Origin of the sequence: Gemmatimonas aurantiaca T-27, from assembly GCF_000010305.1 — a bacterium.
GTDB classification, from domain to species: Bacteria; Gemmatimonadota; Gemmatimonadetes; order Gemmatimonadales; family Gemmatimonadaceae; genus Gemmatimonas; species Gemmatimonas aurantiaca.
On the sequence record NC_012489.1, the window covers coordinates 4,264,616 to 4,379,958 of the forward strand.

Here is a 115,343-nt window from a genome sequence, read left to right on the forward strand (position 1 = left end):
TGGCCTCGACACTCACCACCGCCTCGGCGACGCCGTGTTTCCCCTGTGCGCCCTGTTCGATGGAGAACACGAGCACCCACGCCGCATTGTTCTCCCACTGCCGAGTCACGGTGAAATGCGCATCATCCTTGCGCGTGAGCGTTAGGGGAAGCGACACCCGCGCCCCGTTGCGAACGCCTTCTGCGCGGCCGGTCACCGCGACGTCGGTGTGATGGTGCTCGACCTCGAGCTCGAAAGCCGTACTCGATGACGCCGGCATGGTGTGCACCTTCAGGTGCGGCGGACCCGCCAGCACCGTGAACCCCAAGGCCAGCACCGACCACCGACGAAGTCCCGTGTACGCCATCTCCTCCTCCTGTGTGAATGAAAGGGCTGTGCCCACAGGAGAGATGCCACCTGCACCGGAGACGTTTAGCGGGATGGCCCGTGAATCGCACCGACCCCAGCTATGGCAACCGTTGCACCATGATGGTCCCTTTGAAAGAACGCGCCACCAGGCGACCAAACATGGCCTGCCCCGTGATGCGCTCCCCTGACGGCGCGCCGGCGCGACTGCTCAGGTCCATCAACGGCGCCTTGCGGGGATCGACGCGCACCGTGATACCGCCACTGTGGGTCTGAATCTCGAGTTCCGCCTTTGCCAGTAGCGGCCGCTCGATGATCACGTCTCCCCCAATGGTCTCCACACGCCCGTCGGGACGGCCCCCGGTCACCGTCACGGGTCCACTGACCGTGGCCACTGAGATCGTGGCGTCGACATCACGAATCACCACGGCCCCCTTGCTGCCCCGTACCCGCAGATCGCCACGCGCCGACTCCACGGTGACTGGAGCATCGATGGATTCCAGCATGGTGCTGCCCGCGACATCGCGCACCACCATGCGACCACCGATCGTGTAGGCCTCGAGCTCGCCCTGCAGGCCTATGGCCTCGAGATCCCCGTCGATCTGCTTGATCCAGACCCGGGCCCGTTGAGGCACCTGCACCACCCAGTCGGCTTCTGGCAGCCGAGTGTCGTTCGGGATCTGCGATTCCACACCCAGCTTCACATGTGTGCGAGAACCGCCTCCGAAGTAACTCGCGGACGCACCCACCGTTCCGCGCACATGCACCGAGTCATGCGCCCATGTGCTCACCCGCAATCGCCCCTTGGGGAGATAGATGCGCATGACCACATCGGGCGTGGCCGCAAAACCACGATCGATAGGCTTCCCTTTGGCGACCACGTTGGTGGTGCCTTGCGCATCAGCAGGCATCACACCCATCACCGTCAGCGCGGCAAGAGCACCGGTCCACCAAACGCGCCGTGTCACGAGGCCGCATCCCGCACACGACGCTCGAGTTCATCGCGTCGCGTGCGAATGGTGGAACGATATCGACGCAGCTCCGCGTCGTCGGGTGTGGCCTCCAGTGCGGCATCGAGTTCCTGCATCGCCGCATCCAGCGCCGAAAACTCCGGGGCGGCCTGTACTTTGGCCATCGATTCCGCTTCGCGCATCACACCGGATTTCAAAGGGGCAGACGGACTGCTGGTGACCCGCCCCGAGTCGGCCACCATCAGCGGATCGTTCGTCAAACCACCGTTGCGCGTCACGACGGTGACAACAAGCACGGCCGCCGCAGCCAGCGTCACCACGATGCCACCGCGACGCCAGCGCAGATTTCGCTGATGCCGTGCGTGCTGCAACTGTCGCTGTGCGTCGACAGCAGCGAGTGTCGGCACCTTGAGTGACGCAGGCAGTGCCGGCGCATAGGTCATCGGTCGTGTGGTTGCCGTCTCGAGCAACACCTCGCACTTCGCACAGGAAGCCGCATGCCATTCCAGGCGCGACGCGGCCTCCGGTGACAACGTCCCGTCGAGATAGGCCGCCACCTGCGAGGACACGAGATCACAGGACATCTCCCCGTCGTGGGGTCGGGACTGCTGAGCAGTGTCGTTCATCGGTCGAGCATCCCGCGCAACAGTCGTCGCGCCCGGAACAGGTGAGCCTTGGAGGTGCCTTCGGCGATACCAAGCTGGTCGGCGATTTCGGCGTGTGCATAGCCGCCGACGTCATGCAGCACGAAGACCGCACGCGCGCCGGCTGGCAATCGGGACACCGCCGTTTCGAGATCCATGGACAGTGCGATGTCGGGGCTGCGCATGGGGCCGTCCAAACGAGGAGCGGCGCCGTCGTCACCATCGGCGAGGTCCGACTCGATCGCCACCCGCAGCGCCCGGCGTTTGCGGCTGCGTTCGTTCACCAGCAACACATTCACGGCCACGCGATGCAGCCAGGTGCCGAATGCACAATCACCGCGGAACGTGCCCAGCCGCTCCCAAACACGCACGAAGGTGTCCTGCACCAGTTCTTCGGCCATCTGCCGATCGCTCGTCAGACCCAGAGCCAACGCGAACAATCGTGGCGCGTGCAGGTCATACAGCCGGGCAAAAGCCGCGGCGTCCCCCTCCTGCGCGGCGCGCACGACGGGGTCGATCACGGCAGACGCCGACGGGAGCTCAGAAACGCCCGTCAGGCCACCACTCAGGGGAATCGGCAGGGCACACGGGATATGATACCGCCCGGCGCACCGAGGTTTAGAGCCTCTGCTTACCCAGAACGCCCCGGGTACAGCGCCCGACCGACTCCAGGCGCCATCGCCTCCTAGGGTGCGCCAACCCCGCGGGTCACGTACACCACCTCGTCATCGATCGCGTTGGGCAGCGGATCGAGCGACAACCGTGTCGGGTATCCCGCGACGGGGTCGTAGGTGACGTCCTTGAGCGTCCCCGACTTCCCGAGCGTGTTGCGCACCTCGCTGAAGAGCTGATCGACCGTACGGAACGCGGTGAGTGGCGGCGTATCGAACCCGTTCTGAGGCGGTGCCGCTGGAGTAGCCGCCGAGACCGCTCCATTCGTGACGGTCACGATGAACTCCGAACCCGCGAAGCCACAGAAGCACTGAACCTGCTGGCGCATCACGTAACTGTTGGAAGCGGGCTGTACGAGCCGCCACCGTGCTTCCGCGGCGGTCAGCTCCGAATCGCCCGGGCCGGTGGAATCGCTGCAGGCTGTGAGTATCACAGCGGCCAGTGCGAGCGCCACCGGACGCGCGGCGCGGATGCCAGTGTACGATACGCGACGCAGCGCGTTCATCGACCGGCTGAGGTGGGACGGGATGGGTCGCATACCTGCGATACCCGGCCCTCTGCTGGTTGTGTCACCTGCGCCGGGGTGCCGGAGGCAGTTTTTCCCGCAGAAAGCGCCCCGTGTGTGAGGCCTTTGTGCTGGCGATCACTTCCGGAGTGCCTTGAGCGACAATGGTGCCACCCGCATGGCCACCATCCGGGCCCAAATCGATCACATGATCGGCCGTTTTGATCACATCGAGATGATGTTCGATCAGAATGACCGTATGCCCCGAATCCGCGAGACGGTTGAGCGACTGCAGCAGCCGCACCACATCGGCCAGATGCAGACCGGTCGTGGGTTCGTCGAGGATGTACACCGTGTGCTTGGTGCGCTGCAGCTTGCTGAGCTCGGCGGCGATCTTCACACGCTGCGCCTCACCACCCGATAGAGTCGTGGCCGACTGACCGATCGTGAGATAACCCAGCCCCAGTGTATTCAGCACATCCACGCGGCGGGCAATCACGGGTTCGTCCCGGAAGAACTGCACCGCTTCTTCGATGGACATGTTGAGCACATCATCGATGGTCTTGCCACGCACCGTCACATCGAGTGTCTCGGCATTGAATCGTGCGCCTTTGCAGGCACCGCAGATCACTTCCACATCGGGCATGAAGTACATCTGCGTGGTGATCACCCCTTCGCCCTGGCACTCTTCGCAGCGTCCTCCTTTCACATTGAAAGAGAAACGCCCAGCCTTGTATTCGCGTTCCACCGACAGCGGCTCGGCTGTGAACAAGTCGCGAATGGTGTCGTAGAACCCCACGTACGTGGCAGGATTGGAGCGCGAATTTCGACCGATCGGACTCTGGTCGATACTCACCACTTTGTGCACATGCTCCATGCCGTCCACACCATCGTGTTCGCCCGGCAGAGTACGTGTATCCTCGAGTCTTTTCCACAGCGCTCTGTACAGAATGTCATTCACCAGTGTGCTCTTGCCCGACCCGGATGCGCCGGTGATGGCGACCAACGTGCCAAGCGGAATTTCCACGGTCACATTGCGCAGGTTGTTCTCGCGCGCGCCACGTATGACCAATGAATGTCCTGTGCCTTGGCGTCGTTTCTCGGGCAGGGCGATGGAACGGGCTCCTGAGAGAAACTGACCGGTGGGCGACGCCTTGCAGCGCAGGATATCCTGTACCGTACCCTGCACCACAACGGTACCACCGTGCACGCCCGGTCCCGGTCCCATTTCCACGATGTGATCAGCCGCGCGTACCGTGTCTTCATCGTGCTCCACCACCAGCACGGTATTGCCGATATCGCGCAACCGTTCGAGTGTGGCGATCATCTTGGCATTGTCTTTCGGATGCAATCCGATGCTCGGCTCGTCGAGCACATACAGCATGCCCATGAGTCCGGACCCGATCTGGGTGGACAGACGAATGCGCTGAGATTCGCCGCCCGAGAGCGTACCGGAGCGACGATTGAAACTCAGGTAGTCCAACCCAATACCCAACAGCAGCGACAGACGCCCGCGGATCTCGTCGAGAATCTGTTGGCCCGCACCAGCGCCCCGCCCCACGGGCTTCACCCGGCCCAGAAACGCATGCAGCTCGTCGAAGTGCATCGCCCCCAGATCATGCACCGATTGGCCCTGCACCGTGAACAACAACCGCGTGGCGCGCAGACGCGTACCGCGGCAATCGGGGCAGGTGTGTTCCACCATCACCTTGTCGAGCCACGCTTCCATGCGCGAATCCCCTTCCCCGCGCTGCCGATACCGTCGATAGTTGCGCTCGATACGCCGTGCAATGCCACTGAACCCGACTTCATGACGATCCCAGTCGGCACGTCGTACGGTGCTGTCTGGTGGGGCTTCAGTGCGGAAACGACGCTCCATGCCATACAGCACGGCATGGCGCGCCGACGCATCGAGATCTTGCCAGGGTGTATCCAGGGAAAATCCCTGCAGTGTCGAGAGCGTCCACATGATGCGACCGTCCCAGGTGTCGGGATTGTAGCGATACGCCTCGCGCACAAAACACCCGCCCCGAATGGACCGCTTGGGATCCGGAATCAGCAGATCAGGATGTGTGAGCTTGTCCACGCCGAGGCCACCACAGGTGCGACAGGCGGCCTCGGGGTTGTTGAACTGGAAGTACTCGGGGGAAATGTCCCCGTAGATGAAGTGCTGTGTGGCACTGCTGTGGGTCGCGTGAAACTTCGCGATCTCCGCCTTGGTGCGTCCCTTGATGATGTGGATCTGCACCAGACCATCACCTACCAACAATGCTGCCCCGATCGCGGCCTTGAGTGCCTTCTCATTGCGGCGCCGCACCACCAGTCGGTCGACAATCGCATCCATCTGCTGCACCAGCGCCGTATCCAGTTCCGTCTCTTCTGCGAGATCTATCGTGGCGCCATCCACAACCACCTGACGGCAGCCTTTCTTTCGCACTTCAGTGAACACCACATCCAGCTCTTCACCGTACACCTTGAACAGCGGCGCACGTAGCTCCACTTCGGTCCCGTCTGGCAACGAGAGGATCGCCTCCAGGATCTGCGACGCCGACCGACTGGGCACCAGCTCGCCTGTGCGAGGGCAATGTGGTTCTCCGATCGTGGCGAACAGCAAGTTCAGATAACTCGCCACATCCGTCATGGTGCCCACGGTGGAACGTGGGTTGCTGGCGATGGTCTTCTGCTCGATGGAGATGACCGGCGACAGCCCGAAAATGAAATCCACATCGGGTTTGCTCACCTGCGCCACGAACCGCTTGGCAAACGACGATAGACTTTCCATGTATCGTCGCTGTCCTTCAGCATAGATCGTGTCGAAAGCCAACGACGACTTGCCGGATCCAGACAGACCAGTCACCACGACCAGTCGATCGCGGGGAATCTCCACCGACACATTGCGCAGGTTGTGCACTCGGGCGCCCTGCACCGCCACGGTGGTTCGCGGCGCGGCGCGCTTCGCAGCCGTCTTCTTAGTAGACATCGGGAGGTGGGGTGAGTGCGTAGAAGGCAAGCTCCTGCACATCCGCCGTACTCTTCTTCGTCAAACGCGACGTCACCGACGCTCGGCCAATCAGACCCTGATCGGCGAGATATTCACACGTGCCACTCACGTGCTCGATGCCCATCGTGCGAGCAAAATGCGCATCGATCTCGGTGCATGAGCGAGCCTCGGTCACTTCGGCCAGCCACCGCACCACCGGTTCCGCAAATGCGGGCGCCAGCGAGAGCAGGTGGGATTCGGCCATCGTGAGCGCACGCTCCACGGCATCGCGGTCTTTGGGCTCATTCAGCATGCCGGTATAGATGACGGAAAACAGTTCCGGGTTGAGCGGCAGCGCACGCGGCAGGACTTCACGATCGGAGAGCTGCCCATGACGCATGACTTCCATGCGCGCCATCGGTGTGGCTGCGGCCAGGATCCACAGCGCGGCATAGTTGTAGTCGCCGCGCGTGAGGAACCACTTGCGGGCCTTGTACAGACACGACAGGGCTTCGGTGGCGGCGGCCAGCAGTTGGATCTGCGTATCGCGCCCACCAATGACTCGCATGCGCTCGAGCACCGGCGCAATGGACTCGTCGTGTGCATACAGCAGGCGGCCCTTGCTCAGCATCGAATGCATGAACGAGTTGCTCAACGCACCGTCGGCCAGACGTTTGAACGCTGCGCGGGGCAGCATGAGCGCATGCACGTTCACCCCATCGGCATCGAGTGCCATCGACGATGCCGGCACCAGCTTGTCGTCGATGGTCACCAATACGAGATCGATATCCGATCGCTTCCACACGGTGTCGTGCGCGAGGCTTCCACACAACACGACGGCCAATACCGACCGATCTTCCCGGATCTTCGCAATCAGTGCATCGAGCGCCCGCGCAAAATGCGCCGGCGCGCCGGAATCCTGTGTGCCGGAATCCGATCCTTTCGACAGGGGTGTTGCATGGGGTGGCGCTGATCGCGAGGCCTTCGGCTTTGCCATGCCGAAGAGTTACCGCCGGAACTACTCCGCCACCACCGGGGCTGTGGCCACCGCCGGTCGGCGAACATCGGGCAGCCACGCCGCCAGCAAACCGATGGCCGGCAGGAAGGCGCACACCTGGTACACCGTTTCGATGCTGTACACGTCGGCCAGCTTGCCCAGCACGGCCGCGCCCACGCCGCCCATGCCGAACGAGAAGCCGAAGAAGAGCCCCGAGATCATGCCCACCTTGCCCGGCACCAACTCCTGCGCAAACACGACGATGGCGGGAAACGCCGAGGCGAGCAGCAGCCCGATGATGACGCTGAGCACGGCCGTCCAGAACAGATCCACGTGTGGCAATAGAAGGCTGAACGGCAACACACCGAGAATCGACATCCAGATCACGTACTTCCGCCCGATACGATCGCCGATCGGCCCACCGGCCACTGTGCCCACCGCCACGGCCGCGAGGAACAGGAAGAGATGAAACTGCGCCACTTCCACCGTCACACCGAACCGATGCATCAGGTAGAAGATGAAGTAGCTCGTGAGGCTGGCCAGGTATACGTACTTGGAAAAAATCAGTAGCAGCAGGATCACGATGCCACGGCGTGCCGTGCCCTTGGGCAACGTGAACTCGGAAGCCGCCTTGTGTCCCGCGGCCAGTCGGGCAAGGCCGGTGTGTCGGTACCAGAGGCTCACCTTCCACAGGATCGCACACGACAGCAGGGCCAACAGTGCAAAAAACGCCAGACTGCTCTGCCCCCATCGCACCACGACCAGTGCTGCGGCCAATGGCCCCAATGCACTGCCGGCGTTTCCACCCACCTGGAAGAGCGACTGCGCCAGGCCGTTGCGACCACCGGCCGCCATGCGGGCGACACGGGAAGCCTCGGGGTGAAACACCGATGACCCCATGCCCAGCAGGCATGCGCCCAGCAACACCAGCTCGTATCGGTGTGCCACCGACAGCACCGTCAGGCCGGCCAGCGTGAAGATCGTCCCACCCGGCAGCGCCTGCGGTGTAGGCCGCTTGTCCGCCATGAAGCCCACCAGGGGCTGCAGGAACGAGGCGGTGATCTGATAGGCCAGCGTGATGAGCCCGACCTGCGAAAAACTGAGGCCCAGTTCGGCCTTGAGATTCGGATAGATCGCCGGCATCAGGGCCTGCATCATGTCATTGAGCAGGTGACAAAAACTGATGGCCAGCAGGATCCCGTACGCGGGATTGTTCATGAGGCTTGCAAGGGTGATCCGATCAGCGGATCCGGGCGCCTCGCTCGAAGTCATACAGCGTCAGCCGACGCACGCGATAGTAGGCGTCCCAGTAACCGCGCAGCGCACGCACATACGCTTCCAGCGCCTGGTCCTTTTCCACCTGCGCAATATAAAGGTTGCTGATGTCGATGCGTCCGATCGTGTACCGGTTTCGGGTCACCTCGAAGCGTTTGGCGCCCACCGTATCGGCCTTGGCGGCCGTGATCAACTGACGACCCGCCTGTTCCAGTTCCAGGGCGGCGAACCGGGCGTCGAGCGCTCGCCGCTCACGCAGCACCCGCACATCGGTTTCCACCCGTTCCCGATCGGCCACCGCGGCCTGGATCTGCGCCTTGCGAGCCCCCCACTGTACCAATGGCATCTCCACCCCCACGGCAAACTGCTGACTCTGCAGCGGAGACTTGTAGGCTTCGTTGAAATTTTCGGCCGTCTGATTGAACCCCACACTGGCCGATACCGTGGCACCAAACCCGGTATTGCGTCGCGCTTCGGCCACCCGCCGATTCTGCTGGATCATCTGCAAGTCGGCATCCCGTAACTGCGCCGCATTCTGCAGGGCCTCGCGCATGGCCAGGGCCGTGTCCACCGAGATTTCGGGCACGGTGTTGCTCACCTGCAGTACCAGTGGTGCGCTCGAGGGATAACCGAGCTGAAGGCGAAGGGCCGCCGCGGCCCGCTGCTCATCCAGTCGCGCCGACTGCACGGCGTTCTGGGAACGCAGCACCGCCAACTCACTCTGCAGCAGATCATTCTCGCCGATACGTCCCACTTCGTAGCGGCCCTTGTTCAGGGTGAACAACGTGTCGTTCACATTGGCGTTGCCCAAGGCATTGGCCAACGCAGTCTGCGCGGCGAACAGGTCGAAATACAATGCCGCCGTTTGCTGCGAGATCGATTCTCGCGCCTCGAGGAACTGCTGCTCGGCGGCATCGGCGCGCACATCCTGCTCTTTGTTGTCCCACGCCTGGGTATTGAGGCGAAAGATCTGCTGACGAACACCGAGTTGCAGAGGAGTGCTGCGCCAGAGCCTGAGCTCCTGTTGGCCCAGCACATTCACATTGGTGAGTCCGGACGAAATGAACAGGTCACCACCCGTGAGTGGCAACCGTTGTGCCATCTGCAAGCCAACCGACGATTGCCGCTGCTGCTGCGCGACGAATCGGGTGGAGCCATCAGGCTGCACCACCGGTACGATGGCGCGACTGTAGGTTGGCGCTTCGCCGGTCACAGAGAGCTGCGGCAGCAACCGTGCGTTGAACGACGCATCGCGAAATCGTGCGGCATCCCGGGTCCGTGTGGCGGACCGTGTGGCGGGGCCACGCTCGAGGGCCATCGCAATGGCTTCCTCCAGCAACAAACCACGACCGGAAGGCGCTGCACTCTGGGCGCCCGCTGTCGCCGACGGCAGCAACATGAGCCCGCCCAATGCGAGACACAGAAGACGACAGGAAACGTTCATCATCTCGATCATTCGTAACGAAGACACACCACAGGGTCCTGTCGCGCTGCGCGCCAGGCCGGGAGAATGCCGAACACCAACCCCACCGAAATCGACACGCCGAAGGCGACGAACACCGACATCCCCGACACGACCGTCTTGATGTCCGCCAACTGCTCGATACCCATACTGATCGCCGCCCCCAGCACGATGCCCGCCACGCCACCGGCAAGACTGATCAACACGGCCTCGGCCAGGAACTGCGCCAGGATCTCGCGCTGAGTAGCGCCCAGTGCTCGGCGCACGCCGATCTCGCGGATGCGCTCGAGGATGGACGCCAGCATGATGTTCATGATGCCGATACCACCCACCACCAGCGAGATGGACGCAATCGCGCCCAATACCATGTTGAAGATCGACCGGGTGCGCTGCTCCTGACGCAACAACTCTTCGGGCACGGCAATCTCGAAATCGATCACGCTATTGTGACGACGCTCCAGCATGCGGCGCATGACTTCGGCCGTAGGCGCCACCGTGTTCGCCTCTTTCACCCGTACGATGAGCCGATCGAGTTGGTGGTAGTTGCGGCGCTCCGCCACCCGATCCGCATCCTCCGCTTCGTTGCCGGGCACCACCACATTCGCCTCACGGGACGCTTGTTCGATGTCCCGCGCACTCACCCGTGTGCGATCACGGTAGCGCAACAGCATGGTGGTCATCGGCACGTACACATCGAGATTGGCGTCGCGAATGCCAAGACGCTGCGCCGTCTGCTCCGACATGGGACGGTCGGCGAGTACCCCCACCACCGTGAGCCAATTCTCGCCCACCTTGATCGACTTGCCGAGTGGATCTTCGGTGGTGAAGAAGCGGGCCTTCACGCCGGCACCAATGATGGCGACCGGTTTGCCCTCTTCGATCTGCGCGCGATTGAAGAGATGTCCGTTTGCCACGTCGAGATTGAGCAGCGCAAAGTACGCGGTGTCGACACCCACGATCTTGCCCGTGCGTCGGCGCCCTTGGCGAGTGATGAGGGTATTCAGGACCACCTCACCCGAGGCACTCTCCACCTCGGGAATCACCGCCGCGATGCTGTGCCCATCCCGCGCCGTGAGCCCAGGTGAAAAACGCCGCGGCTGTTTTTCTCCCGCTTGCTTCGCGGCCTCTTCGCGTTGTTCGACAATCGGCTTGACGATGATGTTGTTGGAACCGAGCAGGCGCATCTGCGCGATGATCTCCTGTTCGGCGCCACGCCCGATGGCCAGCATGGCGATCACCGACGCCACACCGAACAGAATGCCCAGTGACGTGAGTGCGGCGCGGAGGGAGTTGTGCGAAAGCGCTTCGATGCCGGAGCGGAAGGCGAATGCGGCCGTTGCAAGGAAGGCGCGCCAGCGATCGGACTGACCCGCCATCACGGCTTCCCGGACGGGGCCACCTTGGTGGCGGGAGTCGCCGCGGGTGGTGGCGATGCCGATGGTGCCGGCGCCACCTGCACCCCCTTGCCACCAACAGCGGTGTCCCCTCGCGGCACCGGGCGCTGCGAAGGTGGCAGTTCCACCAATGACATCTTGAGGCCTTCGAGCGGTGGTGACAGCAACACCCGATCCTGCTCCGTCAACCCGGCCATGATCACCACTTCATCGTCGTTCATCGCGCCAGTGGAGACTTCATGACGCGTGACGGATGCGCCCGATTTGCGATACACGAAGGTGCGCCCACTGTCGCTGTGCACCGCCTCGAGCGGCACGTACAACGCGTCTTTCACGGTCTGCGTGAGCACCGCATTGGACGTGGTCATGCCAGGACGCAGCGTGGTGTCCGGCTTTTCCACATGCACACGCACCTCGAACACCTTGGCATCGGCGTTGGGACGCTGTTCGCCAACATTGGCCACCTGCACGATCTTGCCACGCAACCGCTTGCTCGGATCGGCATCGAGCGCGATCTGCACTTCCTGATTCACGGCGACCTTCCGCACATCGATCTCATTGAGGAACGTGATCGACTCCATCTGCGTGAGGTCGGGCAGGGTGGCCACCGTGGGCTCCCAGGGCGTGACCTGCGATCCGGTGGTCTTCTTGCGTCCGTTCCATTCCTTCACATAGATGACCATGCCGTCGGCTGGTGCACGGATCGTGAAGCCAGCCATGACATCATTGATGATCTTGAGACGATTGCGCTGCCGTTCGAGATCGGCGCCCACTTCGCGCATCTTGGCGGAGGCCTGTTCCTGTTTTGTCTTGTAGTCGGTCGTCGACTTGGCGAGTCCCCGCGTGGCCTTCTCGAGATCGATTTCCGCCTGCCGTCGCACGCTGGGGGCTTCGAACTGCGCCTGGTCCTTGGCGATGCGCTTCTCTTCGAGCTGCAGTTGCATGTTCCGCAGGTCTTCACGTGCCTGCGACAAATTGAGCGTCGTGTCGAGTTGGGCCTGGGTGTACTGCGCATCGGCCTTCTGCAGCGCCAGCGACACTTCTTGCATCTTGGATGCCAGAGGAGACCGGTCGAGTTCGGCCACCACATCGCCCGATTTCACCACCGTGCCTTCCGCCACGATGGTCGCAATCTTGAGCTGATAGGCTTCAGCCTGCTGTGTATTTGGCGGCAACTGGATCTGCACGAACTTGGGCGCACGCAGTTCACCGGACGTGGTGACCACCACCTCGAAATCGCCGCGTTTCACGGGCACCACACCACTGGCTTCGTTGACGCCGCCGGTATCGCGGGCGTAGAGCCAGGCGGACGCACCGACCAGCAACACGACGAGTGCACCTACATAGCGAAGCCGGGCACGCAGGTATCGCAGCATACAGACACCATTCGGGGTGGGGGACCATTTGCGGGTGCGCCATCATGGCACCTGACGAACCACTCCACAGCGGGTGATCACGAGTTTTAATCGACTCGTAATATTTCCATCGTCGACGTGGCTCCGATCTACCCCTCCGACAGGGACAGACTGTCATAGGGTTGCCCACGAGACCCACCAAGCCGAGCGCAACAATCGTCACGCCCGGTATCTGGCTTGTCCAGCAAGGAATGAGTCGCGCCGACTATCCCTCTTCAGGGACTTCGGTGATCGGACCGGGTGGCTGTGGGGCCTGATTCGGACGCCACCAGTCGTCGGGCGCGACGGGCGCTGGTTGGTCAGCACCCACATTCACTGCTGCCACTGTCGCATAAATGAAATTCTCCGATGGCACCGGCGAACCGGCCATCCGGCGCAACATGGCCAATTGCCCGGCATGGGTCATCGTGTCGGACAGTGGGCCATGCAGGAACTGCAGATCGCTGATGACCGCCGTCAGCGAACGATCAGCAAAGTCATCACGCAGTCCTTCGAGCGTGACGTGAAAGCGCTCGATCTCCTGCTGCAAGCCCTCGAGTCGGGGCGGAGCAAACTCGCCGCCCCGCAGAAACGTGCGCGCGTAGCCGATGACACCGGTCATGTGCCACAGCAGTTCGTAGGGCGTGCGCACATGATGCGCGGCGCGGAAATCACCAAAATCGGCAGGTGCACCGCGCAGTGCCTTCTGCGTGCGGTACGCGATGGACGCCAGAAAGTGCTGCAGCATCGCTCGTGATGCCGCGTCGAACGTGAAGGAAACTGTGGTCATGTGGTTTCGGTGCGGGAGTCGGCGCGCATCACGGAAAGATACTCGCGCCACGGGCCGACCTCGTCACGATACTGTCGCGCCATGGTGCGACTCACCTGCAGGAGATGCGCGAGATCATGAGCCACCCAGGTGGCCAGCAACTGGCGCAGTGTCACCGCCCCGAACGCAGGATGCACGCCTTCGAGGGATAGCTGAGCGTCGGTGAGCGCCCATCCGCGCACGATGGCCAGGTTGGCGGCACGACTCGCAGCAAATTCGTCGAGCAACCGATCGAGTGTCTTGCCTTCACTTTCGCGAAACTGGGCGAGACGATCGTATGGGGCAAACGTGCGCTCCTCGCCCTGCGCGAGAATGATACGGGCACGGACAACCCAGTCATCGTGCTCGCCGTGCACCAGGTGCCCAATCACATCGAATGCGCTCCAGGTCTCGCCGCCCTCGGTGGCCTGGGTCCAGGCAGATGGCAGGCCGCCGAGCAGCGCACGCAGGGTGGCGGGCGTGCGCTCGAGGATCGCCAGCCCTTCGTCGAGGGAAAAGATCATCGTCATGACTCCGGAAGAGATGTCGGAAGATACGAAGGGCGCCGCAGGACCCGGAGATCATCGCGCACCCATCCACCCCCAGTCGCGCAGCGCGTCCTGAATGGCGCGTCGCATCTGTCGTTGACCGGCGGGATGATAAAATCCGAAAAAGTGGCCCGCGTTTTCCACTTCGCTCAACGCGACCCGATTGCCATAGCTCACGGATTGCTCCACGAAACTGCGCACGGACTTCATGTCGCAGTACTCGTCGTTGGTGGCATGCACGAACAAGGTGGGTGGCTGACCAGCCATGATCGACATCAGCGGGGTGAACTCCGATACCACGGCTTGTGCTCCAACCACCTTCCGGAAAAACCCGTCTTCTGCCGGCCCCCCCGGCAACACACAGGCTCCCACCGCGATGACCGCGGCAGGATACCGCCGTACCGTGGCGGGTGTCGGCGTGGGTGGGTTGTCGCCTACCGGCAATGGTGGCAGCGGCAGCAACCCGCGAGTCCCCAGGATGGTGGCGAGCGTGGCGCCAGAGGAAAACCCGGCCACACCAACACGCGTGCTGTCGATACGGAGCCGCGATGCATGCCGCACGATCCACTCATGCGCCAGCATCGCGTCTTCCACCTGTTCCAGCGGTCCACTGTCAAAACGATTGCTGGTGCGCAATTCCACACCCACCACCGTCACACCATTCTCCCGCAACGCACCCATCACGCCGGGTGAGTGCCACCAGGTGCCACTGGCCCACGATCCACCGTGAAACCAGAGCATGGCCGGCGTGACGACCGTACTATCGACCCCTTCGGGACGTAGGATGTGAACGCGCTGCGCGACGCCATCAATCGTCCGGTAGCTCTCCGTGTGATGCCCCTGCTCCATCCCACGATCCACAGCGACGAGCGAATCGATACGACGACGACTGGCCGAATCCACACCCAGCGCCAGCCAGCGACCATACACAGAGTCGATGCCACGGCTGCCGTTTTCTTCGATCGCGTTGGCCAGCAGGCGTGTCGTGGTGCGGCGCAGCAGCGTGGAGTCGGCGAGCAGCGTCAGGGCGGCCGCAAACTCGGCGCGCATCCATCGGGCGTCACCACGCTGCAACATCGTGTCGCTGGCCAGTTCAACGCGGGCATTCTCGTGAATCAATGCTCCCAGCAACTCGGTGTGCTCCGGCAGCGACGACCATCGCAGATCGTCGAGTGGCACCCCCGACAACAGCGCCGTCAGATCCGGCGCCGAGACAATCTTGCGCTCGTCGGATTCACGCCAGTGAAAATATGGATAGGTCACCCGCCCGAACGTGTGCTTGAATCGCAGTCGCATGGACTCGCGTTCACGAAACGCGTCATCCATGCCGGGCGTGCGCCGGAGCTGCCGAAGATCTTCGTCGTAGGCGTCCGTCCATTCACGGGAAAACACACTGGGACGTTCGCGCCACAACGCCGAAAGCAGTTCCATGTTCATGGCTTTCTGCGCGATGAGATACCGATTGAGCCCCGCGCCACGCCCCTGAAATATCGGATAGGTGCTGGTACTCAACGTGACACGAAGCTCGGCAGCAGGTTGCACGTAGATCTCCAACGGAGAGCCACACAGCAGACGATAGCCGCCCGGAGCGACGCCGGTGAAACGAAACAGACTGTCCGCACCGCGCTGTGCGGGTTGCTCATCGAGCATGGCCACACGACACGCCGATCCCGGCGCGCGCAGGATGACCTGACCCCGGGCCGCCTGCAGCGACACCGCCCCCTGCGCCAGCATCGGCGCCGGTGCCAACAGGCGTATCGATACCAGCGCTCCGCAGAGCCATGACAACTGTCCGATGAAACGCATTGTCTTCCTCATACAGAAACGCGATGGCACCCGGCTGACCGACGGCGGCGGTGAATCCCCGTCTGAGCCGGTTCGTAGTGTCTGTGTGAAAGTGTAATCCGTCGAACCCTCTTCAGCCTGTACGCCCATGTCACCCCTGCACGACGCTGCTGCCGTCCCACCCTCCCGTCGTCAGGCGCTGGTCACCATGGGCGCATTGGGCATGGGTCTCGCAGCCCCCCGTCTCGTCTCGGCCTCGGCCGTGGGAGATTCGGTCAATACCGATGCGGATCCCGATTTCACCCGGCTGCTTTCGCTGGCCCGCGTACCATCGCTGAGCCTGGCCGTCATCGAGCGTGGTCGTACACGCACCCAATCCGTTGGCGTCCGACGGTCCGGAGAACCGGAACCCACGACCGCCGACACCGTCTACGCCGCTGCCTCCCTCACGAAGATCGTGGCGTCGTACGTGATCCTCGGATTGGTGCACGAAAAGCGTCTCGATCTCGATGTGCCGGTGCATCGGTACCTGCCACTGCCCGATGAAGACGAGACCAGCAAGGCCATCACGGCGCGGCACCTGCTCAGCCACAGTGGTGGGTGGCGCAACTGGCGATTCGACGCCACGCAGAAGATCACCGCCGATTTTGCACCGGGATCGCGGTGGTCCTATTCCGGCGAAGGGTTCTTCTTTCTGCAGCGCATGGCCGAACAGATCACCGGTACGGCCTTTGCCACGCTGGTGAGAACGCGGGTGTTCGAACCACTGGGCATGGCACAATCCAGCCTGGCCCCATTGCCCACGTTGCGCGCACAACAAGCCACCGGTCACGATGGGCGCGGTCAACCGCTGCCAGCGGCCGACAATGATCCGGCGCCGGTACTGCAACAGTTGATGGCGGCACGCGGAAAGACGATGGAGGACGCACGCATCGAGGATCTCGAAGCCGCGCAACGTACGGTCGCTCCGACCCGTGCAGCGCTGCCGGTGTTTCTCTCGATCAATGCGGCGGCCAGCCTGCTCACCACTGTGCACGACTTCACGCGGTTCCTGCAGCATCTCGTCGCACCCTCGCGTCCGTCGCCGTCCAGCGCCGCCATCGTCTCCAGCATGATGCAACCGCAGATTCGTGGCAACGACGCCATCCAGTGGGGACTGGGTGTGGGACTCGAAGACGTCGGGCGGTCGCGCTATGGCTGGCAGTGGGGCGACAACCCGGGGTTCAAGAACTTCTGCTGGTTCGATCCGTCAGGAGGTCGTGCCATGGTCGTGTTCACCAACGGTGATCGTGGTGCGCGTGTTTATGAACGGGCCGTGCGTGCACTCACCACGGACGATCATCCCGGTTTTCTCTGGGCATGATCAGGCAGGGCGTGCATCTTTCTTCACTATGCACGCCTCCGTCCTCATGCTGCACTCCACCGCCACCACGGCGGACATGTGGGCTCCCTACGAGTCCACCGTGGCCCCCCTGGGGGTTCCGTTGCGGCCGGCACACATCGGGTATCCACCAGATCGGCCATTGATGCGCGGCCAGGTCGTCACAGCCGCGGACGACGCCACTGCCATTGCACGACACCTCGCCGTCAGTGGCCACGATGCCGGCACCGTGGATATCGTCGCACATTCCTACGGTGGACTCGTGGGCCTCACACTGGCCCCGTTGCTGGGCACCCGCCTGCGCTCGCTGTTCCTCTTCGAGCCGACCTTGTTTGCGTCACTGCGCCCAGTGATCGATACGCTCGATGACGAGGCCCGCGCCACCCTCGATGCGTTTTCCAATGATCCTCAGTTTCTGCGCGACGACCAATTCGGCGGCAGCGAGGCATGGATCGAGCGCTTCATCGACTTTTGGAATCGTCCGGGCTCGTGGCAGCGCATGCCGCCAGCGCAGCAAGCCGTCATCCGCACCCTGGGCTGGAAGATGTATCAGGAGGTGCGCAGCGTGAACGGACCGGATGCACTGGAGGGCCTGGGGTTGCCTCACACGGTGCCCATCACCCTGGTATATGGATCCCGCACACCAGCCATCGCGCGGGCGGTGATTGCCCTGTTGGCCACCCGCTATCCGCATGCCCGGGTGATCACTCTGGAAGGCACCGGGCACATGGCCCCGGTTACGCATATGGAACCCACGCGCGACGTGCTGGCTGAACACACTGCCTATGTTTCCCGCATTCACGCCCTATCCCTGAGGAGTTCATGAGCGATCACGCCGACAACACGGCCACCATCGGGCACTACGAACACGAACACCGTGGCGGCTTTCACTACGAGGTGGACGGCAAGCGGTTGGCGTCCATGACCTACAGTCGGGCCGGCGCCTCACTGATCATCATCGATCACACGGAAGTGGACAAACAACTCTCCGGTCAGGGCGTGGGCCGCAAGTTGCTCGATGCGCTCGTGGCGTGGGCACGCGAAACGGGCACCAAGGTGATGGCGACCTGCCCCTTTGCGCTGGCGCAATTTGGCAAGGATCCTTCCATTCGCGACGTGTTGTCCTGACCCGCATGGCAGCCGACGTGCGGCCAACGTAGGCAGCCGCCTTGCAATCGGCGTTGTTACTTGACGCCGTTGCAGCGACCGCGCGAGAGATCCACTTCCGCGCCGATGTAACCAAAACCAGGCCACTCTTCGCGCGAAACGAGCTCCCGCAGGATACGGCACCCCTTGGCGCTATCGCCACGCACAATGGAGAGATTGGCCAGCGCATAGCCAATCGTGAGCACACCGCCGCCATTGACCTGCACGGAGCTCCACAGGGTGTCCGCCTTGCGGCCACGCGCAATGTCCACCGCGTCGATGTACCAGCGGCCTTCCGGCACCGTGGCGCTCGACGTGGGCAGTTTCTCCAGCACGGTTTTGGCCTCCCCCATACGCCCCGCACGCATCAGCGCCGCAGAACGCCACGAGGCGAGCGCAAACCGCAGACCGTCGTGCAGGTCATCGCAATGCGCCACCGACGACGACAGCAGAGAAGGCGCCGCGGTGCGGGGGGCAACATCGGCGCACTGACCAAAGGTCGATGCCGCCTCCGCATACCGCCCGACGTAGTAGTACGCGAGGCCGAGATGATACAGGCTGTGAAAGCTCTGCGGAGACAGCTTGCGTGCAATCTCGAGATCCGCGATGGCGCGATCGAACTGACGGGTGGAGAGATAACGCTGTCCACGGAAGCTCAGCGAACGCGCATCCTTCGGCGCGATCGTGAGGGCCTTGCTGTACAACCCGATCGATTCACCGAACTGCCATACGCCGTCATACGCCTGGCCAGTGGCCACCAGCGTACCCACATCATTGGGCTGCTTGGTCAGCAGATACTTGGCGCTGTCTACGGAAGCATTGCTCGGGCGCGGCATCAGGACCCGTCCCAGCAATGATGTGATGGGCCCCGTCTGCACCGGCGCGCCCTGCGCACGCAGTCCGCGTGATTGCAGTGCGATGCCTGCACCGCCACAGAGGGCCGCAAGAGCAAGCAGGATGGCCGGACGCTTCATCTTCACGAGCACAGCGACCACGATCTTTCCCCTCGACAGGACCGAGCTGCACAAGCCACTGAAAAGGGAACGCCGAGCGTTCGCCATTCGTTGGGCATCGATTGTTCAATCATGATGGTTCGACACGCCGGGCTTCCAATACCCACTCGCACGCATCCAGTCGCGTGGATGATTTCGCACGCTGGTGACGTGTTCTTTGAGACGTCGCATCATACCGGCTTCACCAGCGATGTACACAAAACCCTCACCGGTCGGCCAATCGAGGGCGTGCACCGCGTCGTCCAGCAGCGTCGTAGCCCCTGGTGCGGCACCGCGTCGATACACATACCGGACATCCAGCGAGGCGCGGCTGGTGAACGGGAGTGCATCCTGTTCGTCGTCCACTTCGATCAGCACGATCGCGCGCACATCGTCTGACAACTCCTCGAGTCGTCGTCCGATGGCCGGCATCGCCGTCTCGTCGCCGAGCAGTAGATACCAGTCGAACACATCGGCAACCACCTGCGAACCGCGAGGCCCGCCGATGCCCAGTTGATCGCCAATCTTCACCTGCTGCGCCCAAGCCGTCGCCGGCCCGGCATCGTGCAGAATGAAATCGAGCGTGAGTTCGCGACGTGCCGCATCGAAGTGACGCGGTGTGTAGTCCCGCATGGGTGGTGCGGTGATGCCAGGCGCGAACGTCAGTCCATTGGGCCCCGGCGTGGGAAGATGCAGTCCGTCGGCGGTAGGGAAGACCACTTTCACATGATCATCCGCGCCATCGCTGCGAAAGCCCTCCAGGGCATCGCCGCCGAGCACCACGCGCTGGATGCGCGGGGCGATCCGTTCAACCCGCTGCACGGTCACCTGCCGAAACTGTACCGGGAAAGGCCCGTGACGCACCACCCGTGGCACACGCGCTTCTGCATCCACTGCGATATCGCGGCTATTGTCGCTCATACGTCCTTCATGACTGGGCTGCCAGGCGACCGACGATGCTGTTGCCGCAGTCGCTCATATATCGCTACGGCCACACTCGTCGAGAGGTTGAGGGATCGCACATGTGGTGAGGTGATTGGCATCGCCACCATACGATGCGCCCAACGCGTCCGCACCGGTTCGGGCAATCCGGCAGTCTCGCGGCCAAAGATCAGCACGATATGGTCGGGCTCGCCCAAAGGCGCGTCCCAGAACAGTTGCGTGGCCTTGGTCGAGAAAAAGTATGGCTCACCCAACGTGGGCAACTGTGCTTCGAACGTGTCCCAATCCGGCCACACGCGCACATCCACATGCTCCCAGTAGTCGAGCCCTGCGCGTCGCACTTCCCGCTCGCCAAGCGAAAACCCGAGTGGCTCGATCAGATGCAACGTGGCACCGGTGGCAAGGCAGGTGCGTCCCGCATTGCCGGTGTTCCAGTGAATTTCCGGGTGCACGAGCACCACATGTGTAGCCATATCGTTGATCAGGAAGTGCGTTCACACAGAGATATCAAGAATACCACGTTGCATTCATCGCTGAAGACGACGTCATCGCAGGTACGAAAGACCGACACGAAGCTGATTGTGTGAGACGCTCCCGCGGAACGTATGATCAGCGTGTGCATCCACATTGTCGAACAATGACGTGGTCCGACCGATCACCGCACGCGACGTGACCAGCCAGCGGGCATGAGGCTGATAGCGAACCTCCACGCCGGTGACGGCTCCGAAGTGGAGACCACCGCGTGAATCGGTCTGCTCGGTGTCGAGACCTTTTGTCTGACTCTGCATATAAGCGAGGAGTGCGTGGCCAAGCACCGCAAACTCGGCCCGCCCGGGACGCCAGAACGCCACATCAACACCACCGTGCATGGCGGTCCAATGGCCGCGCTCGCGCACGTCCTCAATCGGGCAGTCGATGCCGGCGTAGGGGTAGGGGCGACACACCTTTCTCCGTTCCCGAGCACTGGAGAACGCCACGTCAAAGCCAAGACTGGAGTTGACCCGGCGGCCGGGCTGTCGGAATCGCCAGATTGGTGACAATCCCAGCAAAGGGGCGCTCATCGCCTCGTGCCGCACGTCGACCACGATGGCTTCGTAGCCAAAGGCCGGACGTCGGCCGGGCGCTGTCGCCGTGGACTGTGCCGGCAGTACCGCCAGCGGCGCCCCTGCCGCCAGCACACCGGCCAGCGCTGCCGCGACCCACCACTCGTGCACCCGCCGGTGCGCCCGCCAGATCCCCGGATTCATCAACGCCCCCTTGTCCGCCGTCGTAAGTTCATCAGCCGTTCCCGCCTACTTTTCCCGCCTTCCCCCAGGATCCCCATGCGCCCTGTTCTAGCGTTCGCCGCTGGCGCCGCTGCCGTGCTTGCACTTCCTGCCATGGCCACGGCCCAGAAGGCCGATCGCCTCAACCCGGTGATCGCCGTACAGGAGAAGGGATTGCCGATCTTCGGCATCGCCCATCCCGCCATCGTGCGTCGCGGACCGGGAGGTCCTGGTGGACCGCCGCGTGGGCCAAACGGAGCACCACCCGCTGCCGCACCGGCTACACCCCCAGCGCCGATGCCGGAGATCGTGCTCAGTGATGTGGCCAAGGAAACCGTGGGATACACGCGGGCAGATTTCCTGTTCACCTCCGCCGCCAACGAGACCTTCTACCGCTATCTCGACGAAATCAAGAAGGCCGGCGGTTCAGCCCGCACCCATCCGTTCTCGTCCAAGATCGGCATTTTCCACAAGGATCCGGCAGTCGGTCAGCAGGTCATCATCCGCCAGCTCAACGCGGGGCTCGTGAACATCTCGGCCGAAGAAGTCTCTTCGGCCCAGGAAGTGCGCGACGTGCTCAAGGCCATGCGGTTTGCCTCGGCCGGCGGCACACGCCCCGACACCGGCTTGGCCGCCGCCGCATCGTACTGGGGTCTTTCGGTCGACCAGTACAAGCAGCGTGCTGATGTCTGGCCGCTCAACAAGAAGGGTGAGCTGTTCCTCACCTTGATCATCGAAAGCAAGGAAGGCGTCGCCAAGGCACGGGAAATCGCCGCCGTGCCGGGTGTCGGGCAGATCTTCGTCGGTTACGGCACGCTGGGCGGTGTATTCCGTGACGATCCCGCCGGCCGCGAGAAGGCCACCTCCGAAATCCTCGCCGCGTGCAAGGAGTTCAAGGTTCCCTGCGGCTTCCCGGCGAACAACCCGGCCGAGATGGAACAGCGCATGAAAGAAGGCTGGACCGTCTTCATCATTCAGCGTCGCGACGAAAACGGCATGGGCGCTATCGAAACCGGACGCAAGCTGTCGGGACGCTGATCTCCACCGACTGACTGACCAATGGCTGTACAACACGAGAGCCACTCCCGATCGGAGTGGCTCTCAGTGTTTCCGGGCCGACAGATGCTGCACGAACACCGTGAGCGGACCGGCTTCATCGTCGCACATGTTCACCGGCATCCACCCCTGCCGCTGCAACAGCGGTCCCGCCGTCGACGTGGCGCAGTAGACGTGCGCGTATCCCAAGCGTTCGGCATGACTCCTCAGCGCGGCGAGCAACTGCGTGCCGATGCCGGCCCCTCGTCGATGTGGCACCACATAGCCCGCCACGGCCCACGGCGTGAGATGCCGGTGACTCGCCACGGAGTCTGCCTTGAGTGCAGCAACACCCACCGGCTCACCATGCTCGAAGGCGATCACTCCAAGGGGCAATGCATCGGGGGATGTGCTGAAAGCCGCCACATCGGCCGCCGCATCACCAGGACCACCGTCGCCGTACCAGTCTGGCCACTCAGCAACGAACCATGCAGCCACCAGCGGCAAGTGTCCGCGATGATTGGCCAGCAGGTCAATGGCCAGGGTAGCGACGCCGCACCTCGTTCACCGAATGCTGCACCAGGCTTTCGAGCACGGGCACCTGTACGTCGCGCAGCCGCTTCACGTACAGGCAGGCCTTGCCCGTGCGATGCTTGCCGAGCTGGGCGAGCAATTCCTGCACCTGTGGCTCATCGTAGCCCGGCATCAGATAGATGCTGATATCGCCCTTGCGCGACGAGAAGCCCACCTCACAGGCGTCCCCTTCGTGCCCGCTGTCGTACTTGTAGTGGTAGCTGCCAAAGCCGACGATGCTGGTGCCCCACATCCTGGCTGGAGCGCCGGCGATCTTCGACATCATCGCCGTCAGCGCTTCGCAGTCGGCACGACGCTCGTCGCTCTCGATGGCGGCCAGATAGCTCTCGACACTCACGGCCGTGGGCTTCGTCTTCGGTTCGTACATATGACCTCCTGGCGGGAGGTCAGAAATTGAACTGCGCCTGCAAACGCAGCAAGTGACCGGCTTGACGATTGAACGGCAACGACGAGTCCTCGAACCGTCGGTCACCACGGTACCACTCGGCCACCATTTCAAAGTTGCCGTGGGGTTGCCACTCCATACCGAACTCCACGTCATTGACGTTGTAACTGCGCGCATCCCGCTCGTGTTTCTTGCCGCCGTCGTAGACCTGCCAACGCGCAAACGGAAAGAACGTGTGCCCGCCCTTCTTCACGCGGTAGGTGGCCGTCACAAAACCACCACGCAGTGATTGCGTCTCGATACTGTCGCGCGCGGGATTGTATTCTGGTCCGCGCCCCACGTTGTATTCGGCCAACAGACCGAACGGCTGCGGTGCGATGGACAGCGATGTCACGACACGTTCGTCGCGATAGGTCCAGTTTTCGTGTCCCTTCACGCCTACGGTGCGCTGGTCGACGGGCAGGGTGTATTCGCCGGAATACGCGGCCACTGACGGCTCGATGATCTGCCCGCGCCATTCCAGCGGATAGGTCGCACGCGCAATGACGTGCTGATTGTCGTTGGCTTCGGCCTTGTTGGCGGTCTGTCCATTGTACACGCCCACGGTGAACACCCCGTAGTCACCGCTGCCCTTGAGATTGTCGTTGACGAGGTGCGCAAAACGCTCGCGAATGTGCTTGGGCGCCCACATGACAAACGCGCCAAGATCCCGCTCATTGGCATTCGCGCTGTTGGTGGCATCGGCGCGATCGAGCGGCAGGCGATTCTGGCTGCTCTGCATGTTCTCGAAGCTGTACGGGACCTTGCTCTGACCGACGCGCAAGCGGAAGGTGTTTTCCTTGTTGAGCCCCAGATCCACGTACCAGTCGCGCAACTGCGCCACGTTGCCCGAGCTGCCCACTGAGCTGGCAAAATCGGGCTGCAGGTAGATGAACACCTGCGGATGCACATAGCCCTGGACAATCACGCGCGCACGGCGGATGAACACCCCACCGTCTTCGCCCCAGCTCTTGTCACACTGCTCGCACTGAAGCTGGTCGTTGTTCTCCATCAGGCGGTTGAACCGCACCTGACCATAGCCCCGAATGCGCAGTTTGTCGTACCACGCCGGAGACTTGGCCGCGGCTTGAGTGGGAGCACCGCGAACGGGCGGTGCTTCCTGGGCCGCAATGGATGTTCCAGAGAGCGCCTGCAACGAACTCAACAGTATCAGGCCACCGAATACGCGCGTCGAACGGCGAAGGGGTGCCACGGGCGCGAAGTGACGCGCCGGTACGGGACGAAGCATGGAATCTGTCGGAGTGCCTGGGCCGTTCCCTCCAGTCGGGAACGTCACCGCAAGAGCGGGCTGAACTGCGACAGAACCGTAACTCGTTGTTACACAAGAACCTCTTGCGTTACACAGCCGTGACACAAATGTGCATTGGCTGTTGCAATTCTCGGGGAATTGCGACGGATACGGGCATTTCTTTCCATCCCCAATCCGTGCTCCAGGCGGTAATGTGGGATATGCCACACTTCGGATATTCCCAATCGTTCTCGCTGGAACACCTCCGTGCGATCGTCCGGCTCTCGCCAGGACGTCCCGTGTTTCTGGCGACTGCCACCGATGGCAGTGAAGTCGTTCTCAAGCAGGAAGTCCTTCAGCACGCGGGGGAGAAGGAAAACCTCAAGTTCGCCCTGAAGGTCATGAAGACCGGGAGCGACAGCGCCAAGGGTAAAATCCTCACCGATACTGAAGTCCGCGCGCTGCAAGATTACATCGACACCTACGAGTACATCGCCGACGTATTGGGCAAGGAGCTCGACCCCGATAAAAAGGCCTTGAAGACATGTCTCGACGAACAGAACGGCGCCTGGTTCAAGATGGACAAGGGCGACGGCGTCGTGGATATGAAGGGCGCGCGAGAGCGGGCGGCCGCTGGTGACAAGAGCGGCATTCGTGATATCGCGGCCGCGCTCAACGCTACGGATGGATTGGAGTCGTTGGGGCGCATCGTGGCTTGCGACCTGTGGAACGGCAACGCCGATCGCTTCTCACCACATGGCACAGGACGCAGTGACCTTATCGTCACGACCAACGTCAGCAACGTGCTGCTGTCCGTTCAGAATGGAAATCTCAAACCGATCGGCCTCGACGCGTACGAGGCGATGGGTGCGTATCGCGACATGCGCCAGACACTCGACAACCTCGAGTTCGGGGACTATTGGAGCGGACGGCTGCTGGGCACCGCGCAGAGCGGTCCGTTGACGCAGTTTTGCAAGCAGATCGTGGAAGACCTCGAGACCATGCTCGGGCCGCGCAATCGCAAGAATCTCCTCGGCCGCAAGAAGCGACTGGTGTCCAACGCCGTCAATCGTCTCAAACACGGCATCGTCTCCGGCGCACTGCCCATCAAGGCCAAGATGCGTCAGGTTGCGGGGAAACCGAACCCACCAGCGGGTCTGATCGACCGCTTGACGGCTCTGAACTGGTGGCCTTGAGCTTCAACCATTTTCGTTGACGATCGGCCAAGAGTTAGCGCCCGGCACCCATCGCCTTTGACATGGTGTGCCGGGCGCTTCGTATGAGAGATCGTGAATGCGGCTCGGCCTCGCATAGGGGACGCACGTGACAGCGGGTTTCCACTGCGACTTGGTGCGCATGCGCTCTCCTTGTGAACAGACATGCCCCCCGCCCGCATGCCTCGATATTTCTGGTTGGTACTGTTCTTTGCCCTGCCCCTCTCCGCTCAGGAATCTCCTGACCGGCTGCGCGGCCGAATTCGGAATGACTCCGGCCTCGTGGTCGCTGGCGCATCGATCTACGTCACCCGCGGCAGCGATCGCGCCGTACAACAAACCACCAGCGACACCGACGGTACCTGGACGATCCGATTCGACGACGGAACTGGTGACTACCTCGTCTTCGTCGCGGCGCCGGGGTACCAGAGCGCACGCATCCGTGTGCAACGGTCTGGCAATGAGCGCGAGTTTGTCGTGGACCTGGTGCTCAAAGCGAGCAGCGCCGCGCAACTCGCCACGGTGCGCGTAGCGGCGACGGGAGGCCGACGGCCCGACAATGGTGTGCGCTTGGGCACCGAAGAAGTGGGGGCCTCGGAGCGATGGATCGACGGTGTCGCCGCCGTATTGCCTCCCACGGTGCGCGGCGATGCGTCCGCCACACTGGGTACCGTACCCGGCGTGATCGTCGGCTCCGACGGGGCGTCGCTGTTGGGAGCGGCGCCCGGCTCGAACCTGGTCACCCTGAATGGCGTGGCACTACCAGCGGGACAACTTCCGCGCGGTGCGCCGGTTGATGCGCGCTTTTCCGCCGGCACCATGGACGCGACGCGGGGTGGCTTTGCCGGAGGCCAACTCGACTTCCGCCTGCCTGCCGGCAATCGGGACATGCAGCGTCGACGTGGTTGGGGCACCCTCACCCCTTCGCTCCTGCAAGGCACTGATGCCATCGGCCGAGCGACAGGCGCCGACGCGGGCAATCTTCGGCTGTCCGGCAGTGCCGACGGTGAGGCCATTCGACGGGCGATGTCGTACAACGTCAGCGCCGACTACATGCGCACCACGTCCACACCGGCGACGCTCATCACGGCCGACCCGGGTGCATTGGGCATATTTGGATTGTCAGCCGACAGTGTGACGAGACTGCAATCCGCCGCTGCGGGGCTCGGACTTCCTGTGGGCACGACACGCGCGCGATCCACCGACAGTTGGAGTCTGCTGGCCCGCATCGACGACACGAGAGACACGGCCCGCGTGCTGGCCCTGACCGCCTTCGTGAGTGGCGCCGCACATCGCGGCATGGGTGCTTCACCTCAGCTCTCTCCACTCACCACGAATACGCGTACCGATCGTGCGACCAACGTGCAATTGCTGCATCAGCGCACGGGTGCACGGCGGTCGTGGTTCAATGAGAATCGCCTCTCCGTGTCTCGCACCGATATCGACGGACGCGCGCGCACGACGGCGCCCACCGCCGTGGTCATCACGGATCAAACGGACGGCGCACTGGCGGTACTGGGCGCTTCGCCCACGGGCCACGTCGATCGTGGACAATGGACCGTCGAAGGGGCCAGTGAATGGGCGTGGCTGGGACGCACACCGGCACATCGCTTCCGCGCCATTGCCTGGTCCCGTTTCGATGCTCTGCGGGATGCCAGTCTTCAGGATGCACTGGGCACGTGGTCCTTTGCATCGCTTGGTGACTTCAGCAATTCCCGACCATCGCGCTTCACGCGTACGTTGGTCCAGCCTCCTACCACTGGATCGGCCTGGAACGGTGCACTGGCGTTGGCACACCAATGGCGTGCGACCCCATCACTCCAGGTACTATCCGGCGCGCGGATCGAAGGCAACGCCTTTGGTGGTTTGCCCGACACACCCATTGAACTCGGCAGCGGCAATACGCGGCCCGCAGAACGGCTACGCACCGATGCCGTGCCGATGCGCGTACACGTGAGCCCGCGCATCGGCCTCACCTGGCAACTTGGTGGTGGTGATGCGCGTAGCGCCCAGATGTTTTCGTCGTACGGCACGGTCGTGCGCCCATCCATGGGCGTGCTGCGCGCCGGCATCGGCGAGTTTCGCGACATGTATCAGGCGTCTGCGGTGGTCGGCACCCGGACCGGCGCTCAGCTCCTGAGTTGCGTCGGCGCTGCGGCCCCTGCCCCCAATTGGCACGCGTACACCGATGCCGGCACCAGTCCCGCGTCGTGTGTCGGCAGCGATCCAGTCCTGACACAACGCGCGGCATCGCTACGGTATCTGAGGTCGTCGTACGACACCCCACGCGCATGGCGCAGCTATGTGAACTACTCACGCAATGTCGGACCCGTGCTCGCTCGTGTGGAAGCGATGGGTGCGGTCAACCTGGCGCTGCCGGGAGTGATCGATCGCAATCTCGATGCCTCCCGCGCGACCCTGTTGCCCGACGAACAGCGTTTGATCTTCGTGTCCGCCGAGGCGATCGACCCGCGCTCCGGCGCTGTGTCACCAGCAACCAGTCGCATGGACACACGTTCGGGTCTCGTGCACGAAGTGCGCAGCGACCTGCGATCGGAAGCTGGGCAAATTTCGTTGGGCATTTCGTCGGACATTTTCAAGCGGCCGTCGCCATTCTATTCCGCCACGTGGACCGTGCAGCAGGTGCGGCAGCAGTATCGTGGCGCAGATGGGGGCGGCTTCGGAGACCCCACTCGCATCGAATGGGCCCGCGGCGCCAACGATGCGCGACATGTCATGCAACTGCAGGCAGGCTACACGCTGCCTCGGCAGGGTTCACTCACGCTCTTCGCGCGATTGCAGTCGGGAATCCCGTTCACACCAATCGTACGCGGGGATGTCGACGGTGACGGAATACCGGGGGATCGCGCCTTCGTGTTCGATCCATCACGCGACACCGATGCGCAGCGGGCCAACGCCATGCGTGCGCTGCTCGACCACTCCAATGCGCGAGTACGCGACTGTCTGTCTTCTCAGACCGGACGGGTGGTGTCGAGGCAGAGTTGCAGTGGCCCATGGACCGTGTCCGCAAATGCCCGCATCGATATCACAGTGCCCATATCGGTTGCCGGTCGTCGATTGAGCGCCGCCCTCAATCTCGAAAATCTGGCCGGCGGACTCGATCTGCTGCTGCATGGAGCGAACACGCGTGGATGGGGCAATACTGCTCTGCCCGACCCCGTGCTGCTGGTCCCACGGGGGTTCGACGCCAATGCCAGTCGCTTCCTGTACGCCGTCAATCCGCGCTTTGGCAGCAGCAATCCCGCGCATACGCTGTTGCGCAACCCTTTCCGCGTGACGCTCGACTTCTCGCTCGATCTCACGAAGCCGCTGGCCGAACAACGGCTGGCGCGCACACTGGAGCCCGTGAAGCGCAACGGGAACTGGGAACGCCCGACCCTCGCCGATATGGAGCGTGTGCAAATGCGCCAGGTATCGAGTTTGCACCGCTTGCTGCTGTCGTTCACCGACACACTGTTTCTCACACGCGATCAGATCGACCGACTGCGTGGTGCGGACTCCGTCTTTCAGGGTGAAGCACGTGCACTCTTCCTGCCTCTCGCCGAGCGGCTGGCCGCACTGCCAAGTGGCTTCGCGGCGACGCCGGTGCTGGAAGACATCCGTGCCACCGAGCTGGCCTATCAACGTCGCTTCTGGGCGCAACGCGACATCGTACGCGGCATTCTCACGCCGCTGCAAACCAGCGTGATGCCGGAGATTGCCAAGATGATCATGGCCTACCAACTCGCGCCGGACTCCCGGCGTTGGCCTCGTTGGTTCTTCAGCGACGATGGATCGACAGCGGGCGTTGGCCCACCACCGTGATGCGCATCATCCTCCCGCCATGGCCCCCACGATCAGCAGCGGCTCCCGACCATCCTGCACCGCCTCGGGCAGTGGCGTGTCGGGCAACTCCAACGAGAGATCACGCTCGCAGGCGTAGAACCGGATGAACGCGCGGCGTTTGTGTGTGCCATGATCGCGGATGGTCCCGCGGAGCGCGGGAAAGCGCTCTTCGAGTACGTCGAGCACCCCACGCACAGTGGCTGCACCCATCACCGTCACATCGAGTTCGGCGTCAGTGCGCGCCAACGCCCGCAACGGTGCGGGCAAGACCACCCGCACCGTACGCGGCGTCTCCACCGCCGTCTCGTTTGACCCCGTCACGTGTGACGCTGTCACGCCAACGTCTGCACTTCCACCGACAGCACCGGTGGCAGATTGTGCACGATGGCCGACCAGTTGTCACCACCATCCGGTGACACATACACCTGCCCACCAGTGGTGCCGAAGTAGATACCACAATCATCGAGGCGATCCACCGCCATCGCATCCCGCAGCACGTTCACGTAGCAGTTGTCCTGCGGCAGCCCCCGCCCCAGCTCTTCCCATTCATGACCGCCCGTACGACTGCGATACACGCGCAGCTTGCCATCGGGTGGGAAGTGGTGCGCATCGCTGGTGATCGGCACCACGTACACGGTCTCCGGTTCATGCGCGTGCACATCGATCGGAAAACCGAAGTCGGTGGGGAGATTGCCGCTCACTTCATACCAATGATCGCCACCATCGTCGCTGCGCATGACGTCCCAGTGTTTCTGCATGTACAACCGCTGGGGATTGGACGCATGCAAGGCAATGCGGTGCACGCAGTGGCCCACTTCGGCATCACCGTCGGGAATTTCACCGGAGCGCAGTCCCTTGTTGATCGGCGTCCAGGTGGCGCCACCGTTCACCGTACGAAACGCGCCGGCCGCGGAAATGGCTACGAACATGCGCTGCGGATCGGTGGGGTCGGCCACGATGGTGTGCAGACACATACCACCCGCGCCGGGCTGCCACTGACTGCCAGACCCATGCCCGCGCAGCCCTGACAACTCATGCCAGCTCGCGCCGCCATCGGTGGACTTGAACAGCGCCGCATCCTCCACACCGGCAAACACCACATCACGCTCGGTGAGCGACGGCTCCAGGTGCCAGACGCGCTTGAATTCCCATGGATGGGGCGTGCCATCGTACCACATATGGGTGCCCGGCACACCATCGTAGGCAAAAGAGTTGTCCACGGGATTCCAGTTGCGTCCACCGTCATCGGAACGCTGCACCACCTGGCCGAACCAGCCGCTCGACTGCGAGGCATACAGTCGGTCCGGGTCAACCGGTGATCCCTTCACGTGATACAGCTCCCACCCGGGGAAATGCGGACCGTCCACGGTCCATGACTTCCGCGCACCATCGGCATGCAGAATGAATGCGCCCTTGCGGGTGCCGACCAGAACTCGAACCCGACTCATCGTCGCTCCAGGATGCAGAGTGCAGGAAGCAGGTGATTCGCTAAACTACTTCTTGGACTCCGTCGCCGTCCCGAATTCATCGGTCCGCGGCGGACGCCCTGCGCTTCCTCTTCTGGTGCTGTCCCGTGGATGCGAACCTCACTCAACACGCCCCTCCGGTCGCGTCGCCGGACTCAGCAGCCGGCCTGACGTCGGACGAGCGCGATCGGTATCGGCGGCAGCTCACCCTGCCGTCATTTGGCCTCGAGGGGCAGGAGCGTCTCAAAACCTCCCGCGTGCTCATTGTGGGCGCCGGTGGGCTCGGATCACCGGCGGCGTTGTACCTGGCTGCAGCGGGCGTGGGCACCATCGGACTGGTTGACCACGACGTGGTCGACATCACCAACCTGCACCGCCAGTTGCTGCACGGCACCAGCGATGTGGGACGCGACAAGCTGGCCTCGGCCCGTGATCGCCTGCGCGACATCAATCCGCTGGTGCAGGTGGTCGCACACGATAGCTGGCTCACGTCGGCCAATGCGATGGACATCATCGCGAACTACGACCTGGTCATCGACGGCGCCGACAACTTTGCCACCCGCTATCTCGTCAACGACGCCTGCGTGCTGCTGGGGAGGCCCAATGTGCACGGCTCGGTGTTTCGTTTCGACGGACAGGCGTCGGTGTTTGGCATGCCCGATGGCCCCTGTTATCGCTGCCTGTACCCGGAGCCACCGCCGCCGGAGATGGTGCCCAATTGTGCGGAAGGGGGCGTACTCGGTGTGCTGCCTGGTCTCGTGGGGACCATTCAGGCCACCGAAGCCATCAAGGTGCTGCTCGGCATCGGCACGTCACTCGCCGGTCGCCTGCTCATGATCGACGCGATGCGCATGCAGTTCCGCACGGTCATGCTGTCGCGAGACCCTGAGTGCCCGGCCTGCGGCACGCGCACCATCACCGCACTCATCGACTACGACCAGTTCTGCGGCACCCCAGGCTTGCATGCGCTGGCCGACGCGCGCGCGGAAGAGATCTCCGTGGCCACCTTGCGGGGATGGATCGACCGGAACGAGCGCATCACCGTGATCGATGTGCGTGAGCCAACGGAAACCGCTGCCGGTGTGATTGGCGGTGCACGCCTGGTGCCCATGGCGGAACTCCAAGCCGCGATGGACACCCTGCCGCGCGATCACACCCTGGTGATGGTGTGCAAGAGTGGTGTGCGCAGTGCCCGCGCCACACGTCAGCTCAAGGCAGCGGGATTCACCAAGGTGTGCTCGCTGGCCGGCGGTATGGTGCGCTGGGAGGAGCACCATACCGCCGGATAGACAGATGTGTGTGTGTGCGCTTTGAGCTATGCGCTTTGCACGGGCAGACTGCGAATGCGCGTGCGCCGCGCGGCAAATACGGCGTTGGCAAATGCTGGTGCAACCGGTGGCACACCGGGCTCACCGACACCACCAATCGGACCTTCGACATCCACCAGATGGACCCGAATGTCCTTTGGCGCACCCGCCATGCGCAGCACACGATAGTCGTTCAGGTTGGACTGCACCACACGCCCCCGCGCAAACGTGAGCTCGGAGAGCATCGCGTTCGACAGTGACATGATCACCGCGCCTTCGCACTGAGAGCGTACACGATCGGGGTGTGCGGCGTAGCCACAGTCCATGGCGATGTCCACGCGGGGCACCGAGATACTGCCGTCGGGCGCGATTTTCACCCGTACCACCGCCGCGACATACGTGAGGAACGAGCGATGCACCGCCACGCCGCGTCCTTCACCGGCCGGCAGCGCCGATCCCCACCCCGACTCCTGCGCGACCAGCTCCAGCACGCGACGATGACGCGCCGTATCATTGGGATGGTCTTCCCACTTGGCACCGTAGTTCTCCACCGGCTTCTTCGCACCGGTGGCCGTCATGTCGATGATGTGGTCTCCGCCCAGCGACTCGATGAGGAACTGCACCGGATCCTTGCCCGCTGCCTGCGCCAGTTCATCCATGAAGCAGCCCAACGCAAAGGCGTGCGGGATGTTGCTCACCGAGCGGTACCACCCGATGCGGGAATGTGGCGGTGCCTTGCACACCTCCACACGCACGTTGGGAATGGCATAAGGCATATCGAGCACACCGAGCCCCAGCTCACCTTCCGAGTGATACTCCTGGTCGGGTCCGAAGGTGGAGCCGATGGGCGGTGATGCAATGCGGTGCACCATGCCCACGATCTTGCCCTTGGCATCGAGTCCGGCTTCGAGACGCTGCATCGAAATGGTGTGCGGGAACCCATTCTGGATATCGTCTTCACGGGTCCACACCACCTTGATCGGCGCCTTCATCTCTTTCGACAGGAACGCCGCTTCAGCAATGAAATCCGGCTTCGACTTACGACCGAAGGCACCTCCCAGGAAGGTGACGTTCACGGTGACTTTCGATTTGTCGAGACCGACCATGCCCGCCACCACCCCCTGTGCCGTCTGTGGATCCTGCGTGCAGGCCCACACCTCACATTGACCATTGGCAAAGTTGGCCATGGCCGCTGGGGGTTCCATCGGCACATGCGCGAGATGTGGTGCGTAGTACTCGGCCGTCACCTTGCGCGTCGCACCTGCGATCGCCGAGGCCGCATCACCCAGGTCGCGCACCACGTTGCCCGCCGCGCGCACCGAGGCTTCGAGTTCCGTGCGATAGGCGACGGAATCGTGCGTGTCGTTGGGGCTTTCGGTCCACTCGATGATCAACTTCTTGCGCGCTTCGATGGCTGCCCACGTGCTGGTGGCAACAATTGCCACACCACCCAGCGGCATCATGCCTGATGGTACCGGCGCACTTGGTACTTCGATCACGCGCTCCACACCCTTCACCTGCATGGCGGCCGCACTGTCGACGGTTTTCACCTTCGACCCGTACACCGGCGGTCGCGCAATCACGGCAATGCGCATACCCGGCATGGAGAGATCCTGCGCGTACTTCGCCGTGCCAGTGATCATCGACTGCAGATCGAGCGACGCCATCGTCTTGCCGATGAAGCGATACTGTGCCGGCGTCTTGAGCGGCACGTCCTTCGGCACGGGCAACTTGCTGGCGCGCTTGACGAGTGAGCCATAGCTGGCCCGACGATTGGAGGCCGCATGCACCACTTCACCATTGGTGCCCTGCACATCGCCCACCGGCACTTTCCACTCGTCGGCGGCCGCTTGCTGCAACATGGCGCGCGCCGCAGCGCCTGCCTGGCGGAAGGTCATCCAGCCACCGTTGCGAATACTCGTGGACCCGTCGGTGTTCTGATCGCCGTACTTGGCATCACCGATGGCCTGCTCGATTCGCACCATCGACCAATCGGCCTCGAGTTCATCGGCCATCGCCATCGCCAGACCGGTGCGCACCCCCTGCCCCATCTCGGAGCGGTGCACGATCACGGTGACGATACCGTCTTCCCCAATGCGCAGAAACACCGAGGGCTCGAAAGTCCCTGACGCCGCCATATCGGCCACACAGCCGATGCCGGACGCCGAGATGGCCAACACCAAGCCACTGGCCGCCATGCGCGTGAGAAACTCACGACGATCGAGGCCACTTGCCGGCGTTGCTCGGGATTCTGGATCGGCCGTTCGCGGATCACGACGCAGCCAGGGCGCCTTGCTCGGGGTCATGATCAGCGCTCCGCGGCGGTAGTGGGAAGACCCGCCGCACGGCGAATCGCTTCGCGGATGCGGGGATAGGTGCCACAGCGGCAGATGATACCCGTCATCGCGTTGTCGATGTCCTGCTCGGTGGGCTGTGGTTTGGCCTTGAGCAACGCGGCCGCAGCCATGATCTGTCCCGACTGACAGTATCCGCACTGTGGCACGTTCTGTTCGGTCCAGGCACGCTGCACGGCGTGCTGCCCGTTGCCATCGAGTCCTTCGATGGTGAGCACGGTGCGTCCGTCCAGCGTGCCCATCGTGGTCACACACGATGTCACCGGTGCGCCATCCACATGCACCGTACACGCACCACAGGCCGAGACGCCGCATCCAAACTTGGTGCCGGTCAATCCGAGTTCGTCACGCAGGAACCAGAGCAGAGGCTGGTTGGGATCGCCGGTGTACTCACGGCTGGAACCGTTCACGGTCAGGCGCATGTGCAAGTATGGTGGGTCACTGTATGAGACGATAGAGGACTACCTGCTGCGCATCGTCTATGTCACGCCCTCACTCAACCGGCTGTGTCATCCCGAGTAACGTGCTCGTGAATCATGCATATCACGCGCCGTGCTCAGGAGAGCGTCCGCACATAGAAGATGTAGTCCGTCACGGCTGGTGTGCCGCCACCCTGACGGGCCAGCAACGCCAATTGTCCACGATGATAGCTGCCGTGCAGTACCACCTGCGTGAGGATATCCGACACGGTGTTGCGAAAGGCCTGCCCAGCACTGTTGCGATACTCCACGACCCGATCCAGATCGCCGTGGGCCGCCGCCGCGCGCAACCCAGCGACGCTGGCCTGTGCGAGCGCAGTGGCCTCATCGAGCGAGAGGGAAGGCCACACCGGATGTTCGGTGGGACGCCCCGCGATGCGCGTGCACCATGTGTGTGCGGCACCAGCCAGGTGTGCATACAATCGCACCGCTTCCGCATGGTGGGTGCCCTGCGGATCGAGAGATGCCATCGCCATCAGGGCCTGCTGGTCCGCCCATGCGAGATGGTCGAACAGTCTGGAGAAGTTCATCGGTGGAAGGGGTAGACGTGGATGAGGCCGCGTGATGAATATCGACCCATACCCCCATCGTGGCGACGATGGGGCCCAGGTGGTATCCTGCCGTATGCCTCAATCAGGAATTCACCGGACGCCCTGCGAGCGTCGCTCGCGCCACATCGCTGGCCGCGCCGCTGGCCGCGCAACACCCATGCGGCGAGGCGCCTTCGCGGTCCTGGCCGCAGCGCTTTTTGCCGCGCCCGTCTTGCCGGCGCTTGAAGACGACCAGAAACATGCGGCCTCGGGCACCAAGCCACGTCCCCAGCCGCAAGCGAGCCACCTCGCGGGCGCGGTGGGCCATTGGGCCGACACCACCATCGGCACGCCTGGCATCGTGGTGAACGGAGAACGCTGGTCCGGACAGACGGACCCGGGAGCGCTGCGGCGTGTGAGCACGCAGCTCTTTGGTTCGGCCAACGACAGCTTTGTGAAAAACGGCACGGCGGCCGGTGCTTTTCCGTTTGCCGTGCACACCACCACGGCATCGTTTGCAAACGGCACACTGCGTGCGCAGTTCAACATGATCGGCGGTAAATCGGACCAGGTGGCCGGTATCCTGTTTGGCCTCTCACCACAGGGTGAGTACTACGCCGCGCGCTACAACACCAAAGAAGGCAACCTCGCCATCTGGGGATTTGCCAACGGCGAACGCCGGGTGGTGGCGCGTGGCAACGTGAAAACGCAATTGCCGCTCAATACCTGGCACACGCTCCAGGTCACCGTGGCGGGTAAGACGGTGCGTGTGTCACTGGCCTCTGACAGCACGTTGTCCGTCACACATACATTCGACACCGCACCAACCGGCCGCGTTGGTGTGTGGGTCAAACGTGATGCCATCACGGCGTTCAGGGCTTTCGACGTTTTGGCGCGACCTTAGCGGTCTTGCTCGTCTTGGCAGTTTTTGCCGTCTTCGTGTTGGCCGCCTTGCTCGTCTTGGCGGCCTTCTGCGTTTTGGGCTTGGGCGCCGGCAGGGCATCGGCCGTCACCTGCAGAATCTCCTGCAACCGGTCGCGGTCCTCGAGCAACTCGTCGAGCACCCAATGGGCTTTGGCACCGGGATAGGGTGATCCCTGCGGCAACCCGGTCGCCAGTGCGGCATTCGCAGGCAGCGGCTTGAGAAACACACTGTTGTCGCAGATGAGCACGAGCACCTTGCCATCGAGGTACAACGCGTATTCTCCAAACATCTTGCGTGTCGTGAGACGCGCGCCGAGTGCGATGCGCTCCGTCACAAAGTCCACGTAGTCTTGGCTGCTGCCCATCGCTCAGGTCCGAAAGGTAGGGGAAAGGATCAGGGAATCGGTCGCAGCGATGCTCGCAGACCGTTGATGAGCATCTGCACGGACACCATGACCAACAGCATGCCCATGAGCCGCTCCATGGCAATCAGTCCGCGTTCACCGAGAATGCGAAACAGCGATGTGGAGGACAGCAGAATCACCGCGCTCAGCGCCCATGCCACGGTCATCGCCAGCATGACGGGGCCCAACGCGTTGCCCGACGCACTTTCCAGCAGCAGCAGCGTGGCCAGTGTGGACGGTCCCGCCACCAGCGGAATGGCCAGTGGCACAATGAAAGGCTCGCCCTGCAACGCATCTCCCGACGCCGCCCCGTGATCGGGGAAAATCATGCGCAAGGCGATGAGGAACAGTACGATGCCACCGGCAATGCCCACCGCTTCGGGCTCGAGCCCGAGAAACTTGAGCAACGATCGGCCAAGCAGCGCAAAGATCACCAGCACTACATAGGCAAAGCCGATCTCGCGCAACAACACCGTGCGGCGGCGGTGTGGTTCCACCGTCTTGAGGACCGACAGGAACATGGGCACGTTCCCGAGCGGATCCATCACGAGGAACAGCGTCACAACGGCGGCCATCACGTCCATGGTCATCTCACGGCAGAGCGTTCAGGGATTTCCGGTTGAAAGCTAGCACTCCCTGATCCACGATCACGGCCAGCAGCACACCAACGGCGTAACACACCAGATCCGACCACAGAAACCCCTGGCCGAGTGCCAGGGCGCCGGCCGTTGTCGCGCGCAGACCGTCGAGCCACGGTGCATGCCAGAGCTGAGAGCACTCCACACCCCACGACAGGGCCAGTGCACAACCCGCCAGCACAACAGGTCTGGCGGTCGGGAGGAACCATGCAAGACCCCAATACACCATCATCGCCCACAGTGTATCGCCGGCGTATCGAGCCATCCAAGCCGGCTGCCACTCCGGGAATCGTCGGGAGGCCAGGCCTGCCATGACGGTGAGCACCACCAACGCCGCCACGATCGCACGCGCGCGTCGATGGCGCACCGGATGAGCGACGGAGTCGGTCAGCGCTCGCTCCCGACCGTCGCCAACGAGGATGCGGGCCTGGTGGTTGATGCCACCAACAGAAAACACACCAGCAACAGCACGCTGTATTCAGCACCGCCCACCTGATGTCCCACCGTGAACCAGCCGCGGGGTGCATGCACCAACACGATGCCCATCACGTGTTGAAACGCAAACACCGCACAGAGCGCACGCACCAGAAAGCCAGCGGCCAGCACAAACCCACCGAGTATTTCCGTCGTCGTGATGCCCCACGCCAACATGAGACCAAACGGGAATCCCGTCTGGGTGAGAAACCCACCGAAGTCATCGACCGTACCCACCGCGGCGCGCGTGATACCGTGGGCTGCCATGTAGAGCCCCAGCAACACGCGCAACACACGCAACCACTGAACCGTCTGCAGAAAGGGAAATGTGCGCATGCCGTCAGGCGTCAGGATGAGGGGGGCGGTGACCTATCTCGACCAGTGCCGCGCCGAATCGGACGTCGCGTGCTGCATGCGCGTGAAGGGGAATCCGTTGCAACCCGTGCGTGGGGCCTGACGATCAGCGGGCGGTGTGTTGCGCGCATCCTGTTCCGTAGCCGCCCGATACGCGGTGAGGCAGAACCCCCAGGTGTACGGCGCCATGTTGTCGAATGGCATCCAGTCGATGCGCGTCCACAATGCTTTATCGGCCACGTTGTTCGTGTCATTGCGGGCGATGAGATATCGCTCCACCGGATGCCACGACACGATGTGATACTTCGCTCGCGGCAGATGCTCGAACAGGGTGGCCGACACACGATAGCTGCTGCCATAGTCGTCCCGAAACGCGCCCAGCAGTTCGGCGGGCGCCGCCGGCAACGCCACGCTCGGCGCGGGACGCTGCGCCGCGGGACGCTGCGCCGCAGCGACCACAGGCCCTGCGCCCATGACGAATGCAACAGCGACATGGCGCACGAAGGTCCTACGCCGTCTCATTGGCATAACTCTCCAGATAGCCACAGCGCGGACACCGGAACGTGCGCACCGGGAGCTTTTCGCGTCCCTTGGTTTTGATCCCCACCCATATGCTGCGTTCCACTTCGCCCTGCACCCATTCCTGCTCCTGCGAGGCGTTGGCGTGCCCACGATCGAGCAGAAATCCCTGCTCCATGGCGCTCTGACAACGAAGACATGCGGGGGCGCGCATCAAACCTCTCCTGCTGGTGCGATTGAGAACAGGCACTCCAGTGGTGTGCCGGTGGACAGTACCTTGCATCGATCAACATCACGAACCGCGGGACAGCCCCGCACTGCCTTCAAGAGAGATCCTGTGAGCGAGTTTCCCGCCTGCCCCAAATGTGCATCGGAGTTCAGCTATTCGGACGGCTTCCAGTTCGTCTGCCCCTCCTGTGCGCATGAATGGCCGTTGTCGTCCACCGCTGGCGACACCGCCGCAGTGGGCGAAACCAAGGTCTGGCGTGATGCCAATGGGAATCAGCTCATCGACGGTGATACCGTCACGGTGATCAAGGATCTCAAGATCAAGGGCACCTCCAGCGTCGTGAAGGTGGGGACCAAGGTGAAGAACATCCGCCTCGTGGACGGTGACCACGATATCGACTGCAAGATCGACGGCGTGGGCGCCATGAAACTCAAGTCGGAGTTCGTGAAAAAGTCGGGCTGACCAGGCTCGGCACCATCGTGGTGCCGCCCGATTCAATCCCTCCAGCCCCCTGGAGCATCCAAGACCGTGAACGGCGCCGGTTCTGCCCCTCGTCCGGGGCCATCGACCGCCCATCACAGGATGGCTATGACGCATCGGATTGGCATTGGAGCGTGGTGCTGGGGACTGCTGATCACTGTGGGACTTGGGGTCTGCACCCCTCTCAGCGCGCAGACACCGCGATTTCTCGATCACATCGTGAGCTACCGCCTGGCCAACGGGCTCCGTGTGGTACTGGCGCCCGATTCTTCGGCCCGGCATGCGAGCGTGGAGCTCTGGCTGGCCTCCGGCACCATCCACGATCCTCGTGGACAACGGGGTACGGCCCACCTGCTCGAACACGTGTCCGCGGCGCTGGCGGCTCCGGTGGATACCATCGGCCGGCGACAGGCGCAGCCGCTCTACGCCAACTCCAATGCCCAGGTACGCCGCGATCATGCGCGGTACTTCCTGCTCGTCGATCCATCGGCCCTCGATGCCGCGCTGGCCACACATGCTGCGCGTCTCGCACTCGACCGTAGCACCATCACGGACTCCATCGTACGCCAGCACGCTGATATCGTGGTCAATGAAGGACGCGGGGAGGGTACGCCGATCACCGAAGGCGTGCAGCCCTATTGGCGTCTGCAGACCGGCACCTATGGTGACACCCATCCGTATGGACTGATCGGGGAGAGCGAGACATCTGTCCGCTCCATCACGGCCGCCGATCTGCGTGCGTTTGCCGAGTCGCACGCGGCCGTGGGTGATGCTCTGCTGCTCGTTGTCGGCGCCTTCGATGTGCCTGCGGCGCGCGCACGTATTGCCGCGCGGTTCGGCGCGCTGCCGGCGCGAGCCGGTATGTCCGCTCGGCGTTGGCGTGAACTGCCACCGGCGCAGTCGCTCCGCCGCGATATGCAGCGTGCCACATCGGGACCATCGCGCATCACCCGTCGCTTTGCCTTGCCGCCACTGGGTGATCCTGCGCTCGAGCACGCCGAGGTGGCGTTGCGCATGGCGGCGGCGCGCTGGCACCAACATGGCGCCACGTTCCGTCAGGCGCCCCGTGTGTCCATTGAACCCGGCATGCTGGCCAGCGACCTCACCATCGACGCCGAAGTGACCCATGCCGAACGCGTTGACGGCAGCGTCATCATGGCCAGCAGCCGCGCGCTCGACAGTGCATTGGCAGCGGTAGCCCGCGGCGACACCGCAGCACTGACCGACGCCCGTGCCGATGCCACGGCGGCCCTGCTCACACTGCACGACGCATTGGGGTTCCAACGCTCACGCACCGAACAACTGGGCGAAGCGACGTTTTTCACGGGTGACCCCAACGTGGCGCGCGTGCGTCTACGGCGGCTTCAGCGCGTCACCCGCACCGAGGCCATGCGCGCGGCGGCTGATTGGTTGGTGGGACGTGGGTACGAACTCGCGCTCGTAGCGACATCGGAGAGCCGGCCACCAGAGGGCACACTGCCGACCAATGCGCCGATGGTGTTTGGCACATCGGGCGCGCGCACCATTGCCGAAACACACGATACGACGGTGCACGACGTGCGATTCATCGTCACGCCGCTCCACACCTTGCCGGTGGTGCGCATTTCCGTCGTCAGTGACAGCGCCCCGGTGGCAACCCGTCAACGGGCCACCGGCAGTATCGCACAACTCTGGACATGGCTGGCTGGTCTGCGCCCGCAATCCGGGGCCACGGTGTACGTGGAGGGCGACATTACGCCAAGTTCTGCGGTCAATGCCCTGTCGCGCGCCACGCACGGTTGGCTACGCACGACAAAGACCGGCGGCCTTCCGGCTGTCGCCGTCGCGCCGCTCACGCCAGGCGTGCGTAACATCCCGGCACCGGGACGTGTGCAGACGCAGTTGCGCATCGAACTGCGCATTCCTTCGGCCACACCAGCCGATGAAATCGCGCTGCGGGTGCTGCGCAAACGACTCACGGCGGCGCTCAACACCCGCCTGCGCACCGAACGGCGATGGAGTTATGGCGCCAACAGCACAGTGGCTGTGGAAGGCGACTCGTCTCGTCTCACGATGCTGGCGGAAGTACAATCCGATCGGGTGCGGGAAAGCCTGCAGGAAGCGGAGGCCGTGGTGCGCGCCTTTGCTGATGGCACGCTGCGCTTGCCGGATCACCAGGTGTTGGCCGAAGAGATACGACAGGAGCTCCTGCTCGATCACGCCACGCTGGCAAGCATCGAAGGGTCCTTGCGCGCCGACCTCGCAGCAGGCCGTACAGTGCACTGGCGGTCCTTGTTGCTGGCGCGTGTCGCGACCACAAACGCGGAAGACGTGGCGCGTGCGCGTCGTCTCGCCGACTGGTCGCGTATGACCATCACGCTGACCGGTGATCCGCAGACCCTGCCTCAGGCGCCGTCAGGTCGATAGCGCTCGCCACAGCATGGCCATCTGTCCGCCGTGATATGCCGCGTGTTCGACGACACCGTCCAGCATCACGGCAGTGGTGTAGTCTTGCCCGTCCACGGTTTTTGCGAAGCGTTCTTCGGGCAGTGATTCCACACGGGCGGCCAGTGTTTCGTACGCGGCAAACAGACGTGTCTTCGCACGTGCCCATGCCTGTGCGGTCGCAGCAGCGGGAACTGGCGGCCAGTCCACGTCTGGCGCGGGGTACCCCTGTGTATCGCCATCGAGTCGCTGGGCGACGATGTCGGCCCACGCGGTCATGTGGAGGACCAGCTCCCACACACTGTGCGCGCCTGCGATGGGATGCTGTCTGGCCTGCGTAGCCGTGAAATGCGGCAACAATTCTGCGATGGCTGATCCATGCCACATTTCGCCAGTCATGGACAGCCGCAAACGCTGCGCAATGTGTGGGCCGATCTGGAAGGCCATAGCTATTGGTGGACGGATCGTGGAGTCAATGCGTATATCGCGGCTCCGGTGTGTGCCCATGCGAAGACACAGAGGAAGACACAGCCGAAGACACAGGTGCATGCCCGTACGAAAACGGCATCGGCTGGCCGTCAGGTAGAGCTGCAGAGGTTGCAGAATGTAGATCCGGCATCGTGTCTTCGTCGGCACTCGCGCGTGCCTGGCGTGCGACCAGCAGCGTGGCCACGGCCGCGCACGCACCCAGGGTCACGAGCAGGACGAAGTTGCCGATGGCTGCGGAGACATCCCACGCCCGGTAGCCGGCCATGACCAGGCAGAAGAGGTAGTACAACAAGCCGGCCACGCCGCCCATGGAAGCCACCAGCGGCACCGACAGTGAGGCAAACGACTGTCGCCGCGCCACCAAAGCGAGCGCCCCCGAGAAGGCCACGCCAAGAATGAAGGACACCACGGAAACCCGTACGGTGACCTGCCCGATCTCGAACACGGTCAGCTCACCGACAGCCCAGCCGAGCAAGGCGGCCGCACCGGCCAATCCGCCGAGACCACCGGCGAAGGTGAGTCCGGTTCCGATCATTCCTCGGGCAATCCGCATCCAGCGTGGCATGGCATCTCCAACGACGTGAGGCTTGTGGCATGGTGTCGATCCACTGTACTTTGCATTGCAAAGTACTGTGCAGTCAAGACGTCTGACCTACCGGAGGGTCACATGGGGCGGTCTCAGGGGAGGTTCCTGCAGCGGGTGCGCGGCGCGCTGGGCATGGGGTTCACGTGGGCCTTTGGCTGGGCTGCAGCCGGGATTCTCATCGGGGTCGCCAGCATTGTGGCCCCCGGTCGCATGTGGGATGCCTTCTTCCGGGTGTTCGATGCCCCATTGCCGGCGCTCGCCGTTCCGGGCTTCATCGGTGGGGCCATCTTTTCCGTGGTACTGTCGGTGGTCGCGCGCCGACGCGCGTTCGGGCAGTTGTCGCTGGTGCGTTTCACCGCGTGGGGCGCAGTGGGGGGCGTGCTGCTCTTTCTCGTGCCCTACGCGATGGCCACACTGGGTCTCGCCACGCCGGCAGAAAATGGGCCGGGCTTCTGGCGCCTCGCGGCGGTGATCGGCATCCCATTCACGATGCTCAGCGCCATCTCGGCCTGCGTGACCCTGCTCGTCGCACGCCGTTCGTCCGCACGGTTCGCAGTTGACGATGTCGCCGGCGATATCGTCGGCAATGCTGGTGACGATGTTGGTGTTGCCGAGGTATGGATCAACAACCGCCCGACAAACGCGCTGCGCGACGAACGCGTGATCCGAGCGCTCCACGAAGCCGCACAACGTGCAGCGAATGGCGCTCTGCCACATTCCGGTCGAGAGAATGTGCTCGCTGCACGGCACGTGGAGACCGCTGCCGTGCGGCGGGACTAACTTGCCTGGACGGTTCGTCTCGCCGTTTCCTGCTGCTCGATCACGAGAACCCGTTTCCGATGAAGCGTTCCCGCACGTTGCTCGCCGCGCTGCTGATGGCGCCGCTCGCCGCCGCCTGTTTCGCCGATCCACTGGCTCCCGAGCTCATCATCGACCCAGTGCATCCGGTGCGCCTGTCGGCGGTGAGCGCCAATGGTCACGCGCTTCCCGCTTCCGTGCCGCTCAGCACCACGGGATCTCAGGGGCATGTGTTCACGTCGGCGCAGCTCGTGATCATGGCACCGGATTCGCTACAGGTCGTCATCGCCACACGACCCGCGAGCTACATGGGCGCTGCGCTGTGGCTCGACACACTGCGGGCACACGTGCGACCCGACGGCGATTCGATCATCGTGACCCCCATGGGATCGCACCGGTTCGCCTTCAACCAGCGAGGCAGCTTCGGAGCCGACGGCTCGCTCCTCCTTACCCTGCGCGACCTGACGTTGTCGAGCGATGGCAGCACCATCAGCACGCCCGTTACGCTGCTGTTTGCGCGCTGAGCAGCAGGCTCTTCGTATACCTGTCGTTTTCGAGCCCCGTTTCGTCGCTGTTCCCCTTCTCTCCCTTCGCATCCTGCCGTTTTCGCGCGCAGCGCCGGCAGGTATCCTTTCCGTTCCGCAGTGCTTTCGAACGACAGTAAGGGATCCAAGGGTTACAACAGGCGCTGCGCGCGAAAACGGCAGGACACGAAGGGAACGAAGGGCAAGACCAGTTTTGATGCAGACCTGACTTTGTCCTGATTCAAGGTACGGGAGTGGGCCGCGGCAGTTGTGTGACGTGTTTGCGGAAATTGAGTACGGTGCCGGAAAATGCGTCGGTCACCACAAACACAATGGGCAGGCTAGGCTCGGCATCGTCCACGATGCGCGCCTGAAAGCCGCGCGATTGGAGAAACTGCGCCGCGTCGCGGGCCGCACCCAGCGGATGGGCTGCCACCAACCGATGCTCGCGCCGGGATGACCAAGCTTGTCCAACACGGTCGCGTCAGAGGTGTTGATGATCGTGCCATCCCACATGATTGAGCGCAGCACCCCGTCCGTATCGAAATGGAAGCGCGCCCGCGCAACAAGGCCATGAGCCATGCACCCATCCCCACCAGCAGGATGGCGGTATTGCTCCGGCATTGCTCCCGAATTGCTTCGGCTTCTGGTCTCAGGTGAAACTCTTGACCAATGATGCCCCGTACTGTCTACTTTGTACTGCAAAGTGCTTTCACGACCGACCAGTCCGCCATGCATCCCCCCGTTGAACTCCAGATCCGCCACGTCTCCAAGACCTACGCCAATGGCGTTCAGGCCCTCAAAGACGTCTCGCTCACCATTCCCGCCGGCATGTATGGCCTGCTCGGCGCCAATGGGGCGGGCAAGTCCACCCTCATGCGCATCCTCGCCACGCTTCAGGACCCCGACGCGGGGTCCATCATGCTCGGTGATATCGATGTGGTGGCGCAGAAGGACAAAACCCGTCGCACACTCGGCTATCTGCCGCAGGAATTCGGCGTGTACCCCAAAGCCAGCGCCGAAGACCTGCTCGAACACTTTGCACTGCTCAAGGGCGTGGCATCACGCACCGAACGACGCGCGCTGGTGGAAGTGTTGTTGCGGCAAGTCAACCTGTGGGATGTGCGCAAACAGCGACTGGGCGGCTATTCCGGCGGCATGCGGCAGCGGTTCGGCGTGGCGGTCGCCCTGCTCGGCAATCCGAAGCTCATGATCGTGGACGAGCCCACGGCCGGTCTCGATCCCGCTGAACGGGTGCGCTTCCTCAACCTGTTGTCGGAGCTTGGTGAGAACAGTGTGGTGCTGCTCTCCACACACATCGTCGAAGATGTGAGCGAGCTGTGCACGCGCATGGCCATCATCGACCGTGGTGAAATCCTGCTGGAGGCCGAACCGCTGCGTGCGGTGTCGGAACTGCGCGGACGCATCTGGCGACGTGTGGTGGCGCGCAGCGAACTCGCCACCATCGAGCAGCAGTATCAGGTGATCTCCACAAAGCTGCTGGCCGGTCGCACCGTGGTACACGTATTCCATCCCGACACCCCCGGGACCGGGTTCGAACCCGCGGAGCCCGATCTCGAAGATGTGTACTTCAGCACCATGGCCGGACATATCGGCCGACGCGCGAACATGGTGACGGTGTGAGCGGCACATCAGCTCTTTCAATGGGTGTGAAGAAACTGCCGGGGATCTTCGCATTCGAATTCCGCTATCAAATGCGACGCGTCTGGCCATGGCTGTTGTTTGCCGTGTTGACCGTGTTCTGCTTTTTCATGACACGTGACGGTTCCTTGCCGGTGATGCTGTATCAGGACCTGCAACTCAATGCGCCGTTCACCGTAGCCAAGACGTACATCTTCGGCACGTTGATCTGGATGCTGTTTGCGGCATCGATCGCCGGAGAATCTGCGGCACGTGATATCAGCACCGGCATGTATCCGCTGGTGTTCACCACGTCACTGAGCCGGTTGGAATACCTCGGTGGACGGTTTCTGGCCGCGCTGGTGATCAACCTGCTCGTCTTGCAGGGCGTGACGGCGGGCATTCTGCTGGGGATCTATGCCCCCGGTGTCGACCCAGCCCTGGTCGCGCCATTTCGCGCAGCGACGTTTCTCACCGGATTTGCCTACATCACGCTGCCAAACGCCGTCGTCGCCACGGCGTTGCAGTTCGTATTGGCTCTGCGCAGCGGTCGCACCATGGCAGGCTATCTGGGCAGCATGACGCTGTTCTTCATGGGGTTCTTCGTGGCATCGCTGATCATGTATCGGCAACGCTTCGGTCCGATGTTCGATCCCATCGGTGTGCGGTTCATCATGGAAGAGATTTCCCGCTCATGGACCGAAGTGGAGAAGAGCACCCGCCTGCTGTCGCTCTCCGGGACGATCCTCGCCAATCGGGTGGTGTGGCTGAGTGTGGCCGCATCGGCATTGATTGCGACCCTGGTGCAGTTCCGGTTTGTGCATCGCGCTGAACGTAGCGGCGTGTGGCGCCGCCTCTTCCAACGGTCCCGCGCGTCCACTGCCAGCGCACCGGTGCCGTCCACAATCGCGATCTCCTCCCAGGCACCGGTGGTGGTACCCAATGTCACGCGATCGTTTGGCGCTGGCATCGCGCTGCATCAGTTGCTGGCGACGGCGTGGATCTCGTTTCGTGCCATTGCCACGAGTTGGGCGGGATTGGCGCTGCTGGTGTTTCTACCAGTGATCACGTTGCCGGTACTGATCGACCAGATGTCGTCGCTTGGCTCGCCACTGGTACCCACGACCATTCGCATTCTCGGCGAACTCATCGCACCACTGTCCGATGAACTGAGCCGCTGGGTGATTGTACCGCTGCTGCTCGTGTTCTTCGCCGGTGAATTGGTATGGCGCGAGCGAGAAGCCGGTCTTGGCGACATCAGCGATGCGATGCCCGGCTCGGACTGGACCCCGCTGGTGGGCAAGTTCCTCGGGTTGGCGTTGGTAGTAGTGGTGTTTCTGGCTGCGCAGATGTGTGCCGGACTGCTCGCCCAAACCATTCTCGGATACAGCGAGTACGACGTGTCGTTGTATCTGCAGATCCTGCTGGGGCTGCAATTGCCCGAGTATCTGCTCTTTGCACTGCTGACGATGGTGGTGCACGCCGTTGTGAACCAGAAGTATGTGGGCCATCTGGTCGCTATCCTGGCCTATGTGTTCATCACGCTGGCCTCGTTGTTCGGCGTGGAACACAACCTGTTGGTCTTCGGCGCGGCGCCGCAGTGGTCCTACACCGAGATGCGCGGATTTGGTGGCACCGTCACCCCATGGCTGTGGTTCAAGCTGTACTGGGTGTCCTGGTCGGTATTGCTGGCGGTCGTGGCACGATTGTTCTGGAATCGGGGCCGCGAGCACAGCGTGCGTCTTCGCCTCGCGATCGCCCGGCAACGGTTCAGGGGACCGACCGCGATCACCGCGGGCGTCGCCAGCACGCTGATCCTGACGTTTGGCAGCTACGTCTTCTACAACACCAACGTGCGGCACGACTATCGCACGGCAGATGAGGTGGCGGAGCGCAGTGCGGAGTACGAACGACGGTATGGCCGATTCGCCGCCGTCACACAGCCGCACCTCGCGATCGCCAACCTCGAGGTCGACCTGCACCCGGCGCAACCTTCCGTCGATATCACAGGCACCTATCATCTGGTGAATCGCAGCGCGGCGGCCATCGACTCGGTGCATGTGGCCACACCTGTTGGCGTATCTCCACTCGAGCTGACCATCAATCGGTCCGCCGTTCACGCCGTCAACGACAGCGCATTGGGCCATCACGTGTTCGTACTGGCTACGCCGCTCGCGCCGGGCGATGCGATGCAGCTCAACTTTCGTGTGCACGTCGCTCCTCGGGGCTTTGCGGAGACAGGCATCGACCCCTCGCTCGCCGCCAATGGCACATTCATTGGCAACAACTGGCTGCCGGCGATTGGCTATCAATCCAGCCGAGAGCTGATGTCGCCCAGCGAACGTCGGGCCTACCAGTTGCCCTCTCGTACAGTCATTCCCTCGCTGTACAGCAAACAGGCACCGCTGGCACCGCGTGGGGGCACGCAGCTCAACACCGTCCTCAGCACCACCGAAGATCAGGTCGCCGTTGCACCTGGCGCACTGCAGCGTACCTGGGTGCGCGACGGTCGGCGCTACTTTCACTACGAGACCAGCGCGCCCATCGGCAATGAATGGGTATTTGCATCCGCACGCTACGCCGTGCACGACGAGACATGGAACAACCCGGATCAGTCCGGTCAGTCCGTGCAGATCCGCCTTTACCACCACCCCACTCATACCCAGTATCTCGACCGCACCCTGCGCAGTATCCGCGCGTCACTGACGTACTACTCAGCACAGTTTGGCCCTTACCCGTACACGCATCTCACCATGGTGGAACGTCCGGGTGAAGGGACCGGCCTGCACGCCGACGCCAGCATGCTGTCGCACTCGGAAGGTTTTGTCCACTGGCACCCGCGCGAAACGGCAGGCAGTCTCGATATGCCGTATGCCGTGGTGGCTCACGAGATGGGACACCAATGGGGAGTACCGTCGGCGTACGTGGAAGGTGCGCCCGTGATGTCGGAGAGTCTCGCGTGGTACTACGCCATGCGTCTGGTGCAGCACACCTCCGGTACGGAGCAGTTGCGTCGACTCACGGCATTCATGCGTGAACCGTATCCGTATGCACCCATCCGTCGCGGCGAACCGTTGCTCCGTGGACTCGACCCCTACATGTCGTATCGACGGGGGCCTTTTGCCTTGCAAGCGCTCAGCGAATATGTGGGCGAAGCGCACATCAACAGCGCCATGCGGAGTCTGCGTAACACACATCTTCCCGACTCGGCGCCATTGGCCACGACCCTCGATCTGTACCGTGAACTCAAAGCCGTCACGCCCGATTCTTTGAACGGCCTGCTGCATGACCTGTTCGAAGTGAACACCTATTGGTCATTGGAGACCGAGCAGGCATCGATGGAGAAGATGGCCGAAAACATGTGGCAGGTCACGCTGGATGTGCGTGCGCGCAAGAGTGCTTTCGACAGCGCCGGCGTGGAGACCATCGTGCCAATGGACGAATGGGTGGAAGTCGGAGTGTTCAGCGAGGGCGCGTCCGAACCTCTGTACCTGCAGAAGCACCGCATTCGCACAGGATCACAGCGCATCGTCGTGTCGGTGCCTAAGGCTCCTTCACGGGCTGGCATTGATCCATTTCATCTATTGATCGATTCCACTCCTCAGGACAACGTCCGCCCGCTGCGCGCCAGCCGCTGAGACGCCCAGGTCGTACGCACAAACGCCGCGCAGAGATCTGCGCGGCGTTCGTGTCATGGACCAGGCGATCGTGTCAGGCTGCCTGACGCCGCCGCCGGAAGGCCAGCAGGGCACCCAGACCAGCCGCCATCAAGGCATAGGTGCTGGGTTCCGGTACAGTGCTCACGTTCTGCGCAATGAAGCTGCCCGTGCCGAAGTCCTGATTCTGCTGCCAACTGCACGCCACGGCGTAGTACGTATCGCCTTTCGCTCCGCAGATGAAGAACTGTCCGTCGGCCAGCGTCAGCTCCAGACCATCACCGAAGAACATGCTCAGAGTTTGCGCGCCACCGCTGATCAGTGATCCCTGTAGGCCATCCCCTTCGAGATTCAGCGCGTGCACCCAGGGCTCTACGGGAGCCTCGGGCGGGAGTCCGGTGTAGACGAGGAACGAATCCAGCAGATTCGAGCCTTCATACGTGAACGAGACGAAGTTGTTGTTCGTCAGCATCTGGCCCTGCACGTAGTTGTTGAGGACCAATCTCCCCCCCACTTGGTACGTGCGCTCTTCTGCCGCCCTCGCACAGTCCTCACAATTGCCCACGAATTCCCAGAACGAGAGCTGGGCCTCAGCGGCTCTTGGTGTCCCCATACCGACCAGTGCTGATACTGCCAACAGCGTCCCGACCAGCTTTCCGCGAAGTGGCGCCATCGCCTTCTCCTGCTGCATGGTGAATAGGTAGATGCGTTCCAATGTCATGCACTTGGCATGAAACATGCCCGAGCAACCAATGCTGGGCTCGGTGAGGGGATTGCGGCGGAACCCATTTGTTTCCAGTCATTTGAACGTGACCGATCTCGGTATCTCTGAACGGAGAGATCTCACAATGTGACGGTGCACCTACATATTGTGGCGACGACGCGACTCTCAGCCGTTTCCATTTCCCCCACGTCGAGAATCCGAATCATGCGAAGTCATGTCATGGCGATCGTGATGGTACTGACGAGCCCTGCTTTGCTTGCAGCCTCCAAGGCATCTGCGTCAAAGGCGAGCTCAACCGCGCGCGACGTGATGATGCCCGTCGATTCGTCCGCCGCGTTTCTCACAGCGCTGCGTACCCACTGCGGTCGTGCGTACGAAGGCCAGCTCGTGAATCCGCAGCCGGCCGACAGTGCCATGCGTGGACAGCGTCTGGTGATGCACGTGCGCGGATGCGGCGACACCGTGCGGGTCCCATTTCACGTGGGTGACAATCGATCCCGCACGTGGGTCTTCACGCGCACATCGAACGGCGTGCGTCTCAAACATGACCATCGCCATGAAGACGGCAGCGAAGATCGCGTGACGCAGTATGGTGGCGATGCCATGGCTCCGCGGGCTGCGTCCCACGTGGAATTCCCCGCCGACAGCGCCACCGCTGCACTCATCCCGACCGCGCGCACCAACGTGTGGACCGTGGAGCTCACGCCCACCCGCTTCAGTTACCAACTTCGCCGCGAAGGCAGTGATCGCCGGTTCCGGGTGGACTTCGATCTCACCCGACCCATCACGCCGCCACCAGCCCCGTGGGGTGCCGACACCAAGGCGCGTTGACGGCCGTCGATCAGCTCTCCTTCCGCCAGTGTTTCATGTCGCGAAGACGACCTGATTCAACGGCCCTTGGACACACATGCTGAGCGAAAGGAAGAATCGCCGAGTGTATTGACGTCCGGTTTTGCGTAGGAATACACGAACCGGTTGCCACCGTGCTCGAAGGTGGCGCGACGGAAGAAACGAACCGCGCCGTGTTCCTGCCAATCGTCGAACACCACACGAACCTCCCGCGGACCCGAACCCGTGTGATTCACCACGTCGAGTCCAACAGGCACAGAATCGGTGATCCGCAGGTGCATCAACAGCGGGGCACCAAGTTCGTCGGTGAAGCGCAACGACATCACGCTGTCCGCACCCCAGCGTCGGTCCGCATCCCGTACCGGCGCCGCCATCCAGCGTGGTGATACGACGAGCATATGCAGGTCGTGTCCACGCACCACACTGCGAGTCACCGAATCGAGGGGCATCGCGGTGCCGTCGGCATCGCATGACCACCCCGTCCCGAAATCCACACCCGCCACCAGACTGCTGCCCATGGTCAGATGCACACGACCATCCGTAGCGGATGCGATGCGTGCGTCGAAACCTCCGGATGGCGACTCCACCGTCGCCACTGTCAGAATGGTCTTGATCGTGTCGGTGATGCCGAGTGCGCGATGGGCGGCATCGAGCAACTCCGGGCCGGATGCCTCAGGCGATGGGCTCCGGCAGGCGGAAAGCAGTGCGACCGTGACGAACAGCGCGCGGTACATGGTGCTGGGAATCTCGAGTTTCACAGGGTTCTCGTGTTCGCTACAACGCCCGTTACTTCGCCCGCGCCAGCGCCTCATCCAGCATCTTGATGAGCGCTGCACGGTCGTAGCTGAACTGGTGGCCGTGATTGAGCTGCACCATCTCTTCCATGGCCTTGCGGATGGTCACCGTGGCCTGAGCCTCCGCGGGTACCACCATGTAGCGCGGTCGCGGCTGCGGGGCAGTGAAAGCATGCAATGCGGCCGACGCCACGCTGTCGGGCGGCGCGTACGAATCGTAGTTGCCCATGGCGCGCACGAAATTCTGCATGGGCGTCTCGAACGGAGTGCCCTTCGCCCGTTCGGCGGCGGCCACGGCCGCGGCCATCGTGTTGCGGCCGATCTCCGAGCGATAGTTGCCCGGTTCAATGAGACTGGACGTCACACCCAGCCCGGCCAGTTCCACACCCAACGCATCACCAAAAGCCTCCACCGCGTGTTTGCTCATGGAATACACACCGAGCATGGCACCCGACAGAATGCCGGAGATGGAGGAAATGGTCACCACGCGTCCCTTGGATGCGAGAAGCAAAGGGGCCATCCCCCGCGTCACACGCAGCGGCCCCACGACATTCACATCGAGCACCCGCGTGAGTTCTGCATCATCCGTGGCAATGAGGGGACCGCCAGTGGCCACACCGGCGTTGTTCACCAACCCATACAACCCGCGCCCATCGGCCTGAATCTGCTTCGCCACGGCCGCCACATCGGCCGTTGAGGTCACATCGAGCCGCACCCCACGCATGTTGGGAATGGCCGACAGGGCCGCGATGTCGTCCGCCTGACGCGCGCCGGCGTACACGAAGAACCCTTCCTTCGCGAGTCGCTCGGCAATCACACGCCCAATGCCGGAACTCGCACCGGTCACCAGCACCGCAGGTTGCGGAGCGGCCTGAGCACGCAGGGCGTGTGTCGGCGCCATCGCCAATGCGCTCAAGAGCGCAAGCGCCATCAGTATCGGACGAGTGAGGGGCATCGAAAGGCAGGTATGGAGGGAGTGGATCGATCGCGCCGATGTGGCGCAGGGGAGAGAAGATGCCACCAATCGTACAGATCGTCGGTCCCTGCGCATCTCCACTCGTCCCACTCCGACAATTTTGCAACATCTCGCAGGAGAGCGTCAATCCGAAACCGCCCGTGACGTGATCGCGTATTGAGCGCGCAAGCGATTCTTCGCGGTCCCCTCACACCACAGGCTCTCATGCGGCACGTCATGGGCGTTGGCATCGCGCTGTACGCGATCGCAGCCCCCGCGTCACTCGCGGCGCAAGCGCCTCCGGTCACTAGGCCGGCAGCCGCCGCAGCGCCCACACTCGCATCACTGGACAGTCTCATCACACACTCGATGGACGAAGCCGGCATCATGGGTTTCAGCGCGGCCGTGATCGTCGACAAGCGCGTCGTGTGGATGAAGGGGTACGGATTCATGGACTGGCAGCGCACACGTCCGTTCACACCCAATACCACTGCCAAAGTCGCCTCTGTCGCGAAGCCATTTGTTGGCGTGTCCATGATGCGGGCCGTGAAGGAAGGCAAGCTCTCGCTGGATGCCGACATCAATCGGTACCTGCCGTTCCGCGTGGTGAACCCGCACCGCCCCGATGTGCCCATCACACTGCGACATCTCGCCACGCACACCTCGGGCATCACCGATCGATGGGAGATCTATCGCGCCACCTACACGTTCGACGGCGATTCCAGGGAACCGTTGTTGAGTTTTCTCACGGCGTACTTCACACCGGGCGGGAAGTACTACGCGAAGGAGAACTTCCTCGAGGCCAAACCAGGTGAATTGCGCGACTATTCCAACATCGGCGCCGCACTCGCTGGCCTGATCGTGGAGCGCGCGTATGGACAGCCGCTGAATGTGTATACCAGGCAGCATATCTTCACGCCGCTCAAGATGACGCACACCGGCTGGTTCATGCGCGACGTCGACCGCACGAATCACTCCACGCCGTTCGTGTCACAGAGCGGATTCACGGTACCCATCCCAATCTACGGCGGCACGACTTATCCGGACGGCGCCCTGCGCACGTCGGTGTCCGATCTGTCGCGTTTCTTCATCGCGATGCTCAACAACGGTACCTACGAAGGCACACGCATCCTCGACTCGGCAAGCGCCGCCGAGATGCGGCGTTTCCAGCTCACGGACGCGAACCGTCCGACCAACTTCCCAGCCGCCGACGGCAATACCGGCCTGTTCTGGCGCACCAAGTTCAATGGCCTGCGAGTGGGTCATGGCGGCAACGACCCCGGGGTGGAAGTCGAAATGCTGTCGGACGTTGCCGGCAACGTGGGCGTCATCTACATCTCCAATACATCCCTGAGCGGCACCGATCGACGCGCCACCGGGGCGATCTTCGATGCCCTCTGGAAATACGGCGAGCACATACGCGCGACCGGATCCCCCAGCTCGCGCTGAAGCAGGAGACCAGGATCGATGGCAGCAACGTTGTACGGGTTTCGGAGTTGCGACATGGTACGCAACGCGATCAAGTGGCTCGACGCCAATGGCGTGGCCTACACCTTCTTCGACTATCGCAAGGACGCGCTCGATCCGGCGGTGGTCGACGACTGGTTCGCACGCGCCGATTGGGAGCTGGTGTTCAATCGCAACTCCACCACCTTCAAGGAATTGCCAGAGCAGCAAAAGGTGGGCATCGATGCACAACGCGCGAAGCAGATGATGCTGGCCGAGACCAATCTCATCAAACGTCCGGTGCTCGATACGGGCGATCAGCTCCTGCTCGGCTTCAAGGCGGCGAACTGGGCCACCGCACTGGGCAAGTAGTGGTCAGCTAGCGGGCACGGCGCAGCAGTGCCTTGATGCCGAGTGCCACGAACCCCGCAAGCAATCCCCACAGCGCGGCCCCCAGTCCGAACAGCGCCAGGCCTGAGGCCGTGGCCAGAAAGGTGATGATGGCGGGATCGCGCGCATCCACGTCACCGAGCATCTGTTCGATGGCCCCGATGATCGAGGGGATGAGCGCAACGCCGGTCAGTGCGGCGATCGTCGAATGTGGCAGGGCGACGAATACCCGCACCAGCACCGGCGAGAAGAGCGCCAGCAGCAGATAGAACGCACCATACAACACGCCCACCACCCAACGTCGGTGGTGATCGGGGTGGGCGTCCTTGTTGGTGCACAGTGCTGCAACGATGGCTGCCAGATTCACGGCATGGGCGCCGAAGGGCGCGGCCAGCAGACTGGCAAACCCGGTGCCCAGCAGCAGTGGGCCCGCTTGTGGCTGGTAGCCCGCCGATCGCAACACCACGAGCCCCGGCAGATTCTGCGACACCAGTGTCACGAGGAAAAGTGGCACGCCCACACTGACGATCGCGCGCAGATCAAACACCGGCATGACAGGCAGCAACGCACCGAACGTGGCGCCTGCTGGCACATCGGCGATATCACCACGCGCGAGTGTGAGCAGCAGTCCCGATGTCAGCACCAACAGTAGTGCATACAATGGCACCCGCTGACGGGCGGCGACATACACCACGACCAGCAGGGAGACCAGCAGCGGGTCCACGGCCCCCAGTCGAAACAACTCCAGCGAGAACGGCATCAACACGCCCGCCAGCATGGCCGACGCAATCGCATTCGGCATGCGCTCGGCCAGTCTGCCGAGCACCGGGATCAATCCCACCAGAATCATCATGGCCGCCGCGGCCACAAAAACGCCGATTGCGACCTCCCAGCGTAGTCCCGCCGTGGTGGCACCGAGCAATGCTGCACCCGGTGTAGACCAAGCCAGCACGATGGGCATACGCACCCGCATGGACGCCACGATACCCGTGACGCCCATGGCGAGGCACAACGCAGTCACCGCTGATCCTGTTTGTTCGACCGTCGCCCCAAGCGTGCGCATGGCTTGCACCACCAGGGCGACGGTGCCACCGAATCCGATCAGGACCGCCACCAGTGCGGAGGTCCATGACGGAATCGGGGGGAGCTTGCTGTGCATCCCGTATGCTAGCAGCGCGGCGTGTGAATTACGCGGCGTCGCTCGGGGCCAGCGAAAGCCGTACATCGAGGCCGTTGCGCGTGGCATGCGAGTACGGGCACACCACGTGCGCCGCCTGCATCAGTTCCGTCGCCGTGGCGGCATCGACACCCGGCAGGCTGATGGTGAGTTCGACATCGAGTCCAAAGCCCTGTCCATCATCACGCTTGCCGATGCCCACGGCCGCCGTCACGGTGGATTCGGGCGAGACGGTCACCTTGCGCTGGCTGGCCACGAACTTGAGCGCGCCGAGAAAGCAGGCGGAGTATCCGGCGGCGAAGAGCTGTTCCGGGTTGTTGCCCTCGCCCCCGGGTCCGCCGAGTTCGCGTGGCGTTACCAGGGCAACACTGAGCGCGCCATCGTGGGTGGCAGCCTGGCCGGTGCGGCCTCCGGTGGCGGTAGCGGCGGTGCGGTAGAGAACGTTCATGGTATGAGCTCCGGTTGAGATTGAACGGTAATTGTTATCGCGATAAAGAATATGAAATTAGTCGATACATTTGTCAACAGTAATTATTATCGCCATATCTTTCTGCCGAGAATCGTGGTACGTTTGATGGAGGAGACCTTATGACCAATCCTGCAAGCACCGCGCTTTCTCTCGATCAGCAACTCTGTTACGCCATCTACTCGGCGGGCATGGCCATCCAGCGCGCCTACAAGCCGTTGTTGGATGAACTGGGCATCACATACCCACAATATCTTGTACTCAGTGTATTGTGGCGCGATGATGCGCTGACAGTGGGCGTAATAGCTGAAAAATTGGCGCTGGAGTCGAGCACCCTGACCCCTCTGCTCAAACGCCTCGAGTCGGCCGAATTGGTGCAGCGCACGCGCAATCCGGAGAACGAACGGCAGGTAGTCGTGTCGTTGACGCCCAAGGGGCAGGCCATGCAGACGCGTGTCGGTTGCCTGGGCGAAACACTGCTCGCGACCGCCGGGATGTCACCTGCGGAATTGGGTGCCCTCAACAGCGATGTGAAACGACTGCGCGATTCGATCTACACCGCGATTGGTGGGTGGAGCGTCAGCGCGGTCTGAGCCAGCTACTTGAGACGCAGCCCCACGTTGACCGGCACGAATCGCATCGGCGCCTGGCCGAACTGCTGATAGCGAACCTCCCCAAACAGGATCGCACGGCGAACCGGAGTCTCCACCCCAGCGCCCGCCGTGAAGCCCGTCGTACGCATGGTCATCGAAGCGGACTGCGGCGCAGATTGGGACAAGAGCGAGGGCAGGACAGCCGACGACCGTACCCAATAGCTCCCTCCACCGGCCAGTGCATAGGGCTGCACCGCGGTCCGAAGCCCAGGCCATCGGAGCACGACACTCGCCGCAGCGGAGTACATCGCGTCTGAACGCTGCATTTGCCCCACTGCGACACCATTGGCATCGGTGACGATCGCCGTTCTACCGCCCAGCGACTGATATCCGGCATCTACGCGAACGGCCAGCCATGACAACGGCATGCGCACCTCGCCAAGTACACCGATCTGCCCCCCTCGGCCGTAGAGTTGGCCGGCCTGCGCACCATTGGGCGTGCTCCATCCAGCCATGACGCCGAGTGAAACGGGCGAGCGCGCGGCCTGCTGTGCTTCGACTACATCCGTCGCAGCAAACATTCCGGCCACGCCGAGCAGGATGGACCGACCTATTGAAGCGCTCATTGGCATACCCCCAAAGTGGTGACGCGTTGTGCTTGCCCTTGCAATTCTGGAAGTGGATTCCACAAATGCAAGGCTACGCCCCGATCATGAAGCCTCTCCGTCGTTCAGCACATCACACGGTCATGACCAAACTCGACCTCAAGAAAGACCTCCGCCATCTCTATGCGCCCTCCGCAAAGGACGTGGCCGTAGTCGACGTGCCGTCGATGCACTTTCTGATGATCGATGGCGAAGGGGATCCCAATCACGCACCCGCATACGCGGAGGCTGTGGAAGCGCTGTTCACGCTCGCCTACGCCATCAAGTTCGCGGTGAAAAAGGGTCCCGCCGGCATCGACTATGGTGTGATGCCGCTCGAGGGACTGTGGTGGGCTGACGACATGAGCGCGTTCACCACCGGCGATCGCTCGCAGTGGCAATGGACCATGATGATCATGCAGCCGGACTTCGTGAACGCGTCGTTGGTTGCCGACATCACGAAGGAAGTGACACGCAAGAAGAACCCCGTTGCCCTGCCGTTGGTGCGCTTCGAGGCCTTTGCCGAAGGGCCCGCCGCGCAGGTCATGCACCTTGGGCCCTTCTCAGAGGAAGGCCCCACCATCGAGCGGCTGCACGGGTTCATCGAAGCCTCCGGTCGTCAGCTCGCCGGCAAGCACCACGAGATCTACCTCAGCGACATCCGCAAAGCCGCGCCGGACAAGTGGAAGACGGTGGTGCGGCAGCCCTTACGCTGACTCCGCCCCGACCCCCCAAAAGCGCCTGTTGACGCGCCGTCCCATTTCCGTATGTTGGATTTTCAGCACTGCTGATATTTCAACACACCGGAGATGACCATGCCCGTCAATGAAGCCCCCGAAACGCCCGCCCTCGAGACCCTGCGCCGCGAGTTCATCCGCTACCGGCGCCGCAGTTTGGCCATCCAATGCCTCGGTGCGACGCTGCTGCTCGGCGCCTGGACCGCCCAGCAGCGCCAGGATCAGGTGATCCGCGTGCGTGGCATCATCGTCGAAGACTCGCTCGGCCGGCCACGCATCATGATCGGGGCCCCGCTCAACCTACCCGGACGCACCGCCGCACAATCCGGCGATGGCATCGCGGTACTCTCGCCCACCGGTGCGCTCCAGACCGCACTCGGCGCGCCCACACCGGCCCCGATGGTCAATGGGGCCCTGGTCAATCGCCTGGGCGGCAGCGCGGGGTTCGTGATCGCCGACCCGGAAGGCAACGAACGTGGTGGCATGGGCGCATTTCCCGATGGCCGCGCCAATGTCTGTCTCGACTACGCCAAGGGTGTGAAAGAAGCCGCCTGTCTGGTCGCGTTCGCCAACGACCAGATGGCCGGCCTGGTGGTGAACGGACTGCCTGGCGAAAAGGCCTTCGATCGCGTGACTGCACTCGTGGGCAAAGGTGGGTGGGCGCAAATGAAAATCGCCGCACCCACCGGTCAGGAGAGTGCCATCCTGCGCAGCACCGGCACCGATCGCGCGCAACTCATGGTCTACGATTCGACCACGAAGACCTACAAGGATGTGCTGCCCAGGGAATGACGCGAGCTACCGCAACGGTACCTCCACACCGACCCGGACGGCATACCAGGATGGCCGCACCACGATCGGCCTGGAGTTGGCGTCCAGACGGGGGAAACCGACCACCTCGGTGGCATCGACACGTGATTGCATGCGCTCCACCGTGAGGAGCAATCGCATGTTCTGACCGCGAGTACCGGCTGCCACACCCACGACAGCCACCGGTCGCATCGGACCGCCCCACAGCACACCCATACCTGCCGTGGCCCGCAACAACGGCAGGTTGGCCGGTGTTTCGATGCCAACCTGCACGGTGGATGTAGCAAACAGATCCCGCCGATCCTCCGCGTTGTATGTGGTATCCACGTTGAATCCGATGAGGGTGCATCCGCTGGGGGCGACACGCACGGCTGCTCGCAGGTCGCCCTGTACGACCAGTAACCTCCATGGACGTATCACCAATGCACCGTTCGCCTCTGGCCCACCGCCATCGCCTCCGTTGCGCCCACACTGCGCGCCGAGTTCATCGGGGATGGATGTGAGGCCACCGGTGATCGCGATTGCCGCGCGCCGATCCCGGCTTTTTGCGCCTCGGCAACGTTGGCGCACACCACAAGCGCGGCCACCAAAGCAAACAAGACAGTCTTCATGCATACACCTCCATGGGTGGTACTGCGGGAGATACCGCCACATAGCGCGCCGCCATTGCCGGGCGGATTCCCTGAACGATAATTCAGGGCAATGACCACACCCATCTCGGAGGCACCACCTCCCGCCGATTCACACCGAGCTCGTCTGCATCAGATCATCTTCGAAGCCGACACGTTTGCCGGTCGCGCGTTCGATGTGAGTCTCATCGTGCTCATCCTGGTGAGCATTCTCGCGGTGAGTGTGGAGACACTGCGTGACCTGTCGCCGCGTACGCAGGCGGTGATGGTGGTGCTCGAATGGGTGCTCACGGCCATCTTCACGCTCGAGTACATCCTGCGGCTGGTGGCCGTACGCAAACCGCTGCGTTATGCCACGAGCTTCTTTGGCGTGGTGGATTTGCTGGCCATTCTGCCGTCATGGCTTGGCCTGTTCGTGCCAGGCGCTCAGGCACTGCTGGTGGTGCGCGTCCTGCGGCTGCTCCGCATCTTCCGCATTCTCAAGCTGGCGCGGTTCCTGTCCGAGGCCGAACGGCTCACGCACGCCCTGCGCGCCAGCATGCGCAAGATTGCGGTCTTCCTGCTGACCGTGGCCACGATCGTGGTGATCGTCGGCTCCATCATGTTCGTGGTGGAAGGCCCGGAGAACGGGTTCACCAGTCTGCCGGTGTCGATGTATTGGGCTGTGGTCACACTGACCACAGTGGGATACGGCGACATCGCGCCGAGAACACCACTCGGGCAGTTGCTGGCGTCACTGGTGATGATTCTGGGCTATGGCATCATCGCCGTGCCAACGGGTATCGTGACCAGTGAGCTGACCGCCGGCCGTTTCCAGCATGGAGTGTCAACACAATCGTGCCCGTCCTGTTCAGCGGGCGGGCACGATCTCGATGCGAAGTACTGTCGGGTGTGCGGGGCAGCGTTGTAAAGGCGCTCTTGTGACGCCATGCTCAACGGGCGATCGGTAGTTCCACTCCAACACGCAGTGCACTCCACCGTGGACGCACGACCATCGGTGTGCGCGACGTATCTACCTGCCCGTTACTGCGCACCTCCTCCGCATTCACGCGCGCGCGATACTGATCCCATTCGATGAGTAACCGTGCACGCTGCCCTCGTGTACCGGTGGCGATGCCCCATACCATCAAGGATGGTTGAGTGCCGCCCAATACCCGCCCCGTGCCGATAGTGGCACGCAACAGCGGCAAACGCGGTGGCGTTTCAAGTCCGATACGCACCGTAGATAGGAAGGTGGGATCCTGCCGGTCTCTTCTGTCGTAGCCAACCCTGACACGAGATACCAGCCCGAGACAGCTTGACGGCATGGTGATCACTGTTGCGCTCAGATCCGCCTGTGTGGTGATCCATCCCCAAGGCCGGAACAGGAATGATGCAGCGCCTAAGACACCAGCCCCTCCTCCATTCTTGGGCACTCCACACTGAGAGACAAAGGCATCAGGAAGGGTGGAGAGCCCGCCGCTCAATCCCAACCCCACGCGGCGCTTCCCTGCGTTCTGCGCCACCACCTCGGAAGGCATGAGCAACAGACCAGCGAGAACAACTGACAAAACAATCTTCATGGACTCAGAACCTCCGAGGCATCGTGTAGCCGAGTCGAGCCATCATCATACTGTCACTCGCACGGACCTTTCTAGCGAGCGGTTCGAGCGCATCCCATGCCATCTCGGGAGCGCCACCCAACATGAACTCGAACACGCCATTCATTGTGCGACGAGCTTCATTGCCCGGCGCTGTCGGTCGATCGCCCACCGAGAACCATCCAAGTGGTTGGCGATTTGCCCGCGTTGTCGCCATGCTCACAGGCATGCCAGTTGAATCAACGGCTTCTCCGACCAGGGTATAGCCGTTGATATGCGGCGAGGAAAGCAACTCTGAAGTGGTCCGTTCCACATCCATAGCCATCCAGCGATAGGCAAGCTGTGGCTGAGTGCGGAAGTACCAAGCGTATGGCGCGCCATCTACATGTAGTTCCACCCGATAGGTACCGCGTAGCCTGCTGGACGTCCTTTGCGCCAACGTCCAATCGAGCTCGAGCACGGCCTCGCGCAGAATGGAGCGCAGTGGCTCCATCTCGGCCAGTGCACTATTCGTGCGAGCCCATGCCATGGCCCGGACGATTCGCGCGCGATCAGCCGCATCCAGGTCGCCAGGACGGCGTTCTGGCGAGTGCCGCCACGGTCGATCAAGAATCGATTCGATACCGAACATCGCTTCCGGTGAAGCCAACTGGACGCTGCCAGGTACTCCTTCCGGTCTGCCCCGTCGTGGATAGGGATATGAACCAAGTGCGCGGATCAGAAATACGGGCACGTTCCCAACCCAATGCTCCCGCGGCAGCAGCGAAGCGCGCACAAAGCTCACTTCACTGGCCACCGCAAATGTGTCAGTGCTTGCCCAGGGCACGGAGCGGCAGTCGGCTCCATATGGAGCAGCACGAATGAGTGCGACCGGCTGACGGTCGACGATGCCAGACCCGGACAACACGGCACGAGTCGCCGAGTCGAGATTCAGTATGCGCACCCGTGCTGCCGGCAGGAGCACCGGCCGCGCTACGCTGCCCGGCTCCCGTGCATTGCCATAGGACGCCTGTTCGTCGGCGGTAAACGACAATGTGGTGTCGCGCTCCACGCGTACGACCGCAAGCGTGGGCTCGGGCCCCATCGAACAACGCGAGTTGGCCCGGAGTTCCGGTAGGTGGGTGGTAAGAGCCACACCAACACCACACACGCCAATTGCAGCGGCCCGCCACGGTGACATTTGCCAGGAGCACATGAACTTCAACATGCGAAGAGGTACGTACCGAAACCAGCATCTGGCAAATGGCCATGTCACATCACCACCCGCCATCTCGTCACACCACTACAAGAGCCCGTCGCGATTCCGAGGTGGTCTGATGTCACATAGATGAAGTAAGAGGAGCATAGCCATGAAGATCGCCATCGCCGGGGGCACCGGCACCGTGGGCCGCCATACCGTGGCGGCGGCCCGAAGCCGAGGCCATGAGGTCGTCATTCTGTCCCGATCCCATGGGGTGGATGTGCAGACTGGAGAAGGACTCGCCGCAGCGCTCACCGGTGTGGACGCGCTCATCGACGTCACCAATACCACCACGTTGTTCGCCGCTACCGCGCGCCGGTTCTTCGAGACAGGGACCCGCAACTTACTGAGCGCCGAACTCACGGCAGGGGTGAAGCACCATGTTGCCCTGTCGATTGTGGGTATCGATGGCATCGATGCGGGCTACTACGCCGGCAAGCTGGCGCAGGAGCGGCTGATTGCCGCGGGGCCGGTTCCGTACACCATTGCGCGGGCAGCGCAGTTCCATGAGTTCGCCGGACAACTGCTCCACGGCATGAAGGGACCGATCGCCATCATGCCCATGACGCTCATGCGGCCCGTGGCGGCGCAGGAGGTCGGGGATCATCTGGTGACCGTGGCGGAAGGCGGACCGGTGCAACGCGCCGTGGATCTGGTAGGACCTCGTGACGAGCGCCTAGCCGATCTGGCACGTCGCCAGCTCGCTCACGAAGGCCATCGGCGACGCGTGGTGGAACTACGCATTCCTGGTGTCTACGGACGCGGATTGGCCTCGGGTTCTCTTCGCGGTGTATCACCACGCATCGAGGCGCGTCTGACATTCGATGAATGGTTACAATCAGGGACAGCGTTTGCGCGTTGAGGCTTTCCGGATGGACGATGCCGCACTGGGGGTCTTGCAGTCTGTTTCCCCATGGTCGATCTCGACCGTGCCGATACGCTGCGCCGCAGCAAGCGCCTGTTCACGCAGCAGCGGCTTGTAAATGCCAATCGAGATCAGGGCGTTGTTCATCGCGTACCGTGCCCAGTTCGCGGAGCCATGAATCCGCTCTTCGATGGTCGTCAGTATCTGTTCGGCATATGCATCGCTGATCGCATCCGGATCGTGCTTCAGACGATCGGCCAGTATGCCATAGCCCATTTCACCATGCCGTTCGTCCGAGGACAGCATCCAGTCGCGCATGGTCTCATCGGCAATTGGGCTGCGCGCCAGCAGTGCTGACAGATAGCACCCCACGAAGTGCACGGGTCCGTCCTGAATCCAACGATCAGCGTCGGACCGCGTCACCTGCTCCGGATTGGCAACCAGCAATGCCAGGATGCGGGCCTCGGCGTTTCCTGTTTCCCAAAGCGCCATCGCAAGCGGATGATTCCTCTTGATCCGCTTCTGCAGCTTGGCGATCTCCGAGGTCAGCACGCCAAAGACCCGTTCGCCAGAACCATGACGCCGATAGATCACGGCGGTCTGCGGCTTCCCGAGCTGCGCGAGTGTAGTCAGGATGTCTTCCGTGTTCATCGCTACCTCCCATTGAAGCTAGTGCCGGGCGCCATGCAAGCGCGATGGTGTTCCCGCATGCGTCAGACTGTCGAGCATCCGTTGCGCTCCTGCTCGTGTCTCGCCGGTCACAGCACTGCCCAGAATTTCCCCAAGGTAGCGCCTGGCTGCCTCGGTGTCGGTGGGCGCTGACATCTGCGCCAGCGCCATCCAGCTCCACGCCTTGAAGAGTCGGCTGAGGAAATCCGGATGCTGGTTGGGCAACGCCAGAATGCGCTCGAAATGTGCCTTGGCTTCCGACATGCGCCCACGTGACTGCAGCAGTTCCCCTTGGGACAGCAGCATCCAGCGATTGAGTGGATGTTGGATCAATAGCTGTGCGCCGTCGCGAATACCCAGATCCCGCTGAGCCGTGTCGGACAACATGGCAGATGCAAAATGCATCACCGGATCAACGGCATGCGGATAGCGGGAGCGGACGAGCATCAGTTTTGCCTCGGCACCTGGCACCTGTTCTGTCCATAGGTCCATCATCGCCCACCCGATCAGTTCATCGCGAAACCGATAGCGATGTGCCGTCTCCATCGAATCGAGTGCCGCGGCGAGTGCGACATGGTTGCGGGCTGGCCGCACGATGGGTGCGCCTGGTGCCGAAAAGGCAAACAGACGTAGAAATGCCATCGCAAATGGCGACTTGGTGACATCCCCCATCAGCAACCGAAACGGATCGCTGAGTACGTTGGAATTGGCAAAGATGAATACCGACAATTGACGGTCCGGCAGACGCACCAACAGCGCGCCGGAGTGTTCGGGGTCGTCCTGCCCGAAACTCCACATCACCCGCTCGCCCTGCACCGTCTGTGCAAACCAACCCAGGCTCACCGGTAGGGGTGTGTCGTGTATCGATCGCGACGGTGTAGCGAGTTGAGTGAGTCCTTTCTCCGAGAGCAACATTCCACGATCTATTGTTGCAAGGAACGCACCCATGTCTCGCGTAGTGGAGACCAGGCCGGCATGAGCACCGAGATGCGGCGACTCGTGTCCGTGCATGCCCGCGGGACGCACGATATGGGCCGACAACACATCGTGCAGCGACGAATCCGTGATGGCTTCGATGACTTGTCCCAGCATGGCATACCGATTGGTGCCATACACATACTCCGTTCCGATCTGACCTTCGGCCGTGTGCGTGAGCAAGTGTCGAACGGTGACACTCTCAGGCAGTGCCAAGGCCTGCACATAGGATCGTGCCGGTGCATCGAGTATGAGTCGCCCTGATTCGACCATCTGCATCGCAACCACACCGGTGAGAGCTTTGGTGACCGATGCGATGCGCAGTGGCGTATCCAGGCTGAACGACGTGGTATCCGGCGGATGCGCTGTGCCGAAGCCACGGGCGTGCACCACCTGTCCGCGCTCCACGATGGCATAGGCCAATCCGGGAATGGCCAGCGCACCCTGCAGATCCTGCAGCTCCTGATCGAACGCGGCGACACTGGCCTGCCAGCCGCTCGCCGGACGGGATGAGTCGGTGCAATTCGCGAGAACAATGCAGGCGCAGACGGCTGACACCAGGGCGGCTGTCGATGGCACACCGTAGCGAAACGAAATTTTCATAGCGATTGGACATCGGAACGGCTCAAGCCGTTTGAACTCACCCACCCCGCAATGGTACCGCAGAGCTACCTGACCAACGAGGCATCACGCTCGCGGGAGACCCCAGGAAAGTGCAGTTTGTTGGCAGTGCCTTCAAATGCTGGCGTTCCTTCCGCCTCCAATCTACCGGCAATCCCTATGCGCCTCCCCGCCTTGACCGGCCGGGCATGCTCGGCACTCGCCGCGCTCGGCCTGTTTCCCACGGTGATCCTGTCACAGGCGCCGACCGTCGACGCGGCCCCGTTGCGTCCGGATCAGTACGAATCGGCGGTCTTGCTTGGGCGTGTGTGGGGCTTCGTGAAATACCATCATGCCCGATTCGTCGTTGCCGGGGCGAACGCCGACTCGGCGCTCATCGAGTCCTTCTCCCTCGTACTCGAGGCAAAAACTCCCACGGCTGCTCGGGATTCCATCGTCGCATGGCTCGACCGGATCGGCCCCCCACCACCATGCGCAGACCGGTGCGCTTCAGGCACGGGAGATGTCGCGCTGAGCGCCGATATCGCGTGGATCCGTGATACCGCGACCGTGGGTGCGCGTATTGCCGAGCGTCTCGGTCGCATTCATGCAGAGCGGCCGCAGGTGGCGCGGCAACGCTATGCTGGCCCCGCGACGCAGGCGCAGAATCCCGGATTCACGAACGAACCACCATACGAAGCGCGTTTCCTGGCGCACTCCATGATACGCCTGGTCGGTGTGTTTCGGCTCTGGAACATACTGGAGTACTGGTTCCCCTATCGCGATCTGATGGAGCCCGACCGCGTGCGCATCCTTCGTGATGCGGTGCCGGCGGCATGGACCGCCACACGCACCGATGACTATCAGCGTGTCCTCATCCGCCTCATGGCCCGCGCACAGGATACACACGCCAATCTTTGGAGTTCACTGTCGTCTCGTCCACCGGTCGGACGATATGTCCTACCCGTCGGCATGCGCATGATCGAAGGCAAACCCGTCGTGTTCCGGTTTACCAATGATTCCCTGGGACCACGCAGCGGATTGCAGGTAGGCGATGCCATTCTCGCGGTAGATGGGGCGCCGGTCGATTCACTCTTCCGCGTGTGGGCGCCGCTGTATGCGGCGTCCAATCAACCCACCCGCGAACGCGATATGACCCGTGGATTGGGGCGAGGAGACGACACGATTGCCACGCTCCTTGTGGATCGGGGCGGCAAGTCTCTGATGCTTCGCGTGCCGCGGGTCTCTCCAGCATTGACCAACCCAATGGCTGCCAGCACGCACGACCTTCCGGGCGAGACGTTCCGGATGCTGACGCCGGAGGTGGCATATGTGAAGCTCGGGCCGCTCATGCCGGACAGCGTCGCCGGCTATGTACAGCGCGCGATGAGTGCGAAGGTGTTCGTGGTCGACAATCGAAACTATCCGAGCCACTTCCCGTTGGCGGCACTTGGCGGTCACCTGGTCCCGGCACGAGCAGAGTTCGCCCGCATCACCGCCGCGGACTGGTCCAATCCGGGCACATTTCGTTGGAGTGGTATGGTGTCTTCCCTGCAACCACGTGTCCCACTGTTCACAGGCAAGGTGGTGATACTGGTAGACGAAGCCACGCAAAGCTCCGCGGAATTTCACACCATGGCATTTCGTACAGCACCCGGTGCGCTGGTCGTTGGCAGTACTACCGCTGGGGCTGACGGCAACGTCTCTCGTATTCCACTCCCCGGTGGCATGCACGCGTTGATCAGTGGAATCGGCGTGTTCTACCCGGACCGGAGACCAACACAACAAATCGGTATCGTGCCGGATCTCGTTGTGCGGCCGACACTGGCAGGATTTCGTGCAGGTCGCGATGAGGTGCTCGAGGCAGGAGTGAGTCGCGCCCTGGGGCGTCCCTTCAAGCTCCAACCGTAGCAGGCTATCGCCGGAATGATCGAGACCCACTCGCCGCCTGCGCCTGCGTCTCCGGTAACGCCAGACGATATACCGCGAGGCTTACTGCCGGTTGCCCCGAACGGGCGAGCGTGATGGTGCCGAGTGAATCGAGTGGCCCGAGTTGGCCGGTGAGCGCCACCGACGCGGGCTGCCAACCGCGCTTCCAGGGCTGCACATGTTCCACGACCAATCGCGGAAAGACCGTCGCCGGATAGCGAAACAGCAGATGATGTGCGTCGTCGCACGCACACATGATTGGCGTGGTCGCGCCCAATGCCACACCGAGCTTGCCAGCTTGGATCCAGCTACGCGTCGTCACGCCGTCCCGTATATCGATGCCGCGTACTGACAATGAATCACGCAGCGCACGCCAGTCGAATGCATCGAGCGTCGGGTCGGCTGGCGCGCTGAGCACCGCGATATGAGGGCTCAACCATCCAGTCGCGACATGGCTCCCGAGGATCAGCACCAATGTGAGCCACGTCCCCGCGGCCATGGGCAGCCACCATCGCGGCCAACGAACATCGCGTGTGATCGCGCGGTCCAGCATGCGACCGACCAATGGCGCAGCAAATAGCCAACCCGGTGCCTGCCAGTGGGGTAATCCGCGTGCGCCGCCGAGCGTGATGACGGTGAACACGCACACTGGCACGAGCGCCAGGCATGCGAAGAACCACTGACGCACGTCGGTCCGCCCCGATGCGATGGCTCGGCCAAGTGCGACAGCAAACGGCACGGCCATCCACGGCAGGAGCCAGAGTGCCTGACCAACCACGTTCTCAACGAATGGGGCGATCGACCACGCGGCGGTCGTTGCAGCGCGCGCTCCCTGAAAGGTGAACGACACCCATCCATGCTCCGCATTCCACCAGAGCACCGGCACGGTGCACAGCAGGGCGATTGCCGCGGCAAGCCACGGTCCTGATGTGCGGAGCTGCCGGCGACCCGACTCCGTAGTGAGAAGAAACAGTAGAATTCCTGCACCGTAGAGCACGGCGTGATACTTGCTCAGTAGCGCGCCTCCCAACAGCACGCCAACCACTCCCCAACGCAACCACGAATTCGTGGTTGCCGGATCACGAGTGGGATTGGCCGTGTTGAACAACAGAGGTGCGAGCATCAAGGCGGCCAGTGACGCGCACATCACGAGCGGCCCGTCCGGCAACACCCACGTACCGGTGGTGAGTCCGAGCACTCCCGTGCAGACGAGCGACAACGCACCCAGTGCGCCCGCACGAGCGCCAAATGCATGCTGACCAAGGCGCCCAATGGCCCAGAGCGTCACGCTGAACGCCAGCACAAACGGTAGACGAACCGCCAAGGCACGCGTGTCACCCGTCAACCACGTCATGCCACCGGCCATCCAAAAGTGCAACGGTGGATGATCGAAGTAGCTCCACGACAGCGGCCGGGCCACGGTCACGGCGTACGACTCGTCGACACCGAGTCCTGTCGCGGCGGCAACCATCAGTCGAACAACGGTTGATGCAGACACAATCAACCAGAGACGCCTGTTCCACACGGCATCCGATGCGGCGCGCCCCGCGATGTTCACCTCAGCGTTCACGTGAGAATCGGTCGGGCTCTTGGCACACGGCGAGGCTGTCGCGCACGTATCGAGGTGAATGCGGCGCCATACAGACAGAACGCAATCCATCGCAGTGCGGAGGTGCGTGATGTGTCGACCGTGGCCAGCGCCGCGCCGAGTGCCTGACCATCCCATCGTACCACCGGGTTGAGCAGCAACAGTTCGCCTTCACTCGTGCTATCACCCTGCACCGTGGTACGCAAATAGCCGTCGTCGGATCGTGCGATGGCGCGCGCAATGATGATGCCGGCCGAGTCGGTGATGACGGTATTGCGTGCGACACCGTCCTGACCAGAGATCGTCACCCGACCAACGGGTCCGCGCACGCGCACTTCGAGCGTATCACCAGTGATGTGTTGTGACAGGAACTGCAGATGTGCTTGGCCGCGCTGGCCGCGCACGCCAATCGTACGGCCAGCCCGAATTGCCAATCGCACATCAGCAGCAGCACTGGATGGTGTGTGCACGAGTGTCCAGTTCACCCCGGTCTCGCCGGCGCCATGAATATCATGCGAATCGTCGTTGGCGAGCACCCACACCGCGCGCCCCGCCGAGAGGGCGGCGTCCCACTGCGCGGTGGCCGGAGCGACGAAGTGATTGAGCACCTCGAGCGCATCATAGCCTGAGAGCCGGCGGAGGTCGGCCAGTGAGTGTCCGTCGCGTATTGCCGGATGGGCAAGGGCTACTACGGCGCCAGTGGCACGGATCCGATTGATGATGTCCTGCTGCTGGTGTGCGGTCTGCCCCAACGGATAGTCACGCCACACCACTTTGTCGCCGCCGATCGCCAGGCGATGCGACTTCTGCACGTTCCAGCCTTGCTCATAGACCGGGAATGTGCCGGTGACTTCACTGGCCGACAGGGAGTGATAGTTGGACACACCCACGATGTCGTAGCGCATGCCAGCGTAGGCGCTCACGACGTCCTGCGCAGACTGCCCCCCGTTCGTGAGGCCACCCCAGGCGATCGAGTGCGCATGAAAGTTTGCCTTCTGCCAGCGCCCTGCGGCGGGCAGATCACCGTACGGGTTGTACCATCCAGGGCCGACGAATGGCTGGGACACCGCAAAGACGTAGAGCGAGGTCGTCGCGTACAGCAGCGAAACGAGGAGGAGTACGGCGAGCAGCCCTGTCATCGCCTGGGCCGCACAGAACCAGCACAGCCGCGCTAGGGCTGATGTCATCGCACGCACTGCGTGCATCGCACTCCGTCACGTAAGTTTCCGACAACCTTGCCGGGCGTGCCGTGACTGCCAAGCTCTCGTGCCTGGATGTGACAGGCTGTGACCAAACCGTCATACGACGGACGAGATCTACTGTGGAGAAGCGGTGGTGAAAGACCGCAGCTCCATCGTGAGCGTGGCGATACTGACCTTCGCGCGCACCTTGAGCGGAATGTGCCGCGCGTCGTTGGTGAACCACACCTCCGCTTCGCCGCCCTCGGCAAAAAGGCCCTTGGTGCGAATGATCGGCTTCACCACCACCGCATCGAATTCACCGGCCGGTACCTTGATGCGCTCCGTGCGCAGCACACGCACCGTGACCGGGTTGCCATCGCGTCGGTAGTACCGTGGTGCCGTGTATTCGTCGCCTACCTGCAATCGCAGCGTACGAATGAAGTAGATGAACGAGACATCGTCGAGCGGCTGGGCCGAAGCCAGCGTGCCGGTGTCGTCGGGAAAAGCCAGGCTCTCGTAGCGCAGACTACCGGGGAGAAACTCGTAGGTGCGGTCTTTGGAGTATCCCGTCTGGTTGAGTTTCTGCTCGAAACGATGTGAGAACAGATCAATGGCATCGAGCCAGGAGCGCTGCTGGTCATTGATCTTGAATACCGTGATGCCTCCTCTGGTGCGAAACCCGAGGCGATAGGCTGGCCTGCCGCGCACGGTGTCGAGCGCTTCGACGGCCAGCGTGGCGGTGCCACCGCCGCTCACGAGAAACCATCGAACCTGAACCCGGAAGTCGAACGACTCCCCAACCCCGAACGGGACGAGTGCGAACCCAGCGGGCAGGCTCCCGGGGCTGGATAGGCGGCCGGCCTCCTGCGCAAACGCGAAGGAGGGCAGCAGCACGGCGAGGATTCCGGACAGACACAGCTTCCGGGCACGGGAGATCAGCGAACGCATCCCGCAATGATATGCCGGAACACTCCACACGATCCCTCTGTGGCACAATTGAGACGATCGCCCAATGGTCAAGACATGACGTGTGGTTCCATCAAGTCGCGCCTACTGTATCGTCGGCATGCAACGTCTGCAGGAATGCCTGCAGGTACCGGCCAATGACAAATGCCGGTGCTTGCTGAGTGGGGTGGTGCGTGACCATTGTGATACTCACCAAACTCCTGCTGATCGATCGACACCGCCAGTGATTCCGTTTTCCCCCGCGCCACCCCTCGCCGACTGGCCGACCCGCTTTCCGACGCCGTTCGATCGTGGTGCCGTGCACCCGCTGGCACGGCGAGCGGCGGTGGAACTCATGGACACGATCGAAGTCCACCATGCCCTGCCATGGCGCCTGCACGAACCGGGCAATGGCAAGATGTTCGGCGTGCTGGTGGTCGCCGGAGCCGATAGCACCATCGGTTACCTGCGCGGCTTCTCCGGCATGGTCGACGGGCAATGGGACATCGATGGCTGGGCGCCTCCGGCTTTCGATCGGTTCACGCGCGATCTGGTGTGGGTTCCCGGTGAAGCAGAAATGTTCGACTTCGCCGCGAAACGCGCGACACTGGTCGGTTGCCTGCCCGACCACCTGGACGCGACGGAGGCGGCACAGATCACCGCCGCGATTCGTGCGCTCGACGAAACACGCACGGCACGCTCACGCACGCTGATGCGAGAGATTCAGGACAGCTACCATTTCGGGAATGCGCTGGGTGCGGTGCGTTCCCTGCGATCGATCTTCACGCCAGCCGAACCGCCGGCCGGTGCGGGTGACTGCGCGGCACCCAAGCTGCTGGCGCAGGCGTATCGGGCAGGGCTCACGCCGCTCGCACTCGCCGAATTCTGGTGGGGTGCGCCCGCTCCGACCGGGGATCGCCGTCAGGGTGTGTTCTACGCCGCCTGCCGTGGCAAGTGTCTGCCCATTCTCACGCATATGCTGGGCGGGTTGTCGGTCGATCCACCACCACTCTACGGTTCGGCCGCATTGGGGCCCAACGAACCGGCCGTGGTCTACGAAGACGATCATCTGCTGGTGGTGAACAAACCCAGTGGCATGCTCACCGTGCCAGGGCGCGGCCCTACCATGCAGGACTGTGTGATGACACGGCTCCGGGCGCGGTATCCGGATGCGACCGGTCAGATGGTGGTGCATCGCCTCGATCTCGACACGTCGGGGCTGCTGCTGGCCGCAAAGGACCCCATCACGGCATCGGCGTTGCAGCGGCTGTTCTCCTTGCGCGAGATCGACAAACACTACGTGGCGTGGCTCGATGGCGTCGTAACGGACGATCACGGGCACATCCATCTGCCGCTGCGCATGGATGTGGATGATCGTCCGCGAAACATCCACGATCCGGTGTTCGGAAAACCCGCACACACGGAATGGCAGGTGATGGCGAGGACCGATGGACGCACGCGGGTGCGGTTCACGCCGCACACCGGCCGCACCCATCAACTGCGTGTTCACGCCGCCCACCCCGATGGACTTGATGCACCCATTGTCGGCGATCGGTTGTACGGGCGTACCGCGCCAGATGAAGACGAACGGTTGCAACTGCACGCCGAACGCTTGGCGTTTGTGCATCCGGTGTCCGGTGCCAAGGTGGTCGTGGAGCAACCCGCGCCGTTCTGAGTCTGGTACATTGTGAGATGTCTGATACGGCCGAGGTCCAGACCGCACCGACCGGCGAGTCGGTGTTGACGACTGCCGAATGGCAGGCACGTGCCCTGGCACACGTCGAGCGCGTGCAACGGTGGACGCGGCCCTATCGGGAGCGGCGTTCGCGTGGGGAAGCGCACCCGGTCTACGATTTCCTGTTCCAGTACTACAGCTATTCCGGCGGCAGACTGGAGACGTGGCACCCCAGTGCACATGAACACCTGATCGACAGCCCTGAAGCCCGGGAACGCTTCAGCGGACCGGCGTATCACGTATTGAATGGCGTGATCAGACGGAACATGGGTGCACTCCTGCCAGCGGAAGGCGAGACCCTGCAGCAGGTACTGCACGTCTTGCGCACAACGCGCGATCGTGCGCCGAACTTCGGATGTTATGGCATGCACGAATGGGCCATGGTCTACGGTGGCCACGATATTCGTCATGCCGGCATTGCGCCGCTCCGATTGTCGCAGGAGGACGTGGACGCGCTGGTAGAGAGTCGTCCGGTGGCGTGCAGCCACTTCGACGCGTTCCGGTTCTTCGCACCGGCCGCCCGACCGATGAACCGCATCCCGCTGACCTGGCACACGCGGTATGAGATGGAACAGCCGGGGTGCATCCATGCCAACATGGATCTCTATCGATGGGCGTACACGGCCATGCCGTGGATCGGCAGCGATCTGCTCTGGGATTGTTTCGAGCTCGCAACGACGCTTCGTGTGCTCGACATGCAGGCTGGCCCCTATGATCTCCGCGCGTTCGGCTTCGATCCAGTGCGGATAGAGACGCCCGACGGACGAGAGGAGTATCAGCAGCGTCAGCGGGAGATGAGCGCTCGTGGCGGCGTACTGCGCACCCGGTTGATCGAGGCGTTGGCCGAGGCCGTGCGCGACCTGCACTGAGGTGCCACGCGAACGTCGGATCGTTCGCGCAATGTGATCGGAGAGGCCTACGCGACCACCGTCATCAAGTGTTTGGATGACGGGTCGCTGACGGCGACTGGTAGGGTGGCGCTGTCACTAGCCGACTTCGCAGGCAAGCTCGTTGGCCTGGCCAAGTCACTCTCCAGCAGAATGCCCATGCCGTATACCAGCTCGACCTATGCTGGCCTTGCCATCTCGCTCATCGTTGTTGGTGGAGCGCTGCTGGAACGTCAGGCTGCACTTGGTGGCCCGATTCTCTTGTGTGGCATTGTCTCGGCGTTGATCTCGATCCGGCTCCGTCGGAGGAGACCGTGAGCACCTCGCTCAAGGCCTTCGCCTACCTGGTCTTTGCAACACTCGTACTGGGCATCGGCGGGATCGTCTACAGTATCCGCAGTCGACCATCGGTGACTTCGCTGGTGGGCACACCTGTGCCTCGCCTCGATGTCGCGACACGAGAAACACCCCTTCGATTGGATACGCTCACCGGATCTCCACTGGTGGTCGTCATCTACTCTCCCCGGTGCGATCACTGTCATCGGCAATTGGATGCCTTTGCCAGATCCACCATGCCCGTCGGCGCGCGGCTCCTTTTAGTCAGCATCGCCGATCTGCCACTCGACAGCCTCGCCGATATCTGGCCCGCCTTGCGCGCATCCAGCGCCGTCACCTGGGCTCAGGCCTCGTGGCCCGCTGTGAAGTCGCAGTTCCACATCCGAGCCGTTCCCACGGTGCTGGTATACGACCGCAATCGCCGCCTGGCGAAGGGATTTGTCGGAGAAGTGCGGGTCGACTCGGTTTACGCCCTTGCTACGAAGTGAATGCGGGATTCGCGCGTGCCGGATGCTGGGCATCGACCCAGGGCGAACAACTTCAGGCCAACGCATGCCATGCCTGCCATTCGAGATGGAGGGAGCGATGCAGACGATGTCAGTGGCGGAACAGTCCCGATTGGTCGGTGGCGATTTCGATTTTGGGCTCTTCGTTCGGGGAGCCGCCTGTGGTCTTGGTATGGCGGCAGGCGTAGCGACGGCAGTCGGCACCGTCGCGGCGATCGCCGCGTGTCTCACGCTGCTTCCGGGCGAGCTCACCTGATAGCAAACGCTCTCAGGGACTGCGTGCAAACATCCAACTCAATCGAGGATTTGTCATGAAAACTCTCACGATGCAGCAACAGCACGAGATCGTTGGTGGCGACTGGGGATTTCTGTGTGGTGCAGCGATCGGCGCCGGCATCGGTGCGGTGATGATCTCCGGCGGTGGCGCCCTTCCAGCCGCGATGATCGCCGCTGAATGGGCGTGTGCCTTGGACATCGTGGTCTTCAAGTAGACCTGGCAGGCCTGGGTCGTGGCGATCACCAGCGTTCGCGACCCAGGCCATGCACCAGCTCCACATGGCCATCCTATGACCACTCTCGCATCGACACTCTCGTCCGTTCTGACGAAGGCATCCCATCATCCCGTCGTCGGGCAGTTGGATGACGCGGACTGCGGGCCGGCCGCTCTGCTGACCGTGATTCGCGCCTTTGGTGGGAAGGCGACGCTGCCTGATATTCGAAGCCAGTGTCTACGCGATCCACGAGGCGCCTCCCTTGCCGATCTGGTCTCTTGCGCCAATCACATGGGCTTCAGCGCACGTGCCGCGTCCGGCAGTCTCGACCAACTACAGGCGTGCACATTGCCGTGCATCGCCCATGTCGTGAATGAACGTGGACGCCCGCACTATGTGGTCGTGCAATCCATCGGCCGCACAGTACGGATTGGGGATCCGGCGCTTGGGCCGAGAAAACTCTCCCGAGAGCACTTTGAAGAAATGTGGAAGAGTCGGGCCGTACTGCTCTTCGAAGACCGTGCGCCCGTTCCTCCATTGACCTTGCATGTTCCGCAAATCCAATGGACGCTGAATCTGCTGATGGAGTCCAAGGCCCTGCTCGCGCAGGCCACATTCCTCATCATGCTTGGTACAGCGGGGTCGATTCTCTCCTCGCTGGTCGCCGCGCAACTGGTCACAAGATCCGTACCCGCGGGGCAGTCCAGTTCGATCTATGCGCTCGCCGGCGCGCTGCTGGGCATCGGGATGGCGCGTGCCCTCATCGGGTTTGCCAGACATCTATTCGTATCACGGGCCTCCGAACGCCTGGTGCGGCGCCTTCACACCGTGCTGCTGGAAGCCCTGCTCAACGTGCCGGAGCGGCTGTTTCATTCCGGACTATTGGGCAATCACGGCGCCCGGTTGGTCGACGTGCAGATTGCGCAAATACAACTCCTGCGCTCGCTGTCCACCATCGGTTCGGACATCCTGCTGCTGACCGTGACGTGCGTGGTCATTGCGTTCATCAGTGCTGCACTGCTCCCCTTTCTCCTCATCGCCGTTGGCATCCTCGCGATCGGGCTTCGTCGGCACTTTCGCCGACTTCGGGAGTCGAGTCTTCGTGTGGCATCCGCCTACTCCGATCTGGAGGAGCGCTTCAGGGAGGTGCTCTCCGGTAGTCGGGACCTTCGATTTGCGAACGCCTGTTCGTTCGGAATGAATATGTACGAGCAGCGCGTGAGCACATTCGCCGCCCTGCAGTACCGAGTTGCCTCCTCTCTGGGATCCCTGACGCTCTCATCGGAGTTGATCGGCGCCATGGTACTCTCCGGAATAGTGGGCTACGCCGCGATGCATGTGCTGGGTGGCCAACTGCGACGCGACGAGCTGTTCATGCTCTACATCGTGGGCGGATTGGCCGTACCCAGCATCGTGCGGGTGCTGGACTCGGTGAATTCCCTGCAGACGGCCTTGGTCGCCGCGACCCGCATCGAAGAGCTGCAGACGAGCAGTGATCGCTCTTCTCGATCACTATCGAGCACTCCGGTCTCGATTGCCCTCGAGACCGCGTCGCTGCGTCGGGCTGCCCAAATGCCCGTGTGGGAGAATGTCAATTTTGTGGTGCGACGCGGAGAGCTGGTCACACTCGAAGGGCCCAGTGGATGCGGAAAGTCGTCACTGGTCGCTGTCATTGCCGGGCATTTGCGGCTCACCACGGGAAACATCCACGTGGAAGGAAGCGATGGTCAGCGGTTGGCCGACGATGAACTGGAGCATGTGGTCGCGCTGATCCCTGCCACCACCATCATCTTCTCCCGCACGGTGCTCGAAAATATCGCGCTCGGACGGCCGATCCCTGCATTGACCATTCAAGCGCTGGCCGTGGAAGCAGGGCTGTGGAGTCTGCTGGAACGCTTGCCGAACGGGCTGCACACCGTGGTTGGACACGGTGGACATCCACTCTCTGCGGGAGAGCAACAGGCGATCGGAGTGCTTCGAGTGCTGGTGGCCAAGCCACCGTTCATCGCGATCGATGAAGGACTCAATGCGTTGGATGAACCACGCGCGGCACAGGTCCTGTCGGCCGTGGTGGGTAGCTCATGGCGCCCCGGTGTGATTCTGATTTCACACAGCGCCAAACTCCGGGCGCTCGCCCACACTCACTATTCACTGCGGGTTCGGGAGAATCGGAATGGCCATGATGCGGTCACTTCGTAGGGATCTGGCGTCCCAGGCAGACCCATTTGCCACATGGCAGGTCTTTGGCCTCGCGGCGGTGCTGTCCGTTCTGTTGACGTACTACACCGCCAATGTGGTCGTGACACGTGAGTACTTCGAACAATTGCTGTCGGCCAGACTGGATCAGACCCAGATCGAGTCGCGGTATGCATTGTGGAAGGAATGGCAGACGGTTGGTATCTACTTTGCTCCCGCGATCCTGGCGTTCAAGGCACTGTTCACCGCCTTGCTCATCCAGTTGGCGCTGATCATCCTGGGATCAGAAGTGGGCTTCCGTCTCGTATTCCGCGCCGTGTTGTACGCCGCCCCGGTGATGCTTGCCCAGTCCCTTTCACGTCAGTTGTGGAGTGCCGCGCATGTCGCGGAGGATGCGCTGACCTCGGTGGCCCAATATGTCCCCCTGTCATCGTCATTTCTCGTTCGCCCGGATCCCAACGGAAGTGCTGCGCTCCTGCAGGTCTTGAACGCCCTGAGCGTGGGCGAGGCCATCTGGATGGCGGTGGTGACGTTTTACCTCGTGCAGCAAGGGCCACTTGGCTTGCGACGCGCCGCTCTCGCCGTTTTTGCGGTTTGGTTGCTGATTGAGGGAGTTGCCGCCTCCGCAGTAGCAATTCTCATTCCTTAGGAGACGATGCGGATGTTGAGGGTGCACCACGTAACCAAGCGCTATGGGCAGACCGTCGCGGTGGACGAGCTGAGCATGACGGTCAACCCCGGGGAGATCGTGGGTCTGCTCGGACGCAATGGCGCAGGCAAGACGTCGCTCTTTCAGTGCATTGCCGGGATATCACGACTGGACCAGGGCAGCATCGAGGTCTGCGGACACAGCATGCAGTCTTCCTCGGAACACGCCAAGATGAAACTGGCCTATCTGCCGGATGTGCCCGAGTTCTTCGATGGGTTGACCGTCGTGCAACACGCAATGCTGTGGGCCATGATCTATGGTACCAGCAAGGCGGAGGCGGTTGCGGTGGTGAAAGACTGCGGGCTGGACGATCACGGTCATCTGGAACCGGCGGTCCTGTCGCGCGGCGAGCAACAGTTGTTCCTGTTGCGATTGGCCCTGGCCCGAAAGCCCAGCGTATTGGTGTTGGATGAACCGCTGACCGGGTTGGATCCCATTGTCATTCAGGAGGTCAAGGCGCTGGTGGTCGACGCGGCGCGAGCAGGAGCCTCAGTGTTACTCAGTTCGCACAATTTGCCATTGGTGGCGGAGCTCTGTACCCGGGTCTGCTTTCTGGTCGAAGGGCGCCTCATGACGGAGTCGGATGTCCAGACCCATTCCGTCGAAGAGCTCGAGAGCCGGTTTCTGGACCTACACGCCATCCGGAGCTAGGGAGCCATGCGCTCGGGTTGGTTCCTGGGGATGGCGCATCTGCAGTCACAATGGCGGGCGCTGACCAAAGACCCTCTGCAACTGGCAGGCGTAGTGCTGCTGCTCGGCATCGTTGCGGCGCGAAGCTCGCAGGTCCTGAACACGACCGCGAGCAGCAAGTCCACCGCACCACCGGTGCTGTCGTTGGTCGCCCAGCTTTTTGTCGTGGTGATGCTGTTGCGATCGGCGTTTGGGCGCTCTTCATGGGTGGAAGCCCGTGCGGGAGAGCGGCTGTGGCTGGCCAGCGCGCCGGTATCCCTCGGGACGCTCCTGCTGTATCGAACCGTTGCGACTGCCCCCATGACAGTGCTGTCGGCGGTGCTGCTGACCCTGACCCTCGGGGCCACCAGTGGGCCGGAGTTCGCCGTGCACCTCTGGGGCGCGTTCTCGGTGCTGATGCTCTTTCGGAGTGTCGAGCTTGTGGAACTCCTCGAGCTCCGGGCGAAGCACTCCTCCAATTCCGGGCAGCAACAGGTTGCTCGGAGCATCGTGGTCCTGGTGCGTACGATCTCCGTGTGCGGAGCGGTGGGATTGCTCGCCGAGATCGGTAGTCGCCTGGTACCGCGTTGGCCCGTGGGAGGAGTGGCGAGCGTCGTTGAGTATGCGACATGGCTCGTCACACCGATATCCGTTGTGGCGCGCGCGATTTACGACGGCACAGGGCCCAGTTTGGTGGGCAGCGTGGCCGCGGTATCGGTCAGTGCCATCATCATCGCGCTCACGCTCCAGGATTCCTCTCCCTGGAGATTTCGAGAGGATCGCGGTGAGCCCCTCATGCGCCGTGCTCATCGTGATGGGTACGCAACACAGCAAGCAGCGAATGCCGTGTATCGTCTCAGCAGCATGTTGGGTTTGCATGGGCGCTCGCTCGTCTGGAAAAATGCGGTTGGGTTCAGGCACACCCAGTCGATACAGCCTCTCCTGCTTGCTGCGATAGGCGGCCCAGCGCTGTTGGCGCTCTGTGCGCTCCCGGTGTTGGCGCATTTGTCGTCATTTGTGCTCGGACTGGTGGCGTCCTGGGGGATGTTGCTGCTGCTGGGTGGTCCGCTCTTCATCCGATCGGACATTCGTTTGTCGCTGCCGAAGGTGCATCTGCTCAAAGGTCTCCCCATCGACATGTACCATCAGGTGATCGGCGAGAGTGTCTGCACGGTCCTCGCACTGACGCTGGTGCAAGGTCTCCTCATTGGCCTGACATACACGGTCTGGCGGGTGCTCGAACCAGCAACACCGATGCCCTCATCGGTTGTCATTGGCGGAATACCCATCGTGCTGCTCGCGTTCAATACCGCGAATGTCGGTATCCACGGCGTGTTCGGAATCTTCATGCCATCGCTCACCAAGGTCGGCCCCTGGCGCGCGGAGAGCCGCGCCGAAGCGAGCAAGGTGTACATCACGATGATCGTTGCATGCCTAGTCGGAGGCGTGCTGATACTCATCGGATCGAGCAGTCTGCTGCTTCCAATGTTGCGGAACGGGCAGATCGCGCCGGTGTGGCGGGAACTGACGGCAATGACCTACTTCATTCTGTCATTGGGAGCGGTGGGGTTGGCGGCGATGAAACTGACCGCATGGCAGATTGACCGACGGGACCTGAGGGGTTGGTAGGTCTGCCAATGTCGCGAGATAGAGCGGCAGGCATCTGGATTCCAGACGCTTTGGATCGTAATCTCTGACCGGCTTGAATGTGCAGAACGCAGACATGCGGAATTGCCTACCACAATTCGCATGAGTTCGTCATGACAAGCAGAACCAGTTCCGGCTGACCATCAAACTGATGATCGATCGATGACATACGAACGAGTACCAGCGCTGGCGAATGCATCTGCAAGCACAAGGCTGGCCTTGACGCTGTGTTTCGCGTTCCTGTTTGGATGCGAAAGCTCCAAATCGCCACCGACCGGATCAGACAATCTCGATACGCCGATCGCGAATTCGATCGTGATATCCCCAGCAACGATCGCGTTCACCGCTGTTGGTTCGAGTCAACAGTTGACGGCAACCGTCAGGGATCAAAAGGGAGCTGAACTATCGGCCCAGGTGACTTGGATGATTCAGAATAGTGCGATCGCCACAATCACTTCGACCGGCGTGGTCGCGTCGGTAGGCACGGGGAGTACAACGGCTACAGCAACCGTTGGAACGATCACGACTTCCGTTGCTGTGTCTGTCCAGCAGACGATCGCATTACTGCAATCAACCGTACCCACTGCAACTTTGGCATCGATTGGGGAATCGACGCAAGCCGCGCTGATCGCAAGTGATGCGAACGGGAACAGGATTGCCAATCCCGCAGTGACGTGGAGCAGCACCAATATCGCCGTAGCTACTGTTTCGGCGACGGGCCTCATCACCGCAGTTGCAAACGGCAGCTCGGAAATACGGGCAACAGCAGAAGGAAAGACAGCAACCATTGCCATCGCCGTGAATCAACGTGCGAATGTTCTTCAACTTACTCCCCCCAGAGACACTCTCTCTGCCGTCGGGGAGACTTCGCAATTGACCGCGACCATACGGGACGCGCGCGGGACCGCGATGAACGGGACGGTCACGTGGACATCGGGGAGCAACACGGTCGCCACGGTATCCAGTATGGGTGTAGTAACGGCGGTAGGGCGGGGCTCCACGACGGTGACAGCGCAGCACGGAGCATTGTCTGCCATGACTCAAGTCATTGTTGATGATTTCGGGGACCTCGGCATTGGCTATGTCCACCGCTCTCCGGAAATTGACTTCGTCCGGGGAAGTGCAAACCCGACACGGGAAGGGTGGCCGGCTGCCGGTCAGACCGTAACCTGGGAAGCAAAGATCAAGAGTACTTCCCGATTCAACAGGACTGCCGTGCCCTACCGGTGGACTGTTGATGGCATTCAGGTTTCAGCTGGCACCATAGATATGCCAGCAGGTGCTGTCATCACGATTCCTCTGCTTCGGAACTGGACGTTCTCGCGCACCAAGATCGGGTTCGAACTGGACCCTGACAATTCGTTCGGAGAAACTGAAGAACGAAACAACACGATTGAGGTGTTCTCGGATGCGCTGGCGATCGGCTTCTATGTTGAAAGGTCCGTATATGACTATTTCGGGGAGAATCAGCGCAAATTGGGGGTTGGATCGAACTCCTGGGAGGATTGGGCCCAGCGTCATGTTCGGTTTTGGAATACCATGTTCGAGAATGCCCGATACCCACTTAGCCCTGTGGGAGTGCTCGATCGTGTTCGGATCGACAAGATCACCGTAGTGCCGGACGGAGCGCTCCCGTTGGTTCCCGGCGGGGTCGCAGGGAACCTTCCCAACGGCAATGATCGCACCGTTGACCTGCAGTGGGGGTTCCCGGCGTCATTGCTGCAGGGAAACATGTATGGCAACCATGTCGGAATTCCTGGCGCCAACAACCAGCCCGACAATCCGTTCTATTTTGAAAGTTCTCTACTGCACGAGCTTGGACATGCGCGCTACCTCGTCGATGTATACGGCTTCAACGTAAAGGATGGGGCTTGGACTCCAGCTGGAATCATCGACAAGGGATCAAATATTGCGATCATGGAAGCAGGGCAGTTCGTTGCGGGATCTCCCTACATGCGAATCGCAAACTGGGAGCATGTGTACTACACTCCGCTTTTCAATGGCCTAATGGGGGGCGACTACTATACCGTCGGTGAATACAACGCGGCAGCATTGAACCTGATTGCGGGTCGGCGTGCCGTTCTTGGAAATGCCAATGCTCCTGGAAACATTGGAGCATTTCTGAATGACCTTCCTGCCCAGAATAGATTGAAGATTACGGATGCGGCGGGCGTTCCTATTGCCAGGGCATCAGTGCGCATCTATCAATCCACTCCGAAAGCGAATGAGTGGTACGGAAAATACTTCGACAACACACCAGATCTGCAATTGAGTACGGACGCGCAGGGGCAGGTGTTGCTTGGCAGAAACCCTTTTGGAGGATCTGGCATTGTCCACACCTACGGTCACAGCAACGGAGTGGTGATCATCCGTGTGGAAGGGCAGGGTCGAGTTGGATACACATTTCTCGAATCAGCTATGTTCAATTTGGAGTACTGGAGAGGCCATACTGCGCTCGGTGAATACATCCTCGCAGTTGTGCTCAGGTAAGTCCTTTTGTCTGGAGCGTAAAGAAATGACGGCGGTTGGCGAAGAGGCGGCTCAGCGCAGACATCACTGGATGTGTCCGCCTTTTACAGCGGAGTTTCGAGTAGCATTGCCTCATAGCATTTCTCGTAGCGCTATCGCGAATCACTGATCCTCAATTTCAGCCGCCACGCCCGCCGATGCGATCCTTCACGATGGCCCAATTAGTGCGAAACTGGCCCTGGGCACTTCTGGTGTTTTTGATTTCGTGCAGCTCGCCTGACAATCGTTCAACCAATCCCGTGCGCGATCCAGTCGTTCAGGTAACGCTGTCGTCTTCGGCTTCTGAGCTCACCGTTGGGCAGACTGCAATTTTGACAGCTATGATCACTGGTCGCACGGGTCAGGTGCTCTCGGATCGCGCAGTCACGTATCGCTCGGAAACACCGGAAATTGCTATGGTCAGTTCGACAGGCACCGTTGCTGCACTCGCGGTCGGAACGGCTAGAATTGTTGCAACGAGTGAGGGTATCAACGGTGGGATTACACTGACGGTCTCCGCTGCACCAATCGCCAGTATTGTCATCACGCTACCGAACGCCGTGCTCGAGGTCGGTGCGACAGCGCAAGCATTGGCCGCGGTGCGTGATGCAAACGGTGCGCTGCTTTCCGGTCGACCGATCACATGGCGCAGCAACAATTCATCTGTGGCGTCGATTAGTGCGAGCGGCGCAATCACCGCCCTCGCCATCGGTACCACCACGATTGCTGCGACGACAGAAAACGTGACGGGAACCGCCACACTTACTGTGACTGCTGCCACATTGAGTACATTCCGCGTGCGATTTGATCCTCATGGGCTCATAGTTGGAGACACGCTCGTCCCACTTTGGATTGCGGAGTCTGCCACGACAGGAAATCGATCGAGCTTCGTGCGATTTGAGCTGCTTCGCGGAAATTCCGCCGTGAGCGTTGATAGCGTGACAGGTCGTATTGTCGCAATTGCGCCGGGCAGCGGAGTGGTGCGTGCGCGTGTCGATGGCAACACACTTGATGCGACGATCGAAGTTTTTCCACCATCGCCAGTACGGTTCGCCATTTTGTGGCAAGGGACGAATCGCCCTTCGACTCGCGTACAGGCTGCCGTTGAGCGCGGTGTGCGACGTTGGGAGCGTGTGTTCATTGCTCGAATGCATGGGTCAGCGATTCGCCATACGCTTCCTGCGAACAGCTGCGCCAACGATCAGCCCCTTGACATCAATACCCAGGATTTCGTTTTCGTCATTCGTACTGGTGCTGTGGTGGCATCGGGCGCATCCGGTAGACCTTGTTCCACATTGAGCAACTCATTGCCATTTGCAGGCGCCATCATGTACGACGACAATGAATTCACCCGAGAGGTCGGGCTTGATTCTGCCTCTTTGTGGGTCGTAGAAGCGACGGCTGCCCACGAAGCCGGACATGCGCTTGGAATTGGTGCATTCAAGACAAATGTCCTCTCTGGTGTGCCGATCACGACACCGTTAGCGCCATCACCCAGTGAGGGGGTGAACTTCTTTTTGGGTGCTGCCGCGCTGAGAGCGTACAAAGCCCTTGGGGCCAATCAGATGACCGCCGCCGTGCCTTTGTCCGGCGGTGGCTTTCATTGGGCAACCCCACCATTTTCCGGCGAACTTATGGGCTCGTGGTCAACGCGTGGTTTCGTGCGGATATCCTCAGTTTCAGTGGGAGCATTGATGGACTTCGGCTGGCCAGTCAGCGTACTGCTCGCTGACCGTTACTCACTTGGACTCAATGCACAAGGTCAAGGTGGCGACCGCCCGTAGCACAAAACACAGGCGGCACTGGCGTTGCGGATTCACGATCTGGATCTGGTATGCATATTTGAACGATGCGGCCGTGCCACGATCGCCGCAGCGCGATCGAGTAACCCGTTCAGCTCCACCCGCGAGAGAGAACGACCATTGAGTACAACCATCCCGATGCGTTTGTGTGGTCGATGTTCTCGAGCGGATTCGCTTCGAGTAGCATGAGGTCGGCCAACTTGCACGACGAGATCGTCTCCAATCTGCATCGCGTCCGAGGAATCGGACCGGATTGACGGTCGCGTTTTGCAAGGTAGCCAACGGGGTCACGCCATCGGACACATTGACAGGGACGACCATTCCAGCGACCAAGAGAATGGCTGTACCTGTCCCACAACCCTGTGATCAGCACGTTCCCTTCCGCGTCGATGATTCGGGCACCGCGCGGGATGCGCTTTCTTACTGCTGTTGCGCAGACGTGACTAGCCCGAGTGCCGTGGTTGTCCGAAAGGGAGCCAAAATCGATTGAGGTCGCGAACGATGAATTCGCGCATACCATACTCCGTATCATGCACGGACTCGATGAGCTCGGCCACCGCCGCAACCCGGGCGTACGCCGCTTCGAGATCCTCGACGTATACGTAGAGGTCCACCTCGCGCCGCGCCGCCTAGCTTGGTATGCGGCCGACATTCAACATGAGCTCGCTCGCACCGATGGTGAGGCGCGCCCAGAGCATCTCACCGCCGTCGACATGAGCACCATCGAGAGTGAATCCAATCGATTCGTGCCCGCGCGCAGTGGCTGCTACATCGGAGACATGAATCATCGGTACGGCTCGACTCATATTCAGAAGCTCCCAATGGCGTTCTGCAACTTGGCTTTCGAACGCAAAAACCTATTTCTTCACCCAACGTTTTGCAAAAAACTCTACTTCAGAGTAGAGATCGGCCGTCTGAACCTCAACTCTCTTGAATGCGATCCATGCACCATACAGATGCCAAGCACGACGAACTGGCACGCCGTAGTACTCTTTCAGCGGCTCCTCGGTTGCGGCCTGAAGACGCACGGTGATCCCGAGATGTTCCAAGTGATTCAAGATCATGATCAGTGCTTCCGTCCGCTCACTCGATGCCTTGACGGCCTTCACGAATTCATTTCTATCTCTTCCATGGGTCTCGCGCCGAAGATCGGCGGCAATGCGCAGCGCACGCACCATGTCAGGCGAATTTGACTTCGACATGAAATCCATGGCGTGTGAAAGACTTTCCAAACGCGGAAGTTCAAGCCGAACGTATCGGAGGGTTGGTTCATTGCTCGGAATGTTGGTGGTCAGGAATAGCACCTCGAGGTTTCCGCCTCGGTTCCTCAACAGCTCATTGCGCCAGTTGTTCACGTTGGCGGACCGATCACAAAGATCGTGTTGCCCGCCGGATCGTGCACACTGAAGGTGCGCGCCCCCCACGGCTCCTCACGTGGTGGATGCGGAATGGTGACCCGTGCCTGCCACTCTTCGTAGTACCGATCGGCGCTCTCCACCTGGAGTGACACGCAGGCGTGGCGGCCATGGCCTGCCATCGGCGCGTCGATCGTCACCCACATCGAACCGCGCGCCAGCCCGAGCAGCCCCGTTCGGCCGTCCTCGCTCGCCTCGAAGCGCACGGTGAAACCGAGCCCGTCGACATAAAACGCGCGGGCCTCCCGCAAATCATCCGCCGGCAGAACCGCAATCGCGAGTTCCATCACACCTCCCCGTGATCGACAACCTGTGATCGACAAACTGTGACCGACAACCGTGGTAACACACTTGATCGTTGACACGTCCCGCATGAGCCGCGTAGGATAGGCACCTTCCTCTCCGGCGGAGTCTTCAAAATCGTGCCAGCCACCACCCGCGCCTTCGCGGCCCCCTTCTCCCTGCTGTTGCTGTTGCTTGTGGCGCCCGTCTGTCTCGCCCAGAGCCCCGATGCCAATATCCGAGCGGTCATCGCGGTTGCCGACTCGGTGCTCGTGGCGCTGTCGAACGGCGACAATGTGACGCTCAAGCGGCTGACGCTGGACTCGGCCATCGTGGGCACCGTTGGCGTGCGGAATGGCGCCGAGCGGATGGCCATCGGATCATGGGCACCCTACACGTCGCGCACCGGCCCATCGGATTTTACGGAACGAGGGTTCGGAGCGACAGCACGTGTTCAGGATCGCGTCGCTCAGGTGTGGGTGCCGTATGATCTGTACGTCGGCAAGACCTGGTCACACTGCGGCGTCGATGCGTTCACACTGGTGAAAAGCGATGGTCGGTGGCGGGTCGCGTCACTCATCTATACCATCGAACAGCCACCCGCGTGCAAAAAGCATCCGGCCGGACCGCCGCCGCAGTAACCCCCAGCGACTTCCTTCAGGGGAAATGAGACGCGGGTCCTTTGGGTCTTTCGTTCGTTGGCATGCGAAGAAGGACTCTTGTCAGGCGCCCACCCCCAGACCGATGCGGGACCACCGGATGATACCGGTGTCGGGGTCACGCGAAAAGTAGATCCAGACCGGGCGACCAACGAGCGCATCAGTGGCGATGAATCCACGATAGCGGCTGTCGAAGCTGTTCGCTCTATCGTCCCCAAGGACGAAGTACGCGCCGTCCGGTACTACCAAGGGACCCCAGGTACCGTACGTCGCCTGATAGCCTGCAGCGTCTGTGCGATCACGTAGGTGACCACGCTGCCACTCGAATTGTGGATCGGTCAGGCTGCCACTCCCATCTTCGGCATGCGCGTAGGGTTCGTGCGCCAGCGTACCGTTCACAATGAACTGGAAATCGCGCATGCTGATGGTGTCGCCCGGCAGCCCGACCACGCGGTGAATGTTCCGCTGGCCGCTGGCCTGGTATACGACCAGCTCGCCACGCGTCACCGGATTCGGCGCGCGTGGCGATGAAAGCAGGTAGTCACCCGGCAAGATCGTCGGCGCCATCGAACCACCGGGAAACCGGTGGGCTTCCACGATGTGGCGCTTCGTGAGACCGAAGATCCAGGGTTGCACGATGAAACCGACACCAAGGCAGACCGGCAGCAGGACGTACCACCGTTGCACCCTGCGGCGAGGCTCCGATGTGTCACGCCGAGCGACGCGTGCGGCGTCGAGCACAACCGCGAGGAAACCGGCAAGCAGCAGGACGATGAGCACGACGCGGAGCGGTGCGGTCGAGGCCACCAACGTCAGGTACACCAGCCCGAAGCCCAACACCTGCAACAATATGAACGCGGCGATTGCACGCAGCGCCCGTCCGGCATACAGGTGTCCGAGGCCGGGCATCAGGACACTCAGCAGCGCGGCGACCCAACCGTGGGAACGCGACATCATTCGCCCCCCAGAGCCTGAAACAATCGCATGCACTCCTCGGCGTTCGTGTACAAGAGAAACGCTGTCATGCAGCCGGCGTGAAGGATTCGATTGCCGATCCGTCCACGTCAGCCACAAGAATCGTAGGCAGATTGCTTAGTTACGGACAGGTCGCACAGATGTGGCGGGAATTGACGACGGTGACTTATTTCGTTCACGGACAGAGAAACTCATGACACCAAACCTTGGCCGATAGCCACACAAGCCAGTACACCGCAGAGCAGGGTGCCGCTTCGGCGTCCCTCGCCGCTGCCGTTGCCTGCATCTGCTTCGGCGCTTCCGTCGTCGCCACGCGCTATGTCGTACCCCAAACGACACCAGTGGTGCTGGCCTTCCTGCGATACGTCATCGCCAGTGCGTGCATGTTCGCGCTGTTGCGAGGCCGCGCGCTGGTAGCGATGCCAGGGCGCGACCGCGCGCAGATTGCACTGCTCGGCGCGCTCTTTTTTGGGCTCTTCCCCTGGAGCTTCAGCGCGTCGCTGACGCACCTGCCAGCGGCCACCGTGGCGCTCATCGTCGCTACGAACCCGCTGGTGACACTCGCACTCTCCGTACTACGTGGCACCGAACGCCTGTCCGCGCGCATGGTCATCGGACAACTGCTCGCGCTCGCCGGCATCGTGCTCGCCATTGATCCCGCGCGTGCGACCGCGGCACAGAGCACATCGGGCACCAACTACTGGATCGGTTACGTGCTGGCATTCACCACGGTGATCTGCGGCTCGATTTACAATGTGTGGTCACGACCTTTGCTGCTGCGATATTCATCGGCTTTGGTCACGACATGGGCGATGGTCGCCGGTGTGCTCTTGCTCGCCCCACTGGCACTGCTGCAGGGACTCGGTACACACACGCGCACGATTTCGCTCAACGGTTGGTTGGCCGTGCTCTTTCTCGGCACACTGGGCGGCGCCGTGGGATTTGGTCTCTGGAGTTACGCACTGCGTCGATCCACACCTTCACGGGTGGCGGTGTTCCTCGCACTCAATCCGATTTCTGCCATCGCACTGGGCGTATTCCTGCTCGGTGAGCCGATCACCATGCGCCTGATTCTGGCGCTCGTGGCGGTATTGGCCGGCATCAATCTCGCGACACGCATGCCGGTCACATCGACTGAACGCTGAACGGCAGCCTACAGATCGCGGGATGCCGACGGTGTCTTGAGCAGCCACAGCGGCTCTGGCAACACGCGGATCACAATGGGCGCTCGCATCCACGCTACCTCACCGTCGAACGCCACCTTCACCGTGCGTCGGCCAAGAGCGGAGGCGGGGCGAATCACGAGCTCCTCACAGGGGAAGTGATCGACGCCGTCCGCATCGCCCAACTGCCCCATCGCGCCGCGGAGCATGAGTCCCACCATGGCCATGGATCCGATGGGCTTGAGGATCACGGCGGTCAGGTGAGCCGCCTTGTCTTCGGTTGCATCGGCGTCTCCGAGACCGAGCTTTTCGAGCTGCAGACGATTGTTGCCGACGAACAGCGTGAGCGTGCGCAGCTCGCGCTGTTTCGCCTCCCACGCCACACGCAGACGCAACGGGGCCTGCGCGCGGAGCAGTGTGCCAGCGGCCGCGCCCAATGAGATCACACGACTGCGGCCGAACCGGGCCTGCCAGCGCTCGCGATCTTCCAGCAGTTCCGGATACACGCCAAGACTGGCATTGACGAGGAAAAGCCGTTCATTGATCGCCGAAGCCTGAACCGGCTCCGGGCGCCCCGCGAGTAGCCAGGGCAACGCGTCGGCGATCTCCGTGGGCGCGCCATGTTCGCGCGCGAAGAAGTTGAAGGTGCCCTCGGGAATCACCCCCATCGGGCAACCGGTGGTGTGTGCGAGCTGCGCCACCGTGTTGATCGTGCCGTCGCCGCCCACCGCCACCACCGCGCAGTGTTCCCGTTGTGCCTGCGCGGTGGCATCGCGTGCGACCCGCTCAAGTTCCCCCGGCCCGGCCAACCAAATGCGCCCGGTACGACCGGCGGCATCCAGCGCCGACCTGATGGCCTCCTGGGTCGCGTCGGTGTCGGAATTACCTGCCTTGCCGTTGAGGACGAACTGCAACGGCGCCGCAACATCGAAGGCAGGGCGCTGTGACCCTGACGGCGCCGCCGGCGGGACGGCGTTCGCTTTTGACATGTAGCCTTGCGGGTAAGGCGTGGTTGCGGCGGCGACTCTTGCTGATCGAATCACAAGATCAGCAACCGCGTCACCCGAACACCAGTCCCCCATCGACAATCAGATTCTGTCCTGTCACCGCACGTGACCACGGGCTGGCGAAGAACAGCACGGCATCTGCCAACTCTGCTGGCGTGGTGACGCGGCGCAGTGGTGTGCCGGCGGCAATGAGATCGAACACCGCATCGGGTGTGGCCGCACTGGCGTCGGTGGTTCGCAGCAGCCCGCCCGACACCATGTTCACCGTGATGCCCTGCGGCCCCAGCTCGGCCGCGGCCGTGCGCGTGAGCGCCAGCAGCGCCGACTTGGCGGCGGTGTAGTCGTGGTATGGCACCACAGGGTGCTGCACGAGATTGCTGCCGATCGTGATCACACGACCAAAGCCGGCGGCTGTCATGTCGGGGATGGCCTGCTGCAGCAGTGTGAGCGCACCCACACAGGCGGTGCGTGTCTGATCGAGCAGGTGATCGGCCGTGAGCGTGGTGAGTGTATCACGCGCGTCGCCATTGAACGCGTAGTCAGCGATGGCATTGTGCACGAGCGTGGTGATCGGCCCCATGGTGCGGCGCGCTTCGTCGAACAGCGCGCTCACCTGCGCGGCATCCCGTACATCCGCCTGTAACGCGCGAGTTCGTGGACCGAGCTCGGCCGCGAGCGCTTCGGCGCGTTCGCGGCTCGATCGGTAGTTGATGATCACCTGTGCGCCTTCGCGAGCGAAGGCCGAGGCAATGGCTGCGCCCAGACCGCGCGCCGCGCCGGAGACGAGAACGACCTGGTCCTGCAATGCGTGCGACATATCAGCGGTTCCAGAGGTTGTGGAAATGATGCGTGGGGCCGTGGCCGTGGCCGACAGTGAGTCGATGCGCCGAAGCGATGGCGTCGGTTACGTACTGCTTGGCGGTGCGCACGACCGTGAGCAGGTTGCCTCCGCCTGCGAGGCCGGCTGCAATGGCCGCTGACAGCGTGCAGCCCGTGCCGTGCGTGTTGGCAGTGGCCACACGCGGCCCGTCGAACCAGTGCACACCGTCGGACGTCACCAGGCAGTCGGGGCTGCGCTCTTCCGTGAGATGGCCACCCTTGAGCAGCACGGCCTGTGGCCCGAGTGCACGCAACAGCGTGGCCTGCGTTTCCATCTCAGCGCGTGTGGATGCCATCGGCATATTCAGCAGATGGGCTGCTTCGGCCAGGTTGGGGGTGATCACGGTGGCCAGCGGCAACAATCGTGTGCGCACGGCGTCCACCGCGTCGGGTCGCAACAGCTCCGCACCGCCCTTGGCGATCATCACCGGATCGAGCACGACGGGCCCGCGCATGCGCTCTTCGAGTACGTCGGCCACGGTAGTGGCGATGTCGGCTGTGGCAATCATGCCGATTTTCACCGCATCGATGCGAATGTCATCGAAGAGTGACTCGAGTTGCTGAAGCACAAACACCGGCGGCACGACATGCACTCCGGCAACACCACGGGTGTTCTGCGCCGTGAGTGCCGTAAGCGCCGCCATGCCATACACGCGCTGTGCGGCAAACGTCTTGAGGTCCGCCTGAATGCCTGCGCCGCCGGATGGATCCGATCCCGCAATGGTGAGCGCGTTGGGAATGCGCGGGTGTGTCATGTCACGTACCGCTTCATCGATCGCCTGACGCAACGCCAAGGACGCCGCACGAGGATCCGGCTGTCCGCACACCGCCGACACCACAGCAATACCGTCCACGCCGGTGCGCATGACGCGAGTGACATGTTCGAGGTGCATGCCGCCGATGGCGACGGCCGGTAGCGTCGTCGCAGCCCGCGCGGCCTCGAGCCCCGTGAAACCCAGGGCGGCGGCATGATCCCGCTTGGTGGGTGTGGCCAGCACGGGGCTCATGCCCACATAGTCCACCAGCAGCGGATCGGCAGCGGCTGCCTGTGCTACCGTTTCACAGGACAATCCGACAATGGCCGAAGGCCCCATGCGCTCGCGTACGATACGTGGCGTGAGGTCTGACTGCCCCACATGCACGCCGTGTGCCCCGATGGCGAGGGCCGCGTCGATATCGTCGTTGATGATGAGCGGAACACCCGTTCCGTGCAGGACACGCATCAGGGCTCGGCCAATCGCAATGCGCTCTTCGGTGGTGGCCGTCTTGTCGCGTAGTTGCACCATGCTGATCCCGCCGGCGATGGCTTCACGCACCGTGTGCAGCAGCCCCGCTTTCGCACACAACAGCGGATCGGTGACGAGATAGAGACGCAGACACGCGCGCATCGTGTTGGCATCGCGAGTCATGGAGCGTTCCACGACACACGTTCCGTGCCTGTCAGATCGTCGGGCGTCACCGCCGCCAGGGCATCGAGGAATCGCCAGGCGAAAGAGCCGGGCCCCTCGCTGTGTGCATGTGCACGTGCGCCCGCTTCCGCGAACAGCGTCAAGGCTGCCACAGTTGCCTCGAGTGGAGCTGTCACCGCCGCGAACGCGCCCATGAGGCAGGTGAGCGAGCAGCCCAGCGCCGTGACCTGTGGCATCCACGGCGAACCGCCTGAGACCATCGCCACGCGGGTTCCGTCGGTGACCAGATCCACCGCACCCGTCACGGCCACCACACTGCCGTATTCGCGAGCCAGCGCGCTGGCTGCCGCGCCGGCCGCCGTCACCGGATCGGCCGCATCCACGCCACGTGCTGCGGTGTTGCCACCGGCCAGCGCCAGAATCTCCGACGCATTGCCACGCAGAATGGTGGGTCGACGCGAAAGCAGGTCACGGGCCACGGCTGAACGGTACGCCGAGGCATAGTGCGCCACCGGATCGAGCACCCACGGCGTGCCGACGGCGGTGGCCCCGTCGATGGCCGCCTTCATGCCGTCCACCCATGCGGGCGACAGTGTGCCGATGTTGATGGTGACCGCACGTGCGAGGCCGGCGAACGCGCCGCTCTCTTCGACCGTGTGGATCATGGCCGGCGCCGCGCCGGCGGCGAGCAGTGTGTTCGCCGCGATCTGCATCGCCACATAGTTGGTGATGCACTGTGTGAGCGGGGCCGACGCGCGCAGTGCCGCGAGGGCGTCGGCGGGCGAGAGGCGGGGCTGTGTGGGGCCTGAAGCCGAACTCGGAGCGTCCATGCGTCCTCCAGCCAGCGAGGACGGAACGCGCGCACCCCAAGCTGCTACCGGAGGGTGGCCGCGACTCCCTACGCCAGCATGATCTGGGTCAGGTTCAAAGGGTGCTTCTCAGCCCCGGCAGTACCGGGACGCCCCTGTCGTATGCATGGAAATGTAACTCGTCGGCTCGGACCCGGGGGAAGTGGTCGCCGTGTCATGCCAGTGGCTTCATGCGCCCACCACCGACCACACCGCGTGCGCCGCCGCACGCCACCAGAGTGAATCAAACAGGAACACTTCTGCGCCCTGCTCGGCGATCACGACCAGTCCGCCCCATAGCAGAACCGGGTGCACGGCCCCACGCGTGAGACGATCGTGCAGCATGGCCACGAGAATCCACACATCAGCCAAGACAAATGCCAGCCAGAACTCGGGATTCGGCACCCATGGCATCCAATGCCGGAAGCGGAACCACGCAGGCCAGATCACTACCAGTGTGGCCAGCAGCATCCAGCGCGGGTGCGCGTCACGTTGTCGACGTTGCACATAGCCGGCGACCACCAGCAGGACAAACATCAGTCCAGAGGTACAGACACCAAGTATCGAGGAGATCGCGACATCACCGAAACCCTGAGATAGCTCGCGGCGCACCTGCACGACACCCGCAGGGATCATGGTGATTGCCACGGCCACTGCCAGCGGAACTCCCAACTGCCCCACGCGACGGTGCCAGTTCACATGACGCATACGTATCAGCATCGGCTGCAGGGCAAACAACAGCACCCAGGCCATCGCCAATGCACCATGTATATGAAGGATCGGCGGCGCCTCGAACGTCCCTCCGACCATGGGAACGACGTAGGTGCGTCCGAAACCGACCGCCACTGCCACCAGGGCGACCACCGACATTCCGATGAAAAGCGGAGAGCGATTCATATTGGTTCGCAGGGACAACCTCAGGTCGCCAAATGACACACTATGCTACCTCCCGACGACGGGCACCTGGAAGGGCAAGGCTCGTCGACATCGCCGCTGTAGAAAAGAGCAATAGCAGGCGCTCAGCGAACATTTGTCTGCCTGACCCATACCGGAAGTTATTGTTTATATGCACCCACCTTTCACCACAGGCAGCCCCATGCTCACCATCAGTGAGAAGTTCGCCCGACTCGGCACCGATCATGCCCCCGGACAGGAAGTCCGGCAGGACCGCGTGGCACAGGACACGGACCTGCGTGGCGATGTGATCGCCGGAACGCCGGTCGACTTTTCTCACGGTGATGTGAACGACGACGCCTTCGCGCCAACGCCCGGTGCGTTCGAGGAATTTGTCGCGGGTGTGGAGCGCGGCGGCTCGCAGGCATACACGGAGTATCGCGGCGGTGCGGAGTTGCGTGACAGCCTCGGCGAACGCCTCACGCACTTCACCGGCAAGCCGGTGTCGGGTGCCGATGAACTGATCATCACGCCCGGCACACAGGGCGCGTTGTTTCTCGCGCTCGGCGCGACGGTGAATACCGGCGATCGAGTGGCTGTGGTGCGCCCTGACTACTTTGCCAATCGCAAACTGGTGGAGTTTCTGGGCGGCGTGGTCGTTCCGGTGCGCATGGACTACCTCGCGCACACCGACGGCGCGGGTCTCGACTTGGGCCAACTCGAAGACGCATTCAAGTCGGGTGTGAAGACGTTTCTCTTCTCCAACCCGAACAATCCGGCAGGCGTAGTCTACACCGCCGCAGAAATTGCGCGCATCGCCGAACTGGCCACCACGTACGGCGCGACGGTGATCGTCGATCAGTTGTATTCGCGCCTGCTGTACTCGGGCAGCACGTACACGCATCTGCGCGCGTCCAATATCGACGCGAATCAGGTCGTCACGATCATGGGCCCGTCCAAGACGGAATCATTGAGCGGCTACCGACTGGGCGTGGCCTTTGGCGCGCCGCACATCATCGATCGCATGGAGAAGCTGCAGGCTATCGTGTCGCTGCGCGCACCGGGATACTCGCAGGCGGTGTTGCGTACCTGGTTTGCCGAACCCGATGGCTGGCTGCAGGATCGCATCGCCCTGCACCAGGCGCTGCGTGACGAGCTGCTCGGCGTGTTTGCCACCGTGCCGGAGTTGGTGGTGCGTGCCCCGCAGGCCGGCAGCTATCTCTTCCCCAAGCTGCCGGCGCTGGATGTGTCACTGCACGACTTCGTGCGCGCATTGCGTGTGCAGGCCGGCGTGACGGTGACACCGGGAACCGAGTTCAGCCCGGAGAGCACCGACAGCATTCGCCTCAATTTCTCACAGAACCACGATGCGGCGGTCCAGGCGGCCCACCGCATCGCGCAACTGATCGAGCGTTATCGGGCTGATGTAGGTGCCGTGCGCGCTGGGATTGCCCAATGAGGTGACACGAGTTACGGGCGTTCGACCTGTGTTACGACGCTATGCCGCCCCGCGCCGTTTCGGACGATGCAGCGCTTCAACGACCGCCGCGGGATTGTGCGCCGCGACTTGCAGGAGCGCGAGGGCCGGCCCCTCCGGCATGCGCCGGCCCTGCTCCCAGTTGCGAAGTGTGGCCACACTGACACCAATCATCAGTGCAAACTCGGCCTGAGACTGCCCGAGATCCGCACGGACCGCTTTGACATCGGTCGGCTTGAACTGCCGAGCGCGCGCGGGCTTCCGTTCACCGCGGCGAATCGCCCCCGCCTGGCGCACGCTCTCCAGCAATTCGTTGAATGCGTCGGCTTTCACTTGAACTCCTCACGCACCACTCGGGCCAGTGTGCGTAGCTGTGTTGCGGTGAGATCGCCCTGCTCGTTCTTCGCGTACAGGTAGAGCATGTAGCACACGCCATCATCGGCCGCCCAGTAGTAGATCGTCCGGACACCGCCGCGCTTGCCGCGACCTTCCGCGCCCCAGCGGAGTTGCGGAGTCCACCACCACCGGGGATCAACGCGCCCTGCTCAGGACGCAAGTACAGTGCGGTTTGCAGGGCGCGATACTGCTCGTCGTCGAGGTGCCGACGGAGGGCCACCGTGAAGATGGGCGTCTCGACGAAGCGCATTGGGAAATGTACGCCAATGGCGTACCTGCCGCCAGACCTTTATCCCGGCGTATTCATCGAGCGCAGCACCGGGTAGTACTGCGGTCCCGGCGAAACGCCAAGCACCGGGTCGAGGATGTTCCACCACATGAAGCCGTCGTCGGAGCGCGGATCCATGAGCAAGAACGTCAGTCGCGCGAGCGGCTGCTCCATGCTGATGATGACCGAGCCGGCCGGCAGCGTCTGCTGATTGGCTTCCCAGTTACCGGTCAGCGTGCGCGCGCGGTGCGTGCCCTGATAGTTCTGTTCGGCCAGCGTGTTGCCGGTGATGCGGAACCGCTCACCAGTGAACGCCATGTCGCGCTCGGTCACCGTGTACTTGATGCCATGCGCATCGAGACGATCGGCGACACTGGCAATCATGCGCTGCGTGGGCGTGCCACCCGGCGCACCAAAGCCACCCGGACGTGCGCCGCCGCGGCCACCTGCTGCTCCCGGCGCGCCAGCGGCTTGTGCAGGCGCAGCGGCCGGCGCCGCGGAACCGGCCGGTTCCTGCGACACATTCGGAATCACCCACACACGCGGCGCGATACTGGTTTCGGTGGCCACGGCCGTGCCGAAGAACGGCAGCATTTCCGTGGTGCGATTGGTGTTGCCATCGGGGCGCATGCGATACGGACGATCGGCCACGTACGGATTGCGCACCGAGTTGGTGGGCGCAAAGACGATCTCGTACGGCTGCGGCGCCTTCACCAACTGCTGTCGCACGGCGAGCTGCTGACCCACAATGGATTCTGCATTGGCCGCAGCGACGACTTCACGCACGCGGGTGCTGTTCTTCGACACGAAGTCGAGTGATTCCTCGAGGAACCAGTACGTCTCGGTGATGCGGGTCTTGAACGACGCGTACGAATAGGCCTCGGTGAGCAGGCCCAGGATATTCCGCACACCATAGTAGGTGGACGTGTAGCGTGGCTTGGCGAGTTCCGCGTCGGAGCGCCAGGCGCGTTCGGCGCCGGTGCCCGACACACCACCATAGTAGAACCAGTCCGACCCGTGCTTGGCCTTCACCGCCTTGGTGATCTGCGGCAGCAACTCATCGCGCAGCAGACTCATTTGCGCCTTCGAGTTGTTGGGGCTCAGCGATGTTTCATACGTCATGTTGAAACCGCTGTTGGAGCTGCCGTCGGTGGTGTGCAGATCCATCGCCACATGCGGCTGATACTCGGTGAGCAGCCGAGCCATGGAGCGCGCCTCGGCCGTCTCCATCTTGGTGCCATCGCGATTGAGATCGAGACCCAATGCGTTTTCGCGCGTGCCCATGCCACCCACCGGACCTGCCTGACTGCCACGATTGGCCACGCTCACGCGCTCGTTGCCATCGGCGTTGTAGATGGGATTGATGAGCAGCACCGTGTTGCGGAGCCAGGCGTTGCGCTCGCCCTTGGCGATGGAGCGCAGCAACCACAGCAGCGCCTCTTTGCCTTCCACTTCACCCGCGTGGATGTTGCCCTGGATGTACACGCGGGTCTTGCCGGTGGCGAGCACCTGCGCCGCCGTGGCACCGGGCGCACCAATGACCGCGAGTGGCAGCGGCCGTCCCTCGTACGTGTAGCCGTACGTGGTGAGGTGGATCTGTGGATTGGCCGCCGCCATCAGCTTCATGTAGGCGATGACGTCATCGTAGCGGCTCGTTTCCGCGTAGTCCGTGCGCTCGGGGCGTGTGAGCGGAAACTTCGCGCTACCGGTCGCGTTGGCACTCGGTGCTGTTTTCGCGGCCTGCGCCTCCGCAGTGCCGCCGGTCGTCAGCGTGAGTGCAGCAACAGCGAGCGCCGTCCCAGCGCCGCGGACCATGCGTGACGACATCATCGAACAGCTCCAAACGGATGGTGTGAGTGTGTCAGTCGTGATGCAGGCATCGCGACCTGTTAGTGAACGGTTGTGGCCAGTTCGTGGTGGTCCTGTAATACGCTGAGCGAACGCAGCGCCGGCGTGCGCCCCTCTCGACCGCGCAGGACCACGGCAATATTGGTGCGCCCCCTGGTCACGCCAAAAGGTACGCGCAACTCGAGCGTACGGCTGGCCGAATCGGTGGGCGCGAGGGTGGCCCGTGCCACGACGCTGTCTTCGACGATCAGGTCGAAATGCCGCGTGGAGTCGCGGCTGCCGGCAAAGACGCAGGCAATGGTGACCTCGGTGTCGTCAAAGGTCGTCAGGGCGTAACGCATCCAGCCATTGGCCTGCCGGAAGGTCGTGTCGTTCTGCACGCCGGCCCAGTCGTCGTGCCCCGCGTAGCCGTGGGCCAGTTCGCTCTCGGCGTTGCCGGCGATGACCGTGTCCACAACTCGGCGGTCAACGGGTGGTGAGAAGGCGAGGCTCGCCGAAAGGGCGGTCGCGAGCGCGAGCAGGCGACTCATCATCAGGCGAGCGTGGCCCGAAACTGTACGGGATCGAGCACACACGACTGCCGAAGTGAGCCTGGCAAAACGAATACCTTGGGCTCGGTGCGGAACTTGAACAGCCGATACAAGCGATACTGGTGCGGCTGATCGTTGGATACCGCAACTTCCCGCGCCGTCGCAAAGAAGGGCGTCATGGCACCGAACGTGGTGGTCTTTACCTCGATCAAGCGTTCGGACCCGTCTGGGTCAAACGATGCGATATCGTAGCCGAGTCCATCTCCCTTCGTCTTCGCCACGTGTTCGATGCGTTCAGCGAGGTGCTTGGCGCCTGCTTCCCAAAGACGTCGATGCTCGATCTCGAGCACGAACCGCTCCCCCGCTTCGCCCAGTGATGCATTGCGCGCCTCGCGCTCGAGATAGTTGATGCCAAGCCGAGGAGCTGGCACCGGTACGGCGCGCTCGTAGGTACGCCCCGCTCGCGGTTCACGAACCGGCGGTGGCACGAGAATGTCTTCAAGATCGCGCCATGGCGTTGTCACGGAGGCGACGGCCATCACCGCCGTTTCGGCTGCTGCAACAACAGGGGCATCCATCGACAACCGGAGAATGACCTCGGTGCGCAGGCGATCCTGGTAGTTGGCGCGCGGCTTGTAGCCGTCGATGTAGGGGAAGCCTTCCTCGATCAGGACCGCGCTGATGTTCTGATGCTTGAATTCGATGGCGCCTGCCGAGCGTCCATTCAGCAGTTCCTGCAATCGACGATTGTGCTCGCGCTTGCTGAACGGCTCGCCGCGCAGCTCATGCCCGAGCATCGCAAAATAGTCCGCCACGATCGCGGCGACTTCAGCCTGGGACCAGTCTTCAGCCACGGATGGAATGCGGGGCGAGGTAAGCGCGGTCCATCAGGAGTCGTCGTGCCCGTCGCTACGCATCCCGGCAGGTCCGGGCGCAAGCTCGTCGCTCGGATGGCCTGCAACGGTCACGAGCCTCGCCTTGTCGGAATGCTTGGACTGCTGGTGGCTGCCCCGGGTTCTCACGAGAAACCACCCATCGTCCGTCAACAGCCGAAGCGCATCCCGTACTCGCATGCCGAAAGATCGGACCGCGAGTCGCCACCGGCAAGCGCGAGGACGCGACCTCTCACCGCGGTGTTGGTCCGCTTGCGTCACTCAAAGGCGTGGTGCGCGGGAGCGCCTGACCGTTAGAGTGCGCCATACGCGGCCGCCAGGGTGAGCATGCGCCCGACGTGCCAAGCAGCGAACACGGCCGGATCGTACGTCGGCCCAACCCAATCACGGTGCGTCTGCCCCGCTTTGGTACGCGGGCGCGCAAGTGCCGTCACGAGCTCCGCGTAACCGGCAACCCCACCACAGTCCTCCGGTGGCCCCGCGCGGGCGCCACCCAGTAGCAGCGGCCATCGGGGCTCAGCAGGGTCCGCTGGCGACTCCAAGGCCTGGACTTCGATGACATGGGCCCAGTCATCGCCGAAATCGTAGCGATACAGGAACCGATCGCCAGCCACGAGGGCGAGATCAGCCAGACGCATCGCCGTGGACTCTCCCTCCGCTCCCTCACCTGGAGCCTCGAAGCGCCGAGTGCCGATGGTGAACTCGTGCAGATGATAGTCCTGCCAACCGAAGACGAGTTGCAACGTGCGATGCAGTTGCGCCAGCGTGTACTCACCGGGCACGCGGAGCGCACGCCAGATCTCCGGGGTTATCGACTCCAGGTGTACGCGGAGCACGAAGTCCGTCGGCGCCGCCGAGGGGATGTGTCCGGCGACGCGTGCGCGCTTGGCCATGGGAAAATGATTGGGAGGACGCGGTCAGGTCCGCAGGCGCTGAGCGACCACATCGACTACATGGACGCCATCGCCCGGGCCAGATCGGTCTCCGCCGTGCTGGCGACCACGGCACCGGCCTGCGTCAACACATTGCTCGCCTGCGATGTGCTGGTCGCATCGACCAACGCCACCAGCATCGAGGAGTTGTTGGTGAGCCCTTCGCCCATCTGCTTCAACAGGCTGTCAGGAAAACCCAGGTCGAGAAAGTAGGCGGCCAGTGCGCCGCCGGCGGCAAGCGTGATGGTGCCAACGCCCGGCAGAATGAGCCCGGCAACCGCGCCAATGAGTGCGCTCTTGCCCACCCCCCAATCCTGCGATTCGGTGAACTTCACCTCGCCGCTGTCGTCGCGGGTGATGACGGCGACGTTCCCCAGCCCAATCGCCGCGGACTTGAGCAGCGCCACGCCGGACTCGGCGCCGCTGAGCGTGTTGAAGCTGGCGATGAGAATACGACGGGCCGTGGCATCGGACATGGTGACTCCAGAAAGGGATTTGGGGTTGGTGGCGCACTCGCACTGATCGGGCATTGGTACACACTGGCCATGATGCGGTTCAATCGAAGAATTCCTGACGCGTAAATATCCTTGCAATATTGACTTACGATCATAAGCTGTATATGCTAAAAAGATGAAAGAATCGGTGCGGCGATACCTGGCGGATATCGGGCGGCGCGGCGGACTACGCAGCCGGCGCACCCTTACTCCCGAGCAGGCGCAGGCCATGGTGGCCAGTCGCGAGGCAAAGCGCGCCGTGCGGGAGTTCGAGCAGTCCACCATTGGCACACCCACCTCGGATCTCCCCGGGGTTGAGATCGTACGCGCGGGGCTGCGTGATCTCGCGCGTCGGCAGCACTCTATCGATGCGCTGCTCGTGTCCATGGCGGCCCCGCGACTGCGACGGCTTGGCATTCGCGTGGCTGGGGGGATTCCGCACCCTGAGGACGCACTCTTCGTCTTGCTCGAGCAGCAGCATGGCCGAGCCGCCCACTCGCGCTACAACGCACTCGTGCGTCGCATGGTGAGCTTCTCGCGCGCTGCGGCCATGATGGGTCGGCAGCATGCGTGAGGTCGCTACCAGCGAACGGATTGATCGGTTTCTCGCGGCGCTCGCTCAGGCTGCCACCGTACCAACCACCGTATACTTGGTCGGCGGGGCCACGGCGGTTCTCACGGGTTGGCGCGAGAGCACGCGTGACATCGATCTCATCATCCGCCCCGAATCCGATTCGCTACTTCGCGCAATCCCTCGGCTGAAAGATCAGCTCGCGATCAACGTGGAGTTCGCGGCGCCTGACCATTTCATCCCGGTGCCACCGCACTGGGAGGAGCGCAGCCCCATCGTGAAACGCATCGGCTTGTTGACCGTGTGCCACTACGATCTTACGGCACAGGCCCTCGCCAAGATCGAACGAAGTCATCTGCGCGACCTCGCCGACGTGCGGGCCATGCTGAAGGCCGGTCTGGTAACCGTCGAGGGACTGCGGGCCGCATTCACCGAAGCCGAGGCTGATCTCTACCGCTACCCCGCGGTCGATCCGGAGAGCTATCGTCAGGCGCTTGATGAGGTCATCTCTTCCGCATCCTGAAGAGACGACACCAGATCCACTGAAGCCGTCCCTTCACAACAACGGGATGCCAAGTGACTGGAGGTATTGCGACGTCTGCTCGTAGTTCTCGGGGCTCAGGGTCGCGTCCGACTTGCGCCCCTTCGGCACGAAGATGGCCATACCCTGCCGCGCACGCGTGAGCAGCACCCGGTACGCATTGAGCAGGTAGCGCTGTCGATCGGCGTTGTGCACGTTCGTCCACCGATCACCGCGGAAATTGTGATACGACCAACGACCATTGGTCCGGCGCAGGTCGGCATCCCAGCTCATCATCGTCCAGTCGAGCTCGAGCCCCTGCGTCTGGAATTCGGTCGCGGCATCCTCGAGGTAGTACGACGAGCGGGTGTCGGCGCGATCGGCGAGAAAGTACTTCACCGGGTCTACATCGACGCGCACATCGATGCAGTAGGCCTTGAGTCGCTGCGCCTGTGACGATGCCACCAAGCCATACCGCTCGTTGCCGCGCGCCTGTTCGCGCACCCACTTCTTGGCCAAGGTCCGGTCTCGCGTGAGTACCACAGAGTATGTCTTGAGCACTTCGGTGAGCAGCTCGCGCGCCTTGTCTTCATCAGCGTCCAGTGCGGCCTTCACAAACCCCGATACCTTTTGTGCGCGAAACGAACGCATGGATACCGCGAGGTGAAGCGCGTACTGGGTCTCCACGTGGGCATGTGAACCAAGACGCTCGATGCTCTTACCTGCGGCGTATTCCGAGTCGTGCAGCTCAGGGGAGATGTAGGTATGCCAGTGCGGATACTTGTCACGGACGGCATCCAGCCACGCACCGATGCCCGACTCACCCGTGTGGATCTCCTGACCGCCACCCACCAGGCACACGATCACCGCCCAGTCTTTGTGACGATCCATATACGAAATGAGGAATTCGGGCTCGGACATACTGAAGTCGGCCACACCCTTCCGCTGTTTCATGAACAGGGCCGTCTTCTCGCGACTCCACGCGCGCTGCGACTCGTCGAAAATGGCCACGTGTTCGATAGGTGGCGCTGCGCTGCGCAGACCTTCGTCGCGGAAATGGTGCACATTCTGAATGAACGGCTTCACCTTGAGGCGTACCACACCTTTGCGTTCTGGCGTATTGCCGAGTGCGCGCTGGCGCTGAATATCATCTTCAACAAGCGCCTCACGGAGCACGGCCACGAGCGGTCCGTTCCCCGATAAAAACACCGCGTGGGTATCGTCTTGCCCGAGATGCTGCGTGGCGATGTTCAGCCCTACGAGCGTCTTGCCGGCACCAGGCACGCCAGTGACGAACACGATGGCCTTTTCGCGTTGCGCGCGGCTGCGGGTGATGATCTCCTCAACGCACTGCGTTGTGACGTGGAGATTGCGAGCGCCGGCATCCGACCGAGCAATGGCCTGCACCGAGTGCTGCGCATACAGCGCCTTGGCGGCCTCGATGATCGTTGGGCTCGGCCGATAGGGTGCTCTGCCCCACGCGTCGGCATCTACCGGTGCAGATGGTGCGAGCGCGATAGCCGAACGGACCGCATCACCAACCGACGTCGCATTGGACTTGATGGGCGGGTACACACCATCGGCGTGTGGACGCTGCCAACCAGTATCTGGGGTTGCCCCATTGGTCGCGCAGAGCACAGGGAAGATCGGCAGCTCTCGGCTCGCCTCGTGAAAGTTCTTGAGATCGAGCGCGTAGTCCCACGCCTGGTTGTAGTCGCCCTTGGCGTACCGATGCTCGCCCACCTTGAACTCGATGGGTATCACCGCGGAGTTGGCGACTACCACCCCGTCAATGCGGCTGCCCAGTCGCGGTACGTCAAACTCGAGGAAGAGCGACCCGTCTACACCCGGGAGCGTCTGCTTGAGCACTCGCACCTGCTCCTTCCAGGCTTCCGTTTGCGCCCCGTCAATTGCGAGACCGCTACCACCGGCGAGGTGCCCGAGCACGGTCGCATCGTCAGCCGCAAGGAACTGCGAGATTGGCGATGCGTAGAACGCCGAATGGCGCGCAATGTCATTAGGAGTGGTCACCGCCGGAAGCTAGATGCGCCGTGCGTAGTCCCGCCAGGGGAATGCTAGCTCGCGTTGGGCCAGGCTGCTCGGGCCTCCTCCAACGTCTCATACCCGTAGTCGACGAACTGCAGGACGCCCGAAGCCTCGTTTCGCGTGGCAATGCAGTATAGCATGCGGAGCGGCTTTCCTGACGCGTCGGAAAGTTCGATTCGACTCCGTTCACCCTCGAAACCGTCGACTTCCACGATGAAGTGTTCGCGTATGTTCATCGATCGAATAGTGAGGTGGGACCACACGGACCGGGGTATGGGGTGCGACTGGCAGCGAGATCGCGAATGCAGGTCTCGTCCTTTGCCGAGATTCTGGGGCGAGGAACACGCTTGCTATCGCGCTCTGTTCAAAACTGACGACCCTCGCCTCGGTGACCTGCGCGCTGTTGGTCAAGAGTAGCAACATCCGCTCGCCGTCGTCTCACCAATGTCGCAGTAACCGCTATACAACGGAACGAGGATGTCGCGTAAGTCGGTTGCTAGAGTTAAGGCCGTCGCCAGTGCAAATAGTCTACATCCACCCACCCCCTACGGTCGTCGTCGAAATCGACGAGATAGTACAAAATATGGTCAACGTCGCACTGCCCGAGCACCTTCGTGATCATTGGCTCTCCGCGAATGGCATCGGGCCATGCAACCACAGAACTGATTGGATTCCCATCTAGAGGGCCAGCTGCTTTGCGTAGCGCCACCTCTCCTCGTCGATCAAAGTCGACTAGCCAGCCGTTGCGCGATACCGAAGTGCAATCTCCGCGCGCTCCTGCCAACCTAACGGTATTCTGAGAAGAGATTGTCTCTGCGGAAGCTCGCGCCAATAGTGCGCTATGAGCGGCATCTTCAACGCGCTTTCTGATGCCTGCGAGCCTATTGGAATCCCTAGTGGAGAGCGGAGGCACAATCTTGTTGAGCTCCATTCTCAGAACGAAACGCAATTCTTCGTCGCCAGGAAGTTCCCTTGCGGTAACCTCTGCCGAATCTAAACGTGCGCGAACGGCAACACGATGAACAGTCTCCACTACCGATCCAGAGGCACCATGCGAATCGTAGCGTGAGAGCCACTCATCGGCATCCATCGTAGTGATCCGGTCATTCGTATCTGGGCGAGCAAAATAGGCTTGGAACCGCGCGCGATCAGCCTCTGCGGCTTTCGCAACCTGCTCCGCAGCCGCTACACGCTCCTCCTCAAGTGTTCGAGAGCCATCGCAGGCCGATACTGCACCGGCTAGTGTGATTCTCATAGCCAACTTCATGGATCTGCGCATCGACATCTCATCTTATTTTCCATGGAGGCCGTTCGTTGCATAGCGACAGAGTTCAGCTGCGGAGACACAAACGGGATTTGTTCCACGAAAGGGACCGTTGCACGTCTTCTTCAGCTGCAATGATCGTTAGATGGCAGCACGGCTAACACCGCTTCTGGGATACGTTGATGACGTTCCATCTTACGAGCCGCCGGCCATCGTCCTTCAGATAGGATGGATTTAGCGCAATGTCTGGCCCAACCCCGTGGTGTAGCCGGTCGACTAGCGCGTCCTTGTCGGTCTGCTGCAATCCGTCCCACCAGTCCGGACGATAGTAGGTGTTTTCAAACTCACTCGTTGCATACCGCACCAACGCATGGGGGATGTCGACTACCTCCAAGCGGAGTAGCGAATCGACAAGCTCTGAACTCGCGGCATCGCTGTCAGATCTCCATGCGAAGACCGCGACGCCGCCTTTCGCCGTCGACGCCAGCGAAAAGCTCATCACCTGCAGCTCGGTTTTGAGATCGCTCAGATCCTGAATCCGCTCTCCGTCAAACGTGTAGTGCGGCTGCACGAAGCCACTGCACATGAGATCCGGTGGCACATCTAGTTCGACCGCGACATATCGAGCTTCGGCGAAGTCTCTGGCGAGCAAGTCAGCGTCGAATCTGGACTTATGTCGCCGCAGGTCCCGGAGCGACGTCTCCATGCCGAGCCGCATTAGGAGAACATACTCTTGTAGTCCGAACTGTTCCTCAAGCGACCGTCCCTTATCGCCCTGCCGGGCGATCTCTAGCGACTCAAGCTGGCGCTCCTTAGCGTAAAGTTCCAGGCATAGCGGCCGGTACGTGAGCAGCAGTGCCTGCTCGTCTGTAGGAACGAGGGCGGTGGCCTCGAGCGGGGCAAATGTCGCGCTATCGTGCTTGGAGCAGAAACCGAAGAACGTTGACGCCTCATTGATGCCGACCAGCTTCGGCAGCAACCGTCCCTTGTTCAGGTGCAGATCACCTAGATCGGCGGACGTCTGATACACATGTCCCTTGCGGGCAATCACCGAGAGGTCGGCAGCCCGCCGCACGGTATGAGCGCGGACAATCGGGCCGGAGCAGGCGCTCGGCCCTGCTTCCGGGTGCAAGCAGGTCTTGAACCGCTGAAGTCCTTGAACGTCCTTGCGGGCATTCCAGATGGACGGACGCTCCTGCAGCTCCCTCTCAAGGTGGCACTTCTTGTACTTGAGACCAGAATCACACCAACACGGCTTGTTACGATCGCGTCCTTTCATCGATACAGTGTGTGTGCCATCTAACGCCCAGCGCTCTGTCGCGGGGCAACTACCGCACATCGCGGTGAGCACGCGTAGCGCGCACGCCGCCTACCGAATCTTCCTCTCTGCAGCACCGGTCCACTAGATGGAAGCGAACCTACTTTGGAAGCGCCGCAAGGACCTTCGAAGCGCTATAGAGCAGGATACCCAAGAGCAGTAAGCGATCTCGCCAATTGTAGGCACGCAGTCCACGTTTCTCCCATCTCTCCCATTCCTTCACGGACAACCGACGTCGCTCATCCTCTTGATTTGCCTTCCGACTTGCTTGGCCTAGCGTATATGCTCGCCCGCTCTTGTATTCAATGATATGCTCTTTCTCTCCCTTGAGCACCATAGCACGAAGATCACCAGCCATACTCGCAGACTCAAGCATCTGATGCGTTACGCCCAGCCCAGTCACGGACGCACGAAGCCTTTCAATCGCAGCGAGAGACGCAAACGCGAAAACTACCACACTGCTGAGCTCCAATGTTCCTGCGTTGAAACCAAGTGGCTCGACTGGCAACCTCTGACCGATGTACGCCGTAAGGGCACTGGACGTACCCAGCAGGAAGTAGTCTAGTTTTTCGCTACTCGCACGCCAATGCTCCCACGCCTTTATGGCTCTTTCATCTGACATGATTCTTCACTCCAGCTGGAGGGCCATCAAACGCCCGGCTCAGCTGCCAGGCGGCAGAATGGTGCTTTGGCTGTCGGGCATGAACGGTGCGCCGCCTTGTCAGCTGCAACGCCTCGTTAGATGTCGGGTGCCCCACTCAAATACGGCGATTCCACTCATGTAGATGCTCAACTCTCTATCACTTCACTAGTGTGTACCCCTGACGGAAAGGGATCTGATCGCCGCTTGAGAACTCTGGGATAGCTGCGAATAGCATGACGTCGGAGGCAGAACAGCCCTCGCTGTATCCCTCGATTGAAAGCCCGAGTTGAAGCAGTCGCGCTTCACCTGCAGGAATCACCTCATTCAGAACACGGAGACTGGAGAACCCATCGTTCCTGTACTGTGGAAGGATATTCCGGTCTCGAAATACCGAATCTGGTGATTCCGTGATTCGAAACAGTTTTACTATTGGCTGAGGGTCGACAACCATGTCGCCTCGGAGCGCCATGAATGGTCCGATTGCAGAATCGGGCTTCAGCCCGAGGAGCGTAACCGCTCGTCCACCATTGTTCGTAACCACGATCCGATGGTAAGCGAAGTAGCGCCTATGGCCTGTAGACGAGTCGGATAGCGCGTAGGTGAAAGGCGGATCTGCAATAACTTGAACACGTGGCGAATTGGCATCGCGAGTTTGGAGCAACGCGACAATAGACAGCGCCTCAGATAGACCAAGGCTCGTCAATTTCTATTGCTTCTGATCGCGCAAAGCTAGCGTTGCACTTTTTGCTTTGGACATACGTGTGGGCAATGATGACACCTAACGAGGCTGTAGAAAAAGCCCGATTGAGTGTCCGTGATATGCAACTTGCCATTCAATCGGGCGTACGCCTCTCCAGAGGAATCTGCGCGCACTTTCGTCGTCCGTCGAGAGGCCATGGCCCGCTACAAGTACATCGACACCCAGCCGAAGCTCATCCCGGTCGACCTGACCGCCCAGCTGCTGCCCGGCACGTTCGAGCATGCCCTGCACCACCTACTCGACCACGCGATCGATCTCACGCCGTTCGATGCGCGCTATCGCAATGATCTGACCGGCGCGCCGGCCTATCCTCCCGCGATGCTGCTCCGCGTGGTCTTGTTCGCGTACGCGCGGGGGATCGTGAGCAGCCGTGCCATCGCCCAGGCCTGCCAAGACCACGTCACGTTCATCGCGCTGAGCGGTGACTCCCGGCCCCACTTCACGACGATTGCCCACTTCATCAGCACGTTGGGCGACCAGATCGCGCCGATCTTCGCGGCCGTCTTGGCGGTGTGCGACCGCCAGGGCCTCATTGGGCGCGAGATGTTTGCCATCGATGGCGTGAAGCTGCCGAGCAACGCGTCGAAGCAGCGGAGTGGGAGCCGCGCCGACTTCGAACGCCAGGCCACCAAGATGGAGCGCGCGGCGGAGCAGATGCTCGCGCGGCATCGGGCCGAGGATGCCCGAGACGGGGAGCCGTCGCTGTCCACGAAGGACCAGGCACGGCAGGGCCGCCTCGTGCGTGATGCGGCGGAGCTGCGCACATGGCTCGCGCAGCATCCCCACGATCGACGCGGGGCAAAGGGCGCCGTGCGGAAGAGCAACCGCACCGACAACGAGAGCCGAAGATGGCGACCAGCAAGGGTGTCATCCAAGGGTATACCGGCGTGGCCACGGTCGATGCGGCGCACCAGATCATCGTGGACGCACAGGCCCATGGCGTGGGCGCCGAGCAAGAACTGTTGTTGAAAGCCATCTCCGCCACCGCCTCGCTGCGCACGCCTGAGACGCTCATCACGGCCGACGCAGGCTACCATAGCGAAGCGAATCTGCGCGCGCTGGCGGAGGCCCAGGTGCCGGCGCTCATTGCGGACGGGAACATGCGGAAGCGCGATGCCCGCTTTGCCAACCAGGATCGCTATACGACGCTCCTGAATCCCCTTCACGACAAATCGAAACCAGCGCGGAAGCCGCTCGTCGTGTTCGGGCCGGAGGCCTTTCAGTACGATCCCGTGGCGCGGACGTGCGTGTGCCCCGCTGGGAAGTCGCTGTATCGCAAGGGCGCGCAGAACATCACCCGCGATCACATCGGCGAACACTTTCGCGGCGCGAAGCGCGACTGCGGCCCCTGTGGGTTACGCGCACAATGCTTGCGCACGCCCAACACGACGCCCGTGCGCAATGTGGCGTTCTTCCGGGGGCGGGTGAGCACGCAACGTGTGAATCACAGCGCGGTGATGCGCGAGCGCATCGACGCTCCCGCGGGGCGCGCGCGGTATGCACACCGCTTCGCCACGGTCAAACCGGTGTTTGCGAATCTGCGCGCGAACAAGCGGCTCGATCGCTTCACGTTGCGCGGCCGCGTGAAAGTCGACACGCAATGGAAGTTGTATTGCCTCGTGCACAACATCGAGAAACTGGCGCACGCGGGATACGCGGCGTAGCCCGCCCATAGGCGCAACGGATCGCGAATTGCGGCGATCACCGTCGCCAATCGCGCCCAATCTCATCGATCCACTTCGAAATCATGCATCGACGGGTATCGTCGACTCAAGTCACCGTCGAAATCGACTTATCCTACAGCTTCAACGCCCAGCGCTCTGCTGCGGGGCTCTTCCAACAATGCGGCCGGCGAACACAGTGAGCCAGCCGCCATCCTTCGCACGCCCCGCCGGCATCAGCGGCCCGTTAGGTGCCCTCTTCATAGCGAAACGCCGGTCCACCTCTAACACGCTGGACTAGATCGCGAGCACTCGAATCAACATCATCGAATGCAGACCTCAGATATTCTGCGGACGGGACAATGAATCCGCCATTGAGTTCGATTGTGGGATTGCGGCCTACGATCGCCTCGATTCGCCGCTTCCCATCATCACTGTTTGCACTCACCAGTCCGTTGGCATGCGCCAATGCGTTTCTGAGCACGTAAAGATCGTTAATCCTCATCTCACGGATGGGATCCTTGTCAAGCGCGATATCGAGATAGTCAACAAAGTACTTTCTGGCGCGCGCGACAGCTGACTCTCCCCGAATGTCTCTGTGCTGAAGCGAGAGTTTCCGTTCTGTAGCGATGCTTTCAGCAACGTTTAGGATTGTCGCCTCGTAGCACCCCCACAGCGCCACCAAAAACGGGCCGCGCAATAGACGCGGGTAGACCCGATCCGCCCGTTCTTCTAAGCCTTGCCAAGCTATTGTGCGCGACTCTTCATCATCGAGCAGTCCCTCTGCGGACAACTCAGCGAAAGTTCGCGCTTCATCGCTGGTGCGCAACGTGACTAGTTGCGCTTCAAGCCTATCGAGATATTCACCCAACGCCCAGAGGTCGTACTCGTTTTCAGAGAACCGCGCATCGTAGGAGAAACGCACCATTTCTCAGGTGTATCGATGTTGGAATTGCCACCTCACGCCCGGCGGTCCTATAACAATGCGGCGGGCGAGCGCAGCGAGCCAGCCGCGCTCCTTACTCCACCCCATCGGCACCAAGGTCCGTTAGCCAACATCACCGATCGGTCGAGACCAAATTCGGCAAGCTCGCGCAAAGAGATCCAGTCCACGATTTTGTATACTGCTGGCGTTCCAGATTGATGAAGCGGCGATGGCCTTGGTTGATTCGAAGTGGCTCTTGTGAAAGAGGAGGACCTTCTTTTCGAACGGCGCATTGGACAACTCGGAGTTGTAGGCGGTCAGTGCAAGATTTCCGATAGTATCGCGAAATTGCTCATGAACCCTTTCTGCTTCATCTCCAAGATGGTTTCGCCAATGATCGGTGAGAGTTTGTGGCATGATGTGCTCTATGGTCGCCGCCTCAAATGAAGCGGGTTCCTTGTGAGCATAGTCAGCCTCAAGAGTTTCAAGAACAAGACGGCAACGATCGTTTGATCCTGAATACGCTGGGTAGACCAGCCATTCATTTCGAAACTCCTCGTCCTTAGGCCAACGACGTCCTGATACACCGTTAGCAAGGTATCGGACTACGAACGGAACGGGGTACTCCTGAGGCAATTCTCGAGTCAATCCAAGAAAAATTCGTTTGAGTTGATTCGTGGGGACCCGACAAACCATTCGGCGAATGAAGAATGATTCAAGTGCTGCCAATACTCCGAGAACATCGCCTGCGCTTATAAGGCCATCTGCCTTTGCACTCAGCAGTCGGAGGAGTAGAGGACTCGCTACACTCATCTCCAGCCTCCGAAGGCGACCGAGCGCAGTGTCGATCGCAGTATCTGAATACTGCTGAAGTCCGACCATGTAGGAGTAGAGCACAGCGCAGCTGTGCAACTCTTTCAAGCGATCAAGTACATCCTTGTCAGGGATCTCCGCGAAGCGCCGCTTCAGCACCGCATAGATCTCCGACTTAGAAACCTCCTCTCCCGACATCATGAGGTACTGCCGCATGTACTCGGTCAGGTATTCGGTCGGAAGGAGGTGCTGCATTGGCACCCAATACTTCGAGTATGCCTCCTCCTGCGCTTGAGCGTGTAGCCTGAGTAGAACGTAGTTTCGGATAAGATCCGCTTGGGTAAGCGGGGCCCCCTTCGCGTTTAGGCTTTCGAAGATGAGGTAGGGATCATCAGCATCCGAAAGATTGATCGAAACTACAGTAATTAGCGAATTTAGTGTTTCAATAAAACGCTCTAGATCGATTGTATTGTCGTCAGAATCCCCTCTCTTTAGGCAATCCCGGAAGAAGTCATATGCTTCGGTTACACGCGTTCCTGCAATCGGCCTGCCTCGAACCAACGCGAAGAACGCCTCTCGATCAAACTGGGTCGGCAGAATCTTGTAGTAGTCTAGCCCTTCATCATCTTCGTTGATCAGCAAACGCGAAAGCTTGCGGAATCTTGCGGAGTCTTCCTCGACAAGTGAACGAATGGCGCAGACGAGCAATGCAACCGTCGTTAGACGTTGTTGCCCATCAATTATCAGATGCTTCGAAACGCCCACAGGAACTGACCGCGCTGGCGCTGTAACGATCGCGCCCGTGAAATGAGAAACTGAATCCGCTGCACCACGCTCATAGCGATCAAGGAGGTCGTCCCAGAACGTTTTCCAGTGATTCTGCTTCCACTCATAGGGGCGCTGAAACAGTGGTACAAGATACTGCTTGGTCCCATTGAAGAACTCGATAATCTGACACGGTTTTGCATCCATGAGACCTATTCCAGTAGTGATCGTGAAGCTCTGGTTCGCTGGCTAGCGCGTATTGGGCTACACGCAATCACTGCGAGCCAGGCTTTATACTCGCGACTTCCGCAGCATAGGCAATTCGACGGACATGCGTCGAATTGTTCGCAAGTTGTTGTGCCCGTAGTGATTGCACGCGCTTCGGCAGTAGACGGCGCAGACCTGCTATACAGTAGGTAGCGCAGTGTAAGGTTCTCCCACAAAGAAGATCCCGCAAGCAAAAAGGCCGTGGCACCCATTCCCCCGGGTACCACGGCCTTCTCACATCTGACAAGCGCCAGGCGCGTTAGCGCCCCATACGATCCCGGCGCACCTGCACCTTGAGACCCTTGATCTTGGTCCCGCGCAACGCATTGATCACGTTCTCGGCGATCGTCTCCGGCACTTCCACCGTGCTGAATCCGTCGGCGATCTGAATCGCACCAATCTGTGAGGCATCAACCCCCGCCTCGTTCGCGATCGCGCCCACCAGGTCGGCAGGACGCATCTTGAGACGACGGCCGGCGCCGATCCACAGGCGGGCGGCCTGCCAGGTGGGCTCGCGGCGCGGCTTGGCGCTACGCTCGCCCGTCGCGCCACGGCTTTCACGGCCGATCGGCTTGCCACGCAGGTCACGCGCGCCTTCACGCGATCCGCGCTCACCGCCACGATCACCACGATCACCACGGTCGAACGAACGCTCGCCGCCACGATCAGGACGCGGCGTCACCGCGGGGATCTCGGCTTCCTCCCCTTCGCTGCGCGCGGCCACCAGCTTCACCGCGGCCGCGGCCACGTCCATGATGTCCAGCTCACCGGCTAGCGATTCCACCAGGCCGCGCCACGATTCGAGATCCCCCTCGAGCACCGCTTCACGCAACGTCGCACGCACCAGCTCACGACGATGCGCACGCAGATCCGCCACGGTGGGCACCTGCGCGATCTCGATCTTCTGGCCCGTCTGCCGCTCGATGTTGCGCAGCAAACGGTTCTCTCGCGGCTCGGCGAACGTCACCGCCACACCTTCACGGCCCGCACGTCCCGTACGGCCGATGCGGTGCACATACGTCTCGGCGTCCACCGGCACGTCGAAGTTCACCACGTGACTCACATGCTTCACGTCGAGACCACGCGCCGCCACGTCGGTGGCGATGAGCAGGTCCACCTTCCGCGCACGAAACTTCTGCATCACACGGTCACGCTGATCCTGGCTCAGGCCACCGTGCAGCGCTTCCGCCCGCAGACCACGCGCGGTGAGCGTCTCACTCAGCTCGTCCACTTCCGTACGCGTCCGGCAGAACACGATCGCACTGGTGGGCTGCTCGATATCCAGCACACGCGCCAGCGCGGGCATCTTGTGCGCGCGGCTCACCACATACGCCACCTGACGCACACGGGCCGACTCACCCTCTGCCACCACTTCGCGCTCCACCTTCACGTGCACCGGCTGACGCAGGTGCTTCTGCGCGATCCCACCGATGCGCGGCGGCAGCGTGGCCGAGAAGAGCGCCGTCTGCTTGTTCTCCGGCGTGGCGTCGAGAATGGCTTCGAGTTCTTCGGCGAAACCCATGTCCAGCATTTCGTCGGCTTCGTCGAGCACCACGGCCGAAAGGCCGTCGAACACCAGCGTGCCGCGCTTGATGTGGTCCACCGCGCGGCCCGGCGTGGCGATCACCACGTCCACACCACGGCGCAGGGCCCGCACCTGCAGCTCCATGCTCGCGCCGCCGTACACGGCCAGCGCCTGCAAGCCCAGCGGCTTGCCATAGCGATGCACGGCTTCCGCCACCTGCATCGCGAGTTCACGCGTCGGTACCAGGATGAGCACACCGGGGCCATTTCCCGCCCGCCGTCCCTTCTCGGCGATGCGCGTCAGCAGCGGTAGCGAAAACGCCGCCGTCTTGCCGGTACCCGTGGCCGCGAGGGCCAGTACATCCTTTCCTTCCAGCAGGGGCGGAATGGCTGCCCGCTGTACCGGCGTGGGCTCTTCGTACCCCAGCCCCACCAACGCCTCGGCGATCTTCGGGTGCACCCCAAGTGCACCAAACCCACT

108 protein-coding genes, 1 pseudogene and 1 riboswitch (2 of these 110 running past the window's edge) are annotated in these 115,343 nt (G+C 62.2%); of the genes and pseudogenes, 40 read left to right on the top strand and 69 right to left on the bottom strand.

Features of this window, described 5'->3' with window-relative positions; all coding sequences use genetic code 11:
• The 14 genes from GAU_RS18470 to GAU_RS18535 all read right to left on the bottom strand — a co-directional run.
• A protein-coding gene (locus GAU_RS18470; protein ID WP_015895427.1) for a hypothetical protein crosses the window boundary here: on the bottom strand, positions 1-346 show its 5' portion. It extends 128 nt beyond the left edge of the window; 346 of the gene's 474 nt are visible here — the first part of the coding sequence; the start codon lies at positions 344-346; the stop codon falls past the left edge of the window.
• Positions 347-446: 100 nt separating this feature from the next.
• The gene (locus tag GAU_RS18475) at positions 447-1,313 is read right to left on the bottom strand and encodes a hypothetical protein (RefSeq protein WP_015895428.1); all 867 of its coding nucleotides are present in this window, start codon (positions 1,311-1,313) and stop codon (positions 447-449) included.
• Positions 1,310-1,942, bottom strand: a complete 633-nt coding sequence (locus GAU_RS18480; RefSeq protein ID WP_083765771.1) for a zf-HC2 domain-containing protein — start codon at positions 1,940-1,942, stop codon at positions 1,310-1,312. The genes GAU_RS18475 and GAU_RS18480 overlap by 4 nt, the downstream gene beginning before the upstream one ends.
• On the bottom strand, positions 1,939-2,481 hold the full coding sequence (locus tag GAU_RS18485) for an RNA polymerase sigma factor (RefSeq protein WP_015895430.1): 543 nt from the start codon (positions 2,479-2,481) through the stop codon (positions 1,939-1,941). Before GAU_RS18485 ends, GAU_RS18480 begins: the two co-directional genes overlap by 4 nt.
• A 164-nt stretch (positions 2,482-2,645) precedes the next feature.
• A complete protein-coding gene (locus GAU_RS18490; protein ID WP_041265692.1) occupies positions 2,646-3,137 on the bottom strand; it encodes a DUF6174 domain-containing protein in 492 nt (163 codons plus the stop codon).
• 64 nt (positions 3,138-3,201) lie between these two features.
• Complete coding sequence (uvrA, locus tag GAU_RS18495) at positions 3,202-6,117, bottom strand: excinuclease ABC subunit UvrA (protein WP_052574543.1); 2,916 nt, start codon at positions 6,115-6,117, stop codon at positions 3,202-3,204.
• Entirely contained in the window at positions 6,107-7,114 is a 1,008-nt protein-coding gene (locus GAU_RS18500; RefSeq protein ID WP_015895433.1) for a nucleotidyltransferase domain-containing protein, read from the bottom strand. Before GAU_RS18500 ends, uvrA begins: the two co-directional genes overlap by 11 nt.
• 21 nt (positions 7,115-7,135) lie before the next feature.
• A complete protein-coding gene (locus GAU_RS18505) occupies positions 7,136-8,332 on the bottom strand; it encodes an MFS transporter (protein ID WP_156799129.1) in 1,197 nt (398 codons plus the stop codon).
• Between the two features lie 22 nt (positions 8,333-8,354).
• Positions 8,355-9,836: a TolC family protein gene (locus GAU_RS18510; protein WP_169307734.1), complete on the bottom strand. Its 1,482-nt coding sequence runs from the start codon at positions 9,834-9,836 to the stop codon at positions 8,355-8,357.
• 5 nt (positions 9,837-9,841) lie between these two features.
• Complete coding sequence (locus tag GAU_RS18515) at positions 9,842-11,227, bottom strand: ABC transporter permease (RefSeq protein ID WP_156799131.1); 1,386 nt, start codon at positions 11,225-11,227, stop codon at positions 9,842-9,844.
• Positions 11,227-12,621, bottom strand: a complete 1,395-nt coding sequence (locus GAU_RS18520) for an efflux RND transporter periplasmic adaptor subunit (protein ID WP_015895437.1) — start codon at positions 12,619-12,621, stop codon at positions 11,227-11,229. Before GAU_RS18520 ends, GAU_RS18515 begins: the two co-directional genes overlap by 1 nt.
• 244 nt (positions 12,622-12,865) lie before the next feature.
• Positions 12,866-13,429, bottom strand: a complete 564-nt coding sequence (locus GAU_RS18525; protein ID WP_015895438.1) for a hypothetical protein — start codon at positions 13,427-13,429, stop codon at positions 12,866-12,868.
• The gene (locus GAU_RS18530; protein WP_015895439.1) at positions 13,426-13,971 is read right to left on the bottom strand and encodes a DinB family protein; all 546 of its coding nucleotides are present in this window, start codon (positions 13,969-13,971) and stop codon (positions 13,426-13,428) included. The genes GAU_RS18525 and GAU_RS18530 overlap by 4 nt, the downstream gene beginning before the upstream one ends.
• 57 nt (positions 13,972-14,028) lie before the next feature.
• The gene (locus GAU_RS18535; RefSeq protein ID WP_041265694.1) at positions 14,029-15,801 is read right to left on the bottom strand and encodes an alpha/beta hydrolase; all 1,773 of its coding nucleotides are present in this window, start codon (positions 15,799-15,801) and stop codon (positions 14,029-14,031) included.
• Between the two features lie 127 nt (positions 15,802-15,928).
• Between GAU_RS18535 and GAU_RS21450 the strand changes: the two genes are divergently transcribed.
• From GAU_RS21450 to GAU_RS18550, 3 genes are read left to right on the top strand one after another with little or no spacing between them, the layout of a single operon-like run.
• The gene (locus GAU_RS21450; protein WP_052574544.1) at positions 15,929-17,143 is read left to right on the top strand and encodes a serine hydrolase domain-containing protein; all 1,215 of its coding nucleotides are present in this window, start codon (positions 15,929-15,931) and stop codon (positions 17,141-17,143) included.
• 28 nt (positions 17,144-17,171) lie between these two features.
• Positions 17,172-17,987, top strand: a complete 816-nt coding sequence (locus GAU_RS18545; protein WP_015895442.1) for an alpha/beta fold hydrolase — start codon at positions 17,172-17,174, stop codon at positions 17,985-17,987.
• The gene (locus GAU_RS18550) at positions 17,984-18,289 is read left to right on the top strand and encodes a GNAT family N-acetyltransferase (protein ID WP_015895443.1); all 306 of its coding nucleotides are present in this window, start codon (positions 17,984-17,986) and stop codon (positions 18,287-18,289) included. The genes GAU_RS18545 and GAU_RS18550 overlap by 4 nt, the downstream gene beginning before the upstream one ends.
• A gap of 56 nt (positions 18,290-18,345) precedes the next feature.
• Here the strand turns inward: GAU_RS18550 and GAU_RS18555 are convergent, their stop codons facing one another.
• From GAU_RS18555 to GAU_RS18570, 4 genes are all read right to left on the bottom strand, one after another.
• The gene (locus tag GAU_RS18555) at positions 18,346-19,302 is read right to left on the bottom strand and encodes a tetratricopeptide repeat protein (RefSeq protein ID WP_169307735.1); all 957 of its coding nucleotides are present in this window, start codon (positions 19,300-19,302) and stop codon (positions 18,346-18,348) included.
• An 84-nt stretch (positions 19,303-19,386) separates the two neighbouring features.
• Positions 19,387-20,220 (bottom strand): siderophore-interacting protein, encoded by an 834-nt coding sequence (locus GAU_RS18560; RefSeq protein ID WP_052574546.1) that lies wholly within the window; start codon positions 20,218-20,220, stop codon positions 19,387-19,389.
• Positions 20,217-20,714, bottom strand: a complete 498-nt coding sequence (locus GAU_RS18565; RefSeq protein WP_015895446.1) for a tRNA (cytidine(34)-2'-O)-methyltransferase — start codon at positions 20,712-20,714, stop codon at positions 20,217-20,219. Before GAU_RS18565 ends, GAU_RS18560 begins: the two co-directional genes overlap by 4 nt.
• A 72-nt stretch (positions 20,715-20,786) precedes the next feature.
• Positions 20,787-21,488, bottom strand: a complete 702-nt coding sequence (locus tag GAU_RS18570) for a hypothetical protein (protein WP_041265696.1) — start codon at positions 21,486-21,488, stop codon at positions 20,787-20,789.
• Between the two features lie 75 nt (positions 21,489-21,563).
• On the opposite strand from GAU_RS18570, the gene GAU_RS21455 reads away from it, so the two are divergent.
• A complete protein-coding gene (locus GAU_RS21455) occupies positions 21,564-22,544 on the top strand; it encodes an aldolase/citrate lyase family protein (protein ID WP_083765774.1) in 981 nt (326 codons plus the stop codon).
• 63 nt (positions 22,545-22,607) lie between these two features.
• Here the strand turns inward: GAU_RS21455 and GAU_RS18580 are convergent, their stop codons facing one another.
• Genes GAU_RS18580 through GAU_RS18590 form a run of 3 tightly spaced genes read right to left on the bottom strand, consistent with a single transcriptional unit; the run spans position 22,608 to position 24,808 of the window.
• The gene (locus tag GAU_RS18580; protein ID WP_169307736.1) at positions 22,608-23,039 is read right to left on the bottom strand and encodes a GNAT family N-acetyltransferase; all 432 of its coding nucleotides are present in this window, start codon (positions 23,037-23,039) and stop codon (positions 22,608-22,610) included.
• A gap of 34 nt (positions 23,040-23,073) precedes the next feature.
• Complete coding sequence (locus tag GAU_RS18585; RefSeq protein ID WP_015895450.1) at positions 23,074-23,502, bottom strand: DUF1801 domain-containing protein; 429 nt, start codon at positions 23,500-23,502, stop codon at positions 23,074-23,076.
• Positions 23,503-23,521: 19 nt separating this feature from the next.
• Positions 23,522-24,808, bottom strand: coding sequence for a porin (locus GAU_RS18590; protein WP_015895451.1), 1,287 nt, complete (start codon positions 24,806-24,808; stop codon positions 23,522-23,524).
• Between the two features lie 299 nt (positions 24,809-25,107).
• Here GAU_RS18590 and GAU_RS18595 point away from each other — a divergent pair, with 299 nt between their 5' ends.
• Both GAU_RS18595 and GAU_RS18600 read left to right on the top strand, forming a co-directional pair.
• Positions 25,108-26,004: a hypothetical protein gene (locus tag GAU_RS18595; RefSeq protein ID WP_156799133.1), complete on the top strand. Its 897-nt coding sequence runs from the start codon at positions 25,108-25,110 to the stop codon at positions 26,002-26,004.
• Positions 26,005-26,202: 198 nt separating this feature from the next.
• Positions 26,203-29,847, top strand: a complete 3,645-nt coding sequence (locus tag GAU_RS18600; RefSeq protein WP_169307737.1) for a carboxypeptidase-like regulatory domain-containing protein — start codon at positions 26,203-26,205, stop codon at positions 29,845-29,847.
• 6 nt (positions 29,848-29,853) lie between these two features.
• On the opposite strand, the gene GAU_RS18605 is transcribed toward GAU_RS18600, so the two are convergent.
• Together GAU_RS18605 and GAU_RS18610 are read right to left on the bottom strand one after the other, a co-directional pair.
• The gene (locus GAU_RS18605) at positions 29,854-30,204 is read right to left on the bottom strand and encodes a MoaD/ThiS family protein (RefSeq protein ID WP_197526014.1); all 351 of its coding nucleotides are present in this window, start codon (positions 30,202-30,204) and stop codon (positions 29,854-29,856) included.
• Entirely contained in the window at positions 30,201-31,316 is a 1,116-nt protein-coding gene (locus GAU_RS18610; RefSeq protein WP_015895455.1) for a WD40/YVTN/BNR-like repeat-containing protein, read from the bottom strand. Before GAU_RS18610 ends, GAU_RS18605 begins: the two co-directional genes overlap by 4 nt.
• 125 nt (positions 31,317-31,441) lie before the next feature.
• Here GAU_RS18610 and moeB point away from each other — a divergent pair, with 125 nt between their 5' ends.
• Positions 31,442-32,623, top strand: coding sequence for a molybdopterin-synthase adenylyltransferase MoeB (moeB, locus tag GAU_RS18615; protein ID WP_015895456.1), 1,182 nt, complete (start codon positions 31,442-31,444; stop codon positions 32,621-32,623).
• A gap of 26 nt (positions 32,624-32,649) precedes the next feature.
• Here the strand turns inward: moeB and GAU_RS18620 are convergent, their stop codons facing one another.
• The 3 genes from GAU_RS18620 to GAU_RS21460 form a co-directional block, all read right to left on the bottom strand.
• Entirely contained in the window at positions 32,650-34,947 is a 2,298-nt protein-coding gene (locus tag GAU_RS18620) for a xanthine dehydrogenase family protein molybdopterin-binding subunit (protein WP_015895457.1), read from the bottom strand.
• A gap of 2 nt (positions 34,948-34,949) precedes the next feature.
• Positions 34,950-35,417, bottom strand: coding sequence for a (2Fe-2S)-binding protein (locus GAU_RS18625; RefSeq protein ID WP_015895458.1), 468 nt, complete (start codon positions 35,415-35,417; stop codon positions 34,950-34,952).
• Positions 35,418-35,551: 134 nt separating this feature from the next.
• On the bottom strand, positions 35,552-36,004 hold the full coding sequence (locus GAU_RS21460) for a DinB family protein (RefSeq protein WP_015895459.1): 453 nt from the start codon (positions 36,002-36,004) through the stop codon (positions 35,552-35,554).
• Between the two features lie 178 nt (positions 36,005-36,182).
• Between GAU_RS21460 and GAU_RS18635 the strand changes: the two genes are divergently transcribed.
• Positions 36,183-36,908 carry a hypothetical protein gene (locus tag GAU_RS18635; RefSeq protein WP_041265699.1) on the top strand — a complete coding sequence of 242 codons (726 nt, stop codon included), beginning with the start codon at positions 36,183-36,185 and terminating at the stop codon, positions 36,906-36,908.
• Here the strand turns inward: GAU_RS18635 and GAU_RS18640 are convergent.
• From GAU_RS18640 to GAU_RS18665, 6 genes are read right to left on the bottom strand one after another with little or no spacing between them, the layout of a single operon-like run.
• The gene (locus tag GAU_RS18640) at positions 36,877-37,293 is read right to left on the bottom strand and encodes a TfoX/Sxy family protein (RefSeq protein ID WP_015895461.1); all 417 of its coding nucleotides are present in this window, start codon (positions 37,291-37,293) and stop codon (positions 36,877-36,879) included. The genes GAU_RS18635 and GAU_RS18640 overlap by 32 nt on opposite strands.
• A gap of 29 nt (positions 37,294-37,322) precedes the next feature.
• Positions 37,323-37,916 (bottom strand): YhgN family NAAT transporter, encoded by a 594-nt coding sequence (locus tag GAU_RS18645; RefSeq protein WP_015895462.1) that lies wholly within the window; start codon positions 37,914-37,916, stop codon positions 37,323-37,325.
• A gap of 7 nt (positions 37,917-37,923) precedes the next feature.
• On the bottom strand, positions 37,924-38,337 hold the full coding sequence (locus GAU_RS18650) for a DUF2809 domain-containing protein (RefSeq protein ID WP_015895463.1): 414 nt from the start codon (positions 38,335-38,337) through the stop codon (positions 37,924-37,926).
• A 20-nt stretch (positions 38,338-38,357) separates the two neighbouring features.
• Positions 38,358-38,780, bottom strand: a complete 423-nt coding sequence (locus tag GAU_RS18655) for a DoxX family protein (protein WP_156799134.1) — start codon at positions 38,778-38,780, stop codon at positions 38,358-38,360.
• A 33-nt stretch (positions 38,781-38,813) separates the two neighbouring features.
• A complete protein-coding gene (locus GAU_RS18660) occupies positions 38,814-39,272 on the bottom strand; it encodes a hypothetical protein (protein ID WP_041265700.1) in 459 nt (152 codons plus the stop codon).
• 34 nt (positions 39,273-39,306) lie between these two features.
• Positions 39,307-39,531: a hypothetical protein gene (locus GAU_RS18665; RefSeq protein WP_041265701.1), complete on the bottom strand. Its 225-nt coding sequence runs from the start codon at positions 39,529-39,531 to the stop codon at positions 39,307-39,309.
• Positions 39,532-39,654: 123 nt separating this feature from the next.
• Here GAU_RS18665 and GAU_RS18670 point away from each other — a divergent pair, with 123 nt between their 5' ends.
• Both GAU_RS18670 and GAU_RS18675 read left to right on the top strand, forming a co-directional pair.
• Positions 39,655-40,008 carry a zinc ribbon domain-containing protein YjdM gene (locus GAU_RS18670; RefSeq protein ID WP_015895467.1) on the top strand — a complete coding sequence of 118 codons (354 nt, stop codon included), beginning with the start codon at positions 39,655-39,657 and terminating at the stop codon, positions 40,006-40,008.
• Between the two features lie 126 nt (positions 40,009-40,134).
• Positions 40,135-42,432: a M16 family metallopeptidase gene (locus tag GAU_RS18675; RefSeq protein WP_041265702.1), complete on the top strand. Its 2,298-nt coding sequence runs from the start codon at positions 40,135-40,137 to the stop codon at positions 42,430-42,432.
• Here the strand turns inward: GAU_RS18675 and GAU_RS18680 are convergent.
• Both GAU_RS18680 and GAU_RS18685 read right to left on the bottom strand, forming a co-directional pair.
• Positions 42,421-42,849 carry a DinB family protein gene (locus tag GAU_RS18680; RefSeq protein ID WP_231847938.1) on the bottom strand — a complete coding sequence of 143 codons (429 nt, stop codon included), beginning with the start codon at positions 42,847-42,849 and terminating at the stop codon, positions 42,421-42,423. The two genes, GAU_RS18675 and GAU_RS18680, sit on opposite strands and share 12 nt — an antisense overlap.
• A gap of 73 nt (positions 42,850-42,922) precedes the next feature.
• Positions 42,923-43,504 (bottom strand): hypothetical protein, encoded by a 582-nt coding sequence (locus tag GAU_RS18685; protein ID WP_015895470.1) that lies wholly within the window; start codon positions 43,502-43,504, stop codon positions 42,923-42,925.
• A gap of 102 nt (positions 43,505-43,606) precedes the next feature.
• Here GAU_RS18685 and GAU_RS18690 point away from each other — a divergent pair, with 102 nt between their 5' ends.
• Both GAU_RS18690 and GAU_RS18695 read left to right on the top strand, forming a co-directional pair.
• On the top strand, positions 43,607-44,305 hold the full coding sequence (locus GAU_RS18690; protein ID WP_156799135.1) for a hypothetical protein: 699 nt from the start codon (positions 43,607-43,609) through the stop codon (positions 44,303-44,305).
• 59 nt (positions 44,306-44,364) lie between these two features.
• On the top strand, positions 44,365-44,847 hold the full coding sequence (locus tag GAU_RS18695; protein ID WP_015895472.1) for a hypothetical protein: 483 nt from the start codon (positions 44,365-44,367) through the stop codon (positions 44,845-44,847).
• A 241-nt stretch (positions 44,848-45,088) separates the two neighbouring features.
• Here GAU_RS18695 and GAU_RS18700 read toward each other — a convergent pair whose 3' ends face one another.
• Positions 45,089-45,283: a hypothetical protein gene (locus tag GAU_RS18700; RefSeq protein WP_015895473.1), complete on the bottom strand. Its 195-nt coding sequence runs from the start codon at positions 45,281-45,283 to the stop codon at positions 45,089-45,091.
• A 296-nt stretch (positions 45,284-45,579) separates the two neighbouring features.
• On the opposite strand from GAU_RS18700, the gene GAU_RS18705 reads away from it, so the two are divergent.
• The gene (locus GAU_RS18705; protein WP_015895474.1) at positions 45,580-46,491 is read left to right on the top strand and encodes an ABC transporter ATP-binding protein; all 912 of its coding nucleotides are present in this window, start codon (positions 45,580-45,582) and stop codon (positions 46,489-46,491) included.
• A gap of 71 nt (positions 46,492-46,562) precedes the next feature.
• The gene (locus GAU_RS18710; RefSeq protein WP_156799136.1) at positions 46,563-50,126 is read left to right on the top strand and encodes an ABC transporter permease/M1 family aminopeptidase; all 3,564 of its coding nucleotides are present in this window, start codon (positions 46,563-46,565) and stop codon (positions 50,124-50,126) included.
• 73 nt (positions 50,127-50,199) lie between these two features.
• On the opposite strand, the gene GAU_RS18715 is transcribed toward GAU_RS18710, so the two are convergent.
• The gene (locus GAU_RS18715; protein ID WP_231847939.1) at positions 50,200-50,865 is read right to left on the bottom strand and encodes a PEP-CTERM sorting domain-containing protein; all 666 of its coding nucleotides are present in this window, start codon (positions 50,863-50,865) and stop codon (positions 50,200-50,202) included.
• A 315-nt stretch (positions 50,866-51,180) separates the two neighbouring features.
• On the opposite strand from GAU_RS18715, the gene GAU_RS18720 reads away from it, so the two are divergent.
• Complete coding sequence (locus GAU_RS18720) at positions 51,181-51,699, top strand: hypothetical protein (RefSeq protein ID WP_015895477.1); 519 nt, start codon at positions 51,181-51,183, stop codon at positions 51,697-51,699.
• 56 nt (positions 51,700-51,755) lie between these two features.
• Here GAU_RS18720 and GAU_RS18725 read toward each other — a convergent pair whose 3' ends face one another.
• The gene (locus GAU_RS18725) at positions 51,756-52,475 is read right to left on the bottom strand and encodes a hypothetical protein (protein WP_015895478.1); all 720 of its coding nucleotides are present in this window, start codon (positions 52,473-52,475) and stop codon (positions 51,756-51,758) included.
• A gap of 28 nt (positions 52,476-52,503) precedes the next feature.
• The gene (locus tag GAU_RS18730; protein ID WP_052574548.1) at positions 52,504-53,442 is read right to left on the bottom strand and encodes an SDR family NAD(P)-dependent oxidoreductase; all 939 of its coding nucleotides are present in this window, start codon (positions 53,440-53,442) and stop codon (positions 52,504-52,506) included.
• A gap of 249 nt (positions 53,443-53,691) precedes the next feature.
• Here GAU_RS18730 and GAU_RS18735 point away from each other — a divergent pair, with 249 nt between their 5' ends.
• Complete coding sequence (locus GAU_RS18735; RefSeq protein WP_015895480.1) at positions 53,692-54,915, top strand: serine hydrolase domain-containing protein; 1,224 nt, start codon at positions 53,692-53,694, stop codon at positions 54,913-54,915.
• An 18-nt stretch (positions 54,916-54,933) separates the two neighbouring features.
• The gene (locus GAU_RS18740; protein WP_015895481.1) at positions 54,934-55,284 is read left to right on the top strand and encodes a Spx/MgsR family RNA polymerase-binding regulatory protein; all 351 of its coding nucleotides are present in this window, start codon (positions 54,934-54,936) and stop codon (positions 55,282-55,284) included.
• A gap of 7 nt (positions 55,285-55,291) precedes the next feature.
• On the opposite strand, the gene GAU_RS18745 is transcribed toward GAU_RS18740, so the two are convergent.
• Both GAU_RS18745 and GAU_RS18750 read right to left on the bottom strand, forming a co-directional pair.
• Positions 55,292-56,461, bottom strand: coding sequence for a benzoate/H(+) symporter BenE family transporter (locus tag GAU_RS18745; RefSeq protein ID WP_015895482.1), 1,170 nt, complete (start codon positions 56,459-56,461; stop codon positions 55,292-55,294).
• A gap of 28 nt (positions 56,462-56,489) precedes the next feature.
• Positions 56,490-56,927 (bottom strand): organic hydroperoxide resistance protein, encoded by a 438-nt coding sequence (locus GAU_RS18750; protein WP_015895483.1) that lies wholly within the window; start codon positions 56,925-56,927, stop codon positions 56,490-56,492.
• 140 nt (positions 56,928-57,067) lie between these two features.
• On the opposite strand from GAU_RS18750, the gene GAU_RS18755 reads away from it, so the two are divergent.
• Positions 57,068-57,538: a MarR family winged helix-turn-helix transcriptional regulator gene (locus GAU_RS18755; protein WP_015895484.1), complete on the top strand. Its 471-nt coding sequence runs from the start codon at positions 57,068-57,070 to the stop codon at positions 57,536-57,538.
• Positions 57,539-57,543: 5 nt separating this feature from the next.
• Here the strand turns inward: GAU_RS18755 and GAU_RS18760 are convergent, their stop codons facing one another.
• Entirely contained in the window at positions 57,544-58,164 is a 621-nt protein-coding gene (locus GAU_RS18760; RefSeq protein WP_231847940.1) for an outer membrane beta-barrel protein, read from the bottom strand.
• Positions 58,165-58,286: 122 nt separating this feature from the next.
• Here GAU_RS18760 and GAU_RS18765 point away from each other — a divergent pair, with 122 nt between their 5' ends.
• A complete protein-coding gene (locus tag GAU_RS18765) occupies positions 58,287-58,898 on the top strand; it encodes a GyrI-like domain-containing protein (protein WP_015895486.1) in 612 nt (203 codons plus the stop codon).
• A gap of 99 nt (positions 58,899-58,997) precedes the next feature.
• On the top strand, positions 58,998-59,711 hold the full coding sequence (locus GAU_RS18770; protein WP_156799138.1) for a hypothetical protein: 714 nt from the start codon (positions 58,998-59,000) through the stop codon (positions 59,709-59,711).
• 6 nt (positions 59,712-59,717) lie between these two features.
• On the opposite strand, the gene GAU_RS18775 is transcribed toward GAU_RS18770, so the two are convergent.
• A complete protein-coding gene (locus tag GAU_RS18775; protein ID WP_156799139.1) occupies positions 59,718-60,299 on the bottom strand; it encodes a hypothetical protein in 582 nt (193 codons plus the stop codon).
• Between the two features lie 132 nt (positions 60,300-60,431).
• On the opposite strand from GAU_RS18775, the gene GAU_RS18780 reads away from it, so the two are divergent.
• Positions 60,432-61,268, top strand: coding sequence for an ion transporter (locus GAU_RS18780; protein WP_015895489.1), 837 nt, complete (start codon positions 60,432-60,434; stop codon positions 61,266-61,268).
• 22 nt (positions 61,269-61,290) lie between these two features.
• Here GAU_RS18780 and GAU_RS18785 read toward each other — a convergent pair whose 3' ends face one another.
• Together GAU_RS18785 and GAU_RS18790 are read right to left on the bottom strand one after the other, a co-directional pair.
• A complete protein-coding gene (locus GAU_RS18785; protein WP_156799140.1) occupies positions 61,291-61,578 on the bottom strand; it encodes a hypothetical protein in 288 nt (95 codons plus the stop codon).
• Between the two features lie 346 nt (positions 61,579-61,924).
• Positions 61,925-63,145: a hypothetical protein gene (locus GAU_RS18790; RefSeq protein WP_169307739.1), complete on the bottom strand. Its 1,221-nt coding sequence runs from the start codon at positions 63,143-63,145 to the stop codon at positions 61,925-61,927.
• A gap of 142 nt (positions 63,146-63,287) precedes the next feature.
• Between GAU_RS18790 and GAU_RS18795 the strand changes: the two genes are divergently transcribed.
• Positions 63,288-64,040 carry an SDR family oxidoreductase gene (locus GAU_RS18795; protein WP_015895492.1) on the top strand — a complete coding sequence of 251 codons (753 nt, stop codon included), beginning with the start codon at positions 63,288-63,290 and terminating at the stop codon, positions 64,038-64,040.
• On the opposite strand, the gene GAU_RS18800 is transcribed toward GAU_RS18795, so the two are convergent.
• Entirely contained in the window at positions 64,017-64,694 is a 678-nt protein-coding gene (locus tag GAU_RS18800; RefSeq protein ID WP_015895493.1) for a DNA alkylation repair protein, read from the bottom strand. The two genes, GAU_RS18795 and GAU_RS18800, sit on opposite strands and share 24 nt — an antisense overlap.
• Positions 64,695-64,712: 18 nt before the next feature.
• A complete protein-coding gene (locus GAU_RS18805) occupies positions 64,713-66,290 on the bottom strand; it encodes a serine hydrolase domain-containing protein (protein WP_041265711.1) in 1,578 nt (525 codons plus the stop codon).
• 177 nt (positions 66,291-66,467) lie between these two features.
• On the opposite strand from GAU_RS18805, the gene GAU_RS18810 reads away from it, so the two are divergent.
• Positions 66,468-68,198: a S41 family peptidase gene (locus GAU_RS18810; RefSeq protein WP_041265712.1), complete on the top strand. Its 1,731-nt coding sequence runs from the start codon at positions 66,468-66,470 to the stop codon at positions 68,196-68,198.
• Positions 68,199-68,202: 4 nt separating this feature from the next.
• Here GAU_RS18810 and GAU_RS18815 read toward each other — a convergent pair whose 3' ends face one another.
• The 3 genes from GAU_RS18815 to GAU_RS21465 form a co-directional block, all read right to left on the bottom strand.
• Positions 68,203-69,786, bottom strand: a complete 1,584-nt coding sequence (locus tag GAU_RS18815; protein ID WP_041265713.1) for a glycosyltransferase family 39 protein — start codon at positions 69,784-69,786, stop codon at positions 68,203-68,205.
• Entirely contained in the window at positions 69,783-70,943 is a 1,161-nt protein-coding gene (locus GAU_RS22540) for a hypothetical protein (protein ID WP_041265714.1), read from the bottom strand. Before GAU_RS22540 ends, GAU_RS18815 begins: the two co-directional genes overlap by 4 nt.
• A 177-nt stretch (positions 70,944-71,120) precedes the next feature.
• Complete coding sequence (locus GAU_RS21465; RefSeq protein ID WP_052574549.1) at positions 71,121-71,933, bottom strand: DUF3108 domain-containing protein; 813 nt, start codon at positions 71,931-71,933, stop codon at positions 71,121-71,123.
• Between the two features lie 241 nt (positions 71,934-72,174).
• On the opposite strand from GAU_RS21465, the gene GAU_RS18830 reads away from it, so the two are divergent.
• The 11 genes from GAU_RS18830 (at position 72,175) to GAU_RS22025 (ending at position 85,398) form a co-directional block, all read left to right on the top strand.
• The gene (locus GAU_RS18830; RefSeq protein ID WP_015895499.1) at positions 72,175-73,605 is read left to right on the top strand and encodes an RluA family pseudouridine synthase; all 1,431 of its coding nucleotides are present in this window, start codon (positions 72,175-72,177) and stop codon (positions 73,603-73,605) included.
• Positions 73,606-73,622: 17 nt separating this feature from the next.
• Positions 73,623-74,534: a hypothetical protein gene (locus GAU_RS18835; RefSeq protein WP_015895500.1), complete on the top strand. Its 912-nt coding sequence runs from the start codon at positions 73,623-73,625 to the stop codon at positions 74,532-74,534.
• Between the two features lie 332 nt (positions 74,535-74,866).
• Positions 74,867-75,376: a TlpA family protein disulfide reductase gene (locus tag GAU_RS18845; RefSeq protein ID WP_015895502.1), complete on the top strand. Its 510-nt coding sequence runs from the start codon at positions 74,867-74,869 to the stop codon at positions 75,374-75,376.
• A 64-nt stretch (positions 75,377-75,440) separates the two neighbouring features.
• The gene (locus tag GAU_RS18850; RefSeq protein ID WP_015895503.1) at positions 75,441-75,650 is read left to right on the top strand and encodes a hypothetical protein; all 210 of its coding nucleotides are present in this window, start codon (positions 75,441-75,443) and stop codon (positions 75,648-75,650) included.
• 55 nt (positions 75,651-75,705) lie between these two features.
• On the top strand, positions 75,706-75,885 hold the full coding sequence (locus GAU_RS18855) for a hypothetical protein (RefSeq protein ID WP_015895504.1): 180 nt from the start codon (positions 75,706-75,708) through the stop codon (positions 75,883-75,885).
• Positions 75,886-75,960: 75 nt separating this feature from the next.
• On the top strand, positions 75,961-78,084 hold the full coding sequence (locus GAU_RS18860; protein WP_015895505.1) for a peptidase domain-containing ABC transporter: 2,124 nt from the start codon (positions 75,961-75,963) through the stop codon (positions 78,082-78,084).
• Complete coding sequence (locus GAU_RS18865; RefSeq protein WP_041265716.1) at positions 78,065-78,730, top strand: hypothetical protein; 666 nt, start codon at positions 78,065-78,067, stop codon at positions 78,728-78,730. Before GAU_RS18860 ends, GAU_RS18865 begins: the two co-directional genes overlap by 20 nt.
• A gap of 21 nt (positions 78,731-78,751) precedes the next feature.
• Entirely contained in the window at positions 78,752-79,441 is a 690-nt protein-coding gene (locus GAU_RS18870; protein WP_169307740.1) for an ABC transporter ATP-binding protein, read from the top strand.
• Positions 79,442-79,447: 6 nt separating this feature from the next.
• Positions 79,448-81,088 carry a hypothetical protein gene (locus GAU_RS18875; RefSeq protein ID WP_015895508.1) on the top strand — a complete coding sequence of 547 codons (1,641 nt, stop codon included), beginning with the start codon at positions 79,448-79,450 and terminating at the stop codon, positions 81,086-81,088.
• A gap of 180 nt (positions 81,089-81,268) precedes the next feature.
• Positions 81,269-83,596, top strand: a complete 2,328-nt coding sequence (locus GAU_RS22020) for an Ig-like domain-containing protein (protein ID WP_015895509.1) — start codon at positions 81,269-81,271, stop codon at positions 83,594-83,596.
• A gap of 176 nt (positions 83,597-83,772) precedes the next feature.
• The gene (locus GAU_RS22025) at positions 83,773-85,398 is read left to right on the top strand and encodes an Ig-like domain-containing protein (RefSeq protein ID WP_015895510.1); all 1,626 of its coding nucleotides are present in this window, start codon (positions 83,773-83,775) and stop codon (positions 85,396-85,398) included.
• 875 nt (positions 85,399-86,273) lie between these two features.
• Here the strand turns inward: GAU_RS22025 and GAU_RS18890 are convergent.
• Both GAU_RS18890 and GAU_RS18895 read right to left on the bottom strand, forming a co-directional pair.
• The gene (locus tag GAU_RS18890) at positions 86,274-86,771 is read right to left on the bottom strand and encodes a DUF4760 domain-containing protein (RefSeq protein WP_041265720.1); all 498 of its coding nucleotides are present in this window, start codon (positions 86,769-86,771) and stop codon (positions 86,274-86,276) included.
• Positions 86,768-87,118: a VOC family protein gene (locus tag GAU_RS18895; RefSeq protein WP_015895512.1), complete on the bottom strand. Its 351-nt coding sequence runs from the start codon at positions 87,116-87,118 to the stop codon at positions 86,768-86,770. The genes GAU_RS18890 and GAU_RS18895 overlap by 4 nt, the downstream gene beginning before the upstream one ends.
• Positions 87,119-87,253: 135 nt before the next feature.
• Here GAU_RS18895 and GAU_RS18900 point away from each other — a divergent pair, with 135 nt between their 5' ends.
• Positions 87,254-87,754 (top strand): hypothetical protein, encoded by a 501-nt coding sequence (locus GAU_RS18900; protein WP_015895513.1) that lies wholly within the window; start codon positions 87,254-87,256, stop codon positions 87,752-87,754.
• 81 nt (positions 87,755-87,835) lie between these two features.
• On the opposite strand, the gene lepB is transcribed toward GAU_RS18900, so the two are convergent.
• On the bottom strand, positions 87,836-88,729 hold the full coding sequence (gene lepB / locus GAU_RS18905; protein ID WP_015895514.1) for a signal peptidase I: 894 nt from the start codon (positions 88,727-88,729) through the stop codon (positions 87,836-87,838).
• A gap of 224 nt (positions 88,730-88,953) precedes the next feature.
• Between lepB and GAU_RS18910 the strand changes: the two genes are divergently transcribed.
• Positions 88,954-89,892 carry a DMT family transporter gene (locus GAU_RS18910; protein WP_015895515.1) on the top strand — a complete coding sequence of 313 codons (939 nt, stop codon included), beginning with the start codon at positions 88,954-88,956 and terminating at the stop codon, positions 89,890-89,892.
• 8 nt (positions 89,893-89,900) lie between these two features.
• Here the strand turns inward: GAU_RS18910 and GAU_RS18915 are convergent, their stop codons facing one another.
• The 5 genes from GAU_RS18915 to GAU_RS18935 form a co-directional block, all read right to left on the bottom strand.
• Positions 89,901-90,899, bottom strand: a complete 999-nt coding sequence (locus GAU_RS18915; RefSeq protein WP_156799143.1) for a diacylglycerol/lipid kinase family protein — start codon at positions 90,897-90,899, stop codon at positions 89,901-89,903.
• Positions 90,900-90,969: 70 nt separating this feature from the next.
• Complete coding sequence (locus GAU_RS18920) at positions 90,970-91,734, bottom strand: 3-oxoacyl-ACP reductase (RefSeq protein ID WP_015895517.1); 765 nt, start codon at positions 91,732-91,734, stop codon at positions 90,970-90,972.
• Between the two features lies 1 nt (position 91,735).
• Positions 91,736-93,205, bottom strand: a complete 1,470-nt coding sequence (gene thiD / locus GAU_RS21665; RefSeq protein WP_070105011.1) for a bifunctional hydroxymethylpyrimidine kinase/phosphomethylpyrimidine kinase — start codon at positions 93,203-93,205, stop codon at positions 91,736-91,738.
• A complete protein-coding gene (thiM, locus tag GAU_RS18930) occupies positions 93,202-94,035 on the bottom strand; it encodes a hydroxyethylthiazole kinase (RefSeq protein ID WP_015895519.1) in 834 nt (277 codons plus the stop codon). Before thiM ends, thiD begins: the two co-directional genes overlap by 4 nt.
• Before the next feature lie 48 nt (positions 94,036-94,083).
• A riboswitch (TPP riboswitch) is annotated at positions 94,084-94,181 on the bottom strand.
• A 61-nt stretch (positions 94,182-94,242) separates the two neighbouring features.
• Positions 94,243-94,923 carry a hypothetical protein gene (locus tag GAU_RS18935; protein ID WP_041265721.1) on the bottom strand — a complete coding sequence of 227 codons (681 nt, stop codon included), beginning with the start codon at positions 94,921-94,923 and terminating at the stop codon, positions 94,243-94,245.
• Positions 94,924-95,149: 226 nt separating this feature from the next.
• On the opposite strand from GAU_RS18935, the gene GAU_RS18940 reads away from it, so the two are divergent.
• On the top strand, positions 95,150-96,406 hold the full coding sequence (locus GAU_RS18940) for a pyridoxal phosphate-dependent aminotransferase (protein WP_015895521.1): 1,257 nt from the start codon (positions 95,150-95,152) through the stop codon (positions 96,404-96,406).
• 39 nt (positions 96,407-96,445) lie between these two features.
• Here the strand turns inward: GAU_RS18940 and nadS are convergent, their stop codons facing one another.
• The 7 genes from nadS to GAU_RS22545 all read right to left on the bottom strand — a co-directional run bounded on the left by nadS (position 96,446) and on the right by GAU_RS22545 (position 101,767).
• On the bottom strand, positions 96,446-96,757 hold the full coding sequence (nadS, locus tag GAU_RS18945) for a NadS family protein (protein ID WP_015895522.1): 312 nt from the start codon (positions 96,755-96,757) through the stop codon (positions 96,446-96,448).
• A 352-nt stretch (positions 96,758-97,109) separates the two neighbouring features.
• Positions 97,110-98,918, bottom strand: a complete 1,809-nt coding sequence (locus GAU_RS21475) for a M14 family zinc carboxypeptidase (RefSeq protein WP_015895523.1) — start codon at positions 98,916-98,918, stop codon at positions 97,110-97,112.
• Between the two features lie 59 nt (positions 98,919-98,977).
• Positions 98,978-99,469 (bottom strand): DUF6805 domain-containing protein, encoded by a 492-nt coding sequence (locus GAU_RS18955; protein WP_015895524.1) that lies wholly within the window; start codon positions 99,467-99,469, stop codon positions 98,978-98,980.
• Entirely contained in the window at positions 99,469-100,320 is an 852-nt protein-coding gene (locus GAU_RS18960; protein WP_015895525.1) for a DUF3883 domain-containing protein, read from the bottom strand. Before GAU_RS18960 ends, GAU_RS18955 begins: the two co-directional genes overlap by 1 nt.
• 33 nt (positions 100,321-100,353) lie before the next feature.
• A complete protein-coding gene (locus GAU_RS22950) occupies positions 100,354-100,539 on the bottom strand; it encodes a type II toxin-antitoxin system HicA family toxin (protein WP_041265722.1) in 186 nt (61 codons plus the stop codon).
• A 113-nt stretch (positions 100,540-100,652) separates the two neighbouring features.
• On the bottom strand, positions 100,653-101,252 hold the full coding sequence (locus tag GAU_RS18970; RefSeq protein ID WP_015895526.1) for a plasmid pRiA4b ORF-3 family protein: 600 nt from the start codon (positions 101,250-101,252) through the stop codon (positions 100,653-100,655).
• A gap of 56 nt (positions 101,253-101,308) precedes the next feature.
• Positions 101,309-101,767, bottom strand: coding sequence for a DUF1269 domain-containing protein (locus tag GAU_RS22545; RefSeq protein ID WP_041265723.1), 459 nt, complete (start codon positions 101,765-101,767; stop codon positions 101,309-101,311).
• Positions 101,768-101,921: 154 nt separating this feature from the next.
• Here GAU_RS22545 and GAU_RS22550 point away from each other — a divergent pair, with 154 nt between their 5' ends.
• Together GAU_RS22550 and GAU_RS18985 are read left to right on the top strand one after the other, a co-directional pair.
• A complete protein-coding gene (locus GAU_RS22550) occupies positions 101,922-102,359 on the top strand; it encodes a hypothetical protein (RefSeq protein ID WP_015895528.1) in 438 nt (145 codons plus the stop codon).
• Positions 102,352-102,879: a DUF6036 family nucleotidyltransferase gene (locus GAU_RS18985; protein WP_015895529.1), complete on the top strand. Its 528-nt coding sequence runs from the start codon at positions 102,352-102,354 to the stop codon at positions 102,877-102,879. The genes GAU_RS22550 and GAU_RS18985 overlap by 8 nt, the downstream gene beginning before the upstream one ends.
• Positions 102,880-102,912: 33 nt before the next feature.
• Here the strand turns inward: GAU_RS18985 and GAU_RS18990 are convergent, their stop codons facing one another.
• Positions 102,913-104,907, bottom strand: a complete 1,995-nt coding sequence (locus tag GAU_RS18990; protein ID WP_015895530.1) for a DUF2075 domain-containing protein — start codon at positions 104,905-104,907, stop codon at positions 102,913-102,915.
• A gap of 1,436 nt (positions 104,908-106,343) precedes the next feature.
• The gene (locus tag GAU_RS19000; RefSeq protein ID WP_169307741.1) at positions 106,344-107,465 is read right to left on the bottom strand and encodes an SEC-C domain-containing protein; all 1,122 of its coding nucleotides are present in this window, start codon (positions 107,463-107,465) and stop codon (positions 106,344-106,346) included.
• Between the two features lie 1,577 nt (positions 107,466-109,042).
• Between GAU_RS19000 and GAU_RS23025 the strand changes: the two are divergent.
• Positions 109,043-110,571 (top strand): annotated as a pseudogene (locus tag GAU_RS23025) (transposase).
• Between the two features lie 244 nt (positions 110,572-110,815).
• On the opposite strand, the gene GAU_RS19015 reads toward GAU_RS23025, so the two are convergent.
• The 3 genes from GAU_RS19015 to GAU_RS19025 all read right to left on the bottom strand — a co-directional run.
• Positions 110,816-111,496, bottom strand: coding sequence for a hypothetical protein (locus GAU_RS19015; RefSeq protein WP_015895536.1), 681 nt, complete (start codon positions 111,494-111,496; stop codon positions 110,816-110,818).
• Between the two features lie 120 nt (positions 111,497-111,616).
• Positions 111,617-113,278 carry a DUF262 domain-containing protein gene (locus tag GAU_RS19020; RefSeq protein WP_015895537.1) on the bottom strand — a complete coding sequence of 554 codons (1,662 nt, stop codon included), beginning with the start codon at positions 113,276-113,278 and terminating at the stop codon, positions 111,617-111,619.
• 319 nt (positions 113,279-113,597) lie between these two features.
• A protein-coding gene (locus tag GAU_RS19025) for a DEAD/DEAH box helicase (protein ID WP_015895538.1) crosses the window boundary here: on the bottom strand, positions 113,598-115,343 show its 3' portion. The gene runs 39 nt beyond the window's last position; 1,746 of the gene's 1,785 nt are visible here — the last part of the coding sequence; the start codon falls outside the window, past its right edge — the gene reads right to left on this strand; the stop codon is at positions 113,598-113,600.

What these genes read in the sequence shown, in the direction of transcription:
- GAU_RS18480 (WP_083765771.1), bottom strand. Translation starts at nt 1,942, where the DNA reads ATGAACGACACTGCTCAGCAGTCCCGACCCCACGACGGGGAGATGTCC.
- GAU_RS18490 (WP_041265692.1), bottom strand. Translation starts at nt 3,137, where the DNA reads ATGAACGCGCTGCGTCGCGTATCGTACACTGGCATCCGCGCCGCGCGT.
- uvrA (WP_052574543.1), bottom strand. Translation starts at nt 6,117, where the DNA reads ATGTCTACTAAGAAGACGGCTGCGAAGCGCGCCGCGCCGCGAACCACC.
- GAU_RS18500 (WP_015895433.1), bottom strand. Translation starts at nt 7,114, where the DNA reads ATGGCAAAGCCGAAGGCCTCGCGATCAGCGCCACCCCATGCAACACCC.
- GAU_RS18505 (WP_156799129.1), bottom strand. Translation starts at nt 8,332, where the DNA reads ATGAACAATCCCGCGTACGGGATCCTGCTGGCCATCAGTTTTTGTCAC.
- GAU_RS18510 (WP_169307734.1), bottom strand. Translation starts at nt 9,836, where the DNA reads ATGATGAACGTTTCCTGTCGTCTTCTGTGTCTCGCATTGGGCGGGCTC.
- GAU_RS18515 (WP_156799131.1), bottom strand. Translation starts at nt 11,227, where the DNA reads ATGGCGGGTCAGTCCGATCGCTGGCGCGCCTTCCTTGCAACGGCCGCA.
- GAU_RS18520 (WP_015895437.1), bottom strand. Translation starts at nt 12,621, where the DNA reads ATGCTGCGATACCTGCGTGCCCGGCTTCGCTATGTAGGTGCACTCGTC.
- GAU_RS18525 (WP_015895438.1), bottom strand. Translation starts at nt 13,429, where the DNA reads ATGACCACAGTTTCCTTCACGTTCGACGCGGCATCACGAGCGATGCTG.
- GAU_RS18530 (WP_015895439.1), bottom strand. Translation starts at nt 13,971, where the DNA reads ATGATCTTTTCCCTCGACGAAGGGCTGGCGATCCTCGAGCGCACGCCC.
- GAU_RS18535 (WP_041265694.1), bottom strand. Translation starts at nt 15,801, where the DNA reads ATGCGTTTCATCGGACAGTTGTCATGGCTCTGCGGAGCGCTGGTATCG.
- GAU_RS21450 (WP_052574544.1), top strand. Translation starts at nt 15,929, where the DNA reads ATGTCACCCCTGCACGACGCTGCTGCCGTCCCACCCTCCCGTCGTCAG.
- GAU_RS18545 (WP_015895442.1), top strand. Translation starts at nt 17,172, where the DNA reads ATGCACGCCTCCGTCCTCATGCTGCACTCCACCGCCACCACGGCGGAC.
- GAU_RS18550 (WP_015895443.1), top strand. Translation starts at nt 17,984, where the DNA reads ATGAGCGATCACGCCGACAACACGGCCACCATCGGGCACTACGAACAC.
- GAU_RS18560 (WP_052574546.1), bottom strand. Translation starts at nt 20,220, where the DNA reads ATGAGCGACAATAGCCGCGATATCGCAGTGGATGCAGAAGCGCGTGTG.
- GAU_RS18565 (WP_015895446.1), bottom strand. Translation starts at nt 20,714, where the DNA reads ATGGCTACACATGTGGTGCTCGTGCACCCGGAAATTCACTGGAACACC.
- GAU_RS18570 (WP_041265696.1), bottom strand. Translation starts at nt 21,488, where the DNA reads ATGAATCCGGGGATCTGGCGGGCGCACCGGCGGGTGCACGAGTGGTGG.
- GAU_RS21455 (WP_083765774.1), top strand. Translation starts at nt 21,564, where the DNA reads ATGCGCCCTGTTCTAGCGTTCGCCGCTGGCGCCGCTGCCGTGCTTGCA.
- GAU_RS18585 (WP_015895450.1), bottom strand. Translation starts at nt 23,502, where the DNA reads ATGTACGAACCGAAGACGAAGCCCACGGCCGTGAGTGTCGAGAGCTAT.
- GAU_RS18590 (WP_015895451.1), bottom strand. Translation starts at nt 24,808, where the DNA reads ATGCTTCGTCCCGTACCGGCGCGTCACTTCGCGCCCGTGGCACCCCTT.
- GAU_RS18600 (WP_169307737.1), top strand. Translation starts at nt 26,203, where the DNA reads ATGCCTCGATATTTCTGGTTGGTACTGTTCTTTGCCCTGCCCCTCTCC.
- GAU_RS18610 (WP_015895455.1), bottom strand. Translation starts at nt 31,316, where the DNA reads ATGAGTCGGGTTCGAGTTCTGGTCGGCACCCGCAAGGGCGCATTCATT.
- GAU_RS18620 (WP_015895457.1), bottom strand. Translation starts at nt 34,947, where the DNA reads ATGACCCCGAGCAAGGCGCCCTGGCTGCGTCGTGATCCGCGAACGGCC.
- GAU_RS18625 (WP_015895458.1), bottom strand. Translation starts at nt 35,417, where the DNA reads ATGCGCCTGACCGTGAACGGTTCCAGCCGTGAGTACACCGGCGATCCC.
- GAU_RS21460 (WP_015895459.1), bottom strand. Translation starts at nt 36,004, where the DNA reads ATGAACTTCTCCAGACTGTTCGACCATCTCGCATGGGCGGACCAGCAG.
- GAU_RS18635 (WP_041265699.1), top strand. Translation starts at nt 36,183, where the DNA reads ATGCGGCGAGGCGCCTTCGCGGTCCTGGCCGCAGCGCTTTTTGCCGCG.
- GAU_RS18640 (WP_015895461.1), bottom strand. Translation starts at nt 37,293, where the DNA reads ATGGGCAGCAGCCAAGACTACGTGGACTTTGTGACGGAGCGCATCGCA.
- GAU_RS18645 (WP_015895462.1), bottom strand. Translation starts at nt 37,916, where the DNA reads ATGGACGTGATGGCCGCCGTTGTGACGCTGTTCCTCGTGATGGATCCG.
- GAU_RS18655 (WP_156799134.1), bottom strand. Translation starts at nt 38,780, where the DNA reads ATGCGCACATTTCCCTTTCTGCAGACGGTTCAGTGGTTGCGTGTGTTG.
- GAU_RS18660 (WP_041265700.1), bottom strand. Translation starts at nt 39,272, where the DNA reads ATGGGCGCAGGGCCTGTGGTCGCTGCGGCGCAGCGTCCCGCGGCGCAG.
- GAU_RS18665 (WP_041265701.1), bottom strand. Translation starts at nt 39,531, where the DNA reads ATGCGCGCCCCCGCATGTCTTCGTTGTCAGAGCGCCATGGAGCAGGGA.
- GAU_RS18675 (WP_041265702.1), top strand. Translation starts at nt 40,135, where the DNA reads ATGACGCATCGGATTGGCATTGGAGCGTGGTGCTGGGGACTGCTGATC.
- GAU_RS18680 (WP_231847938.1), bottom strand. Translation starts at nt 42,849, where the DNA reads ATGACTGGCGAAATGTGGCATGGATCAGCCATCGCAGAATTGTTGCCG.
- GAU_RS18685 (WP_015895470.1), bottom strand. Translation starts at nt 43,504, where the DNA reads ATGCCACGCTGGATGCGGATTGCCCGAGGAATGATCGGAACCGGACTC.
- GAU_RS18690 (WP_156799135.1), top strand. Translation starts at nt 43,607, where the DNA reads ATGGGGCGGTCTCAGGGGAGGTTCCTGCAGCGGGTGCGCGGCGCGCTG.
- GAU_RS18695 (WP_015895472.1), top strand. Translation starts at nt 44,365, where the DNA reads ATGAAGCGTTCCCGCACGTTGCTCGCCGCGCTGCTGATGGCGCCGCTC.
- GAU_RS18705 (WP_015895474.1), top strand. Translation starts at nt 45,580, where the DNA reads ATGCATCCCCCCGTTGAACTCCAGATCCGCCACGTCTCCAAGACCTAC.
- GAU_RS18710 (WP_156799136.1), top strand. Translation starts at nt 46,563, where the DNA reads ATGCGACGCGTCTGGCCATGGCTGTTGTTTGCCGTGTTGACCGTGTTC.
- GAU_RS18715 (WP_231847939.1), bottom strand. Translation starts at nt 50,865, where the DNA reads ATGACATTGGAACGCATCTACCTATTCACCATGCAGCAGGAGAAGGCG.
- GAU_RS18720 (WP_015895477.1), top strand. Translation starts at nt 51,181, where the DNA reads ATGCCCGTCGATTCGTCCGCCGCGTTTCTCACAGCGCTGCGTACCCAC.
- GAU_RS18730 (WP_052574548.1), bottom strand. Translation starts at nt 53,442, where the DNA reads ATGGCGCTTGCGCTCTTGAGCGCATTGGCGATGGCGCCGACACACGCC.
- GAU_RS18735 (WP_015895480.1), top strand. Translation starts at nt 53,692, where the DNA reads ATGCGGCACGTCATGGGCGTTGGCATCGCGCTGTACGCGATCGCAGCC.
- GAU_RS18740 (WP_015895481.1), top strand. Translation starts at nt 54,934, where the DNA reads ATGGCAGCAACGTTGTACGGGTTTCGGAGTTGCGACATGGTACGCAAC.
- GAU_RS18745 (WP_015895482.1), bottom strand. Translation starts at nt 56,461, where the DNA reads ATGCACAGCAAGCTCCCCCCGATTCCGTCATGGACCTCCGCACTGGTG.
- GAU_RS18750 (WP_015895483.1), bottom strand. Translation starts at nt 56,927, where the DNA reads ATGAACGTTCTCTACCGCACCGCCGCTACCGCCACCGGAGGCCGCACC.
- GAU_RS18755 (WP_015895484.1), top strand. Translation starts at nt 57,068, where the DNA reads ATGACCAATCCTGCAAGCACCGCGCTTTCTCTCGATCAGCAACTCTGT.
- GAU_RS18760 (WP_231847940.1), bottom strand. Translation starts at nt 58,164, where the DNA reads ATGAGCGCTTCAATAGGTCGGTCCATCCTGCTCGGCGTGGCCGGAATG.
- GAU_RS18765 (WP_015895486.1), top strand. Translation starts at nt 58,287, where the DNA reads ATGACCAAACTCGACCTCAAGAAAGACCTCCGCCATCTCTATGCGCCC.
- GAU_RS18770 (WP_156799138.1), top strand. Translation starts at nt 58,998, where the DNA reads ATGCCCGTCAATGAAGCCCCCGAAACGCCCGCCCTCGAGACCCTGCGC.
- GAU_RS18780 (WP_015895489.1), top strand. Translation starts at nt 60,432, where the DNA reads ATGACCACACCCATCTCGGAGGCACCACCTCCCGCCGATTCACACCGA.
- GAU_RS18790 (WP_169307739.1), bottom strand. Translation starts at nt 63,145, where the DNA reads ATGTTGAAGTTCATGTGCTCCTGGCAAATGTCACCGTGGCGGGCCGCT.
- GAU_RS18795 (WP_015895492.1), top strand. Translation starts at nt 63,288, where the DNA reads ATGAAGATCGCCATCGCCGGGGGCACCGGCACCGTGGGCCGCCATACC.
- GAU_RS18800 (WP_015895493.1), bottom strand. Translation starts at nt 64,694, where the DNA reads ATGAACACGGAAGACATCCTGACTACACTCGCGCAGCTCGGGAAGCCG.
- GAU_RS18805 (WP_041265711.1), bottom strand. Translation starts at nt 66,290, where the DNA reads ATGAAAATTTCGTTTCGCTACGGTGTGCCATCGACAGCCGCCCTGGTG.
- GAU_RS18810 (WP_041265712.1), top strand. Translation starts at nt 66,468, where the DNA reads ATGCGCCTCCCCGCCTTGACCGGCCGGGCATGCTCGGCACTCGCCGCG.
- GAU_RS22540 (WP_041265714.1), bottom strand. Translation starts at nt 70,943, where the DNA reads ATGACAGGGCTGCTCGCCGTACTCCTCCTCGTTTCGCTGCTGTACGCG.
- GAU_RS21465 (WP_052574549.1), bottom strand. Translation starts at nt 71,933, where the DNA reads ATGCGTTCGCTGATCTCCCGTGCCCGGAAGCTGTGTCTGTCCGGAATC.
- GAU_RS18835 (WP_015895500.1), top strand. Translation starts at nt 73,623, where the DNA reads ATGTCTGATACGGCCGAGGTCCAGACCGCACCGACCGGCGAGTCGGTG.
- GAU_RS18850 (WP_015895503.1), top strand. Translation starts at nt 75,441, where the DNA reads ATGCCATGCCTGCCATTCGAGATGGAGGGAGCGATGCAGACGATGTCA.
- GAU_RS18855 (WP_015895504.1), top strand. Translation starts at nt 75,706, where the DNA reads ATGAAAACTCTCACGATGCAGCAACAGCACGAGATCGTTGGTGGCGAC.
- GAU_RS18860 (WP_015895505.1), top strand. Translation starts at nt 75,961, where the DNA reads ATGACCACTCTCGCATCGACACTCTCGTCCGTTCTGACGAAGGCATCC.
- GAU_RS18865 (WP_041265716.1), top strand. Translation starts at nt 78,065, where the DNA reads ATGATGCGGTCACTTCGTAGGGATCTGGCGTCCCAGGCAGACCCATTT.
- GAU_RS18875 (WP_015895508.1), top strand. Translation starts at nt 79,448, where the DNA reads ATGCGCTCGGGTTGGTTCCTGGGGATGGCGCATCTGCAGTCACAATGG.
- GAU_RS22020 (WP_015895509.1), top strand. Translation starts at nt 81,269, where the DNA reads ATGACATACGAACGAGTACCAGCGCTGGCGAATGCATCTGCAAGCACA.
- GAU_RS22025 (WP_015895510.1), top strand. Translation starts at nt 83,773, where the DNA reads ATGCGATCCTTCACGATGGCCCAATTAGTGCGAAACTGGCCCTGGGCA.
- GAU_RS18895 (WP_015895512.1), bottom strand. Translation starts at nt 87,118, where the DNA reads ATGGAACTCGCGATTGCGGTTCTGCCGGCGGATGATTTGCGGGAGGCC.
- lepB (WP_015895514.1), bottom strand. Translation starts at nt 88,729, where the DNA reads ATGATGTCGCGTTCCCACGGTTGGGTCGCCGCGCTGCTGAGTGTCCTG.
- GAU_RS18915 (WP_156799143.1), bottom strand. Translation starts at nt 90,899, where the DNA reads ATGTCAAAAGCGAACGCCGTCCCGCCGGCGGCGCCGTCAGGGTCACAG.
- GAU_RS18920 (WP_015895517.1), bottom strand. Translation starts at nt 91,734, where the DNA reads ATGTCGCACGCATTGCAGGACCAGGTCGTTCTCGTCTCCGGCGCGGCG.
- thiD (WP_070105011.1), bottom strand. Translation starts at nt 93,205, where the DNA reads ATGACTCGCGATGCCAACACGATGCGCGCGTGTCTGCGTCTCTATCTC.
- thiM (WP_015895519.1), bottom strand. Translation starts at nt 94,035, where the DNA reads ATGGACGCTCCGAGTTCGGCTTCAGGCCCCACACAGCCCCGCCTCTCG.
- GAU_RS18935 (WP_041265721.1), bottom strand. Translation starts at nt 94,923, where the DNA reads ATGTCGGTGGTCGCCCTGGTGGCAGTGGCGGTCGGTTTCGGACGCACC.
- GAU_RS18940 (WP_015895521.1), top strand. Translation starts at nt 95,150, where the DNA reads ATGCTCACCATCAGTGAGAAGTTCGCCCGACTCGGCACCGATCATGCC.
- GAU_RS21475 (WP_015895523.1), bottom strand. Translation starts at nt 98,918, where the DNA reads ATGATGTCGTCACGCATGGTCCGCGGCGCTGGGACGGCGCTCGCTGTT.
- GAU_RS18955 (WP_015895524.1), bottom strand. Translation starts at nt 99,469, where the DNA reads ATGATGAGTCGCCTGCTCGCGCTCGCGACCGCCCTTTCGGCGAGCCTC.
- GAU_RS22950 (WP_041265722.1), bottom strand. Translation starts at nt 100,539, where the DNA reads ATGCGAGTACGGGATGCGCTTCGGCTGTTGACGGACGATGGGTGGTTT.
- GAU_RS18970 (WP_015895526.1), bottom strand. Translation starts at nt 101,252, where the DNA reads ATGGCCAAGCGCGCACGCGTCGCCGGACACATCCCCTCGGCGGCGCCG.
- GAU_RS22545 (WP_041265723.1), bottom strand. Translation starts at nt 101,767, where the DNA reads ATGTCCGATGCCACGGCCCGTCGTATTCTCATCGCCAGCTTCAACACG.
- GAU_RS22550 (WP_015895528.1), top strand. Translation starts at nt 101,922, where the DNA reads ATGAAAGAATCGGTGCGGCGATACCTGGCGGATATCGGGCGGCGCGGC.
- GAU_RS18985 (WP_015895529.1), top strand. Translation starts at nt 102,352, where the DNA reads ATGCGTGAGGTCGCTACCAGCGAACGGATTGATCGGTTTCTCGCGGCG.
- GAU_RS19000 (WP_169307741.1), bottom strand. Translation starts at nt 107,465, where the DNA reads ATGAAAGGACGCGATCGTAACAAGCCGTGTTGGTGTGATTCTGGTCTC.
- GAU_RS19015 (WP_015895536.1), bottom strand. Translation starts at nt 111,496, where the DNA reads ATGGTGCGTTTCTCCTACGATGCGCGGTTCTCTGAAAACGAGTACGAC.
- GAU_RS19020 (WP_015895537.1), bottom strand. Translation starts at nt 113,278, where the DNA reads ATGGATGCAAAACCGTGTCAGATTATCGAGTTCTTCAATGGGACCAAG.